This window comes from Clostridium sp. AM27-28 (assembly GCF_003480955.1).
Lineage (GTDB): Bacteria > Bacillota > Clostridia > Lachnospirales > Lachnospiraceae > Otoolea > Otoolea fessa.
Genome location: NZ_QUJT01000010.1, coordinates 1 through 115,343 on the forward strand (window position 1 = coordinate 1; position 115,343 = coordinate 115,343).

Genomic DNA, 115,343 nt, shown 5'->3' on the forward strand with positions numbered 1-115,343 from the left:
TTTTGTGTTGGATAAAAACACGAAGCTGCCGCACCTTAGTGCGACAGCCCCTTCTATTATTGCTTCAAATTAATTTCAAAAATTAGTTCTTAGCAATCCAAGTCGGTATAACAGAACCAGTTCCTTTTGTATAGGTATACAAGTTATCATCATACAGCTGGATGAACGGTACAGATACCTTTGTATCTTCCATGATATCGCTTGTATTTGAGTAGTCATTTACAAACTTGATATGGTTGATAAGAGTCTCTGCAGTTTCATCACCAACGCTAGCTACAGACTTGCTGTTCTTGTTGATTGTTACATAAACCTCAGCATCGATATCTTTGTTCTCTACATCGTACTTCTTGCTGTAAAAAAATGCCGAACATCCATATTTGAGTTTATAAAACGATTAGAAGATTCGTTAAGTGAAACAAAATCCTAACTTCCCCGTTTAAGAAATATTTCCTATTCTTTTCACAAAAGAAACACATCTATGCGTTACACTACAACCATCAAATTCAAGGAGGATATAACGCATGATGATAGATTCTAAGACAAAATGGAGTGTCTGGGGGATGCTCTTTGGTATGGCAGTTGTGCTTGGAGCAGGAGTTGCATTTCTAGCTTTTATCTTGACAAGGGATCCGCAGATTTTGGCTTTTCTGTATGATAAAATTACCGTTCCCCAGAGTCTGCATTTTATCACAAACTTCAAGTGGTTGTTCAATCTGATTGTTGTGTGCGTGACAGCAATTCCAGCAGCGGCTGTGTTGTATGTGAGTGAATGGGGATTTAGCCGCTGTGCTCAGGCAAAAGAAAAATAATTATTATAAAAAGTGTGATTAAATTTTCATTCAAAAAACTTGATCACACTTTTTATTATAGAAATTACTGGATCTATTATTTTATAAACTCAACAATTTTGCATTCATGTTTTCTGGTTTTCAAATCATAGTTAATTCCAACTAACAGCATATTTCCCGAATAACAAAAAGAACTGCCGCATAGAATGCGGCAGCCAGACTGTAGACAAAGCCCTGCTTTTGCAGGGTTTTGCTATTGTTGGAACCGCTTTTCTGATATAATAAATATCAGAAGGGCGGTGTTTTTTATGATGACGAAAAATGCAGATAAAAAAAGAGAACAAATGATGATGTTTTCCATGGATGATATGGTACCTCAAAACCATATGCTGCGATTAATTGATAGGGCAATCAATTGGAATTTTATTTATGATCTGGTTGAAGAAAAATACTGTCCGAATAACGGCCGTCCCAGTATGGATCCCGTCATGCTGATAAAGATACCATTCATTCAGTATCTCTATGGGATAAAAAGCATGCGTCAGACCATGAAAGAGATTGAGGTAAACGTTGCATACCGCTGGTTTCTCGGACTAGACATGTTAGATCCAGTACCTCATTTTTCTACATTTGGAAAGAATTATACCCGCCGTTTCAAAGATACAGACCTTTTTGAGCAGATCTTTTCAAAGATTTTGGAAGATTGTATGAAATATAAGCTTGTAAATACAGAACAGATCTTCGTGGATGCAACACATGTAAAAGCCTGTGCAAACAGTAAAAAAATGCGTAAGCGGGTTGCACACGAACAGGCTCTCTGGTATGAAGAGGAATTAAATAAAGAGATTGAAAAAGATCGTCTGGCACATGGAAAAAAGCCATTGAAGAAAAAAGATGATAACCAGCCACCTGCATCCGGTGGAACCGGAAATGATAAGGATTCTATATCTGAAGAACTTCCTGAAGATGTGAAAACACAAAAATGCAGCATCAGCGATCCGGAAAGTGGATGGTTTCGAAAGGGTGAACATAAACACGTTTTTGCATATGCTGTAGAAACTGCCTGTGATAAACATGGCTGGATCCTTGGATATACAGTACATCCTGGTAATGAGAATGACAGTCGTACTTTTAAGGCATTATACGATAAGATATCTAAACTGAATCCGCAGATGGTAGTTGCAGATGCAGGATATAAAACTCCGGCAATCGCCCATCAGCTGTTGGAAGATGGAATTCAACCACTTTTTCCGTATACCCGTCCCAAGACCAAAGAAGGCTTTTTCGGAAAACACGAATTCGCATATGATGAATACTATGATTGTTATATATGTCCGGGAGCACATATATTGACATACAGTACAACAAACAGAAGTGGATATAAAGAGTATAAAAGCTGCGGTAAACATTGTGCTGAATGCCAATATCTTTCAAAATGCACAGAAAGTAAGGATCATGTAAAAATGATCACACGTCATGTATGGGAAGAATATATGGAAGTGGCAGAAGACATTCGGCACACGATAGGAAACAGACAGATCTATCAGTTAAGAAAAGAAACCATAGAGAGGATATTCGGTACAGCGAAAGAACAGCATGGATTTCGATATACGCAATATGTAGGAAAGGCGCGGATGGAGATGAAAGCCGGGCTTACCTTTGCATGCATGAATCTGAAAAAACTGGCAAAGATTCTGGAAAAACGAGGCTGGAATACAGCCACTTTTTTATATTTTGAGCTAAGAACAAGAGTAAAATCAAAATTTAAAGAAAAATGGTACTGGGCATAACACCCAGCACCAAGTTTGTCTACAGTCTGACTGCCGCATAGAATGCGGCAGCCCCTCTTAGTATAAAGTTTTAATTAACGATAAAACTTAAAATTATTTATTGTTGTTTAATCCTAACCAACCTTCAACAGCCTTAGTATCAGCCAGATTTGTGTAGGTATAAATATCGTCATCATACAGCTGGATGAACGGTACAGATACGATCTGATCCTCTGTAACAACATCTTTACCAAACTGAGCTTCTGCATCAGCAATCAGATCCTCAGCTTTGATTGTCCTACCGCTAGCTAAAGTAACGGATACAACTTTCTTGCCGCTGATCTCTACTTTTACATCATCCTCAGCGATGCCCTTGTTCTCGATGTCATACTTCTTGGAGGTCTTCTGAACTTTACCCTTGGTATTGGTCAGATAGATATCTCTATCATAGTAGTACAGTCTGTAGTCATCATCTGCATCCAGTCTCTTACCGTTGAAGTACAGATAATCATCTTTCAGACCATTGTAGCCAAGACCATTCTTACCATTCTTGGTGTTGAAGTAGAATGTGTAATCATCATCGTCGTTCTCTACAGATGTTACGCGGCCAGTCTTCTGATAGCCGTTGGCATCGAAGTAGTAGAATCCGCCGTCAGCCTGGCAGTACTGTAAGCCATCCTGCATCTGACCTTTTTCGTTGAAGGAGAAGTATTTACCTTCAATTTTGATTCTCTGAACGTATACAGCTCCGTCATCATCGTAAGTAGCGAAGTCTTTGGAACCGCCATCAGCGTATTTAACTTCACCGTCATCGATGTAGTACCAGTCTGTATCACCATCAGCATCCAGATCCTCAGCGCCGTCGATCTGATACCAGCCGTTACCTCTGGAACCATCTTCAACTTCGTTGTAGTATCTCATTACGCTGGTTGTAGCTAATTCGCCCTTAGCAAGGTTACCATCAAGCTGTGCGTTGGAACCCTGTTCAACAGCCTTACCATCAATCCACTCGTACAGCATCTGACCGTGCTCGTTGAACATATAGTATTTGCCGTTGATTTTCTTCTTGCCTGTGTCATGATATGCTTTACCAGAAGACTGGAACCAGTACCAACCCTCATCATCACAGTTGTCATCTTCAGAACAATCAAGAACTACTTCCAGATCATCATCATCATCCAGATCGTTCTCATTGTTACCGGATTTCTCAAGCCACAGCCACTGAGACTCAGCTCTCCAACCTTCGTCCTCAGTACCTAAGTAGTATGCGTTGCCGTCTTCCTCGTGCCAGCCATACTGCATCTCACCATCTTCGTTGAAGTAGTAGGTCTTGCCATTGATCTTCTTATCTGTATCGGTAACTTTTTTACCTTTGTTGTTGAAGTAGTACCAATGCTCGCCGCCGTCTTCCGGATCATCTTCATCCTCATCAGCCATGGTCTTTTTCCACTCGTTGGTCAGCATATGACCATCTTCAGCTACATAGTAGTCATCATCTACCCATGTATCTGTCTCCATCTCACCATCTTCGTCAAGATGGAACCATTTACCGCCATCTTTCTTCCACTCATCGGTTACCATCTCATCATCGCTGTCATAGTAGTGCCAAACTCCAGCGTCATCTTTCTCCCAACCAGCTGCGAAAGAAGTCATGGAAGCACCCATAGCGAGTAAAGCTGCTGCAGAAAGTACTGCAACTAATTTAGTCTGCTTTCTCATAATTAATGCACTCTCCTTTTTACTTTTTGAAATATTTTTCTCGAAATCCTAACTGCATTACCAGGTCATTATACTTCGGATATGGAAAATTATCAATAGTTTTTTTACAGAATTTCCAACTTTTTATTTTGAAGTGGAATATTGTCTGTATTTCCTATGTTTCTCTTCCCTGTGAAGTACTGCCTTTCTCCGATACACCCACATTATAATACACGTTTTTCCAAAATACCATAACATTTATCTGTGCATTTTCTTACGGATTTTTTACGAAAATTCTTTATAGTTTCGTAATTGTATTTATATTTGTACAATCATGTTTTAACCGCCAAAATGCCTATATTTCCAGTATTTTTTACGTTTCTTATTTCCCACAGACCACCTTATCAAGCCTTTCGTCACTGTTCACGCATACGTGCCCAGTAACAGTCTTTATTCTTCCCCCCGCAGCATTGCTTTTTCCGTTTACTTTCTCTGTGTTTATGCTATAATGTTCATATATCACTTTTAATTTTATTTTTTGAACACACAACAGCTAGAACCTATTTTCACTCTTATCCATCTATAATGATGACGAAATACGTGAATATATAAGAGAAAAATAAAAGAATTTAATAATTCAGGAGGTTTTATATGGATCGCTATGGACTGATCTGCCGGAGTTTCTATGAGAATCCGGATGTGACCCAGCGGGAGCTTGCTTCGATTTTGAATCTTTCCCTGGGGACTGTGAATAAATTGCTTGGGGACTGCCTGGAAGAGGCATTTCTCATGACGGATATGGATACGGGGAAATATCTGCTGACCGAACAGGGGCTTAAGTATCTGGAACAATTTAAAGTGGATGGCGCCGTCATTACCGCCGCCGGGTTTGGCTCCCGGTTTGTGCCGCTGACGTTTGAGACGCCGAAGGGGCTTCTGGAAGTGTTTGGCGAGCGAATGATTGAGCGCCAGATCAAGCAGCTCCATGAAGCGGGGATCACGGATATCACAATTATCGTCGGTTATTTAAAGGAAAAGTTTGAATATCTGATCGACAAATATCAGGTCAAACTCCTCTATAACCCGGAGTACGCCACCAAAAATAATCTGGCTACGATCTACCATGCCCGCGAGCTGTTCCGCGGTCGCAATATGTATCTGCTTGTCTCGGACAACTGGATTCGAAACAATATGTACCATAAATATGAGTGCGGCGCATGGTACTCTTCTGTTTACATGGATGGTGAAACGTCGGAATGGTGTCTTTCTTCTAATAAAAAGGGGCGTATCACATCGGTGCAGGTCGGTGGGCATGATTCCTGGGTCATGTATGGACCTGCGTTCCTCTCGCGTGATTTTTCCAACCAGCTGATTCCGCTCATTGAGGAAGCCTATCATCAGCCTGGCACAGAACAATGGTACTGGGAACAGGTTGTCGTCGATCATATCAAAGAACTGGATTTTTCGATGAACTGCCAGCCGGCGGATCAGGTCTATGAGTTTGAAAACCTGGAAGAACTGCGCCTGTTTGATCCGAAATATCAGAATCATTCGGACAATGCCGCCATGCAGCTGGTCGCACACGTTTTCAATGTAAAAGAGGAAGCGATACACAACATCCGCTGTCTCAAATCTGGTATGACAAACCAGTCGTTCCTGTTTGAACTGGATGGAAAACATTATATCTGCCGCATTCCGGGTCCGGGAACAGAATTTCTGATTAACCGGAAAGAGGAGGAGGCTGTTTACAAGGCGGTCACACCGCTTGGCATTACCGAACATATTTTGTATTTTGACGGAAAAACCGGCTACAAGATCGCCCAGTATTATGAGGGCGCTCGGAATGCGGATGCAAAGAACCCGCAGGAGATGGCCGCCTGCATGGAGATGCTGCGGAAGCTGCATCATTCCGGCGTGACGGTTCCGCACACGTTCCGCATCCGGGAACGGATTGATTTTTATGAGAGGATCTGCCGCGGACATGAGGAAATGCTGTTCGAGGACTACCCGGCAGTCCGCGCCCGGATGAATGAACTGATGGATCGGCTGGATACACTGGAACGTCCTTGCTGCCTCTCCCACATTGACTCGGTTGCAGACAATTTCCTGTTTCTGCCGGACGGCTCCCTGCGTCTGATCGACTGGGAGTATGCAGGCATGTGCGATCCGCTCATTGATATTGCGATGTGCAGTATTTATTCATATTATTCACAGGAAGAGCTTGACCACCTTCTGGAAGAATATCTTCAGCATGCCCCATCGGACGAGGAACGTTTTGTCACGTATGCCTATGCGGCGCTCGGAGGTTTCCTGTGGGCGCTCTGGGCGGTCTTCAAGAGTATGGAAGGACGCGAATTTGGCGATTACACGATCGTGATGTACCGGTATGCTAAAAATTATTATCGAAAAATTGTTTCCGAGGGCTTGTTAAAATTGTAATATTTCCGTTAGGTATTTTACATTTTTCTATGTTATACTTATAAAGTAATTTGATATGATACCAGGGTCAAAAGGTCAGAAGTTCGACGCAAGCTTGCTTGCAGGAGAATTTTTGCCCTTGGGACCCGCCAAAAACATGAGTAAGTAGCCATTTTTCAAAGAAAAATGAGCGAATTACGAATGTTTTTGAAGATTGCGGGAGCATATAGTGCGGAGCAATCTGGTATCAGAGGGGTCAAAATGCCTTTTGACCCCAACATCTTTGATATTAATTTCTACTGTAATCATAAATAACGATAAATCACATTGCAAGGGGGATACGCGATGCGGAAAAGATATGCAAAACTGCTTGGGCTTGCCTGCCTGATCGGTGCCATGGGGCTGCTTCCTTCTTCCCAGAGCCGTGCGGCCGGATGGCTGAAGGACGGAAACTACTGGTACTACATGACCGACGACGGTCAGAAGCATACCGGATGGGTACATATCGGAGAGAAATATTATTATATGGATGATTCGACCGGCAAGATGGTGACTGGATGGCGTCAGGATTCATCCACTTCCGCCTGGTATTATTTCAACCAGAGCGGCGAGATGATGACTAAATGGCAGAAAATCAACAACTACTGGTACTATTTTAACCAGTACGGTGTGATGCAGAAGGGCTGGCTCCAGCTTGATACGGTCTGGTATTATCTGGGTGAGGATGGACGGATGTTTACCAACTGGCAGAAGATGGACAACGGCACCTGGTACTATTTCGGCACGGACGGGGCGATGCGGACTGGATGGCAGAAGGTAAACAGCACCTGGTATTATCTCGACGAAAATGGAAAAATGCTGACCGGTTGGCAGCTTATTAAAAATGAATACTACTATCTCCATGATGGCAAGATGCTGACTGGCTGGCTCAATGACAGCAACGGAAACACCTACTACATGGACAAGACAGACGGCAATATGAGCCGCGGCTGGAAGCAGATCGACGGCACCTGGTACTATTTCAATGAGTACGGACACCGTCAGAAAGGCTGGATTAAGGTATCCGGCACCTACTATTATCTGGATGAGAACGGTAAGATGGCTTCGAACACAACCCGGACGATTGATTCGGTGAAATACACCTTTGCCAAGAGCGGTGCGTGCCAGAATCCACCGTCCAGTCTCTCCGGCATGAGCGACAGCTATTTTGACCCAAGTGCTTCACAGGGAACAGGGACTTCGTCTGGCATTTCTTCTTCAAGCAGCACTTCGGGGCCAAGCGGAACGGCTTCGAACAATTCCAATTCAGGGACCTCCAGTTCAGGTAACACCAACAATTCGAATAGTTCCGATCCTTCGACCAGTTTTACTGCACCGGGAAGTTCCAACAGCTCCAGCTCGTCAAATGGTTCTTCGTCGGGCACAACCGTTCCGATTCCTGGAAGCGGCTACAGCAGCTCCACTTCCACGCCGGGCGGGACTTCCAGTTCGTCAGGCTCTTCGAATAACCAGACAAGCAGCAGTTCCACCAGCGATACCGGCAATGTACCAAGCCGCATCTACAGCAACGGCACGACTTACACCGCACCGACGACATCGAACTCCAGCTCGTCAGGCTCTTCGTCAAATTCGTCCGATAAACGGATTAACGGATTTACCTCCAATCAGGGCGATACGATTCAGGAGGGACAGACGCAGGGTCCTGGACGGAAATAAACCGTATTTGCAAAATATATAATTGAAATAAAAAAGATTTTGACCAACGATTCATAGCCTATATCGATGGTCAAAATCTTTTTAATTAAAATCATACCTTCTAAAAGCTGCCTACACCTCAAACACCAAATCCCCATAACTCGGGAACGGCCATAACTCTTTATCTACCAGCATTTCCAGCTCGTCTGCCGGTTTACGGAGAGCTACCATCGCCGGGCATACCTCATGCAGATAGGCGAATGCTTTTTCTTTGTTATCCTTGATCGCAGATGCCTTTGCCAGGATATCTTTGAGTGCCGCCAATGCCACTTTCATCTCTGAGAGTTTATCAGAGGTCTCTAAAAGCAGTTCTTTCTGGACACTGACATCGGCCTCCTCACAGGCAGTCCGGACGGCTGTCAGGGAGGAAGCAAGCTGAGTCGTATATTTGACAACCGCCGGGATGATCTGCTTGCCTGCCATGTCGATCATCGTCTTCGCCTCGATGTTAACAGTCTTGGAATATGCCTCATACTCGATCTCGGCACGGGATTCCAGCTCGGTCCGGGTGTACACGCCAAATTCTTCAAAGAGCTTGATCGCTTTCTCGGTCCGGATTGCCTCGACAGAATCGATACCCGCTTTCAGGTTCGGGAGTCCACGGCGCTCTGCCTCTTTAACCCATTCCTCAGAATAACCATTTCCGCTGAAAATGATACGGCGGTGCTCTGCAAACAGACGCTTGATGATATCATGGACTGCGCTGTCAAAATCATCGCTGTTTTCCAATTCGTCCGCAGCCTCTTTAAACGCTTCTGCCACGATCGTGTTGAGCACGACGTTCGGGGATGAAACAGAATCCGAAGAACCAACCATACGGAACTCGAATTTGTTACCGGTAAACGCAAACGGTGAAGTACGGTTGCGGTCGGTTGCATCCTTGACGAAATCCGGAAGTGTCGCTACTCCCGTCTGAAGTACCTCGCCTTTCTTAGAATGTGCGGCTTCGCCCGTGCTGCACAGCTGATCGATAACATCCTCCAGCTGCTCGCCCAGGAAAATAGAGATGATCGCTGGCGGCGCCTCTGCCGCACCCAGACGATGATCGTTGCCCGGAATCGCGGTGGACTCGCGCAGCAGATCCGCGTGTCTGTCAACTGCTTTCATGATGCACGCCAGAACCAGAAGAAACTGTACATTTTCGTGCGGCGTCTCGCCCGGATTCATCATGTTGATGCCGTCGTCGCTCGTCAGGGACCAGTTGTTGTGCTTACCGGAACCATTGATTCCGTCAAATGGTTTCTCATGCAGCAGACAGGTCAGGCCGTGATGTCCTGCGACACGCTTCATCGCCTCCATGACCATCTGGTTGTGATCGACTGCCAGATTGACCTGACAATAGGTTGGCGCTAATTCATGCTGTGCTGGTGCAACTTCGTTGTGCTGTGTCTTTGCACTGACCCCCAGACGCCACAATGTCTCATTTAACTCTTTCATGAACGCACCGACTCTCGGACGGATGCTTCCAAAATAGTGATCATCCATCTCCTGTCCTTTCGGCGGCATCGCGCCAAACAGGGTACGACCGGTGTAGATCAGGTCTTTTCTCTGTAAATATTTGTTCTTATCAACCAGAAAATACTCCTGCTCCGGTCCCACATACGGAATCACCCGGTGGGAAGTCGTATTTCCAAACAGGCGGAGAATCCGGAGTGCCTGCTCGTTGATTGCCTGCATGGAACGCAGCAGCGGTGTCTTCTTATCCAGTGCTTCGCCGCGGTACGAACAGAATGCAGTCGGTATGTAGAGTGTCACGCCCAGCGTATCTTCCCGCAGAAATGCCGGGGAAGTACAATCCCAGGTTGTATAGCCGCGTGCCTCAAAGGTGGAACGAAGTCCGCCCGACGGAAACGAGGATGCATCCGGCTCGCCCTTAATCAGCTCTTTACCGGAAAACTCCATGATAACGCGTCCGTTGGAATCCGGTACGGAGATAAACGCATCATGTTTTTCTGCCGTAATGCCGGTCAGCGGCTGGAACCAATGGGAATAATGCGTCGCACCGCGCTCGATCGCCCAGTCTTTCATCGCGTGTGCGACAACATCTGCGATGGACGGATCCAGCTCAGCTCCGTCTTCAATGGTTTTCTTCAGTTTTTTGTAAACACTTTTCGGAAGGCGTTCCTGCATCGCCTTGTCATTAAACACATTTTTTCCGAAAATTTCCGGTACATTGATAATCTCGCTCATTCAATCCCTCACATTAATATGAAAACAGACCGGACCGCCGGTATGTATATCCGCGTTGCGAAATGTACATCCCTGCAGTCCGGTCATGAACCTTACTTATTCATCAGGCTTTTCCGATAGAACCGAACAGTTCCATCTTTGTCTTAACCGTCTCTTTGATCGCCTCAAAACCAGGTGCAAGAAGTTTACGCGGGTCAAATCCTTTGCCCTGCTGATCCTTACCAGCCTCGATATACTGGCGGGTTGCCTCTGCAAATGCCAGCTGGCACTCAGTATTTACATTAATCTTCGCTACACCTAAAGAAATGGCTTTCTTGATCATATCTTCCGGAATACCGGTACCACCGTGAAGAACCAGCGGCATATCGCCTACTTTTTCTTTTACGGCTGCCAGCGTCTCAAAGCTTAAGCCTGGCCAGTTTGCCGGATATTTGCCGTGGATATTGCCGATACCTGCTGCCAGCATATCAACTCCGAGGTCTGCAATCGCCTTGCACTCGTTCGGATCTGCACATTCGCCCATACCGATCACGCCGTCTTCCTCGCCGCCGATGGAACCAACCTCAGCCTCCAGGGAAATACCTTTCTCCGCGCAGACTTTGACTAATTCTTTGGTTTTCTCTACGTTCTCGGCGATCGGATAATGGGAGCCGTCAAACATGATGGAAGAAAATCCCGCATCGATACATTTGTAGCAGCCCTCGTAGGTGCCGTGATCCAGATGCAGCGCAACCGGAACCGTGATGTTCAGCTCTTCGATCATCGCTTTTACCATCGCAGATACTGTCTTAAAGCCAGTCATATACTTGCCTGCGCCCTCAGATACACCTAAGATAACCGGTGAGTTCTGCTCCTGTGCCGTCAGTAAAATCGCTTTGGTCCATTCAAGATTGTTGATGTTGAACTGACCAACCGCATATTTGCCATCTCTTGCCTTCTGAAGCATTTCCTTCGCACTAACTAACATATACAAACCTCCTCGTTGTCTCTTTTTGATCTAACCAGAGTCTATTATATACCATAATTCAGTATTTGCCTAGCCTGTCAAAAAAATAACAGGCAATTATTTTAATATTTTGTAACTTTTACTGTAAAATCTCCGAAACGGTCTTCTCCATCTCCTCCGGCTTGCACTGGCGGTTGTGACGGATCTCTGCCTTGCGGATCTCCTCGATCGCCTGCGGGATCTTCACGCCGGATGCTTTCTCCATCTCGTCGATAAGCTCGAACTCGCCCTTGCCTTCTTCGCTGCCGAAGATTGCCTCCATGACGCTGCGGGAGAATTTATATGGGCTTGCCGTCGATGCGATAACTGTCTTCTTGGTATCGCCTGTCTCCTTCACATAGTTATGGTATACGCAGGATGCAACGCCGGTATGCGTATCGATCATATAACCGGTCTCATCATAGAGACGCTTGATCTCGGCTGCATTTGCCGCCTGATCAGCATAACCGCCGACAAAATCTGCCATACGCGCACGCATCTCGTCGGTAACCGAATATTTGCCATCTTTCGAAAGCTCTTCCATGCGTTTCTTGGTCTCCTCCGCATCGCAGCCGGTGGAGAGATAAATCAGACGTTCCAGGTTGCTGGAAATCAGAATATCCATCGACGGAGAAGAGGTCAGGATGAATGGACGGTTCTTGTCATATACGCCTGTCTTAAAGAAGTCGTACAGAACTTTATTGTCATTGGACGCGCAGATCAGCTTGTCGATCGGCACACCCATCTGTTTTGCAAAATAAGCAGCTAAGATATTGCCGAAGTTTCCGGTCGGAACGGTTACATTGATCTTCTCACCGTTCTCGATCTCGCCGTTTTCAAGCAGCTTTGCATACGCATATACATAGTACACAACCTGTGGTACGAGACGACCGATGTTGATGGAGTTTGCGGAAGAGAGCTGATAGCCTCTGCCTGCTAATTCTTTGGCAAATTCTTTGTCACCAAAGATTTTCTTGACACCGCTCTGTGCATCATCAAAGTTTCCGGAAATACCGACAACGCTTGTGTTCGCGCCCTTCTGGGTCAGCATCTGCAGCTCCTGCACACGGCTGACGCCGTCCTTCGGGTAAAATACGATAATTCTGGTTCCCTCAACGTCTGCAAAACCAGCCATCGCTGCCTTTCCGGTATCGCCGGAGGTTGCGGTCAGGATCACGATCGTATTCTCCGCATGGTTCTTCTTCGCCGATACGGTCATCAGATGCGGCAGGATCGAGAGCGCCATATCCTTGAAGGCAATCGTGCTTCCGTGGAACAGCTCCAGATAATATGCTCCGTCTGCTTTGACAAGCGGCGCAATCTCTTCCGTATCAAACTTACTGTCGTAAGCGCGCTCGATACAGGTTTTCAGCTCTTCCTCTGTGAAATCAGTCAGAAACTGCTTCATAACTGCATAAGCTACTTCCTGATATGTTTTATGGGATAATTCTTCCAGGCTGCAATCTAACACCGGGATATGATCCGGCATGAACAGGCCGCCGTCTGCTGCCAGTCCCTTTAAGATCGCCATCGAAGCCGTTACGTTGTTTTCACCGCCACGGGTACTGCTGTAATTGATTGCCATGATTTTCATCCTCTCTTTTTATCTTTCCCCATCGTCCCCATCTTTGCAAAGGATGCCGGAGTCAAACTTTCTGCCATGTAAGTGTTCTGTGTGGTTTTGCAGTTCTCCCGCAAAGTTACGGGACCCCCTGCTCACTTTAGTTAAAAATTCTATCATACTTTATGGCACAGCGCAAGAAAAATTCCCCCTTAATACGTGATCTTCCAGCGCCCAAACAATCCCTTCTTAAAATGGGAAAACCGCCGTGAAGCACTCTCATTTCCCATCTCGATCGCTTTCTGGTAGCACTGTGCCGCCCGCTCGAGATCTTCCGGGGATTCATTTTTCCGTTCGTAGATAAATCCAAGCTCATAGAGTGCATATCCGTCACATTCCGTCTGTGCCGCCCGCTCAAAAAGCTCCTTCGCCTTATTTTCATCGGCGGTGCAGCCTTCTCCCTTCATATAGAGATAGCCTAACTTGGATGCAGACTGCAGGCTTCCGGCTTCTTCGCACCGGTTCAGCCACTCAAATGCTTTTGCATAATCGCGGTCTACTCCCTCTTCGCCCTGGAAATACAGGCATCCAAGAATCTCCATGCACTCTGGATTTCCCTGCGAAGCGCCTTTTTCGTACCAGGAAACCGCCTGCTTCATATCAATCTCGCCGTTCAGACCATCCCGATAGATATTTCCAAGCGCCAGACTTGCCTGTCCGTCCGTCTCGATCCCAGCTGCCTCCCGCAGAAGTTTTTCTGCCCGGACGGTGTCCTGCTCGTCGGACGGGCGCAGATACAGGCGGGCTAACGGAAGCGCCGCCTCTTTGATGCCTGCCGCATATGCTTTTCCATACCAGTAAAACGCTTTTTCATCATCGCGCTCCACCAGTTCATCCTGATAGAACAGATTTCCAAGTTCTTCAAAGCTCTCCGCCTCGTTCCGCGCCGCGGCTCCTTCCAGCGCCTGGACGGCCGCCTGGATATCGCGCTCTGTGCCCTGTCCGTTTAAATACATCTGCCCCAGATACAGCATGGCGCGGGAAGACCCCTGCTTTGCCGCCGCATAGTCATATTGGAATGCAGCTTCCCAGTCTTCTTCCTGGCGGTAATGTTCCCCCATCTGGAAGAGTCCCCAGACCTCCCCGCTGGCGGCGCACTGATTCGCCCAGCGAAGTGCCTCTTTTTCATCTTTTTCCCGGTATGTACCATTCTGGCAGCATTTTCCCATCTTAACCATCGCCGGGATAATGCCGCCGTCCGCCGCCCGTTCGTACCAGAAGAGGCACTGCTCACGGGCGCTCTCAGTCTGCGGCATATAATCGGCCAGATCTTCCCACTCAACTGCCTCGCCCATCTGCCACGCGGCATAGACATCGCCCATCTCAGCGGCATCCCGCACCTGACGGTAACTTTCCTCGATGGAATAACGTGCCGACTGCTTCATCTGTTCGTCATACTGACCGGCGCGCAGCGCTCCTAACACTGCCCGGGCACTTCCCGCCGAAGCCCCCCGCAGGTAACATTCATACGCTTTTTTCTCATTGAACCCGACAGCCCCGTCCCCCCAGCTGTAACAGTGTCCTAAAAAGAACCATGCTTCTGCATCGCCCGCATATGCCGCCTCTTCCAGCCAGGTAACTCCCTGGGCGTACATCGCATCGTTACACTGTTTCCAGATCTGGTCTGCACCTTTCTCACATAAGCCTGTCATCAGGATTGTCATATATCATTCATCCGCCTTCCACACGAAATTGTATCAATTAAAACTTTCTGCCTCCGCCGCCGTGCATCCTTCCGCTGCTGCCCTGATGTATGGTCGTCCTTCCAGCCGAACCGCCCGAAGCGCCCGGACCCGGATTTTTCGGAATCCGTCTGGTCACTACCGACCGGTTTACAAACTGCTCCTCATTTTGGACAAAATGCAGCGCACTGTCCGCCCGGTATGCCATATGGAAACCCAGCGACTGGCGGTGTTCTTTCTGCATCTTATACTGGCGCATCACCGAAAAGCACAGGAGTGCCGCCACGATCGCTGCCGCGACCGCCGCAAACAGCGCCTCATACCATTCCAGGGAATGTTTTTTCTCCTCGCGCACCTGCGTATACTGTCCCGCCGGAACGCCCATCTCCAGATAATTTTCGATGCTGTCGATCGCCCCCAACGCGCCTTCCGCATAGTTTCCATCCGCCACGCTGTCATATGCCGCATCCAGCACCTTCTCTACCCGCGCATCCGTCAGCACTTTCATCGCATACCCGGTGGTAGAAACGTATATCTCCCGGTTGTCCATATCGATCGAAAGCAGAATACCACTCGCATCGTCCCCGACGCCCAGTCCGTGGCTGTCGTAAAAATCATCGGCATAGCTTTCCGCCGATTCTCCCTGTGCGTCCTCGACTGTCAGTACCGCCAGATCGGCATCCTGTGAGTCACGCACCTCATCGATCCGTGTCTCCAGCTCCTGCACTTCTTCCGCGCTGAACAGTCCCGCCTCGTCGAAGACGCGCGTGCCTTCCGCCGCCCATATAGGGCTGACCTGTGAAAATGAAATAAATGCTGCAACGGAGAAGCATATAAAATCTTTCAGCCGTCCATATTTCTTCTTTTTCTGTGTGACTCCCGCATTTTGATTCTCTATCATATCAGGTATCCTCCCAACAGCAAAAGTACAAACACAGGAATGAAAATCGTCAAAAACAGGCGCGCCAGTTTTTTCGAATCAACCGGCAGGACGCCGCAGACCTTTCCATTTTCCCCATTCATCGCAAAATAGTACATCTGACCGCTCTTCGGATCCGGATAGGTCATCATCCACACCGGAAGCATGGCATAGTTCCATTTTTCCCCCGTGATGGTCTCCCGATGGTTCCGGATATCCACATGATCGTAGCCGGAGACGCTATTTTGCAGGGATTCTCTCGTATACTGCTTGATCTCCTGCTCAATCTCCTGTGCAAATTCTTCCTTTTCCCGGTCGCGCCGCTCCGCCCTAAATCCCAGAAAATAGCCTGCCTGAAACGGGCGCAGCTTCTTCATATCAAACGGAAGCACGGTCTCGGCAAGGCTGCGGTCCGCCTGCTTTAACGCGTTGCGCGCCACATCCTTGATGGGAAGCTCCGCCTTTTTCTCCAGATGGTAACGGCTCGTCTCGATATACTCGATCTCCCCCGACACCGTCACGCGTTTCCGCAGCGCCTCCGCCTGCATCTCACCGGATACCTGGCAGCTATACATCCAATATGGATAATAAATTCCCTCCAGATACTCCATCTGACGCGGCGAGTAGAAATCATCCGGCACATACTTTTTCTTCTGAATCCAGTTTTTAAAGATTTCTTTTGCCTTTTTCTTGTCGATCTCAAACGGAATCAGACCGTCCGGGCGGTATTTACCGTCCAGACTTCCCGAAAGAACCACCGGATTGTGACAGTAACAGCAGTACGTGGATGCTGTCGTCTCCTGTGCCACAATCTCCGCGCCGCAGCTCGGGCAGGTATAGAGAACCATCTTAGACTCCGCCTGCTTCTGGCTCTCTATCTTTTCCGCTTCCGGCATTCCACCCGGCTTCGAAGCTTCCTCTGACTTTCTGGCTGCCTCTTCCATCTCTTTCAACGTCTCTTCCGTAAACGCTGAGAGGCAGTATTCACATTTAAATTTCTGCGTCTTCGGATCAAACACCAGTCCGCCGCCGCAGTTTGGACACTTATATGATTGTATCTCCATACGCCCTATGACCTCGGTTTTCCGCATTCGGAACAAAACTTACCTGTATTGACCGTTCCGCAGCTGCAGGTCCACGGACCGGCTGGTCTTGGCTTGCCGCACTCGGAGCAGAACTTTCCGTGGTTGACATTGCCGCACTCACAAGTCCAGGATTCTGCCGGAGCTGCCGCACTGCCCTGCGGCGCTGCGTTCTGTCCTGCCGGTTGTGCATAGCCGCCCTGTGGTGCTCCCGGCTGCTGTGCATAACCACCCTGCGGCGCTCCATTCGCCTGCCCCGGCGCATAGCCGCCCTGCGGTGCCGCATATCCCTGCCGCGCCGCCTGCTGCATCTGCATCTGCTGCAGGTTGGACGCCGATGCGGCGCCCATAAATCCGCCGCCGAAGTTCATGCCGGCGCCCATTCCCATGAAGCCTGCCATCGCACCGCTTCCGTTGGAACCGGCTGCCTCAAAGCCGCGTGCCATCGCGCCCTGCACATACCCCTCGCGCACCGACGGGTCGCCGAGCATCGCGCCCTGATTCCGCATATTGATGAGTTTCTGCGATTCTTCATCATAGGAAATGCTGGCGATACCGACTGACTGGATCTCCATGCCACGCAGACGGTTCCACTCCTCATCCAGCGTCTCCGCCATATAGCGTCCCAGTTCCCTGCCTTTGGAGGCTACAAAGGAAATCCGCACGCCATCCGCCGACATCTGGTTGATCGAGGTCTGCAGCGCTTCCAGAAACTCCGCTAAATACTGCTCATTGATGGAATCAATCTCCACCTGATCCTGATTTTTCGGAATAGCCTCCGCATAAAATTTCAGTGGATCCGTAATCTTGATGGAGTAAGTTCCATGTGCGCGCAGAAACAGCTCGGAATTATAGAATAAATCAAAATAGTTGATCGGCGTCCGTGTGCCGAACTTGATTCCCTTGATCTCCTGGAGATTAATATAGTAGACCTTCTGTGCATACGGCGTCTGTCCGCCATAACGCACACGGTTGAAGGATTCTTTCAGTGCATCGCCGAACTGTCCGTTAAACAGAGACGGCAGGGATGAATTCTGCACTGTATAATAACCCTCTTCCGCTGTATAATCAACGACCTTACCGCCGTCCACCAACATCATAAACTGATTCGGGTACACATGGATCACAGAACCATTGGACACCGTTTCCGGTGTTCTCTTCCGGTTCTCCCCGCGGCGTGTCTGCACACCCGCTGAAAATACGGTCTGTTCCCCCATATTTTCCGGTTCAATCACTTCCAGCCACTGATCTGCCAGCCCGCCGCCGACCGCGTGTGCCGCTGCTCTGATAATTCCCATACTCACTGCCTCCTTCTCCAAATTCATAGTTTCTCTGTTTTTCTGCTTTTTCTATCTATCGGTTATCATTCCCTTTATTTTTCCCATGCCGATTCCATTTTCCCGGCGTGATCGCCCATACTGCTGCCGCGATCAGCACCATCGCCAGCATACACTGCAAAATCAGGCTGCACGCCGTCCAGTGTGCTGTGATCGCATTGTCTGGAAATACGCCAAACAGTGGCTCGAACCATTTTCTCATGTCGCCGCTTCCCGCCTGTCCGTTAATTACATTATAAAACGAGACAGCCGGATTGAAAAGAAAGAGATAGCGTAAAATGCCGGAACTTGCCATTTCCGATGCATTGAGATTAGATGCATACGAATCTGCCGCCCGGAGCGCCATCCGGTATGCAAACAGATTGACCGCCATCGTTCCCGCCGTCAGCGCCACCACCGTCACATAGGAGCAGACGGTCGATACCGTCGAGCGGCGCAGCACCGATGAATAAAAGATCCCGATACTGCCCGTTAAAATTGCCACAACGCCGTGGCACAGGAACAGCATCCCGATGTCCTGCAGCGTAACGCCCCCGTAGACAAATACGAGCGCCTGTACCGGAAGCGCCGAGACCGCCAGCACCAGCATCGTCACCAGCGAGGACGCCAGTTTTCCAAGCACCATGTCACGCGGCTCCATCGTGGTCGTCAGCATCAGTTCCAGCGTCTGGCGTTCCCGCTCGCCGCTGATACTGCTGGCAGTCAGCGCCGGCATGATGAAAAGCAGCATGATAAATTCGATCGAGGAGACGAACGTGTAGAGATCCAGAAACTGCGAATACTGGATCTCCGCCGTCGTCCTGACCTGCTCCGCCACCGAATACATATTAAACAGCGCCACCGCCGCCAGAATACTGTTAAAAACAAACAGAATCGCCATCATGCGGATGCTGCGGCTCCCGACTGTCATTTCCCTCCTAAATACCGGATTCCATCTCATGTTTCAGCACCGCCCTCTCTTCTTCATGTCCTGTGATCTGCATAAACAGTGATTCCAGGCTTCCCTTCTCGCGCATAAAGCTGCTGACCATCACATCCGCATCGATAAGCTGCTGCAAAAGCAGCGCCTCATCCTGCCGATCCCCCAAAAAGCCCAGCTTGATCTCATCCCCCTGCACCGCAATCGTCTGCACGCAAGGATGGCTTTTCAGGATCGCAAGCGCCTTTTCTTTCTGGCTGAAAATCGAGATCAGAAGCGGATTGGACGAGTTGATCCGCGCAAAAATCTGATCCATGCTGCCCTGCAGGACCGTTCTTCCCTGCTCAATGATGCCGATCGAGGTACAAAGCTCTGACAATTCCGATAAAATATGGGAGCTGACGAGCAGCGTTTTTCCCTGATCGCGCAGTTCTTTCAGAATCGCCGTATACTCCACCCGGGTGCGCGGATCCAGCCCGGAAGCCGGTTCATCCAGGATCAGAAGATCCGGATCGTGGATGAGCGCCCGCGCCAGACAGAGGCGCTGCTTCATACCTCTCGAAAGCCCGTCCACAAAAAAGTCCTCTTTATCTTCCAGCCGCACCTGTTCCAGAAGCGTATGGCAGCGCGTCCGCGCCTGCAGCCCCGTAATTCCGTAGCAGGATGCAAAAAATTCCATATATTCCGATACTTTCAGGTTATCATATACTCCGAAGAAATCCGGCACATAGCCGATCCGCCGCCGGAGTTCTTTTCCGTCTGAGTAAACATCCAGTCCGCCGATCTCCACCTCGCCCTCATCGGGAACGAGAAGTCCCGCAAGAATCTTGAGCGTCGTCGTCTTGCCTGCCCCATTGGGACCCACGAATCCAAAGAGTTCCCCGTCCGCGACCTCCAGATTCAGCCCATCCAGCGCTTGAAAATTGCCATATCGTTTTCTGAGGTTTTTAATCGTCAGCATCACTCTCTCCTCCCTACGACATAGATTCTTGGAAGCTGGCTTTCCCAGCCATACTCTCCCGTCTGTTCCGGCACATATTTGACGGTCAATGTGTTCGACGGAGACAGGTACGGCGAAAGCTCCTTTGCCGAATACTCTGATTTCAGCTCGATCCGGTCATTGCGCCCGGTCTCATAGTTATAGAAATACATGCTTCCGGAGAAGGATGACATATACGGATAGAGCGGATTTTCCGAAAATCGCGGTGACAGAGTCTCAAACGTAAGCTTTTCAATGACAAGGTCACTTCCCAGCGAATATTCGACCGTCGCAGCCTCCGCTGTTTCCCCGCTATACATTGTGTTGTACGCCGCCTCATAATTTCCGGCGAGCACCGTTGGATCTTCCTCAAGCGCCGAACGGTAAAGTTTTCCGTCTTTTTCACGGTTCAGCGGAATTGACTCGGTCACCATGCAAAATCCTTCCCGAAGTGTCCTCGCATCCGCCAGGAAATCTTCCTCTCCCTGGCGCTTCCGGGTTGAAAATGCCACCAGGCACCCCTCGGACGGATTGCGCCCCGCGCCGGAATCCAGATAAAAGCTCAAAAGTCTCGTCTGCTCCTGCGCCTTTAAATAATCTGGATCCTCAATCTCCGCTTTCTCATACTGATCCGCCCCGGTCACCATCTGTGCTGCCGCATACGAATAGCTGACCGGATAATTGCAGGTCTCCTTTCCATTCAGAGAAATCGTCTGCCCAGGCTCTAATCTTCCCAGCAGCACTGCTTTCCCATTAATGAGCAGAGCCGCATTCTCCAGCGGTTCCTCAAAACAGTTTTTTACCGTTCCAGACACCACGCCGTCAAAATAGGAAATATTTCCCTGAACGCCCATCGCGTCCGTTTTCTCCAGCTCACGACGCAGGGTAAACAGATTCGGTGAAAATGCGACCGTATCCCGCATTTTAATTTCGACCCGTTCCGGCTGATAAACAAAGTTCGTATGATACTCTTCCTCACCGGTAAAGCGCACCGCCGAAACCGCATCGTAATAGTAACTGCGCGTCATCGGGCGCACCTCATAGCCCGGCTTTAAACTCACCGAATACGGCTTGTTATAAGGGCTTCGGATGTTCATATAAGTGGCTTCTTCCGCCTCTTCTCCCGAGGTATCCAGAATCGACGCATACGTCACAAACGGCTCCCGGAAGCGTGTCTTTACGCCCAGCGCATAAATAATGCCGGTAAACAAAAACGCCCCCAGTGTCACCGCCGGCAGATAATACCGGTAAATTCCCCGCTTTTTTAAGTAGAAATAGATGCCCGGACCAATCAAAAGCAGGTAGACCACCACGATCGCCGTGTACGCCGCAACCTTCGGAAGCCGCCCCGCATTACCGGTGTTGACCAGCCCCTGTACGCTGAAATACGAGCCCGAATAACCGTAGTAATCCTCCTGTGCCAGCTCGTCCACGGTATCACTTCCCAGCACCAGCGTATACAGCTTTTCAAATGAGGATGGATTGGTCAGGCACAAATCGCTGATCGCATCCATCGAAAAGGCAGCTGCCACGATCCGCCCCTGTTTGCAGTTCGTATGGGATAACAGCGGGAACACTTCCCCCGCCAGCAGAGTTCTGCCGTTCTTCAGGTTCACATCGACGCATTCTGCCTGAATCTCCCCCGTCTGCTCGCCCGGTGCCGTCTCCCCGCCCAGACTGACCGGAACGGTTACCGCATCCAGATACGGCGGCTCCAGCACCTTCTCTGCAAACCTGCCATAATTTCTCGCACAATCCACACCGCCGCCAAAGAGGATCGTACCGCCGTCTTCCACCCAGCGCCGCAGCGCCTCATACTGGACATCACTGAGCGAATCCAGGTCAAATCCAGACACAATTACCAGATCCAGCGGATCGTAACCCAGCCGGTCATCCGGTGCCTGCTCGGCATCCAGAAAAACCGCCCGCGTCCGAAGCGTCCCATATCGGATGCCCGCGCCGTCTAAATAAGAAAGTGCCTCCGGCGTATCCGTCAAAATTCCGATATAACTCTCCGCAACGTCCTCCTCAGAACCAAGTTTCAGACGTTTCCGGATGACCGTTTCCCCGTTTACATCCTGTACCGATACAAACATCTGATCCGCCCGCACACCCAGCGGGATATAATATTCTTGTTCAAACTTCTCCCCCGCTGCCAATGATAACGGATAGGAATACTGGTACGCCTCCAGACTGGACTGCGCGGTCAGAAACTCCAGCGTTCCCTCAAACGGCGCTGTATCATTATTCAGAAGGACCGTTACCCGAAGGTAACGGTCACTCTTTGCCGTATTGTCAAATCCATAGGAAACATCCATCGACAGCGGCGCATCTGCTTCCTTCTGTGAGGCATATGCGTACCCTGCAGGAAGGCAGAATAGTGCCATCCATCCGATCAATATCGCAAAAAAGAACTGTATTCCCCTCTTTTTCTGCATCCTTTCTCTCCCTATCTGTAACTGTTCACGCATACGTGCCCAGTAACGGAATTTGCCGTGGCTTCGCATTTAAATACGGCAAATTCCTGCTGCCACCATGTTTTCTTACGGCACTTTCGGTTCCAAAAGTGCCTACCTGTGAACAGTAACCAAAAATCCATTAAAATGTCTATCAGATTCTTTCCCACACTCGCCTTTACGGCGTCTGGAAATTTTCCCTGTTGATGTCAAAATTCGTCCGCAGGCGCACCGTAAACACCGTTCCATTCAGATCGCTCGTCACCTGAATCGTGCCGCCGTGCATATCGACGATATTTTTGGCGATCGCCAGACCTAACCCTGTGCCGCCCGTGTTGGTCGATCGCGACTGTTCCACGCGGTAGAATTTATTAAATAAAAGAGGCAGCTCGTCCGCCGGAATCACGTAACCGTAGTTCGTTACCGAGACAGTCACGACCTCTTCCTCCGCATGAATCTGCACCAGCACCCGTTTTCCGTCTGCACCGTATTTGATCGCGTTATTGATCAGGTTGTCAAAGAGGCGCGCCAGAAGATTTCCGTCTGCCGTGATAACCTTGCCCGGGACATTGCTCTGCAGCTCGTAGGAGAGGTTTTTGTCCTTGAAGCTCGGATAAAATTCCTCCAACAGCTGGCTGAGCAGTTTGACGATGTCCACCTTCGACACGTGCATTGCCACTTTTCCATAATTCATTTTGGTAAAACCAAACAAATCTTCGATCAGTTTTTCCAGACGTTTCGATTTTGCATAGGCAATATCAATATATTTTTTCTGCATTTCTGCAGGAATCTCCACCTTGCCGGACAGAAGTTCAAGATAGCCGATGATCGAGGTCAGCGGTGTCCGCAGATCGTGTGCCACATTGGTAATCAGCTCGTTCTTCGTGCGCTCCGCCTCGCGCTCCTTGTCCATCAGATTCCGGATATCCCCGACCATCTTATTTAAATTAACCGCCATCGCCGTAAACTCGTCATCGCCCCGCACCTCGATCGTCGTATTCAAATCGCCCTCGGAAATATTCTGAATCGCGGACGAGATCCGGCTGATATAGCGCATGGACCGCTCCTGGAGGGCAAAAAAAGTGACTGAGAAGATCGCGATGCCCGACAGAAGATAGACAAATGCCATCAGTGTCTCTGTCTCCGTCAGGCGCAGGAAAAAAGAATCCCGGTACCGCGTCTCCCGCAGATAGCTGCTGATCATCGAAACATTGGCAATCAGAAACACCTCCACCAGGCATGCCACCACGGTGCTGTAAACGATGTTCATGACCATCCGTGTCCGGAATCGGCGACTCATATCTTTTTTATTTTTCAATTTTGTATCCTACCCCCCAGACCGTTGTAATGATCTTGTTCTGTCGGGTGTCCTCCTTCATCTTGCCGCGAAGCCGTCTGATATGTACCATAACCGTGTTATTTGCCTCGTAGACTTTCTCATTCCACACTTTCTCAAAGATTTCATCTGTGCTGAAGACCCGCCCCGGATTGGATGCCAGCAGATACAGAATGTCAAATTCGATCGGCGTCAGCTTGATCTCCTCGCCGTACACCGTCACTTTATGATTATCTTTGTTGATCGTGAGTCCCTTGATCGAGATCTCATTTTTAACCTGGTTTCCTGCACCGCTCTGCGGATTTAACTGCGTGTAGCGGCGAAGCTGTGATTTGACGCGCGCCGTCAGCTCCAGCGGGTTAAATGGTTTCGTCACGTAATCATCCGCGCCGGTTCCCAGTCCCAGAATCTTATCCAGATCCGCTGAGCGCGCGCTCAGCATGATGATCGGGATATTGTTCGTCTCCCGGATCTTGCGGCACATCTCCAGACCATCCATCCCCGGCATCATGATATCGAGAAGCACCAGATGAATCGTCTCCTTCTCCAGAATCTCCAATCCCTCTAACGCATTGGATGCCTTATATACTTTATAACCATCACTGACCAGATAAATCTCCACCAGATCGGCAATTTCTTTCTCATCATCCACCACCAGAACGTGTATTTCAGACATAAAAAAACCTCCCTCATATGTAATGCAGGTTCCCGGTATCTCTATGCGAAATACCAGACGAATATACCTGTTTCCAGTTTACCATATGGGGAGGATTTATGCTTTAAAAATTTATTACATTTTTGGAGAATTTTGCTTATCTGCGAACTGCAATTTTTTTATTGTTCCAGCGGAATAAACACCCTCATCGCCGCCGGGTCCTGCTTTTTTCCAGCCTCCTTCGCCGCCTGTACTGCCTCCGCACAGAAGGTATCCTGCGCGCAGACCGGCTCTTTGCCGCGGCGGTTGCGTTTAGCGTAGGTTCCGTCCGGTCTCAGGTACTGCGCCTTGACATTGTCGGCAAGCTGTACCTCTAAGATGTGACAGATGCGTGCTTTCAGCTTCTCATCCTCAACCGGGAAGAGAATCTCCACACGACGGTCGAGGTTTCGCGGCATCCAGTCGGCACTTCCCATGAAAATCTGCGGTTCACCGTCGTTCTCGAAGTAGAAAATACGGCTGTGCTCAAGGAAATTTCCAACGATCGAGCAGACCGTTATATTCTCGCTTAATCCCGGAATCCCGGCGCGCAGACAGCAGATGCCGCGGACGATGAGCTGTATTTTTACCCCCGCATTGGACGCCTCGTAAAGACTCGCAATGATCTCACGGTCGCACAGGGAGTTCATCTTTGCCACGATCCGCGCTGGAATACCTTCGCGGGCGTTGCGCGTTTCCCGCTGGATCAGGCGCAGAAAACGTCCGCGCAGCCACAGCGGCGCCAGCGACAGCTTGTTCCAGCCAAGCGGCTCCGAATAACCCGACAGCATGTTAAAGACTGCAGTCGCATCCTCACCGATCAGCGGATCACATGTTAAAAGACCGCAGTCGGTGTAGAGTTTTGCCGTCGAATCGTTGTAATTTCCAGTTCCCAGATGGACGTAGCGGCGGATGCCTTCTTCCTCGCGGCGCACCACCAGCGTGATCTTACTGTGTGTTTTCAGTCCCAGCAGACCATAGATAACGTGGCAGCCGGCTTTTTCCAGCATCTTCGCCCAGAGAATATTGTTTTCCTCGTCAAAACGGGCTTTCAGCTCAACCAGAACCGACACCTGTTTTCCATTGTCCGCCGCTTCGGCGAGCGCCGCGATAATCGGGGAGTTGCCGCTGACACGGTAGAGTGTCTGCTTGATCGCCAGCACCTCCGGGTCGCGGGCAGCTTTCTTGATAAAATTGACGACCGGCTCAAAAGTCTCAAACGGGTGGGTCAGCAATATATCGCCTTTGCGGATATTGGCAAAAATATCATCCTCATTCATCAGCGCCGGAACCGGCTGCGGCGTATACGGCGGTGTCTTAAATTCATCAAAGCCCGGCAGACCGAACACCTTCATGAGGACGGTCAGATCAAGCGGTCCGTCAATCTCATAGATCGCGTGCCCGCCAACGTGCAGCTCCTTTTTGAGGATGTCTAAGAGGCGCTTGTCCGCCTTTTTCTCGATATCCAGGCGAATAACCTCGCCCCACTGGCGTTTCTTGAGCTTCTGCTCGATCTCCTTGAGCAGATCCTCCGCCTCATCCTCGTCGATGCTCAGATCGGCATTTCGCATGACACGGAACGGATGGCAGCTGATAATATCATAATTTAAGAACAATTTGTCGATGTTCCGCTCAATGACTTCTTCCAGATAAATGATAGATTTGCCCTCCTGGCACGGCAGCTCCACCACGCGTGGAAGCCCGCCCGGCACGCAGACCATCGCAAATTCCAGCTCGCCGTCTCCCTTTTTCTTGCGGACCAGCGCGGCAATATTTAACGATTTATTGTGAATAAGCGGGAACGGGCGGGAGGAATCAACCGCCATCGGCGTGAGGACCGGGTAGACCGATTCCTCAAAATACCGATCAACGTACACCGCTTCTTCCTTCGTAAGCTTCTCATGCTCGGTGACCACGCGCAGACCGTGCTGTTTTAAGAGCGGCAGGAGCATCCGATTGTAGGTCCGGTACTGATTCTCGACCAGCTCATGCGTTTTTCCATCGATCGCATCCAGCTGTTCCTGTGCCGTCATACCCGCAATATCCCGCTTCGTATAATTGGCGTGAACCATGTCCTTGAGGGATGCCACGCGGACCATGAAAAACTCATCCAGGTTCGACGCCGTGATGCTTAAAAATTTCAGGCGTTCAAACAGCGGGGTCGTCTTATCGCGCGCCTCACCCAGAATCCGGTAGTTAAATTCCAGCCAGCTCAGTTCACGGTTTACATAATTTTCAGGTTCTCCGTATTTCAACACTGCATCCGACATCCTTATACCCCTCTTTTCTGCCTGAGTACAGGCCGTATTCCAAAGACTTCCTCAAAGAAATCTGCCTTCTGGTCAAATGAATACTGCTCCAGCACGATACTCTCCGGACAGTCCGTCGTAATCACCAGACTGCCGTTCCGCACAGCGATGCGGCTGTCGCTCAGCTTCTGGCGGTGGCTGCGGTCCATCGAATTGGCCAGACGCAAAATTGCCGTCAGCTTCGCAATCAGAATCGTCAGCTCTCTCCGGGAGGTTCCAAGCCCCGCATACTGGGACAGATCCGACTCCAGGATGACCTCATCGTAGGCATATTCCTGAATGTTGTAGCGCACGATATTGGCTACAACCTCGCGCTCCAGATGGGAAATTCCGATGATCTCCGTATCCATGATGATCTGGTACGAGCTTTCCGAACCGCGCGTGATGCTGACAAACTTGCCGCAGTCATGCAGGGTCGCTGCGATCTTTAAAAGCAGGCGTTCCCGCGCTCCCAGACCATGGTATTTTTTCGTTGCATCAAAGATCATCTCCGCCGACCGCTCTACCTCGCGCACATGTGCGCCGTGGCAGCGGTAGCGCTTCGCCATCTGGCGCGCCGTCGAGAGAATATCTGCCTCAAAATCATGATGGAAGCGGACCAGACGGTTTTCCTGTGCGTACTCTGCCGCGATACCATCGCAGAGTGTCGTCCCCGGTGCCCAGATATAGGAAGCACCCGTCATGTCTAATATCTTCCGGTAGAGAATCGCACTTGGAATCAGCACTTCTGCGTAATCCTGCGGCAGCTCATAGCGCTCCTGAATCTCCTCCGAGGACATTCCGATCAGCTTCTCGCAGAACACGCCAAATTCCTTTGCCGTGAACCGCGCCCCGCCTTTTTCATGCATGCCTCGGCTGATCATATAGTTCATTGTCTCGCCGGTCGCAATCAGCGTCTCGATCTGATGCTCTTTTAAAAATATCTTCCGGAATGTGTATAATTCATTTTCTACCAGCTCGTCGATGATCGCCGGGATCTTTCGGTAATCGACACGCCAGTGTGCTGACATTTCGCTTAAACGCAGCACGCCGAGCAGAAGGTTCTGCGTCGATACCAGTACCTCCTCATCAAAGAGGGAGATCTGGGTGCTTCCGAATCCGACATCCATCAGCGCCGCGCCATTTTTCACGGTGCGCTGGAATTCTTCCTCCCTGGCTGCAACAGCTTTATAACTCTTAAAACGCAGCTCCGAGTTGTTCATCGTGCGGACCCGGAGTCCGGTACGCACCAGAATCCGGTCCAGTACCATCTGGCTGTTCCGCGCCTCCCGAAGCGCACTGCTCGCAAATGCCCGGTAATCCGATACCCGGTATGTTTTCATCACTTCCCGGAACTTATTCAGGACCTCGCACATTTCCTCCACGATCTCGTGGCTCAAACGTCCGTCATTGTACGTGTCTTTGCCAAGCGCCAGCGCATGGCGCACATGATCAATCTCGCGGATTCCGGCGGAAGCAGAAATCTCGAAAATTCCCAGCTCCAGTTCGAAGGAACCCACATCAATAGCGGCAAAGGTTTTAACGGTCATATTACTTGATCTCTCCTTTCAGCTTGCTGCGTAAGTTTGCAATAAACTGGGTGGCAGTACGTCCGGACAGCCCGCCGTGGCTTAACTCCCACTTGTTGGCTTCCAGAAGCAGATCTGCCTCCGGCATATGGATGTGGTATTTATCTGCCAGTACGCGGACGATGTTCTGGAACTCTTTCTTGTCCGGTGAGCCGTAGTAGATCGTGACGCCAAAACGCGCAACCAGGGACAGTTTTTCCTGCACCGTATCGTTGGAGTGCAGATCGTCGTCCAGCTCGCGCTTATCGCTGAATTTCTCGCGGATTAAGTGACGGCGGTTCGATGTCGCATAGATCAGGACATTCTGCGGCTTAATGCCGAGACCACCCTCTATGATTGCTTTCAGATATTTATATTCCAGCTCATATTCCTCAAAGGAAAGATCGTCCATATAAATGATAAATTTGTAGTTGCGGTCTTTGATCTGCTCCAGGACATCTGACAGTCCGCGAAACTGGTGCTTGTACACCTCGATCATGCGGAGTCCGCGGTCATAATACTGATTTAAGATCGCCTTGATACTGGATGATTTACCGGTACCGCTGTCACCGAAAAGCAGGCAGTTGTTTGCCGCGCGCCCCTCGATAAATGCCTCGGTATTCTCAATCAGCTTGGCTTTCTGCAGCTCATAGCCGACCAGATCGTTAAGCTTGATATGTTCCACGCGCGTGATCGGCTCGATATCGACCTGCTTTGCCTCCTCATCCATGATAATATGGAATGCTTTGTTAAGACCAAACTTGCCGACACCAAATTCTTTATAAAATTCGGTCACGATATCCTGAAATTCCTGATCACTCTCCGCATTCTCCAGGGAAACCGATAATTCAACGATCCGGTCGCGGATGCGGTGGTTGAACGCCTTGCTGTTTTCCAGCGCATTTTCGTAATGCTTCATCTCCGACCAGATGCCGTTCTCAGCCTCGTCCAGACGGGCAATATCCAGGGAAAAAAGCTCTCTGACCTGTGCAAAATCGTGACGGGCAAGCTCGCTTAAGCTGCCGCCGACCGGTCCGATGATCTCGCAGGATGTGCTGTAGGCATTTTCATTGTTTGCCATGCAGAACGCCAGGAAACAATGCCACAGGTTTCCGCGGAATCCATAGGTCACTGCCAGATCGATGAGCTGGCTCGCACATGCATACGCATCCGGACGTGCCCCGCCTTCCTCTGGTTTTAAGAGGCTGCACATATCGTCAAATAACTGCTGATACCGCAGGTTGCGATATAAAATCATCGTATTTTTTCTTCTTTCTTCCATCATTTTGCCTTTCCGGTTACCATCACATTCTTTTGCGGCACTTTCGGTTCCAAAAATGCCTCCCGCGGACAGTAACCCATTTCATCTTGTCCTAAGCTAAAGAGTCTAGTAATTTCCTAATATTTTTACATTTTTCGCTTCGCGCATGATTCCGTACAGTGCATTCTGCACACCGGCATCCTCCAGGTTTCCCTCGATGTCCACGAAGAAGCGGTACTGCCAACTCTCCTCCGGGATCGGACGGGACTCGATCATACGCATATTGACGTCATTGAAAATAAAATTGCCGAGCATACTGTACAGCGTACCGCTGCGGTGCGGCAGCTCGAAACAGAGGCTGATTTTCTCTGCACCCGCCTGATAGACGCGATCCTTCGCCAAAATCAGGAAACGGGTCGTATTGTCCGGACAGTTGTTGATCGGACCTGCCAGCTTTTTGAGCCTGTAAATCTCACCTGCCACCTCACCTGCGACTGCCGCCTGTGACGGATCCTTCTCATCGCGTACCTTCTGTGCCGCCACAGCATTATTTTCCATGCTGAGCTGCTGCCAGTCGTGCTGGTTTAAGAAGTCGCTGCTCTGCATCAACGCCTGCGGATGGGCAAAAACACGCTTCACATCGGAAAGTTCCGCGTCCGGTGTGCCAAGCAGGTAGTGATGTACCGGCAGAAATGTCTCCGCCACGATCACATTGTCGTATTTTAAAAGCAGATCATAGTTGTCCGTCACGGCACCGGCGGAAGAATTTTCAATCGGAAGCACCGCAAAATCGGCTTTTCCCTCCTGAATCTCCACCATCATATCCTCAAACCGGCGTACATGATGGATATCCGCGTCTTTTCCAAAGAACTGCAGCGCCGCCGCATGACCGTAAGCGCCCTCTAATCCCTGGAACACCACGCGTTTTCCGGCTGTTTCAAGCTTCTCCACCTTATGGAAGCCCAGATCCGGACCGCCGACGCGCCCTGCAATGGTCTGATACTGATACCGGCGGCTCAGCGTCATCATCTGCAAAAACAGTTCGGCAACCGCCTGCTTGTTGAACTCGCCCTCTGCCATCGCCTGAACTGACTCGATCTTCTGTTTCTCACGCTCGGCGTCGTAAACCGCCTTTCCGGTCGCGATCTTATACTCTGCCACCTCGCTGCAAAGGCGCATTCTCTCCTCAAATAACTTTTCTATCTGGGTGTCAATCTGGTCCAGACGCCCTCTTATCTCCAGCAAATCCATCTCTTAGTTGTTCTCCTTTTCCATCTCTGAAAGCATCCCTGCGATCTTTTCTCTCGTATATGCGCCGACAAACTTCCGGTTCTCCGGATCCAGCTCTTTCACGATGAACGGCTCGCCGAACTCAATCACGACATGGCTCGGACAAATAAGAGGAATATGCTTCTCAAAGACCTCCGCTGTTCCCTTGATCGCCACTGGAACAACCGGACAGCCAGATTTCTCTGCAATCTTCAAGCTTCCCTCTTTAAATGGAAGTAGATCTGAAAGCTGTTCATTTTTATTGCGGGTTCCCTCCGGAAAAATCCAGACAGAAACGCCGCGGCGCACCTTCTCGATCCCCGCCAGAATCGTTTTTAAACCTTCTTTTATATTATTCCGATCTAAAAACAGACAGTTGACATTGAGCATCCATTTTGACAAGAGCGGAATCTTCTCCATCTCTTTCTTTGCCACAAATCCCATCAGTCCCGGAACCGTCGTATAGCCAACCAGGATATCAAAATAGCTCCGGTGGTTTCCCACATAGAGCACCGGGCGATCCTGCGGAATATTTTCATATCCGCGCACCTCTACCGTCACACCTGCCATTTTGAGCAGTTTTTCAAAAATATTACGCACCATCTGGGTGCTTTCTTCCTCCACTGCGACCGGATCTACCTGTCCCTGTTTATCCATACGGTGCAATGTGCCGATGGAACCAACAAGGAAGCTGACGATCGTTCCTACTATCTTTATCGCGCGAAACATACTGATACCTCTCTTTTCTCTTGTATCTGTCCGAAACCGTCTGGTTTTTATCCTGCTATTTTCATTTCCAGACAGACTGCTTTACTGTCTCATTATATAGAAAGAAGCAGGGTTTTACAAGACTTTCCTTGTAAGACATCCTGCCTCTGTTACTGTTCACGCATACGTGCCCAGTATCGGAATTTGCCGTGGCTTCGCATTTAAATACGGCAAATTCCTGCTGCCACCACGTTTTCTTACGGCACTTTCGGTTCCAAAAGTGCCTACCTGTGAACAGTAACCTGCCTCTCTATTTTTTATGGATTCACAATCTCCGTCTTTCCGCTGATCAGCGCTTCCACCTCGATTCCACCTATCTCGCACAAGATTCCCTCATAGCTTTCCAGTGTATCGCTGTAATACACGCTGTAGATAGACACATCCTCAGAAATCTCTCCATCCAGATAGTTTTCCAGCGGATTTTCTCCCAGATCCCGGAAAGAACCACCCAGATCCATCATCAGCTCCCAGCTTTCCGGATGAATGTCCTGCTCATCCAAATCATGCAGATACATCCAGAGCGCCATGCATAGAATCCTCGCCTCGGCTTTCGCCCGCACTTCCTTCGCTTTCTGTACCTGTCCGGACATGATCGGGATCGAAACTGCAACGAGAATCGACACAATCCCGGTCACAATCAGCAGCTCTGCCAGCGTAAAGCCTGACCGGGCCCTAGCGGAACTGGTTCTTTTCTCTGTCATAGGTATATCCCACCGCCTGCAGCTTCTTCTCAAGCTCCGACCGTTCTGTATCAAACGCACTGCATAATTCATCTAAATCCGGGTAAAAATCTCTGAGCTGTGTGTTCACAAAACTCAGGCACATAATCGGATCGTTCGGTATTTTTCCTGCCATCTTTTTCCCTTTCTGTCCTTTTATTCATACTCAAACGTAACCGTCACATAGTAACCGCGGTCATTTTCCTCGATCGCCTTTACCACGCCGTGATCGGCGGGAATCCGGTCATTCAGCTTAAAAAGCCCCGACATCGCCACCGCCGGTTCAATCATATAATTGACATTAAACGGCGTCACCGACTCCGTCACCTCTACTGTCTGTCCGACTTCTACCAGTCCCGGACGTTCCATTTTAAATACAACATCTCTTGTCACGCCGTTTTCCCTCTTCTTTCTGGTCTGATCCCCGATTCTGGCTGCCGGCATATCCTCACGCCGTGCCTCTGATTTCAAATTTTTTTACACGAACCATAACCGCCAGCTTACCAGTTTTCTAGTATACGGCACTTTTTTCCTTTTATCAACTGCGCCCACATAACCTACCGTTCGTTTTTTTCACGCGCCATCCGCCGCAGCTGCCGAAATCCAAGCCATGCCAGTAAAAGCAGCAGCAGACTTACACTGATCGTCAGTCCGTAGTGAATCCACCGTCTCCAGAACGGAAGCGGGAGGTTTTCCACCGGCGCAGTCTCTGTTTCCACCAGAGTTCCCGGATCCGCTTCTATTTCTGTCATCTCTTCCACATCCGATTCCGCTTTTTCATACTCCATCCGCCTCCGGTAACGCTCATATGCCGGAAGTCTGACCGTTCCCCCGTACACTGCCCGGCAGTCCCATACGCGGCGTTTGGCCTGTACCGCCGCATTGCGGCACCAGATGCCAGCCTCATCCTGATAAGCATCTCCCTCCCAGCTTGCCGACTCAATCTGCACCTCATCCTCCGATAGCCCTGCACTTGCAAGCAGTTCTTTCCTGCACGCCTCCAACGGCGGCACTTTTTCATCATGCATCACGACAGTTCCACCCAGCCGGTATGTGTCCGCCCCGTATTCGTGAAATACGACCGAAATCTCAAATCCATCCTGCCAGTGTTCGTTCTCATAAGAGGTTCTTTTCAGATCCAACATAACCGATACGGTCTTCCGGCTCTCCCGATCCTCCACCTCCATCGGCGCTCTCGCCGGGATCTCCTGTTCCCGCGTCACGGATGGATAGACCATCTCCCCCGAAACCTCCCGCGTTCTGCCGCGCACCGGCACCGCCTCTATCTCTGTCCCCACAAGCCGGTAGGTAATTTCCCCCTCTTCCAGATATTCTTCCGGCGCTTCTGGTATCTCAGCCTCTTTCAAATAGGAAGAAGAATAACGGATCCGCCGTTCTCCCGCCTTATCTTCCTGTGCGTAAGCCTGTCCGCCGGTGCCCTGCAGGCACAGCAGCACAAATGTCAGCACTGCCAGCCTCCCGCCATATCTTCTGTCTTCTCTTTTCCCCATACATTCTCCCTTTCTGCCATTCCCCGGCAAATGTCTCCTGCCAGCCGAACCGCATTCTTTCGTAAGCACGTTCTAAATTTCCGTACTCCTCTCTCAACCTTCTCCATCCTTTCTAAAATTGTTATTGTTCACGCATACGTGCCCCGTAACGGAATTTGCCGTGGCTTCGCATTAAATGAACAGTAACCTGAAATTTTCTGTGCTGAGTTTAAATCAGCATAAAATACCGCATCACACACAAATATCATTCAAGATATAAGATGCCATGTTTTCTAAATGCCGATATGATACTTATATTCAGCACCACGAAATCATATGACTGCTTTTTTGTTTCATAGGACGCAGTTTCCCCTGAAACAAAAATTGCATTATGAAATTTCATAAATACCCGGATATTTCTGTGAATCACAGATGCCCTTTTTGCGGGCAGAATCATCGAATGCCGTCCGGAACCGGACTTTGAACTGCATCGTACCTTTATTATAGTCTGCCCTATCTCAAAATACAATTTATAAATCGCTCCCGCGGCATTTTCTACAAAAACCCCTTTTTATCCAGCATTTACTTATAAGTGTTATACAAAAAATCGAATACGAGTTTCTTTTTGGTACGGCAAAATGACTTGACTGGACAGCAGATTTTAGGTATACTTGCATATAGGTACATTTTACAAAATAAGAGCGGAGGAAATTAAACTATGAAGTGTCTTATCATTGACAAAGTATACGCTGGTATTGCTGAAGAACTCAGCAAATACATGGAAGTTAAAACTGCAGAGAATCTGCCGTCCACCAAGGATCAGTTATTAGCTGAAATCGGTGACGTAGACGTTCTGATCATGCGTGTAGATCCGAAGATCGATCAGGAGATCATCGACGCTGCTAAGAACCTGAAGGTTATCGGCGTTTGCTCCGTTGGTCTGAACCACATTGATATGGACTATGCAAAATCCAAAGGAATCCAGATCTTCAACGCACCGGGCTTAAACGCTAACGCAGTTGCAGAGCTGACCATTTCCAAGATGTTAGATATCTCCCGTGGTACTTTCACAGCTAACTACGATGTAAAAGTAAAACACGAGTGGAACAAATATAAATTCGAAGGTCGTGAGCTTCGCGGCAAGACTCTGGGTGTTATGGGCTTCGGTCGTATCGGTAAGAGAGTCGGCGAACTTGGTCGTGCATTTGGTATGACTATCGTTGCTTACGATCCATTCCTGAAACCGGAAGATTTCGAGAAAGAGCATGCAACTGGCATGTCCGTAGACGAGATGTTAAAGGTAGCTGATTTCGTATCTATCCACGTACCGCTGACACCAGAGACAAAGGATCTGTTCAACGCTAAGTCCATCGCTGAGATGAAGGATGACGCAGTTGTTCTGAACATGAGCCGTGGTGGTATCGTAAACGAGAAAGATATGTACGAGGCTCTGAAAGCTGGCAAGATCGGCGGCTACGCAGCAGACGTTATGGAGAACGAGCTGGCTGGCAGCGGTCTGACAGGTGATGATACATTCGCAAGCCCGCTGTTTGAGTGCGATAACTTCATCGTTTCCCCGCACATCGGTGCTCAGTCCGTAGATGCTTCCAGAGACATCGGACTTCACATCATTTCCAAGGTAAAAGAGGCTCTTTCCCTGTAATCAGGAAACCAGTCTTATACTCATATAGGAAATCCTGCGGAAATCGTTCTGCAGAAACTGCATAAAGACAGGAACCGGATGATACTCTCGCCGGTTCCTGTTTTTTTGTTTCATAGGAAACTACTGGAATACCACTGGCTCCTCCAGCAGTTCCGTCCGCAGCACAATATACGGATACGACGGCTCTTCCCCGGTCGGCTCGCTTCTCTCCGGTCCTTTTAACTCGGTCTTGACGATGATCGAATTGTCCGTCAAGTACAACTCCGGAACCGTAATGCTGTAGCCGCCGGTCTCCTGCTTGCCGTACCCGGCAGCTATGTAGAGGTCATTTCCGCTTGTGTAAGTCAGGCGGAAGGAATCGTTCTTCTTTTCTTCTATGATCTGCGCCAGCTCCTGCGGCGTCTCATCGGGACCTATGACGGCAAATTCCAGATCTCGCAATTTTTCTGCCTGTTTTTCACCGCCGCATGCAACCGCATAGACCCCCGCCAGAAAGATTCCCATCACAGCCATAAGGCTTAGAAGCCATTTTTTCCTGCTTTTCTTACTTTTCATCAAATAAAAAACCTCCCGCTCCCCTGCACGCAGCCACGCGGCAAAATGCTTTGATTTACTGCATTTTATGAAGCGGAAGGTTGTGATATTCAATCTTTTTTCCTTTTTCCCTGGCATACGCCAGCAGCCGGTCGTTCGCCGCCGCCCAGCCCCCATACTGCCTGCGGCACGCAATCACGCACTGGCACGCATCCAGACATTCTCTGGCTTCTTGTTCCTTTTCCTCTGATATTTCTTCAAATGCGGGGACTGCAATCAATCTGGACGCCAATGTACAAGCCGCCGGATAATCTAAGTCGGCTTCCGATACGATCCCTGCCGCAAACGTGGTTCCAGCTCTCTGAAGTTGCCAGAAGACAGCGCGCCCGCTTCCTCCTCCTGCCAGCACAAACACCTCTGGTGCCCCCTCCGGACGCGGAAGCTCCATACTGCCGCCTGTCTGACGGAAGCGCCCTTCCTCGATCTGGAAAAGCTCGGAAAGATGTTCCGGAGTCAGCATCTCTTCCGGGCGTCCAAACCGGCTTTCCTGCCCCGGGCTGACGCACAGCACCCAGTCAGAGACGCGCTCCGCCAGATCAAGTTCATGAATGGATAAAATGACTGCCACCTTCTTGCGGCGCGCCAGCTCCTGCAAGACCGACATAAATTCCAGCTTATAACGGATATCCAGATAGGAAGTCGGCTCATCGAGAAGCAGCAGTTCCGGCTCCTGGCAGAGCGCCCGCGCCAGCATCACCCGCTGCCGCTGACCGTCGCTGAGCGTCTGGAAGTCCCGCTCCCGAAGCTCTGATACCTGCACTGCCTCCATCGCCTCATCAACTGCCTTCCAGTCCTCCTCCGAGAGGACACCAAACCGTCCCGTGTACGGATAACGCCCGGCTGCCACAACATCCCGGCAGGTCATCCACTCTGCATGGACCTTTTCCGTAAACATGACCGCCATCCGCCGTGCGCGCTCCGTTCCCTTCATTCCCAGAAGGTCCGCGCCGTCCAGGTAAACCGCGCCTCCCAGAGGGGGAAGCTGCGCGGCGACACTCTTTAAAATGGTCGATTTTCCGGCTCCATTCGGTCCGACTAAAGTCAGGATCTCACCCTTCCTTATCCCGATCCGGACTGGATTTAAGATCTGTTTTCCACCGTATCCAACCTGTAAGTCCTCTGTATAAAAGTAGATCTTCTCCTCAGTTTCTGGATTCATGGTATTTTCTCCTCTGCTACTCTATGCTTCAGGTGCTCTTTCGATGTTTCCGCATCATCACAAAAATCACGACCGGCGCACCGAAGACAGCTGTTACCGTGCTGATGCTCAATTCCGTCGGGGCAAAGACCGTCCGCGCCAGCCAGTCGCTGAACAGGCAGAACACGCTTCCGCCCAGGAAACAGCCCGGAATCAGCACCAGCGGTCTTGTATCGGCAAACAGCCAGCGGATCAGATGCGGAACCGCGATTCCAACAAAGGAAACCGGACCGGCAAATGCCGCTACGCAGCCAGATAAGATGCTGGACAAAATCACCATAAAGAAACGCAGATGTGCGACATTGACTCCCATGCTTTTCGCATACGTCTCCCCCATCTGGTATGCGCCGATCGGCTTGGATAACAGAAACACCGCTGCCGCTGAGACAAAGGTCACGCCCGCCATGACTGCCACATTTTCCCATGTCATACCAGAAAAACTTCCGCGCGACCAGTTATGCAGGTTGACAATATCCGCATCGCTGGCGAAGGTCACAACAAAATCCGTGATTGCCGAGCAAATATAACCGATCATCACGCCCCCGACGATCAGCATCGCCATCTGTTCCATTTTCCGCGCGACCAGGAGCACAAACAGCATAGAGAGAAGCGCTCCGGCAAATGCCGCTGCCACCAGCATCCCCGAATTGATCGTAATATTCCATTCCAGAAATCCGACCATCACAAGTGCTACCAAAAGCTTTGAACCAGAAGAAATTCCCAGCACAAAGGGACCCGCGATCGGATTGTGGAAAAAGGTCTGTAACAGATACCCTGACAGTGCCAGCGCCCCGCCAAGAATCAGCGCCGCCAGCGCGCGCGGCAGACGGATCTCCCAGATGATCGTCCACGCCATTCCACGCAGCTTAGGCTCCCGCAGTTCCTGTAAAAATTCCATGATCGGAACCGATACACTGCCTGAACAGACACTCCAGATAAGCAACAGGAGCAGCAGCATAATCAGAAGCAGAAATGCGCCTGCGATCCGCACCTGTCTGCCTGCCTGCGCCAGGTTTCTTTGTTTTTTTTCCTGTTTTTGTCTGTTTGCTTCTGATACTGAACGCATCGTTTCTCCTATCTATCTTTATTACACTTTCCTTCCTCACGACTGCAATTTATACAGATATGTCCCATCTTCCTGGCTTCCGCTGAAAATCGCATGGATATCTTCCAGCATCGCTCCAACTGACATAGATTCCTGATAGAGATTCTTCGTCGTACACCAGACATTTCCCGCCTGTACCGCCTTGAAATCCTTGAGAACCGGCGCTTTTGCCAAAAGCTCCGAAATTGAGTGAATCTCCCCGTCGATTGTACTGTTATAAATCAGATAATCGGATTCTTTCGCGGCTGCATAAAATTCTTCCATCTGCATATTGACGGTCGAAGACCGCTTTCCATCATCCCCCAGATGCCCGAATATGTATCTGCCGCCCGCTAATTCTATCATTTTCGGTATATAATCAGAGGAACGGCGCACGTTCACGCTGCCCTGGTTCGTAATATAGAAAAATGCCGCCGACGGCTTTTCCGCCTGTGCCGTCTGTTCTGTTTTTACGCTCCCGCCTGCGTTCTCCGCATCCGAACCTTCTTCTGTAACACGCTGCAAAGCCGCTTCCTGCTTTGCAAATGCCGCTTCCGCCTCTTTTTCTTTTCCGGTCAGCACTCCATACAGGCGGATCCATTCCGTCCGCCCCAGCGGATGTGCTTCGTAGCTGGAATGATCCACAATCACCGGGATTCCGAAGCTTTCCAGCTTTTCTTTTACCTCCGGCGAATGGAGAATCATCGTATTTTCTATTGCCAGACCGCAGCCCTCCGAGACGATCCGCTCATAATCCGGTTCGCTGTACTTGCCTGCGTAGAGAATTGACCCATTCTCCATCGCCTCCTTTGCCTCCGGGATGTACCAGCCCGACGCATCGGTTCCCGAAAACCGGATATCCGGGAGCGCTCCCAGCATCCGGAACATATCCATGGTCGCGGTCGCTACCAGATAAATCTGTTTGACCGGGCGCTTAAGCACCTGGATCGAATCCGGAAGATCTTCCGGCACCTTTCCGCCCTCTGGAATCAGAAGAAAACGGCTTCCATCCGCAACCGAAACTGCTTCGTACTGCATCCCGTCCGCATCCTCATAGGTATCGACCGCAAACTGGGTCGCATAGGCAAGCTCCATCCGCGATTTCCAGGTCAGGGACGCACTGATCGCCTCACCCGGCTGTGGAAGTGATGCCTCCGCCACCTGTGCATCCACGTTTTCTGCCGGCTGGGACACTTTCGTACCTTTACCCGCCTCATTGGATGTCTCACTGGCGGATGTAGACGACGCTGCCGCCACCGCACTCTTTCCCGTATTTCCACAGCCACTCAAGAGCAGCAGCCCCATAAGCGACAGCCCTGCCAGCCTAAGTGCCATTTTCTTGTTACTGTTCACGCATACGTGCCCAGTAACGGAATTTGCCGTGGCTTCGCATTTAAATACGGCAAATTCCTGCTGCCACCACGTTTTCTTACGGCACTTTCGGTTCCAAAAGTGCCTACCCGTGTACAGTAACCTTTTCTTTCCCGTTATCCATCCTATTTTCTTCATTTTTCCCACTCTGCCTCTCTCACGTGCGCCACATACAGCTTCCGGATCGCCTCAACCTCTCCCAGTCCCCGGATGCAGCATTCCACCTGGTATCCGGCGCGTTCCAGGCGGCTCTTCCAGGAATCCTCCTCTTCACCTGCCATATCCTGATTCGCATGGTCGCCTGCAACCACCATGAGCGGCTGCAGCACTGCCCTCTGATAGTGTTTCTGCGCGCCCAATTTCTCGATCACCGCCTGTAAATCCGGCTGCGCCTCCACGGTTCCGATGTAATAATTTGCATAGCCGCCCGCGATCATCCTATCCTGCATCTTCTGATACACCTGATTGGAAGCAGCGTCCGTCCCATGCCCCATCAGGCAGAGTGCCGTTTTTCCATCGTCATATCCGCCCAATTCTCCTGTCATCGCCCGGATCACCGCATCCAGATCCGCTTCACTGGCAAGAAGCGGTGCTCCCAGCGCCAGCCGTTCAAAACGCCCCTGATTCGCTTCCACTTCCGCTTTTACATCCATGTATTCAAATCCATCCATCAGATGGGTCGGCTGCACAATCAGACTTTTAATCCCATCGGCTACCGCCCGGTCAAGTGCCTCCTTCAAATTGTCGATCGACCGTTGATCCCGCTTTTTCAATTTATCAATGATCCTCTGGCTGGTAAATGCCCGGCGCACCTCATATGCCGGAAATGCCTCCGCCACTGCACGCTCAACCGCTCCGATCGTCTTTTCTCGGCTGTCATTGTAGCTTGTCCCGAAGCTGACTACCAGGATTGCCTGTCTTGGTTCCATCTATCCATTCTTCCTCTTTGTTTTTTATCTTTCAATTCAGAATTTTCCCGTTCCTCCTACGCTGCCATATGCCTGAATCTAGCTGACATATAGCTTTATGAATCGAAGCTACTATAGCATATTTTGAAATAGTTTGCAATGAAGCAGAAAAAATGGCACTCCGCCCGTCCAGGCGGAATGCCCCTTTTTCTGCTTTCAGCTCCAATTTTACCAGCTTTTCTATTTCTCGTCCCGGCTGCACGCGCGCAGCTGGTGCTCATGCTCATATTTTTCTTTCGTCGCCATCCCGCCTCGGATATGGCGTTCCGCTTTGTTGATGTCCAGTACCACACGCGCCCGGGATGCAAGCGGCGGATTGATATGGGAAAGGCGCTCGGCCACATCTTTATGCACGGTAGATTTACTGATCCCAAATTTCCGGGCCGCCTGCCGCACTGTCGCATTGTAGTCTATGATGTAATTAGCGATCGCAACCGCCCGTTCCTCGATATATTCCTTCATGGGAGTTCCCCTGAGAACGTTTTTTACATCTTATTACATCTGTTTCCGGTTTATGCAAATTCCCTTTCCCAAACAAAAACACTGCCGATTAGTAGTTCTCCGCACGGCGGTGTTTCCGCAAGTCGTTTCTCTTCACGCCAGCTTCCCACTCTGCCTTCTCCTCATCGGTCTCGACAAGCAGTCCCGGAACTTCCATCGGATGCTCGTTTTCATCCAGCGCTACCATAACCACATAAGCGGTATTAACCAGTTTACGTGCGCCGCTTAAAGACTCTACGAATGTATCGACACGCACTTCCATGGAGGTTCTTCCAACGTAAGTCAGCTTACCCTCGATAATCAGGGTATTGTTCAGGTGGACTGCCTCTTTGAACTGCAGGTTATCAACCGATGCAGTTGTCGGATTGCAGTGCGCGTGGCGGCGCGCAACAACGGTCGCTACAACGTCGATCCATTCCATCAGCTGACCGCCAAACAAACGACCAGCACCATTTAAGTGACTATTTAATACAAGCTGTGTCTGGATAACAGCTGAATCCGCTACGCGGCGCATAATTCTTTCTTCCATAATTTATTTCTCCTTTCGAGAAGGATGCCTCTTCCAATCTCCCGCTTTCGAAGGACTTCCCTGTGATATGGTACCTAGTATACTGGCTTTCCCTCAAATTTGCAAGTATTCCGCTGCAAAAATTCTGAATCTTTTTAGTTATACATCCTATTGGCAGTAAACTATAAATGTAAAAAAACGACCGAAGAATCTGGGGGCAGCGTCTGTTGTCTTTCGCTGACTCCCATCATCTTCAGCCGTTCTCTTATTTATCCTCTTCCCGCGCCGTGATCATCCGATAGATGAAATCCACGGTTCCATCGATACCGTAGCTGGCACTGTTGATACAGAGATCATAGTTGTTGGAATGTCCCCAGTTTCGGTTTGTATAGTAATGATAGTACTGGCTGTGGACATGATCCAGATGCTTTAACATATGGCGTGCCTGCTTGACCGTCAGGGAACTGTCAATCTCCATCGCACGTTTGATACGCTGCTCAAACGGCGCCGTGATGTAGATACTGATATGCGGGATGTTGTTGTTTGCCATGATGGCATCTCCGCATCGTCCCAGAATAACAAAATCTTCCTTCTTCGCCATGTCAACCAGAAGGTCGCTCTCGTTGAAGAAGACCGCATCACGCTTCGGCAGTCCGTGGAAACGGCTGAACTCGCGCATGTGCTGGCGCAGGGTCAGATGGCGCTCCGGGATGAATGCCTCACTCGGGTTTACATTGGCATCCTGATCGTGCGCCTGCTCTTTCTTGATTCCCGGCTTGATTCCGTAGCTGACAGAATCCTGTATAGAATCCTTCTGAGCCTCGAGACGTTTCAGAACCGCTTCAAAGATCTCCGCGTCGTAGAAATTGATTTTCAGCTTATCTGCCAGCTTAAATCCGATATTTACACCGCCGCTTCCGTAGGTCCAGCTGATACATACGATCAGGTGGTCATTTTCGGAGAAACGGTTTTTCAGGTTAAATGTATTCAGCTTCGCCAGCTCTGCGTTGATAACGTCGCCGCTCGCGAAACTGGTCGGCAGACTCATGACTTCGGTCAGAATCCGGTTGTACTCGGTCATGACGAGCTTCCGCTCTTCCTTATTCTCGATGGTACGCGCCATGTTTCCGATCAGGGCAATCTCACTTCGAACCAGGTTACCCTGCGGGCGTGTCAGCATCAGATGAGTCAGCTCATCCACGCAGCGCTTCCGGTCACGGTTGAAAACACGTCCCAGAGAAGAACCTAACTGTGCATAAACCTCCGCATCCAGATCGTAAATACTCTCCGCCAGTTCACGGATTCGTTTTTCATCTCTTCCAGGCACCGTGCTGCCCGGCTTCTTCCCTGCCGAATCCTTTTCGGCTGCATTTTCCGCACCCGTTACTTCATTCGCATACTGGGCGCTGTCCTTTTCAAGCGCCTGCTGCGTCTGATTTTCCATATTATCTGTATTGGTATGTTCCTGATTGTTGCTCATCGTCACTCACCCCCTATAAAAAGAATAACAGCATATCAAGTGCAAAGACCGGAACCAGAATACCGAACGACCAGAGCAGATATCCGAAGAAGGACGGCATACGCACACCGTTTTCATCCGCAATCGACTTAACCATGAAGTTCGGTGCATTTCCGATGTAGGTGTTCGCACCCATAAATACCGCACCACAGGAGATCGCCATCAGCATCTTGATCGGAACCGTTCCTAACGTCGTCACCATGCCCTCCGTAAATCCAAGCGCACCTGCCGTTGTTAAAAATACCAGATAGGTCGGCGTGTTATCCAGGAAGCTGGACAGCAGACCGGTCGCCCAGAACATTTCAAACGGCTCGGAGATGCCCAGGTTCGCGCCATTTGCTTTCAGAATCATCAGGGCTGGCTGCATCGTGATGAAAATACCGATAAACAGAACCGCAACCTCCTGAATCGCGCCCCAGGTAAAGTGGTTCTCACGGCGGATCTCAACCTTCGTGGTCTTGAAGGACAGGAAGGCCGCCACCAGAATGATCACAATCTCAATGATGGCCGGATAGCTTAATTCTACCTCTCCAAACAGATGGATGCCAAGCACCTTTCCGGCTACATCCTGGAACTGCGGCATGGACGGTAAGGTACCGCTTAAAATAACGGCTGCCACGATCATAACCAGGAAAATCAGGTTGTGCGCACCGCGCAGCTTTACTTCGGTACCCGGTTTACTGATATCCGGTTTCAGACCGCTCGCGATATCCTGACGATATGCCCTCTTATCAATAAAATAGAAGATTGTCAGCAGCACCAGCATATTGAAGAATAAGATCGGCGCCAGATGTAAGCTCCAGAAGAACGGTACGCCGCGCATGAAGCCCATCAGCAGAGGCGGGTCACCGATCGGGGTCAGACATCCGCCGATGTTGGATACAAGGAAAATAAAGAAGATAATGATATGACGTTTCTTCTTTCTCCATGCATTCATCTTGACAACCGGACGAATCATCAGCATACTGGCACCGGTCGTACCGATCCAGCTTGAAAGCAGGGTTCCCAGTGCCAGTAATCCCACGTTGACACGCGGAGAACCTGCCAGGTCACCGGACATCGTGATATTACCGGCAACGCAGAAAAGTCCAAATAACAAAATAATAAAGGTCAAATAGTCATTGACCAGGCATTCCAGAACCGTTTCCAGTGCTGTTCCCGCACTGTAACGCATCGCAAACGGAATGATAAAAAGAATTGACCAAAGAGCAACCGCATGAGGCTGGTGCTCTTCCCACCATTCTGCCTTCACAAGCGGCAGAATCGCAATACAGAGAAGCAGTCCCGCAAATGGAATACACATCCAGAGCGGCACAGAGGATGCCGATGCACCGCCTTCCTGTTCTGCTGCCAGAGCCGTCATCGGATTTGCCATCAAAAATAATCCCAGGCTCGCGCAAAACGCACTCAATCTTTTCACCTTCGTAACCTCCCAACTTTTTTCTTTTTTGTTTTACATTTTCCATTTCAGCCACTCATTATAACAAGTTTATTTCCTAAATACAACCGTGTTTTTCACGTTGTAAGCGTGATTTTCCGCAAATTTTTCGTTAAAAGTACCTTATATTAATTCTTATTAATAAGTGTTGTAAGCCTGTGCTCATAACATAAACAAATACCTCTTTTGTATATAGAAATTATGTATAATACTGTAATTTCACAAATGATATATTTAATTCTACTATGAAACAAAAAACCGCCCGCCGATATCCCGACAGACGCTTCCTACATTCACATATAACTTTTTCTTGAACTATACTCTCTTTCCAGAGTTCATATTTCAATTCCATATCTTCCCCGCCATCTTCCATCTTTTTCCTGCAGCTGTTTTCGCGCTTCATTTTAAGCCAGCCGCCCGATCTCTCGCGGTATTCTTTCGTGGTTTCTCTTTCGATATGTGCCAGTTGGCAAATCTGCCGCTGTATAACCTGCTCTTTCGCAGCGTTCACACATATTCTCTCTTGAACCTGTTTTATTATAGCGCTTTTTTGTAAAATTTATTTCCGCTTTTTTGTCAAATCTTTGTAAAAAAATCAAGCAGCAAATTGGAGAAACTGTCTCATTTACTTTTTATCTTCTTTATGCTATAGTTAGCCTGTATTTTGCATTCAGATGTATTACGAATCCATTCGGAAATTCCGGTGTCATCCCGTGCTGGAATACTCAATGTCTTATCGTGTTTTATAAATATCAGAAGGATTTTCAGGAGTATTGTATTCATGCAGGCGAATATATTTAAGATCAAACGAAATGAATTGGCTGACGGTTCCGGGCTGCGGACTACGATTTATTTTAAAGGATGCCCCCTGCGCTGTGTCTGGTGTTCAACACCGCAGGCGCATGAGCGCCCGACCCGGATTCTCTGGGACAGCAAGCACTGTCTCTACTGCAATCTCTGTGTCAGCGAATGTCCCACCGGAAGTCTGGCATTTTCAGATAACCGTCTCACCTTTACCCCGGACACCTGTACATTCTGCCGTGCCTGTACGGATCACTGTCCGTCCCGAATGCTTCATTTCGTCGGTCAGATGATGAATATGGATGAAATCATGGAAAAAATTCTTGCCGACCGGGAGCTCTATGGAAATGGCGGCGTCATTCTCTCCGGCGGCGATCCGCTGATGCAGCCGGAAGCAGCCACCGCTGTCCTGAAAAAATGTAAAGAACACGGCATCCGCACCGCGATTGAGACGACCGCTTTCGCCAAACCGCTGGCTTTCTCCCGCTTCATCGCCAACGCGGACATGATTATCATCGATTTAAAACATTATTCTGAAAAGAAATATGTCCAGTTCACCGGTGTCTCAAATCATTCGATTCTGGAAAATCTGGACTTTGCCATCGCTATCGGCAAAAAAGTGGCGGTCCGCATTACCATTACCCCCGGCATCAACGACACGCTCATCGATGCCCGCAGGTATGCCCACCTTTTGTCTGAGCACCACATCAGACATGTAATTCTGCTCTCCTATTCAAATCTGGGAATCATTAAATATGAAAAATACACGCAATCTCCGGCGCTTGCCCGCGAGCAGACCTTCTCCGGTCAGGATATGGAGAATTATGCGAACATGCTGCGCGGACTGGGATTTGATGTGCAGATTGAACAGTAGGGAGGCGGCAGGATTTTTCCATTGCCGCCTCCCATACATTTTTCTATCGATTCGTTACTGTTCACGCATACGTGCCCAGTAACGGAATTTGCCGTGGCTTCGCATTTCAATACGGCAAATTCCTGCTGCCACCACGTTTTCTTACGGCACTTTCGGTTCCAAAAGTGCCTACCCGTGAACCGGTAACATCTATTTCCTTGTTTCTCTATTTTTTCCCAAATTTTTCATTGATTTTTTTTCCACCCAATGCTATAATGTGTTCAATATTTAATTTATTTACCAAAAAATGAACATGAACCATTTGCAAAAATCCTCATTTTTACAAATGATTTAAAAGGAGGTTTCCCATGCAAAATCCACAATCCCAAACAGCGCCAGAGCCAAAACGCCTGGACTGGACCACGATGGTCGTCCCATTTCTTCTTATTATAATACTCTGTCTCTGCTTTCTGGCTGCGCCAGATGCATCCAAGGCAGTGTTGGAAAATCTCCGGAGCTTTCTCGGGGAAAACTTCGGTGTCGGCTATCTTGCCATCGGACTCGGCATTTTTCTTCTGTCAATCTACATCGCCTTTTCCCGCTACGGAACCATCCGGCTCGGAAAACCGGATGAGAAGCCGCTCTATTCCAATTTTGCCTGGGGTTCGATGATGTTTACCTCTGGACTTGCGGCGGACATTCTCTTTTACTCCCTGTGTGAGTGGGTTCTCTACGCCAATGACCCGCATCTGGCAGAAATGGGCAGTATTCAGGACTGGGCGAGCACATACCCGCTCTTTCACTGGGGTCCGATCCCGTGGAGCTTCTATGTCGTGCTCGCCGCTGCCTTTGGCTTCATGCTTCATGTGCGCGGCTGCCATAAACAGAAATACTCCGAAGCCTGCCGCCCGATCCTCGGAAAACACACAGACGGGCTTGCCGGAACCCTGATTGATCTGATGGCGGTCTTCGCACTGCTGGCCGGCACAACCACGACTTTTACGCTGGCGACCCCTCTGATGAGCCAGATCGTCTCCGAACTCTTCGGATTCAGCGACACCCGCCTCATCACCATCGCGATTCTGGCAGTCACCTGCCTGGTATACACCGTTTCCGTCGTGAGCGGCATGAAGGGCATCCAGAAGCTCGCGGCGTCCTGCGTCTACCTCTTCTTCGCTCTTCTGGCATATGTGCTGCTGTTTGGCGGTGAAGCACGCTATATCATCGAAACCGGCTTTTCCTCCATCGGAAATCTGGTACAGAACTTTATCGGACTGTCCACCTACACCGACCCACAGCGCACCACCTCATTTCCGCAGACATGGACAATGTTCTACTGGGCATATTGGATGGTCTGGTGCGTCGCTGCCCCGTTCTTCATCGGAACCATCTCTCGTGGACGTACGATCCGGCAGACAATCCTCGGCGGCTACGTGTTCGGACTTGGCGGCACGTTTGTGAGCTTTATTATCCTCGGAAACTACAGCCTGGGACTCCAGGTGTTCGGAAAACTGGATGTCATGGGGCTTTATGCCGCCAGTGGCGACCTCTATTCCACAATCACTGCCATCATCCGCACGCTTCCGCTCGCCCCGATGGTCCTCGTTCTGCTCGCGGCGGCGATGATCGCCTTCTATGCCACCAGCTTTGACGCGATCGTACTGGTTGCCTCCGCCTACTCCTACAAGAACCTGACAAGCGAGGACGAACCGCACATGGCGATCAAAACCTTCTGGTCCCTGAGCCTGATTCTACTGCCTATGGTCCTCATTTTCAGTGATAATTCAATGGCAAACCTGCAGACCGTGTCCATCATTGCAGCATTTCCGATCGCGTTTATCATTCTCCTGATCGTGGCGGCGTTTTTTAAGGATGCGAAGAAATATCTTTCAAGCTACCATGGTATTTGAACGAATTGATTGAGTGTTGTTAAAAATATCCCGAATGTACGTTCCGATGCATTCGGGATATTTTTCTTTATTTATAAGCTCTCCCGCAGATACTCCCGCGTCACACTCCGCTCCGCTTCCAGCATCTCCTTCGGCGTCCCGGCAAAGAGCAGGTCGCCGCCTGCGAGGCCGCCGCCCGGTCCGAGCTCCACAATATAATCGGCGTCCTTCATCACATCCAGGCTGTGCTCGATGATAAACAGTGTATTGCCCTGATCGGTCATCCGGTTGAAAAGCTTCATCAGACGGCGGATATCGTCGAGATGCAGCCCGTCAGTCGGCTCATCCAGAATAAATATCCGTCCCCGCTCATCCAGCTTGCTCGCCAGCTTCACACGCTGCAGCTCGCCGCCGGAAAGCGTCGTCATCGACTGATTCAGATGCAGGTAACCGAGTCCGACCTGTACCAGCGTATCGAGTTTCTTCACAAAATCCGCATCTTCAAAGAACTGGATCGCCTGACGGACGGTCATATCCATGACTTCCGCAATATTCTTTCCCTTGTACTGATATTTCAGCACTTCCTCCGAATACCGCGTTCCGTGGCAGACCTCGCAGACCGTCTCGATCGAGTCCATATATGCCATATCCGATATAATCACACCTTTACCCTGACACGCCGGGCAGGCGCCCTTGGAATTGAAACTGAAATATGCCTGTGCGACATGGTTCGCTTTCGCAAAAAGCGCCCGGATCGCATCCGCGATATCCAGATACGTCGCAGGGGTCGAACGCAGATTGATACCGATATCCTTCTGACGGATCGAGATCACCTCGCCTGGATACTGGCTCGTAAAATATTCCATCAGGGAGCTTTTTCCCGAACCAGCCACACCGGCGATGACCGTCATCACGCCAAGCGGCAGTTTTACGCTCAGATCTTTTAAGTTATGAAGCTTCGCGTGCTCGACCTGATACCATCCGGTCGGCTTGCGGTACTCCATCTTCATCGGCGTTTTCGTCCGCAGCATCCGCCCGGTCACAGTGTCCGCTTTCAAAAGGTTCTCGTAGCTTCCCTGATACATAATCTGTCCACCGTTTATGCCCGCTTCCGGTCCCATATCCACAATGTGATCCGCCAGAGCGATGACTTCCCGGTGGTGTTCCACAATCATCACGGTATTTCCGTGCTCTTTCAGCTTGATCAGCGAATTTTTGAGATTCTGGATATCGCGCGAATGCAGTCCGACGCTCGGCTCATCCAGCACATACATCATATCGGTAAGCGGCGAATTGATGTAACGCGCGATCTTGATACGCTGCGCCTCGCCGCCGGAGAGAGTGTCGGTTCCACGGCTTAAAGAAAGATAGCTGAGTCCGATCTCAATCAGCGCATTCATCCGCTTCAGGATCTCGGTCTTGATATCGCGCGCCAGCGGATCGTCGATCTGGCGGATAAACTCTGCCGCCTCCGGGATCGGCATATCCGAAACCTCGCAGATATTTTTTCCGTTAATCAGGCAGCTGCGGATCTTCGCATTCAGTCTCGCCCCGTGGCACTCCGGACACGTAAAGGTGCTGACAATGCGATCCAGCTCCTTCTTGTGAAGCTGTCCTTCCTTAGATGTAATGATACTGCGGTACATACGCGGATAAATGCCCTCGTACTTCGCGGACTTCGGCCAGTTTGCCGGCGGGTTTTTCAGGCGGATCTGCGGCGAATAGAGAAATAAATCCATCTCCTCCTTCGAATAATCCTTGATCTTCTTGTCCAAATCAAACAGACCGCTGTACGCGTACCGCTTCCACCGCCATGCACCGGTCGTGAACGCCGGCCACTGGATAACGCCCTCATCGTTTAGGCATTTATCAAAATCCACCAGCTTGTGGATGTCCAGCTCCGTCACAACGCCCAAGCCCTCACAGCGCTCACACTTGCCGCTCGGATGGTTGAAGGAAAAGCTGTCTGAATAGCCGACAAACGGTTTGCCCACACGCGAGAAGAGCAGGCGCAGCAGCGCATAGATATCGGTGTATGTGCCGACCGTCGAGCGGGAGTTTGCCACCGGCTTTTTCTGGTCGATTACGATCGTGACCGGAAGATTCTCCATGCGCTCAACCTCCGGACGACCATATTTCGGCAGAAACTGCTGGACAAAACTTGGAAATGTCACATTCAGCTCCCGCCGCGACTCTGCCGCAATCGTATCAAGGCAGAGCGATGATTTGCCCGAACCGGACACACCGGTAAAAACCGTGATTTTCTTTTTCGGAATTTTCAACGACACATGTTTCAAGTTGTTTTCCGTTGCATTCACAATGCTTATGTACTCCTGATTTTCTCGTTCCATCTGGCATTTTTCCTTTCTTAAGCTGTATTTTCCCGTCCCAGGTTCCTTAATTTTAAAGGTACTCAATGCTATCCTGATCTGTACGCGGCTATCACGCACAAAAGCAGACAGAAAATACCCCTAAGAAGCATTTTCCGTCTGCTTTTTTATTTGACTTCCTGCTTTACACGCACTCCGCCGAACAGCAAAGGCATTGTCTTTCTTGTATACTCTCCAAGCGCATAGCCACCGTCTGAAATGCAGTAATCATAGATGATTGCCCTCTCGCAGAGTGCATACATATGTGCAATCTCGTAATATGGCATACTGCGGGTAATCTGACCCCGGCGCTGCCCCTCATCGACCAGCTGATTTACCATCTTATAGTAAAAACGGTTCTGGTTTAAAAGATGCTTATCCCCCTTTGTCACCACCTGTGAGGAATAGAGTGACGCCAGAAGCCCTACCGGGATATCCGACTCTATCAGATCATGTACACTGAAGCAGAGCGTCATAAGCTTGTCAAAGCTGTCCATCTCCGGATCCAGCGCCTGCATTACCTCTTCATACTTTGCATCAAAGATCTCTGGGAGAGATGCCAGAAGCTCATCCTTTCCACTATAATAATGATAGAAGCTTCCCTTTGATGTTCCAGACTGCAGGATAATCTCATCGATCGTCGTCTCCTCATATCCCTTCTCATGAAACAATTTCCATGCAACACGGGCAATTTTTGCTTTTGTGTTATTACCCTTCGCCATTTACCTTTTACCTCTTAACTTCTCAATAATCGTAATTTCAGGGAAACATTCCTGGTTATCTAATTTACCTTTTTGTTTACCTGAATCCAGCCGAAAGCAGAGTAGATAATCTTCCTCATCTGCTTTCGACAATTTAATTTATTTTATCATTCTTTTCCTGTGAAGTAAAGAGATTGTTCATAGTGTCTATTTTTAATATCGTTTTCACGTCCGGTGAACTTTGGTATGTGTATGGCAGCTGCACTGGGGATGCACCGGAACTTCTATCAGATCCGTGGACCACGTTTTGGCATCAATGAACAGCATTTTTCCAATCAGCGGCTCTCCCTTGCCCAAAAGAAGCTTCAATACTTCTGCCGCCTGCATACACCCGATCATGCCGGGAATCACGCCAAGCACACCATAAGCAGCCGAATTCGGGTTTCCGGATGGATCCTCTGCCTCCGGACAGAGACAACGCAGACATGGTCCGTTCGATGCGAACACGGTAACCTGTCCCGCAAATTCACAGATAGCTCCATATACATCCGGCTTTCCCAGCTTCATACATGTGTCACTCAGCAGATAGCGGGTTGGAAAATTATCTGAAGCATCCACAATCACATCAAACTTTGCAAGAATTTCTTCTGCATTTTCAGCTGTAATCCCCTCTGGGTATAATTCTACCTGCACCGAATGGTTCCGGCTCTGAAGCTGCTCCGCCGCCAGTTCTGCTTTTGCCTTTCCAATGTCCTGTTCCCTGTAAAGGATTTGCCGCTGCAGATTGCTGACATCCACCCGGTCAAAATCAGCAATCCCGATCGTACCGACTCCTGCTGCTGCCAGATAGAGGCTGACGGGAGATCCAAGTCCCCCCGCCCCTACTACCAGCACCCGGCTTTCCGCCAGCTTTTTCTGTCCTTCTTCTCCTACCTCCGGCAGGAGAATATTTCTTTTATAGCGTTCTTTGTCTATCTCCAAACCAGCGTCTCCTTTCTGAATCAACCGCCCCCCAGTAAATGATAAATCTTCAAATCATCTGCTTCTTCAAGTGTTACTTTATCATAGTCTTCTGGCCAGACCAGCTGTCCATTTACCTTCACGACCAGCTTGGGCCAGGTAAATTTCATGTGTTCCATCACACCCCTGATTGTCAGTCCTTCATGCCAGTCCGGATATGGACGGTTATTCAGTACCATTATATCCACTTCCCTTCTGCAACGTATTAATGAATAGTCTTACTGAAGCGGCTCAACTACTTCCAAAAGCTCCGGAAGATCCATGCCAAGCTCTTTCAGGTGTGCAATTGTCGGAACGCCGTTTAAATTCCAGCCGCGCTTCGGATATACCGCATCAATCAGCTTCTCATATTCCCCTTCTCTGTGCTTTCTGGTCGCAGCCATCTTTTCCTTTAAGGACATTTTTTCGACTTCTTCTTTTGTAAAACCAACCAGCTCTACCAGCTGACCATCGTAGCGCTCCTGACGGGACAGATATTCTTCTTCCGTAACCGGTCCCTGGGAGCGGTATGGAATCGCATCGTCCGCACGCAGTCCCTTGCCCAGACGGATGTTGAAAACACGCTGGAAATTGTAGACACGCTCGGACATTTTAATCATCTCATCCCTATCAATCTTGACCCCAGTAACACCATAATAAAGATCCAGATAGTTATCTACGTGCTCCGGTACCTTCGCCGGTTCATCGGTCAGGCTGTTGTCAGCCGGTACAATATCATTCCACGGCAGCTTGCAAAGTCCCAGAAGACCAAACCAGGTTCTAAACATCGGATAGTAATACAGCGCCTCCGCCTTATCCTCAAAGGTAGGGATCTGGTTATTTACCTGATCCATGAAAATCAGCCATGCCTCATCATGCTGCGGTCCCTTATTGGTCAGACCATAGCCGCCCTGCTGCGCCAAGGATTCTTTGGAAGCATACTCTGAATATTCAAGTCCCTTCTGTTCCATCGCAATATCATTCATGAAATCCATATCGCCCCAGCCCTGCGCTGCAAAATACTCTTTCTGCTTGTGGCTTCCCAGTGCCGCAATCTTGCCAAAGCCTTCGTTTCGCGCCATCTGGTGCAGCAGCTCCAGCTCCGCCTCTGCATTGCCCCATACAAGCTCCAGACCGCCGGTTCTCTCCTTATTCAGGATACCATTTTCATAGCATTCCATCAGGAAGGCAGTCATGGTGCCAAAGGAAATCGTATCAATGCCATATGTATCACAGTAGAAATTCACTTCCAGGATTACCTGCGGATCGGTTACGCCGCAGTTCGGACCAACACCGGCTGCTGTCTCATACTCCGGACCATCCACACATACTTTATGTCCCTTATACGGACCTGTCTTTAATTCAAACTGATCGGCTGTTTTAGCACACGCCATCGAACATCCATACCAGCATCCGTCCGCTCCGCCCTGGGTCAGCCATTTATTTCTCCATACCTCCGGTGCCATCTCATCGATCTTATCCGTTCCGCCATATTTATAATTGCGCGTCGGCAGAATATCATAATCGCTCATGATACGCAGGGAGTATGCTGTTCCGGATTTACGCATTGAATTCTGTTTGTCATCCTGTGTCGCCACCTCACGATGGAATTTCAGGCCATCCCGGTTCAGGATACTGATATCATATACATGGTTCAGATTTGCTTTTACGCCTTTAAAATGGCATACCAGCGCTTTAATGTGCTTGTCCGCAAAGACACGTCCGATACCACCACGTCCAGCCTGTTTTAAGCGGACTACATTTCTTTTCGGATCATAGAATGTAAAATTCAACATAGAGAGGTTGCAATGATCCGCCGCTGAACCAGAACATACGACCGCCACGTTTTTGCGATCATTGTCATCCTCCGCATACATGGTTGTCAGCTCTTCTCCCAGTACATGTGCATCTTTATGCTCTAACGGTGCTTTTTCAATTGAAACGGTTCCCTTATTGCCATCGATGACAATAATCACGTCTTCCTCCGCTTTTCCAGTCAGCTCGATCACATCAAATCCGGAGAATTTTAAGAATGGGCCAAAATATCCGCCGACGTTTGAATCAATCGGGATATCTGTCATCGGTGAAATGCTGCATACCAGGCATTTTCCGGTACCGCCGTACTGCGTAATTCCGGCAATCGGTCCTGCCGACATGGTAATGGCATTTTCCGGAGAGTTCCACTTTGTATCTGGATTCGTTGCATCCCACAGATAACGCAGGCAATAACCTTTGCCGCCGGTAAATTTTTCTTTGACCTCCTGAGGAATGTCGATCATATCGATGGTGTTATCTGTCACATTGATTCGAAGGCGCTTATCCGTATATCCATGATACAGCGGCTTTGGCTCGTATGTAACCTGATTGAGAACCGTGTGGGCCTCTTTCATTTTTTTGATTTCTTCCATATCTGCGTCCGCATAACGCGGAAGATCACACATTTTAATCATGCCTTTCTCCTCCTTTTACTCTTCTACCAGACGGATCGCTCCGGTCGGACATGCTTTTACGCACAATCCGCACGCCGTACATTTGGACGGCTCCAGATAATCATCACACTGTACCATAACATTCTCCGGACAGAATCCAACGCACATCAGACAGCCGGCACATTCTTTCTTATTCAGCCGGTAAACGCCTCTCGCATCCTCCGTAATCACACCCGTATTGCATACTTCTGAACATTTTCCACACTGTGTGCACACAGCAATATGATGGCTTCCATCCTCCTTGTCGGTAATGCGGATGCAGGATTTCATTGGATCCGAAACCTTGTAAAATGCCTTCGAACAGGCTTCTTCGCACTGGTGGCATCCAATGCAGAGTGATTCATCTTTCTCTAATCGTCTCATCACAGTTCCTCCTTTTTGTTCAATTTCATTATTTCATCCGAAACAGATACATATCCGTCCCGAATCACTTCCAAAAATATGGCTCCTGCCGAAAGGCGGCAGAAAACTCCTTTTTCATGGTAAATACACTCTGGAAAACACTTTTTTCCATACCCGGAGACACGGAATACCGCCCCTCCCGCCGCCAGAAGATCCCCCGTATTTAACTGGGTGGTATCTATTCCCTCCGTTATCAGGTTTGCCTTGTAGCGGCGGAAGCAGAGTCCCGGTTCTGTCTGCTTCTCCATCCAGTCCCGGGCTTCTCCCGCCAACAGCGAAGTCTGCCTTTCACCTCCCGCTGCATGCCGGTCACCCTCCATTCCGATCCCCCTTCGGAACCAGGCGCTCTCCACGGCTTCTCCCGGCTGTCCCCTCTGCCGGAACACATATAATTCACGCACAACTGCTCCCATCTAATCCCCTCTTTTATAAATATAAAATTTCTCCGGTTCTTGCCAGCCCATAACCACCGAGCTTCTCCACTCTCTCTGCAAACTCCCGGCTTTTCAAAACCGCCAGAAAATGCTGTACCGGTGGAAAATCCAAAAATCTGACTGGAATCGCAAAGTCATACTCTTCCCGTCCAATCTCAATAAAATCAAGTCCCATTGCCCTGGCTGCCGACTGGATTCCCATGCCCGCGTCTGCATCGCCGCCGGACACGGCAGCCGCCACTGCCATATGCGTTGCCGCCTCTCTGTCATATCCGTGAATCTCTTCCGGTGAAATACCGGCTTCCTTCAGCTTATAATCAAAAAGGACTCTTGTCCCCGCTCCTCTCTGTCGGTTGACATAATTCAAACCACGTAGATCTTCAATTTCATGGATTCCAAGCGGATTTCCTTTTTTTACGATAATTCCCTGAATTCGCTCAACGCCCTTGACAAGTGCCATTTTTTCACCCGCAAACAGTTTTTTCAGGATCGCAATATTATATTCTCCTGTCTCTTCATCCAGCAGGTGGGTCGGAGCCAGATGCGCCTCTCCCCGCTTTAATGCCATTAAACCGCCCATACTGCCTACATGCGTACTGGAAAGGTAATTCCCCGGGTACATACACGGCAGCAAATCTGCCATCACATCCAGAATCAGATCATGGCTTCCGATTGCCACTGCCGTACTTCCAATTTCCTCCAGGGAACGGTATAGCTCTACGTCAACGGTATCTCCCGCCTCGACCCCCTCGCTGTTCTGAGGAATCACACAGAACCCGTCTGCCCGCACCAGGCTCATCGCTGCTCCCGCCCCGCGCGCCAGTGGAGAAGCGACGAGCTTGTCGCCCACTTCTCCTACCTTCACCCGCACATACTCTTTATGTTTCAGGGATGATACAAGGCGTTTGGATATGACAGCCCGCACCGTCGTGCCGGCTGTTTCTGTACGTCCTGCCAGTTTCTGCAGCACAGGAATCACAAAATTTTCAAAGTTGATATAGGCGGATACCGGATATCCCGGAAGTCCAATCACCGGTTTTCCATTGACAATCGCCAATATTACCGGTTTTCCCGGCTTGATTGCCACCCCGTGTACCAGAACCTCCCCCAATTCCCGAAGTACATGAACCGTAAAATCTTCGGTTCCTGCACTGGAGCCGGCATTGACAATTACCATGTCATAGTTTTCAACTGCCTCTGCCACCTTTTCTTTCAATGTTTCATACTCATCCGCAATCGGCGGAAAACGATGGGGCACACCGCCATGTTCCGTTACCAGCGCCTCAAACACTCTCGAATTCGATTCGATGATGTCCCCATCCTTGGGTTCCTGTCCCGGCTCTATGATTTCGGTTCCCGTCGGAAAAATCGCTACCGACGGCTTTTTCAATACCTCAATCTCTGTAATTCCGCCAGACAGGAGAACACCTATATCAATCGGGCGTATCTCATGATAACCGGGCATCAGCATCTCACCCGCTACGATATCTTCTCCGATCGGGCGCACATGCTGCCATGATGCAGCTGCATCCGTAATCTGCACCGATCCATCTTCCTGCTCCAGCAGATCCTCCGCCATGATAACTGCATCGCATGGTGCGTGAATCGGATCGCCCGTATCCACCACTGTAAAATCTGTACCTGGATATAGGGTAAGTGGTTTCCGCTCCGATGCTCCTTTTGTTTTCTCTGCCTCAACCGCGATTCCATCCATCGCCGCCGCATTGTAAAGCGGAGAACAATATTTCGCATAGACTGCCTCTTTTGTAATCCGGTGCAGACTTTCCGTCACGGGAATCCATTCTGCCTTGGGTCTTAATAATTTCCCCAGTGCTTTCTGGTAAAGGGCTTTTGCCTCCTCCACCGGTGTATTATTCAGATATAAATTTCTCTTTCCCATCTCTGCCTCTATTCTGTTTCCACCAGGCTCTGCCGATCCTTTATCCTCCGCCGCCCTTCTGGAAGCAATTCATTTTAAAAGCGGTATACCTTCACCTGCTCACCCTTCTTCAGCCCCTCCTGATTCATATCAATCAGAACGTAGCCGTCTGCCTCTGCCATCGTCGAAATCAAACCTGATTTTCCAAATACCGGTTCTGCCTCCAGCCCCTGCGGAGCCATCTGAAGCTTTACCAGCAGGCAGGTTGTTTTTCCGGGTGCACCCGCCAGGTTCGTTGTCATAAAGGCTTCTAACGGAGGTTGATCCGGCTGACCGGTTACCTGCTTCCAGAGCCACACAAATAATAAGTGGAAAACGGCAAGCGCTGCTGCCGGATGCCCAGGAAGTCCTCCTAACAGCGTATGTTTCTCTTTATCATATCCCAGAATCGTCGGTTTTCCCGGTTTCAGTGCCAGCCCATGGGTAAATACTCCCTCCTTGGAGATGCGGTTTAATATCTCCATAGTCATATCTTTCTTTCCCTGGGAACTTCCTCCGGAGATCAGAATCAAATCACAGGCTTTGACCGCCTCCCTGATTTTCTCCTCTAAAAGCACTTCTTCATCCTTCACTGCCTCTGCCGAAACAAGCTCCAGACCTGTCTTCTTCACATAACAGGACAGCGCCCATGTATTAATATCCCGCACCTGCCCCGGTCCAGGAACCTGATCGATCCTGACCAGTTCGTCGCCCGTCGATAGAACTGCCACCTTCCACGGTTTAAAAACCGGAACCTGCACCACGCCAAGCGCTGCCAATGTTCCCGCCTGCGCCGGACCAATCCGGGTTCCCGTTTTAAGGACTATATCCCCGGTTTTTACATCTTCTCCCGGAAGCACGATGCATTTCCCATACGGAACATTTTCATACAGGGCAACCTCATCTGTTCCGAACCGTTCACTGTATTCTACCATCACCATGGCATCTGCCCCTTCCGGAACCATGCCGCCGGTCGGCACATAGGCACAGGTACCCGGTTCAATCTTTGATACCGCCGGATGTCCTATCTCTACTTCTTCCAGCACCTTCAGAAAAACCGGGATACTTTCCGTTGCGCCCGCCGTGTCCTTTGAACAGACTGCATACCCGTCTACACTGGAACGGCGGAATGCCGGAATCATTTCCCCAGAGACAATATCTTCTGCTAAAATACGGTCAGATGCATCTGCAAGCGCAACCTGCTCCGTTTCTGGCAGGCATTCTTTTGCCGCTTTAAGCAAACGTTCCCGCGCCTGCGCCAGCGTATCAACTTTCAATAACTTCATAGTTCCTCCCTTGCGGCATGATTCTTCTTTGCGAAGGTACGCATCCACGCGAAGTGCTTTGGATTCATAGACCGCCCTCTCCGAATGAAACAAAAAAAACGAATACAGAAAACCTTCCGCTCTCTGTATCCGTTCCTGATGATGCAGTCTGCCTCTTATGGCTTTCTGCTGATATGCACTTATCTACATCAGGCTTTGCTTGCGCTGGCGGAATTTACTGCCCTTTTCCAGAACTTCCGGGTCTTCATCCCGGTCATCCGAGAGCTATTCCTTTCCAATGCATCGTCTGATGCGGGGAGGCACCCGCGTTTCCCCGGATACCCATTGGCTTTTCTTCCATCCTGTCAATCGGTTCACAGCTTAGGCAGAAAAGCTCGAAATCAACTCTGTATAACTGCCGCTCTCGTGCGACAAATCTCTTTTTCATGATTTTCTACCAGAAATTATACCACATTTTCACAAACTGTGTCAATCATCCCAAGCAAAACTCTTCCCACTTTTTTCATGTTCAGCGCAATCATCTCGCTTTTATATTCATATTTCTGAATTTTTTTCATTTTCACGATATGAAACCTCCGTATCTGCCAGATATCGGCGGATGGACGGATGCGACGGGTGAAGAAGGATTTCTTCCGGTGTTCCGGACACCAGAACATTTCCCTGCTCCATAAAATGTACCTGGTCACAAATCTTGCGGACATGCACCAGCTGATGGCTGATTAGCAGCCATGTCATCTTATTTTTCGTCTGCTGCTCCCGCATCAGCTGTTCAAACAATTCTGTACTATCAGGATCCAGGTTGGAAAGCGTTTCATCAACAATCACAAACGCGGGGTCAAATACCAGCGCCCTGATAAATGATAATTTCTGCTGTTCTCCGCTGCTCAGGGAACGAGCATACTGATTTTTTTTCTGCAAAAGCCCACATCGTTCCAGCCAGGCATCCATCTTCGCCTCATCTGGGCGGATTCCCCGTATTTTCAGCGGATAGATCAGGTTCTGATACACCGTATCATGCAAAAGATACGGTCTCTGTGTTGTCATCGTGATATCCCGGGGTGTCAGTCCCTCGTAATCAATCCTCCCACCATCCGGAACCAATATCCCCTGTATCAGCTTGGAAAGAGTTGTTTTTCCGCAGCCATTGGTTCCTATCAGACCATGGACCTTCCCGCTCTCCAGATACAGTTCCTCGATTTGAAGCGTAAACTGACCTATCTTCTTTTGCAGCTTAGAGATTTTCATCCGGTGTCTCCTCCTGTCTGAAATGTTCTGCCAATGTCTGTACCGCAAATGCCAGAAGCATCAGGATCACTCCCAAAAATACCCCTTCATAATAATCGCCTGCACCTTTCAGGGTTGAAATCGCAGTTGTCATTGTCCGGGTGCTGTTTTTTATATTTCCACCTACCAGAAAGACCGCCCCGACCTCACTGATGGAACGCCCATATCCAGACACAACCGCAAAATAAATTTCATTTTTCATTTCACGCAGCAGAAGCCGCGCGGTCTGATGCCGGTCAGCTCCCATCGTCCTGGCAAACGCCCGGATCGAAGGCGCCGTGCGGACCGCATATGAATATACCATTCCACAGACGATCGGAGTGATGATCAGAACCTGGGCTGCCACCATTCCTTTGATCGTAAATACCCATCGAAGCGCCCCAAACGGACCTTTTTTTCTCAAAAGCATATATGTAAGCAGTCCGATGACGACCGGAGGTGCTCCCATCAAGGTCCGGTTCACGCGGACTACCAGCTTTTTTCCTGGAAATTTCGTCTGCTCCAGCACAAGTCCCAGAAAAATTCCAAGCATGGACGCAATCAAGGTTGACCAGAAAGACATCACCAGCGTTACCCGGATAGAATCTATCACTCCGACCGTACCAAAAAATTTTGAAAACAGGTTTCCCATATTTTTTCTCCCAGCATATCCACTGAAACACCTTATGTTCTGCAGGCGTTCTCATTTTCTCAATTCTTAATGACAGAAAACCGGAAAAAGTGCATCCTCCCTTCTCCGGTTTCCTGTTTATACATTATAAATTCTGCAAGGTTCAACTGCCTGCTTTATTCGTTTAAATACGCTAATCCCTGCACTGCCGCATATCATCCGGCAGTATTCTATTTCTGCTCTGCATTCGGGAAGAATAACGGCTCGCCGTACTCCTTTACGCCGTATTCACCGATCAGCGTCTGGATTTCCGGAGAACAGATCCACTTGATAAACGTATTCGCCGCCTCGTTGTTGACATCCGGATATTTCTCCGGATTTACTGCGATAACGCCGTACTGGTTTAAAAGTTCCTTGCTACCTTCACATACAATATCCATATCCGGGAAATCTGCCTTCTTGGCAAGCCAGGTACCACGGTCAGACAGGCAGTAGCCGCCTTTTTCATCTGCCATCGCCAGTGTATCAGCCATTCCAGCGCCTGCCGATACATAGTTTGGATTGCTCTCATAATCTGTAATTCCCAGCTTCTCCCAGATTCCGGTCTCCTTGTTATGGGTACCAGAGTTGTCTCCACGGGACACAAATGTCAGTTGCTCGTCCATGATCTGTTTAAATGCAGCGTTGATATCATCCGTCTTTGCAATCGGACCATCCTTCGGTCCTACGATCACGAAATCATTATACATAACCTGGAAGCGCTCTACACCGTAGCCGCTCTCCACGAATTCTTCTTCTTTTGCTTTGGAATGAACCAGTATCACATCGACTTCACCATCTTTTGCTTTCTGAATCGCATCACCGGTTCCCACTGCCGTCCACTGTAAGTCAATACCCGTATCCTCTAAAAAGATTGGCTTTAAGTAATCCAGAAGACCCGTATTATCGGTACTGGTCGTCGTTGCCATCAGAAGCGTCTCTCCGGATGCTTCCTTGGTCTCCTCTGCACTGCTTTCCTCAGCAGCCTCTGCGGTTGTCTCTGCGGCGCTTTCCGCCTCCGTCGTCTCTTTTGCACTTCCAGAGCAGGCTGTCATAGACAATGCTGTCATAGCCGCCATTGCTAATGCAATGATTCTGTTTGTCTTCTTCATAAAATTGTTCTTCTCCCTTCTTTTGTTTAAGAATACGCTGAAAAACATTTCATCGGAACGAGACTCTGGCAGAGGATGCGCCGCCTTTTACCAGCTGCCTTTCTTCCTAATAAGCAGCAGGTCCTACTTCTCTTTCCAATGCATTTCTTTCCAAATGCGGGAGGCATCCGAGTTTCCCCTGATACCCATTGGCTGTAAACCCTGACAATATACTGTGTTAGGTTTTTCAGCTCGAAATATAGTTTTCCTGGCTTCTGCTGTCCGGGTTCTTCTGATACTTCCCGAAACATCTTTATACTTTTTTACTATAACATGGCAAAATTCTTCTTGTCAACCGGGCAACTTTCACATAAGCGAAATTATTTCATTTTTTTCAAACTTCGTATTCATTTTGTTTTTGTTTTCTACTGCTCTTTTCTACTGTTATTCCAGATTTTTAGTCTTTTTTCACTTCTATCTTGATTTTCCCTTTTCATATTTGTGCGATACTCTTTTAACTGTGCTTAATTTTTTGTTTTTGTTTTATATATTATGAATATTCAAACCATTCTATCTTTTCTACAATTTTCACTTTCTTTTCATGCATAATATCCTCACTTTTGCCGATTGTAAGCCCCCTTTTTCTATGATATCTTATATGTTATATTAATTTTCTTTTATAGTCATTCCGCATTCCGCTTGTTTCAGCGTGATCGGATGATTATTTTTCAGATTCGTCTGTTAAAAATTAAATTAATACATTTTTTTCAATTTACTCTTGTATTCTTGAGTTGGTTGTAGTATTATAGACTCAGAACTAGAACACAGTCTAGTTTTTGCAAAGGAGGGGGAAAGGATGGCAGAAACTCCTTACATATTTAACATCCAGAAATTTTCAACGCACGACGGCGATGGTGTCCGCACCACGATTTTCTTCAAGGGATGTCCCTTACGCTGTATGTGGTGCCACAACCCGGAGAGTCAGCATTATTATAAGGAACTGATTTTTCATCATCACAAATGTACCGCCTGTGGTCGATGTGTTGCAAAATGTAAACAGGGAGCCAATTCCATCGTAGACGGCAAGATTGTATTTGACCGTTCCAAGTGTACCGCCTGCGGCGTCTGTACCGACTGGTGCATCACAGAGGCCCGGGAGTTAGCCGGTAAGGAATACACGGTAGATGCACTCGTCAAGGAAGCGATGAAGGACAAAATCTTCTATGAGCAGTCCGGCGGCGGTGTGACACTCTCCGGTGGCGAGGTTATGGCATCCCAGCATATGGACTATGTGGAAGAGGTCTGTCGCAAGCTCCACGAGAACGGTGTCAGCGTTTTCATCGACACCAGCGGCTACACAGACTATGAGAATCTGAAGCGGATTCTTCCTTATGTAGATGTTTTTCTCTACGACATCAAAGTGATGGATCCGGAAGACCACAAGAAATATATTGGCGTTGACAATTCACTGATTCTAGAGAACTTAAAGAAATTAAGTGATGACGGCGCAGGTCTTTATATCCGGCTTCCGATTATCCAACAGGTCAACGCAACCGATGAACACATTGAAAGTGTCATCCATTTCCTGAAAGAAAACAATATTCACGCACGTCAGGTAAACCTTTTACCTTATCATGACATCGGAAAGGGTAAATACGCCAGCCTCGACATGGAGTACCATGATGATGAGATGAGCGTACCGGTGTCCGAGCTTATGGAACACTTTAAGTCCATGTTCGAAGAACAGGGATTCAACAAAGTCAATATAGGAGGATGATTTAAATGGCAGAGAAAATTGATACTTCATTCGTAATCAACACACCAGAAGGTCTGTTAAAAGACAACGACCGCGGATGTACCGAAAGAATTAAAAGACTGAGAAGACTCAGCCATTCTACCCAGCCGCATCTGGATCTGGAAAGAGCTAAAATTGAAACCGATGTTTACAAAGAGTACGAAGGTTCCGTATCTGTACCGGTTTTAAGAGCTCTCGTTCTGAAAGAGTACTTCTCCAAGAAAACTCTTTACTTAGGCGATGATGAGCTGTTAGTTGGTGAGAAGGGTAAAGACCCGCAGTGTTCACCGACTTTCCCGGAGCTGTGCTGTCATACCATCGAAGATATGCACATTATGAATGATCGTAAACTGGTTAACTTCACCGTTACCGAAGACGATCTGAAGCTTCAGGAAGAAGAGATCATTCCGTACTGGAAGAACCGTGCAGTCAGAGAGCATCTCTTAAAAGCTATGACCCAGGAATGGAGAGACTGCTATGAGGTTGGTATGTTCACCGAGTTCATGGAGCAGCGTGGACCGGGTCATACAGCCGGCGGCAAGAACTTCTACATCAAGGGCTACGGCGACTACAAGAAAGAGATCGAGCAGGCTATCAAAGAGCTTGACTACTTCAATGATCCGGAAGCTTATGACAAAGAGCAGGAACTTCGCGCTATGGATATCTGCTGCGATGCTATCATTATCTTAGGTAAGAGATATCACGATCTGGCTCTTGAGAAAGCTGCTGAGGAGAAGGATCCGGTCAGAAAAGCAGAGCTCGAGCAGATCGCAGCTAACTGTGCCGTTGTTCCGGAGCACAAACCGGAGACCTACTGGCAGGCACTTCAGATGTACTGGTTTACACACCTTGGTGTTACAACCGAGTTAAACCCGTGGGATGCATTTACACCGGGTCGTCTGGATCAGCATCTGATTCCGTTCTATGAGAAAGATACCGCTGCAGGTACTCTGGATGATACAAGAGCTCTTGAGCTTCTTGAGTGCCTCTGGGTTAAACTGTTCAACTCTCCGGCTCCGGTTAAGGTTGGCGTAACCTTAAAAGAGTCCGGTACATACGTAGACTTCGCAAACATCAACTCCGGCGGTGTGAAGGAAGATGGTACTGATGCAGTTAACGCTGTTTCTTACTTAATCCTTGACTGTATGGAAGATATGAGACAGAACCAGCCGAACTCCAACGTACAGATTTCCAAAGTTACTCCGGATAAGTTCTTAAAGAGAGCTTGCGAGATCGCTCGTCAGGGCTGGGGCCAGCCGGCATTTTACAATACCGATGAGCTGATTCAGGAGCTGGTAAATCAGGGCAAATCTCTGGTAGATGCAAGAAACGCTGGATGCTCCGGATGTGTTGAGACAGGTGCCTGGGGAACCGAGGCTTACTGGCTGACCGGTTACTTAAACATCCCGAAGTGCTTACAGCTCGCTCTGTATGATGGCTACGATGTAATGTTCAAAAAACAGATCGGACCGCACACCGGCAAGGCAGAAGACTTCAAATCCTACGACGAACTGTGGAACGCATTCAAGACACAGCTTGAGTACATCATTGATGTTAAGATGCGCGGCAACCTGGTTATCGAGAGAATTTACGCAGAAATGATGCCGGCTCCGTTCCTTTCCATCTGTACCGATGACTGTATCAAGAAAGGTAAAGACTACAACGCAGGCGGTGCAAGATACAACACAAGCTATATCCAGGGTGTTGGTATCGGAACCATTTCCGATGCACTTTCCTCTATCAAGTTCAACGTATTTGACAATCAGAAGTTTACCATGAAAGAACTCATCGACGCTATGAATGACGACTTCAAGGGTCATGAGGATATCCTGAACCTGGTTAAGAATAAGACTCCGAAATACGGCAACGATGATGATTATGCAGATGACATCATGGTAAGCGTATTCAACGAGTACAAAGATTATATCACCGGCAGACCTACCACCAGAGGCGGTGTATATCATGTAGATATGCTTCCGACCACCTGCCACGTATACTTCGGTGATGTTATGATCGCAAGCCCGAACGGACGTCTGGCACATATCCCGCTGTCTGAGGGTATTTCCCCAGAAAAAGGCGCTGATATCAACGGACCGACCGCAGTTGTTAAATCCTGCTCCAAGATGAATCACTGTGAGACCGGCGGTACTCTGCTGAACCAGAAGTTTACTCCGGCTGCTATCGCAGGCGAGAAGGGTATTGACAACCTGGCTGCTCTGATTCGTTCCTACTTCGCTATGAACGGACATCATATGCAGTTCAACGTTATCGACCGCCAGACTCTGATTGAAGCTCAGAAGAACCCGGAGGAATACAAAGAGCTGATCGTCCGCGTAGCCGGATACAGTGACTACTTCCGTAACCTGGATAAACCGCTTCAGAACGAGATCATTGAGAGAACCGAGCAGAGCTTTGGAGGCTGTGGCTGCTGTTAATTGCTCGCAACCGTTTGACAACTCTAAAAGTCTTCATTGTAACCTATTAATGCCTTCTATGAAAATGATATAGCCCTAAAAGGGCGGAAAGCCCCGGCAGCGAAACTGCCGGGGCTTTCTTATTTCTTTCTTTTTCTATCTATCTTCCCATTCTTATCGCAATATCCGATTCCTTACTGTACTTCCTGTCCAGCTCTACTCTGCTAACATTTTTGACCTTCTCAGACAAATAACCGCCAGGGCAACTGCCAGTCCGCCTGACAGCACCTTGCTGATCATATAGGCTGTTACCCAGTTTCCCGGTATCAGGGAGGCTACGAAGGTCATCTGACCGCCTACCACATAGGCACCAGCCACAGAGAAAGCGGCATTTAATACTTTTCCGCGCTTATCCATCTTGGAAAACAATGGCAGCATCGCAAGGCTCTGTATAAAGGAAAGGAACAGTCCGACAACTGCCTCCTCATTGATACCCAGGATCGCCCCAATACGCTGGATCGGCTTTTGGAGACGTTTTAACGCCACCTGCGACAGCACCAGACCGCCGCACGCTGCGATGACCATGCGGAGTACCATAAAAAGCATTTCCTCAATCAAGGCATCCTCGACAACCGCATACTTCGGCATAAAAATTCCGAAGACCGCCACACCAAACAGGAGAAAACTAAAAATACGGATCGCATTTCCGAGGAAAATCATGATCTTCATCGTCAGCGCCGGAACCAGCACAAATGCCGCAATCAGCACCATGCACAGCACCAGCACCGGGATCATATTAAAAAAGAGCTGACGGACAGGCAGACCCAGCATCAGACCTCCGACCGCCAGACCAGACGGTATGGCAATCAGACCGAAGATGAATCCTCGCATCAGCTCTCCTATTTCATCTTTTCGAACAGCTGCCAGAAAGACCGGCAGCTGGTATCCGACCGTCATTCCCAGACTGCCTGCTACCATCGCACCGGTAAATGCCGCCAGCGCCGGTGTCGCCGCCAGCTTCTGTGCCATGCCAAGCGCCCCCATATCCGGCGCCAGAAGGCAGCTTGGAATGAGCGCCGGATCAAATGGCATATGCTTTGCCGCCTCCGCAATCGCTTCCGCGTGCGTCTGCACATATGTAACTCCGATCGCATAAAATCCAACCGTGGACATCGCCAGACCGCCCATCGTGGCAAGCCCCTTTTCAAAGTTCGGCATCAGCCCCAGCTTTCCTCCCAGTATCTCATCCAAAAGCCCGGCTGCCGCAAATACAAGCATGATCGCAATGAATATGTTCATAAGCCCTACCTCCCAGCTTTTCCCTATTTCTCTATTCCCCTGTTTTCACTTATTTTCCCTCTATCAGGCACATTTCTCTGTCAGTCACAATTCTTTTTTACCTCACCAGCAGCTGTATCAGCACGCCCCCGATCGTCAGCATCAGTGCTCCGCAGGAACGCGTCACAATCTGTGCAAATGGAAGCAGTTCCATCCGTTTTGAACTGCTGAGCACCGCCACATTTCCGGAACCGCCCATGTTCGTCGTACACATCCCCGCTGCGATCGATGATTCCAACGGATAAAATCCCATCTTGATGCCGATCAGTCCGGCGGTCAGTGTGATCGCCCCGACAATCAGCACGACACTGAGCAGATAAAACGGAGTGATCGTGTGTAAAATCGTCTTTAAATCAATCAGCGTCGCCCCGATTCCGGTCAGCGCCGCCGCTGTCCAGCTGTGGATCGCGAACTGTCCCCACTCTCTCGCCGCGTCCTCCAGCCGCTCTGAAAGGATTCCCGTTCCCTTCACAATCACAACTGCTACAATCATCCACGCATACGTCGGTACAATCGAAATAAAATGATGGCAGAGCGCCCCCAGTTCATAAAATGCCATTGAAATAAAAAGCCCCGTACATAAGAGTGCGAAGGTCGGTTTCATCGGAGGCTGTTTCTTCACTTCGTGACCGTCATTGACAAGGCAGCCATTTCCGGTCAGGGATGGCTTTCGCTCGCCGATATTATTGGCTAAACCGCCAAAAATGATCGCCACACAATTTCCCAGCACCGTCGCCGGTGCGATCCGCGTCAGGATCTGTCCGGCGTCCGTCCCCAGAACCGACGAATACATTGCCGACAGAGGCACTGCTCCCGCCGTCATGCCGCCGCTCGTCATCGGAATACCGATATACAGGATGCCTTCCAGAAAACTATCCCCCATCACCATACCGAGCAGACCTGAAAGTATCACGCCGACTGCCAGCGATATGACAGCTGTCGGAAGCAGTTTCACTGTTGCGCGGATCAGAAGCCCGCGGTCGATATTGAAAAGACTTCCTGTGATCAGCGCTGAGATATAGAAGACCAGAAATCCTTCTTTGTTGACAAAATTGTCCAGGATCTCATGCGTCTGCTCCGGAATCAGCCCCAGCGCCTGGATGACCGCCGCCCCCAGAATACAGATGACCGAGCCGCCCAGGTACGTTTTCACAACCGGTGTATGATTTCCTAAAAAATTGAGTCCCTCGCCCAGCACCATCAGCGCAATCATGCCGCCGACCAAGCCTGCCGGAAGACAGTCCATATACATACAGACCACCACCAGCGCCAAGATGCCTAGATACAGAGGGATGGAAAAACCAGCGATCGTATTAGCTTTGCCAGATATTTCTTTCCTCTCTTGCTGCATTTTTCATTTCACCTCTGAGTATTAATTTCTTCCACAACACTTCTTATATTTCTTCCCAGATCCGCAAGGACACGGATCATTCGGATAAATCTTCTCCACCTTTTTCGCGGTTACCGGTGCTGGCTGGGACATTTCCGGCACCATCGCCGGCATGCCGCCGATCATACCTCTCTCACTTAATTCCCACGGTTTATTTCCGCGGTTTTCTTTTGTTCTCGTATTGTTGAACGCATCCATGAGAAGTCTTAAAAATTCGCCCATCTGCTGCTCGCTCTGGAAGACAATCCCTTCTTCATGCATCTTATTCATCAGTTCTGCCGGTGATTTTCCTTCATAGCTGCTGGTCCACGTCTCAAAGCACCATCTAGCCGCTTTCTCATACGACACATCCAATTTTTTTATGAAATAGGACTCCAGCTCCTTATAAGCCAGTACCCCTGCCTCATACCCTTTCTGACAGATTTCATCCAACTGCTGTGCAGACGGAATATAGAATTTTTTATTCTGCTGCTGTTTCAACAAAGCAGTGAGTCCATCCCCCTCAAAAACTGGAAGATGTACATACAAGCCCCTCTCGGAATAAAGCGGATTCTCTTTCGGCAGGTCCTGCATTCCCAGTTTCTCCATCGGGAAAATGCAGGATTCTGTGATGTCCTCCGGCATTTCCTCCAGCATCCCGATCATTTTTTCGATCGTGCCTTTCACCTTCAATTTGTACAGTTCATACAAAATTTCCAGCGGCGCAATCTCATAATAATCGATAAAGAAGCTGATACACTTCATCAGCCAGCCTTTTTTGCTCTGAACCGCCCGGAATGCCTCATCGTCAATCCCGCTAAAACCCTGTGCAATCTCTTCAAAGACAGTAAAGCAGTCACTCACTTCCTCAAAACTTCCAAGTACGTATTTATATAACTGCATTCCATCCATAATCTCTTCTGCAGAAATTTTCTGTGGCTCGGTACAGGCTTTGCGGAAAAGCACCATCTGCTCTTTCGTCAGGCATGAAAGTCTGCCCCGGAGTGCCTCTTCCGTCGTTAAATATTCTACAATTCGGTCAATCAGGTCATCCTTTTTAAGCCGGGAACAGTTCTTTAACTCGTAGCTTCTTGCTTCGTTTAATAAGTCTTCTTTGGTCCATTCTTTTAAATATTCTCTTAATAACATACCATTTCCTTTTCTCATCTTACATCGTTTCATGCTTCTCTTCATATTTTTTTATTATACTTTTAAATGCACATGGATTGCAAGATATATCGTTACATATTTCTGCTTCGCGCGAGTGCGCATCATTGGCATTACACAAAAATACAGCCTGTCTCCAAGCTTCTCAGAAAACAGACTGTATCGATTAAGGATTATGGTAAATAAAGGATTATCGTAACTGTTCAGTAGGTCTGCGCATTTACTGCGCTGACCGTACGAAAACATGGGCCAGCAGGAAAAAATCCCATTGCCGCAGGCAATTTTTAATGGATTTTTGCGCGTGACTGTGAAGGTACTGAACAGTTACGGATTGTCTATATTTTACAGAAATACCGCCAGCTCTTCTAGCGGCTTGCGATCTGCATGCAGCCTGGACGGATGAGCTGTCTCTGCCGGATATCCAAGCGGCAGATAGGCCGTCGGCTGTAAGCCCTTCATCTCTGGGAACTGCTCCAGCAATTTTTCTGGATTAAACATACCAACATACGTTGTTCCCAGTCCCAGTTCTGCTGCCTGCAACATCATCTGGGAAACCGCCAATGTCACATCGATCTCTCCATGGTTTTTCCCGTCCTCTTCCCTTTTCCAGGAAATCTCTGGATCATAGGCTGCTACAATCACAACCGGCGAATGAAAATGACACGCCGTACATGCATCCGCTTTCGCCAGAGCCTCCTCACTCTGCATCACGAAAAAGCGCTGTGGCTGTAAGTTATGTGCCGTCGGGGCTTTGCGTCCTGCCTCCAGCACTTTCTGTAATTTTTCCGCCTCAACCGGGCGGCTGTCAAATTTACGAAGTGAATAACGTGCATCGCATAATTCTTCAAATTTCATAGTAATCAAAACTCTCCTTTGTATTGCAACTAATAACTACGAATCCGATCCGAATCCTCTTCTCCCGTTTTCTCGATCTTCCGGATCTCTACCACATAGCTGCTCTTATCGTTGACCTTCACTTCCACCTGGTCACCCACATGGTGTCCTTCGATCGCTTTTCCGAGCGGCGACTCGATGCTGATCCGGTTTTCCAGGGAATTGCCCCGGATGCTCGTTACCAGACGGTATACTTCTTCCTCGTCGTCATCCTCAAAATACAGGGTAACCGTATCATTCATTCCGACCTCATCCGGGCGGGATTCTTCCGATACGATCTTAGCGTGCTTCAGCATATTTTCCAGATAGCGAATACGGCTTTCATTCCGGTTCTTATCCTTCTTAGCAGCATAATATTCAAAGTTTTCGCTCAAGTCACCCTGTGCGCGCGCCTCCTTGACCGCCTCGATCGCCTCTTTGCGGACCACCAGCTTCCGATGGTCGATCTCTTCCTGAATCTTCTTTACATCACTTTCTGTCAGCTGCTCTCTCATGTCTTACTCTGCCAGTCCCTTTTTTTCTATCATTTCTACAACCTGTGCTACATATTTTCCGCAGATTTCATCCGTCGGTGCCTCGACCATCACGCGGATCAGCGGCTCCGTACCACTCGGACGAACTAAGATTCGACCGGTATCGCCCAACGCATCCGATACCTTCTGAACCTCCGCCTGCACGTCGCGGTCTGCCTGCGCCGCCTCTTTATCCTTGACTCTGACATTTTTCAGAACCTGCGGATAAATCTGCACCTCATCAGCCAGCTTTGCAAGTGTCTCTTTCTTCTCCAGAATCACTTCCATCAGCTTTAATGATGTTAAAATGCCATCTCCGGTCGTCGCGTGCTTGCTGAAAATGATATGGCCCGACTGCTCGCCTCCCAAGCAGTGACCGTTCTGGGACATATTTTCATAGACATACTTATCACCAACCGCCGTCTTCTCATAGGAAATGCCCTCGCGCTCAAATGCCTTGTAAAGACCGAAGTTTGACATAACCGTGGTGACAACCGTATTGTTGACCAGCGTGCCCTGTTCTTTCATGTATTTTCCGCATACATAGAGGATCTTGTCGCCATCCACCAGCTTGCCTTCACTGTCCACTGCCAGGCAGCGGTCCGCATCTCCATCATAAGCGAATCCAACGTCCAGATGATTTTCAACCACGTATTTCTGCAGTCCCTCGATGTGGGTGGAACCGCAATTTGTATTGATATTCAGACCGTCCGGCGTGTTGTTGATGACGTGCGTCTCCGCGCCCAGTGCATCGAATACGTTTTTCGCAATCGCGGAAGCGCTTCCGTTTGCACAGTCCAGACCTACCCGCATATTTTTGAAAGACCGTGTTGCAAGGGAAATCAGATAACCGATATAGCGGTTGCGTCCCGCCGCATAGTCAACGGTGCGTCCGATTGCATCGCGCTTGGCAAATGGAATCTCGCCCATCTCGCCATCCAGATACGACTCAATCTTCTCGATCGTCTCCTCCTCCAGTTTCTCGCCGCGTCCGTTGATGACCTTGATTCCGTTGTCATAGTATGGATTGTGGCTTGCGGAGATCATGATACCGCAGTCAAACTCCTCTGTGCGTACAACATACGATACACTCGGAGTGGTTGTCACGTGAAGCAGATAGACATCTGCGCCGGAAGCGGTCAGTCCCGATACCAGCGAATATTCAAACATATAGCTGCTGCGTCTCGTATCCTTGCCGATCACGACCCGGCAGCGATCTGCTTTCGTCTTCTGTCCATAGTACCAGCCCAGGAAACGACCTACTTTATAGGCGTCCTCCACGGTCAGCGTCACATTTGCCTCGCCGCGGAATCCGTCTGTTCCAAAATATTTACCCATTTTGAGAGTTCCTCCTACATCATCAAATACAGAGTCCAAAGGTCATGTACATTTATGGAAATACCCCACTAACATACATGACCTTCTACGATTTTGATTCCAACCTGAAGAAAATCCTGCAGCCAACGGCGCTTCACACTTTCTGCCGCTGCTGCTTTCTATGTCTGATTGCACATTTTTTACTGAATTTCTTTCAGATAGCGACCTACCGCATCCTGCCAGGACGGAAGGCGCTCAAATCCGTTGTCCGAAAGTTTTTCTTTGCTGATCCGGCTGTTCATCGGGCGTTTTGCCTGACCCGGATAAGCAGCTGTATACTCGGCAGTGCTGACCGGCGTCACCTTGACGTCCATGCCCGCCTGTTTAAAGATCTCAACTGCAAATTCATACCAGCTGCAAAGTCCCTCATTCGTCGCATGGTAACGACCATATTTGTCACTCTGAATCATATCAACCAGCAGACGCGCCAGATCGTATGTGTAAGTCGGGGAACCGATCTGATCATCCACAACACTGACTGCCCCGCGCTCTTTGCCAACGCGCAGCATCGTCTTGATGAAGTTCTTGCCGTTCACGCCAAATACCCACGCGATACGGACGATGAAAAACTTCTTTACCAGCTCCTCGACTGCCAGCTCGCCCTCATACTTCGACTGACCGTAGGCGTTGAGTGGTTCCCGGTGGTCATCCGGCTCCCACGGGCGGGTACCCTGACCGTTGAATACATAATCGGTGCTGATGTACATCATTTTGATGTCCAGACTTTTGCAGACCTCAGCGATATTTCTCGTTCCATCTGCATTGACTTTACGGCAGAGTTCCATGTTCTGTTCCGCTGCGTCTACTGCAGTATATGCAGCGCAGTGGATCACTGCATCCGGCTTTGCCTCGGTGATCACGCGGCGGCATGCCTCTGCATCGGTAATATCCATCTCATCGACATCCACACCGATGCCAGTAAGACCCTGTTTTTTCAGCTCATTCATCACGTCATAGCCAAGCTGGCCTTTAACGCCTGTCACTAATACTCTCATTATAATCTATCTCCATACATTTTTTCGAAGTACTGGCTGTACTCACCGCTTAAAATGTGTTTCCACCAGTCCTGATTGTTCAGATACCAGTCGATCGTCTGACGAATGCCGGTGTCAAAATTGTATTTCGGCTTCCAGCCAAGCTCCGTCTCGATCTTGGTCGGATCGATCGCATAACGGCGGTCATGACCCGGACGATCCTTGACGTAACGGATCAGGCTTTCCGGCTTGTCCAGCGCTTTCAGGATGGTTTTGACAACCTCCAGGTTGGTCCTCTCATTGTGTCCGCCGATGTTGTAAATCTCACCGACGCGCCCCTTGTGGAGAATCAGATCGATCGCCTCACAATGATCGGATACGTGCAACCAGTCGCGGACGTTCGCGCCGTCGCCGTATACCGGAAGTTCCTCGTCTGCCAGCGCACGGCTGATCATCAGCGGAATCAGCTTCTCTGGAAAATGATATGGACCGTAGTTGTTGGAGCAGCGGGATACGGTCACCGGAAGTCCGTAGGTTCTATGGTATGCCAGTACAAACAGATCCGCACTCGCCTTGGAAGAAGAGTATGGGCTGGAGGTATGAAGCGGGGTTGTCTCCGTGAAGAAGAGATCCGGGCGGTCTAACGGCAGATCGCCGTATACCTCATCGGTCGATACCTGATGATAACGTTTGATTCCATAGGTGCGGCACGCATCCAGCAGGGTGGTCGTTCCCATGACGTTGGTACGGACAAACGCCTCCGGGTCCGTGATGGAACGGTCTACGTGGCTCTCCGCTGCAAAGTTTACAACGACATCTGGTTTTTCCTCTTCAAACAGCTTGAATACAAAGTCGCGGTCTGCGATATCGCCGTGTACAAACTTGTAATTCGGCTTATCCTCTACCGGTTTCAGTGTCTCTAAGTTGCCCGCATAGGTCAGAAGATCCAGATTGATGATCTGATACTCCGGGTATTTATTTACCATATGGTGTACGAAGTTTCCGCCGATGAATCCGGCTCCGCCTGTCACGATAATCTTCATTGTTTTAACTCCTTTTAATTCTGATGTATTTTATCAACATATTTCCCATCCAGTACGTCTTTCAGATATTTGCCATACTGGTTTTTCTTGTATACCTCGTATGCCTCCAGCACTTCTTCCTTGCTGATCCAGCCATTTAAGTACGCAATCTCCTCCAGGCACGCGATCTTGCGATGCTGGTGGGTCTCTACTGTCTTAACGAAATTGGTTGCCTCAACTAAGGACTCATGTGTACCGGTATCGAGCCAGGTAAAGCCCTGTCCCAGAAGAATGACATCCAGATCGCCATTTTCCAGATAGATGCGGTTCAAATCGGTGATCTCAAGCTCGCCTCTGGCAGACGGTTTTAACTGTTTCGCATACTCTACTACCCGGTTGTCATAGAAATACAGACCCGTTACACAGTAATTGGACTTCGGTTTCTCCGGCTTCTCCTCGATGGAGATCGCCTTGCCCTGATCGTCAAATTCTACGATACCGAAGCGCTCCGGATCATCGACATAGTAGCCGAATACAGTCGCGCCCTCTTTCTTGGCAGAGGCAGCACGCAGGCGTTTCACAAGTCCCTGACCCTGGAAAATATTGTCCCCCAGAATCATCGCTACGGAATCATCCCCGATGAACTCCTCGCCGATGATAAATGCCTGTGCCAGTCCATCCGGACTTGGCTGCACGGCATAGCTTAAATGTAAACCAAACTGATGTCCATCGCCCAACAATTCCTTAAAACGCGGTGTGTCATCCGGTGTCGAAATAATCAGAATATCCCGGATTCCCGCATTCATCAGAACGGAGATCGGATAGTAAATCATCGGTTTGTCATAAATCGGAAGCAGCTGTTTGGAAGTTACGCGTGTCAGCGGGTAAAGGCGTGTGCCTGAACCGCCTGCTAAAACGATACCCTTCATATCTTGTTCTCCTCATATGTTTTATTTTCACGCCTCTTTTCTAAAAAAAGGCAGATCTCATCACTATAAGTAATATACCACATTTGCCTGCTGCTTGCAAATTTATTTGCTTTGCACTTCTTTCTTGCATTGTACAATCGTAACTGTTCACGGGTAGGCACTTTTGGAACCGAAAGTGCCGTAAGAAAACGTGGTGGCAGCAGGAATTTGCCGTATTTAAATGCGGAGCCACGGCAAATTCCGTTACTGGGCACGTATGCGTGAACAGTAACGTACAATCCATAAGCATCATTCATCCACTGCATACACAATCGTCCGCGCATCCGCAAATTCATAACTGCACGTCACAAAGGAATACAAGTGGGAAACCTCCTCGTCCGGAAGTTCGCGAAACCAGCATCCCTGCGTCATTTCTTCTATATAAGGGTGCATCTCCGACTGATCCGCAAATTCCGTCCTACGCCGTTCCCCCTGACTGCCCGCAGTGAGCGCTGCAATCAGACGGAGTGTCCGCCTTTTCCCATCTGGGAAATAGAGATACGCCGTCCGATGCTTCTGGAAGAACTCTTCGTCTTTCAGGCGGATCAGCTCGGAAAACCGGCTTCCGTCCTTCATATGATGCCCGTAAAAAATCGAATGAAAATCCGATGCATCCGGTGCACTCTCGCAGTCCAGAAAGACAGTCCCGGCTGGATCTGGTTTTCCATCCAGCCCGATGCTGCGGTACGATTCATTGTCGGTTGTCTGGACAATCGGTTCGTCGATGTGAGTACCGGGAATGCGAATCCAGGCGATGACGTCGGCATTCTGACATTTTAAGGCTGCGAAATCTGGCTGCCATATCGGCTCTGACGCATCTGAATCAGATTTTCCAGATAAATTCTGCTCTACATTTCCTTCAGATTGGGAATCTCTGTTTTCCGCCCTTCTAACCGCATCCCCCACACCATCCGCCAGAACCAGACATCCAATCACGATCAAAAAAGCACAGAAGATGCGGCGTGCCCAGCGGGCAGCGCCGTCTCCTGTGCGCTTCTTAGTACCCAAATTTTCCTTCCAGCGATTCATCTTCGCGGATCCAATCTTCTACATCGACTTTTCGGTACTCATTTTTCGTATCACGGATATAGACATGTTCAATTCCGGCATTGATTACCATGCGCTTGCACATCGAACAGCAGCTCGATTTTTCCACATACCCGCCGGTTCTCGCATCGACACCGGTCAGATACAGCGACGCGCCGATCATGCGCTCTCTGGAGGCACTGATCAGGGCATTGGCCTCGGCATGGACACTGCGGCACAACTCGTACCGCTCGCCGCGCGGCACATGAAGCTCCTCGCGGATGCAGCGACCGATATCGGAACAGTTTTTCCGTCCGCGCGGGGCACCCACATAGCCGGTCGAGATAACCTCATCGTTATTCACAATCACTGCCCCGTAGTGCTTTCGCAGACAGGTACTCCGCTGCGAAACCATTTCCGCCAGATCCAAATAATAATTGACTTTATCTCTTCTTTCCATATAGGATCCCCCTTCCGTTTTCTCTAATTCTTTAGATGCCCTCATTCATCTTCGCCAGCTTCGCCGCCTGATCGGCTGCAATTAAGCTGTCAATGATCTCATACAGATCGCCGTCCATGATCGAATCGATCTTATACAAGGTCAGTTTGATGCGGTGCTCGGTCACACGTCCCTGCGGGAAGTTATAGGTACGGATCTTCTCGGAACGGTCACCGGTACCAATCTGGCTGCGGCGTTCTGCCGCTTCCTCGTTCTGGCGTCTCTCCAGCTCCAGATCATATAGCTTGGAACGCAGAAGACGGAACGCCTTTTCCTTGTTCTGTAACTGCGATTTCTCAGTCTGGCTGTAGATCACGATACCGGTCGGAATATGGGTCAGACGTACCGCGGAGTCAGTCGTGTTGACACACTGTCCACCGTTTCCGGACGCACGCATAACGTCAATACGGATATCTTTATCATCGATGACAACGTCCACATCCTCTGCCTCCGGCATCACGGCAACCGTCGCGGTCGAGGTATGGATACGTCCGCCGGACTCGGTCTCCGGCACACGCTGTACGCGGTGGACACCGCTCTCGTACTTCATCTTGGAGTAAGCGCCCTGGCCGGTAATCATGAAAACGACCTCCTTGAAGCCGCCGATTCCATTTTCACTGACGCTGACAAGCTCAGTTTTCCAGCGGTTGCGCTCTGCAAAGCGCACATACATACGGTACAGTTCGGACGCAAATAATGCCGCCTCATCGCCGCCTGCACCTGCACGGATCTCGACGATAACGTTCTTTTCATCGTTCGGATCCTTCGGAAGAAGCAGAATTTTTAATTCCTGCTCCAGATCTTCGATGCGCTTTTTCGCAGCATTTAACTCTTCCTTCGCCATCTCGCGCATCTCCTCGTCGGATTCCTCATCCAGAAGCGCCAGACTGTCCTCTACGTCCTGTTTTGCCTTCTTATACTCTTTATATGCCTCCACAATCGGAGCCAGATCCGACTGCTCCTTCATCAGCTTGCGGAAACGATTTGTATCGCTTGCCACTTCCGGGCTGCCGAGCTCTTCCATCAGCTCTTCATAACGGATCAGCAAATCATCCAATCTGTCAAACATGATATCCTCCTCTATCGTCTAACGGTTCCACCGTGCCTTTACCACGCGGTTAAGCCCCGGCTCATCCTTTATCACTTCTATCTCCCGATACCCGGCGATGGTCAGTATCCGGCTGACCGCCTCCGCCTGGTCATATCCTATCTCAAAATATACGCAGCCGCCCTTGTTCAGATGTTTGCTGCACTCCAGCGCCAGAACCCGGTAAAAATACAGACCGTCCTCGCTGCCGTCCAGCGCCAGCCGCGGCTCATGGTCGCGTACCTCCGGTTCCAGACCATCGATCACCGCCGATGGGATATACGGCGGATTCGACACAATCACATCGTACATGACATCCGCCTCCACTGCCTGAAACAGATTGCTCTGCAAAAGTGTCAGGCTGTGTTCCTCGATCTCTGCCTGCAGGCGCGGTCCCTTTGCCAGCCACGTTTTCAGGCGGATGCACCACGGATCCTCCGATACCTGAAACGATTCTGACCGCGCAGTTCCCTTCTGAATCAAAAAGAGACGTCTCGCATTTTTTTTTGCCACGCGCAGCGCCGCCTCGGAAATATCCACCGCCGTCACGTTCTGGTAGCCGCCAAGCACGGCAAGGCTGATCGCGATACAGCCGGATCCGGTACACATATCCAAAAGTTTCAGATCCTTTTCCGGGTAATCCCGAAGAACCCGCTCAACTAACGTCTCCGTATCCTGGCGCGGAATCAGGACATTTTCATCGACAGAAAATGTCATTCCCATAAAATCCTGCATTCCCAGAATCTGCTGCAGTGGAATGCGCTCTGCCCGTTTCTGAAGCATTTCCTGATAGCGCCCATAGCCCTTTTCCAGGCGTTCCGCATGGATCGGACGGTTCTGATCCAGATAATAATGCACCCGGTCAATCCCGAACGCCGCTTCCATCAGATACCAGGCATCCGTTCCTGCGTCCGGCACACCCGCCTCACTTAAGCGCGCGCCGCCCTCATCCAACAGCTCTCTCCAGGTCAGGTCTGTTCTTCCGTTTTCCTCGCTCATCGACTCATCCCCTCTGTCGTACCGTGTTCTATTTATGACTCTTCCAGCTGCTTTTCCCAGCCTGGGAAATTCTCCGTCAGGTATTCTCTCCAGTCAAAAACTGCCTCGGTCGCCGCGATCGCCACCTCAATCATCGAGTCATCCGGCTCCTTCGTCGTCAGACCCTGCATCCACATACCCGGACGGCTCACCAGATCCATAAACTTCGAATTGCTCCGTCCGGCGCACTGCAATACCTCATATGATATACCTGCAATGACCGGAACCAGAATAATACGGCTCAGAATCCGCATCCAGATCGTATCGACCCGGATCACCATAAACATCAGAATACTGATCACCATGACAATCAATATGAAACTGGTACCACAGCGCTTGTGCTCCTTCGAGCTCTCGCGCACATATTTTACCGTCAGCGGATGTCCGTGTTCCACACAGTTGATGCACTTGTGCTCCGCCCCGTGGTACATAAATGTCCGCCGGATGTCCTCCATCCGCGAAACGAGTTTAATATAGATAATAAAAATCGCGATCCGGATCACACCTTCCAGCACTGCCATCAGATGATCCGATGTGATAACTCCCTTAAACAGGTTCGCAATCCCCAGCGGCAGGAGCATAAAAATACCAATTGCCAGGATAAACGAAATTACCAGCACTGCTGCCATGATCGCACTCTCCAGCTTCTCGCCGAACACACGGTCTAAAAGCTGTTCGAATTTTCCCGGCTCTGCATCCTCATCATCCTCAAAAAAGCTGGCGGAATACGACAGACTCCGCATGCCGATGATCATCGAATCTGCAAACCGGAACACGCCGCGCACAAACGGGAGCTGTAAAATCTTCGCTTTTTTCGTGATACTCTGGTATGTGTCTTTTTTTACTTCTATCTCTTTGTCAGGCCGGCGGACTGCCACTGCATAGTCCTCGCCTTTCATCATCATGATTCCTTCAATTACCGCCTGACCGCCAATTCCTGAATACTTCATGCTGTCCTTTCAAAATAAAAAAAGAAGAAAACAAAAAGGCTGAGTTTAATGTCGCCACTAAAACCCAACCTTTACATGGTTCAAACTTATTTGCCTGCGTTGATGCCGTACTTGCGGTTGAACTTATCGATACGTCCGCGGGCAGCGGCTGCTTTCTGCTGGCCTGTGTAGAATGAATGACACTTGGAGCAAACCTCTACGTGGATGTCTTTCTTGGTAGAACCAGTTACGAACTCGTTACCACAGTTGCAAACTACTTTTGCCTGATAATAGGCTGGATGGATTCCTTCTCTCATTTCTTTCACCTCTCTGAATTTTTCATTGCGATTTCCGACCGCTTTTTTAATTGCAAGCCGTCTTAAAACGGCTCTATATAAAGCTCCGCACATCCAGGCACGCTATTCCATCATTTAAGCGTTCCTTCCACTCGTAAGGACGACTCACGCAGATGTCAGAACTACCGTCTGTTAATACAGCCTTATAATTATATCATGGTGTGTACTTTTTAGCAAGCAATTTTATCTATTTTTCAATACTATTTTTCTTCTTACAGTCCTGTTTTCCTGCCTGGAAGAAAGTCCTCACAGATGCGCTATTGATGAAACATGATTTTTAGTAAAATGACCCCTTTTTCCGCGTGATCTCCACAAATTCCGCATTGTTCTTCGTCTTGGCAAACAGATCCAGGATTCGCTCGACGGTATCCTCCGGTTTCTGCGTGTTGGTCGCCTTGTGGACGATATCGACCGCTTCCGCCTCGGCGGACGAAAGAAGCAGATCATCTCTTCGCGTACCGGAACGCAGGATATCGATCGCCGGGAAGATGCGCTTCTCGGAAAGTTTGCGGTCAAGCACCAGCTCCATGTTGCCGGTTCCCTTAAATTCCTCGTAAATAACATCGTCCATACGGCTGCCCGTCTCAATCAGCGCGGTCGCCAGAATCGTCAGGCTGCCGCCCTCGCGTATATTTCTCGCCGCACCGAAGAAGCGCTTCGGCATATGCAGCGCTGCCGGATCCAAACCACCTGAAAGAGTTCGTCCACTCGGCGGAACCACCAGGTTGTAAGCCCTTGCCAGACGGGTGATACTGTCTAAAAGAATCATAACGTCCCTTCCGTGCTCGACAAGGCGCTTCGCCCGTTCTACTACCATCTCCGACACACGTTTATGACGCTCCGGCAGCTCGTCAAACGTCGAATAGATGACCTCGACATTTTCTCCCGTTACCGTCTCACGGATATCTGTCACCTCCTCCGGACGCTCATCGATCAGAAGGATGATCAGGTGCATTTCTGGATGATTCTTTGTGATGGTCGTCGCCACCTGCTTTAACAGGGTGGTCTTTCCGGCTTTTGGCGGGGATACGATCATGCCTCGCTGTCCTTTTCCGATCGGGGACAGCAGATCCATCACGCGCATCGCCATGGAAGTCTTAACCCCCGGATATTCCAGGTGCAGACGTTCATTTGGGAAAATTGGCGTCAGATTTTCAAAATTCGGACGTTTTTCCACCACGCTGGTCGGGTATCCATTGACCGAATTAATATATAATAATGCTGCAAATTTCTCCGTCGCCGACTTCACACGACGGCTTCCGCGCACGATATCACCAGTTTTCAGATTAAAACGGCGGATCTGGGACGGCGCCACATAGACGTCATTTTCACCCGGCAGGAAGTTTTCACAACGGATAAATCCAAATCCATCCGGCATAACCTCCAGGATTCCGTTCGCCTCGATGCCGCTGTCCAACTCCTGAAATTCATTTTTCAGATCCTCCATGCGTGCATTTTCCACCTCGGTACGGGTGCTTTCCATCTGCTGCACCGGCGCGGTACGTTCCGGCTGACTGTACTCGGAGGCTGCTTCTGCCATCTGCGGTGCCGGTGCGGTATGTTCCGGCTGGCTATACTCGGTTCTTGCGCTCATCGCTTCATTGTAATTGTTACGCGGCACATAGGAATTTCTCTGATACCCCTCTCGCTGCGTGTACTCGCGTCTGCGGTTATCCTGATAACGGGTGTTATTATTCTCACGGCGTGTATAGGAGCCGTATTCATTCCGGCGGTATCCGCCTTCGCTGCGGCGCTCATAGCTGGAATTCTGCCCTCCCGCAACCCGTTCTCCGTTGGCAGATCTCCGCGGCTGCGAATACGTCTGTGCCGATGTATTCTGCCCTGCATCCGTTCTGCGCGGCTGCACGTGCATTTCCATTCTCTCTGCCGGTTCCGCCGATCCAGCCGGATGCTCACTGACAGAAGCCTGGGGCGTTTCTTCTTTCTGTCCCCCTTCCGCCGGCTTCTCAAGTTCGCACAGCCTGTCTATGATCTCCGCCTTTTTCAGGGTGCTGATCCCCTTTAACCCCTGTGCCTTCGCCATTTCCCGAAGCTGCACCAGAGGGAGTGTCTTTAATTTTTCTCTCATATAATTCTCCTTACCCTGTTTAATTGTGTCATATTCTCTGGGATTCAAAAATCAGAAATAAGAAACGTGTGGATGTCTTCCAGGTACTTACACGAAACCGGACAGGCAGATACCTGCCCGGCATACCTTTTTAACATAGCCTTTTATGCTGTGACTGCTCTTTATCCGGCAGCCACCTTGGTTTTATTATAAACGGTTTTCATAAAAATTCAAGTAAACATTTTCTTCATACATATCAATTCAGGAACATAGTAACTGTTCACAGGTAGGAATTTTCTGAACTGAAAATTCCGTACGATACAGTTCCGGCAGCAGATTTTGCCGATTTGGAATGCGTAGCATCGGCAAAATCCATCTAAAAAGAAGCTTTTTCTCATTCAGAGCCCTTCAGAAAGTGCAGCCACTCCCCAATCTTCTTCTCATACCCATTTTCTGACGGGCGGTAAAATGTGCTGCCCTCCAGTCCATCCGGCAGGTACTGCTGCTTCACATAATGGTTCGGATAATCATGTGCATACTTGTACCCGTCACCATGCCCCAGCTTCTCCGCCCCGCTGTAATGGCAGTCGCGCAGATGGGACGGCACCGTAAAGTTGCCCTTTAACCTGACCGCCTCCTGTGCCTCATCGACCGCCACATACGCCGCGTTGCTCTTCGGCGCGCTCGCCACATAGGTAGCCGCCTGCGACAGGATAATCCGCGCCTCCGGCAGACCAATCCGCTCCACTGCCAGCGCCGCGCTGACCGCAACCTGAATCGCCTGCGGATCCGCATTGCCGACATCCTCCGATGCACAGATCATGATACGCCGCGCAATAAATTTGATATCCTCGCCTGCATCCAGCATCTTCGCCAGATAATAAACTGCCGCATCCGGATCGGTACCGCGCATACTCTTGATAAACGCTGAGATCGTATCGTAATGGTTGTCCCCCGTCTTGTCATACTTCACGGCGCGGCGCTGGATGCACTCCTGGGCTACATCGAGTGTGATGTGAATCAGCCCATCTTCACTCCGTTCCGTTGTGAGAATACCAAGCTCGATCGCATTGAGCGCCGCGCGCGCGTCTCCGCCTGCCATATCGGCCAGAAAATCGAGCGCCTCGTCCGTCGCCTCCGCGCGATAGCTTCCCATACCCTTTTCCTTGTCATGGAGCGCCCGCTCTAAAAGCTCGCGGATATCCGCATTTTCCAACGGTTTCAGCTCAAAAATACGGGATCGGGAAATCAGCGCCCCGTTGACCTCAAAATACGGATTCTCCGTCGTCGCACCAATGAGCAAAATCGTACCATCCTCAACAAACGGCAGAAGATAGTCCTGCTGCCCCTTATTAAAGCGGTGAATCTCGTCGATAAACAGGATCGTGCGCTTTCCGTACATCCCCAACGCATCCTTGGCATCCTGCACGACCTGTTCCATATCTTTTTTCCCCGCCACCGTCGCGTTGAGCTGCTCAAAACGCGCGCTCGTCGTGTTGGCAATCACGCGCGCCAGCGTCGTTTTGCCCGTTCCGGGCGGTCCGTAAAAAATCAGCGATCCGAGCTTATCCGCCTTGATCGCCCGGTACAAAAGCTTATCCTTTCCTATGATATGCTTCTGTCCCACCACCTCGTCAAGCGTGGACGGGCGCAGCCTGGATGCCAGCGGTGCCTCCTGCTCGATCGTATTTTTCCGCATATAATCAAATAAATCCATCGTATCCTCTCAATCAATCAGACATTCTTCTATTGTAACAAAAGTATATCCCTCCGCCGTCAATGTGTCAATCGTCTCAAGCGCAGCATCAACCGAAGTCTGATATGCATCATGCATCAGCACCACCGTGTGCACCGCCGCATTTTTGCAGATATGCTTCACAATCCGCGCCGTATTCCGGTTTTTCCAGTCCAGCGTATCGACGTCCCAGAACACCGGCGTCATCGACACCTTCTCCTGAAGCTCCGTACTCCATGAACCATACGGCGGACGTATGTATTCCGGACGTTTTCCCGTGACCGCCTCGATCCGATCGGCCGTCTCCCGAATCTCCTCCACGCTCTTTTCAATCGGCTGGCGTGCCAGATCCACATGCGCCATGCAGTGAACCCCGATGAGATGACCATCTTTAGCCATCTGGCGCACCAGTTCTTCATTACCCGGAATATTTTCCCCGACCAGAAAAAAAGAGGCTTTCACGCCCCTCTCGCGCAAGCCGTCCAGCAGCTTTTTCGTGTACACCCTGTGCGGCCCGTCGTCGAAGGTCAGCGCCAACTCCCCGCCGAAAAGAGATTCTGGGGAGAAAACCGTTTGGTCCGCCTGCTCCACTTTTGCCAAATCTTCCCACTGCATCCCCACTGCCAGCCTGCACACGATTCCCAAAAAACACAGATCCAGCAGCACTGCCGCGCACAGGCAGAGCAGTTTTTTCCTCATGGAACCCTTATTTTGAATGATCCGATTTACCATTTTAGATGTGTCAGCCCTGAACTGTGACAGGACATCCCCTTTATATTTGCGCTCCCGCTTCCATGTATTATATGAACGTAAAAAAGGATCCAGACCTCCGCATTTCTGTCAGGTCTGAATCCTCTTTTTCTATTTAATGTACTCTCAGAATCTTTCCGCCAGCCGCAAAAGCAAGTGCAGGAAAGACTCCGAGCGTACATTTTAACCTACTAGCGCCGAAATACCAAAGTAGGACAGCACCACGATACCAAGCACAATCCGATAATATCCGAAAAACTTGAAATCATGCTTGCGGACATATCCCATCAGGAACTTGATCGAGTACACGGACACGCCAAATGCGACCACCATACCAAGAACCAGATAAATAAACTCCGCGAAAGAAAATCCGCCGCCCTGAATGAAAAATTTCACAATCTTTAAAAAACTCGCACCGAACATAACCGGAATCCCAAGGAAGAATGAAAATTCTGCCGCCGCCGGACGTGAACAGCCGATCAGCATCGCGCCCAGAATCGTCGCGCCCGAACGGGAAGTACCCGGAATCATCGCCAGCACCTGGAAACAGCCGATCAGCGCCGCTGTCTGGAACGAAATCTGCGTCACGCGCTCAATCGGAAAATGACGGTGCACGTTTCGATTTTCCAGTACGATAAACAAAACGCCGTAGAGAATCAGCATCGCTGCTACGACATAGCCGTTCATCAGCTTATCCATGAAATGGTCAAGCGGAAGCCCAATCACCGCTGCCGGAATGCAGGCTATAATAATTTTTATCCACAAACGAATTGTACCGCGCTTCTGCGCCATCGATTTGTGCGGTGAAAACGGATTCAATTTATTGAAATACAGCACCATAACCGCCAGAATCGCACCCAGCTGGATGACAACCATAAACACTTCCCGGTACGCCTCGCTGACATCCAGATGGATGATCTCATCCACCAGAATCATATGCCCGGTACTGCTGATCGGAAGCCATTCCGTGAAACCTTCCACGATTCCCAGTACAATTACCTTTAAAATCTCAACAAAACTCATGTCTGCTCCTTCCTACACGTTTTCTATCTGCCAGTCGATCGGGGCAACACCATGTTCTTTTAAAAATTCATTGGTCTTGCTGAATGGGCGGCTGCCGAAAAATCCGCGGTACGCAGACAGCGGGCTCGGATGCGGTGCTTCGAGAATCAGATGCTTCGGATTATTAAGCATCGATTTCTTCGCTTGTGCCGGACGTCCCCACAGAATAAATACCATCGGACGGTCCTGCTCATTTAAGATCTTGATCGCAGCGTCCGTAAACTCCTCCCAGCCGATTCCACGGTGGGAATTAGCCTGATGCGCGCGGACGGTCAGAACTGTGTTCAGCAGCATGACTCCCTGCTTCGCCCATTTCGTCAGATAGCCATTGTTCGGGATGTAGCAGCCGAGATCATCGTGCAATTCCTGATAAATATTCACCAAGGACGGCGGGATTTCCACATCCGGCTTTACCGAAAAGCAAAGCCCATGCGCCTGTCCCGGACCATGGTAGGGATCCTGACCTAAAATAACCACCTTTACCTCGGAAAGAGGGGTAAAATCAAATGCATTGAAAATATCATTCGCATCCGGATATACAACATGCGTCTCATATTCCCGTTTCACAGTATCGTATAACTTTCTGTAATATGGCTTTTTAAACTCTCCGCTGAGCGGAGCCAGCCAGTCATTACTGATTGCTCCCATTGCCCTATCCTCTCGTCCATGTCATTTTCTGTCGTTTTCTGTCAAACGATGGTTCCATTTTAGCACAATCGAAGCGGTTTCTCAAGTTTTGCTTCCCAAATGTCCCCTCCGCAGATAAGTGGACGTTACTGTTCACGCATACGTGCCCAGTAACTAAGTGGACTCTCAATCGCAGGAAGCAAAATTGCGGATAAAGCCGACCGAATTCTGCGGAATCGATACGGTCCTCTCCTGAATATCTCCGACAATCTGGTAAAACTTCTGGTTTATCCGATACATATGCGATTTGCGGTTAAAAAAGACCGTCTTTTCAAAGGGCCAGCGGATGACGGTCGGCGTCTTGAAATCCACTCCCAGCTCGAGAATCAGAAGCGCATGGTTTAAGGTTCCAGCCAGCCATTCCCGGTAGAGATTCCAGCTTTTCAAATAACCTTCCTCGATATACGGATTCGCCAGAACTGTGTTTTCTGTCAGCGGCGCCCCACAGTGCGGGCAGATACCATCCGCCACCTCGCCGCGCTCCCAGATATCCTTCGTACAGCCTTTCGAACACTGAAGCCAGTTCACATTACCGCACGGCGCCGTGATTTTCGCTTCATCCAACGGGCTTTCAAAGATGCGCGCATCCTTTGCGGTTGTCACGATAAAATAATCCTTCCCCTCTGTCATCGATGCCAGCGCCCGGTATGCCTCCTGTACCTCCGCGCCTCCCGCCTTCTCCCATTCGCTTCCAAGCCCAATCAGCAGAAATTCGCACGCCTTAAGCCGTTCCCGAAGCGTTTTAAGTTCCTCATCTGCTGCCGTTTCATTTCTTATCTTCTCTGCCATCTTGATTTGATTCCCCCGTTTAAAAAAGAGTCTGCATCTTCGCGGAGCGTTTTTTATTTCATAGGACGCAATTTCCTATGAAATAAAAAGAGCCCGGCATGCGCTCACGCACACGCCAGACTCCCCATCTGTAATGCAATTAGCTCTATGCGAAATTACTTAAATTACTTTAAGGTAACTTTAGCGCCTTCAGCCTCTAATTTAGTCTTGATGTCCTCAGCCTCTTCCTTGGAAGCGCCAGCCTTAACTACCTTCGGAGCACCGTCAACTACTTCCTTAGCCTCTTTCAGACCAAGACCTGTAGCTTCACGAACTACCTTGATAACTTTAACTTTGTTCGGGCCAACCTCTGTCAGCTCTACGTCGAACTCAGTCTTCTCTTCTGCTGCCTCAGCTGCACCTGCTGCTGCTACAACAACGCCTGCTGCTGCGGATACACCGAACTCTTCCTCGCAAGCTTTTACTAAATCGTTTAACTCTAATACGGATAATTCTTTGATTGCCTCAATGAACTCAGCTGTTGTTAACTTTGCCATTTTAATATTCCTCCTGTGATTGAATTTTAAATCGGCCTTATGCGGCCTCTTGCTTTACTATGCGGCTCTCACGCACCTTACACCCTGCTTTGCAGGTAAGGGTCTTATGCCTCCTGCTGCTCTGCGATCTGTTTGATAACACGAGCGAAGTTTGTGATCGGAGACTGCATGCTTCCAAGAAGTTTTCCAAGAAGAACTTCTCTGGACGGGATGGTTGCGATAACCTGCATGCCCTTTGCATCGTAGTAAGTATCCTCTACAACGCCGCCCTTGATCTCAAGCTTGTCTGCTTTTTTAGCGAACTCAGCTAAAATTCTTGCCGGAGCTGTAGCATCCTCTTTGGATACAGCCAGAGCGGTCGGACCCTCCAGATTCGGCTCCAGAGCCTCGAACGCGGTACCCTTAGCAGCGAAACGAATCATGGTGTTCTTATATACTTTATAAGTAACACCAGCTTCTCTTAACTGCTTACGGAGCTGTGTGTCCTGCTCAACTGTCAGTCCACGGTAGTCAACTACTACTGCGCCCTTAGCGCCGTTGAATAATTCTGCGATTTCAGCAACAACCGGCTGCTTTAATTCAACTTTTGCCATGATTGGTTTACCTCCTGTTTTATTTCTATAACCGCCTGGTAAACGTTTTCTGTAAAATAAAATCCCTCCGTCACTCGCAGGACAGGGGGATAGAAATATACAACGATATCAGTTCCCTCGGCAGGCGTATTAACCTTATGCCTTTCGGCACCTGCTGTCTTCGGCAGTTAAACACGATAAGTACTATAACATAGAAGTCAAGGGTTGTCAATAGACCTATTAACTTTTTTTATTTTGTAAAAATGCAGCCGCGACCTCCATATCCTCCGGTGTTGTCACCTTGATATTCCGGTAAGAACCTTCGGTCAGGCGTACCTTGTGATCGGTCATCGTCTCGACCACCATCGCATCATCCGTCACTCCCTGCTGGTACTCTTCCCGACTCATCATCTTGTCATACGCCGCGCGGATCAGCGGGTAAGTAAATCCCTGCGGTGTCTGAATCATCCAGACATGCGCCCGTTCCGGCGTCACAGAGGCAAATCCGTCCGCATCCGCCAGCTTGACCGTATCCTTTGACGGCATGCCTGCCACTGCTGCGCTATAACTTCGTATATCTGATACGATACGTTCAATCATCGTCTCGTCCACAAACGGACGCGCCCCGTCATGAATCAGGACGCAGTCCCCCTCCCCATAGGAAAGCTGGCTGCCGAGCGCCTTTAAACCCTCGTAGACCGAATGGTAGCGCTCTTTTCCGCCCGCAACGATAGCGCGCACCTTGGAAAATCCATATTTTCCTACAATCTCGTCCCGGCAGTACGCGATCTCATCCGCCCCGGTCACCAGAATCACATCATCGACCCGGCTCTCCTCAAACGCGTGAAGTGCATACCAGATGACCGGCTTTTCCTCCAGAAGGAGAAACTGCTTCTGAATCTTGCTTTTCATCCGTTTTCCCTGTCCGGCTGCCAGAACGATAGCGGCGGTGCGGGTCGGATGCGGTGTAATTTTCTCTTTCCCAAATTGATCCAATGTATGTTCCATCTCGTTTCTCCTCCATGCCAGAACGATCTCTTAAAACACTCTTTTTCCACTTTTTGTCAAATCAATATTTTAAAAAAAACTAACCGCAAAACAATTCTTCCTGAAAAAATTTGTATTATCTCTCGCCCAGCTTCAAATTCGGCACCGCATTCAGATCCCAGCCTGCGCGCGCGCCCTTCTTATATTCATAGTACGCCGCCGCGCCGATCATCGCCGCATTGTCCGTACAGAAGATCGGTGACGGATGGAAGAACTGGATGCCCGCCTCTTTACAGGCCTTCTCCATGCCCGCCCTGAGAGCGGAGTTGGATGCCACACCGCCGGCGATCGCCACGCGCTTATAGCCGTGCTGTTTCGCCGCCTCGATCGTGCGCGATACCAATACTTCCACAACCGCATTCTGGAACGAAGCCGCCAGATCCGGCACATGGATCTCCTCGCCCATCATTTTCGCATGGTTAATATAATTTAAGACCGCCGATTTTAAGCCGCTGAAGCTGAAATCATATGGATTGTCGCCCACTTTTGCCCGTGGAAACTCAATCGCATGTGGATTCCCCTCTTTTGCTGCCTTATCGACCTTCGGGCCGCCCGGATAACCGAGCCCGACCGCGCGTGCCACCTTGTCAAACGCCTCGCCTGCTGCATCGTCTCGGGTGCGTCCCAGAATCTCAAATTCGCCATAATCTTTCACAATCACCAGATGTGTATGTCCGCCTGACACGATCAGGCACATGAACGGCGGTTCCAGATCCGGATTTTCGATGAAATTTGCCGATACGTGCCCCTCGATATGGTGTACGCCGACCAGCGGTTTCTTCGCCGCATACGCGAGTGCTTTGGCTTCCGCCACACCGACCAAAAGCGCGCCAACCAGCCCTGGACCGTAGGTAACTGCAATCGCCGTCATCTCCTCCAGACTCATATGTGCCTCTGTCAGCGCCTCTTCAATAACCTGGTTGATCTTCTCGATATGCTTTCTCGACGCAATCTCCGGCACAACGCCGCCAAACAGCGTGTGAAGATCGATCTGGGAAGATATGATATTGGAAAGAACGGTACGTCCGTTTTTCACGACTGAAGCTGCCGTCTCATCACAGGAACTCTCGATTGCAAGAATGTAAACATCTTCTGATGGGTGTCCGTTTTCTGTATCATGCACGGAAATCTCTGCCCCCGATACCGGAGCTTTCCCTGATCCCCGTTCCAATGCTCCTGAAACTGGCATTTCCATCCGTTCTTCCTTCTTTTCTTCTATATTCTCTCTCTTTTCTTCCGTCTGCATCGCCCTTACTCCTCATCAAATCCCAGCTCTGCCGTCCAGCCATCGCGGGCGGCTTTCGCTCTCGGGAATATCTCACGCACTTTATCCATATAATCATCCGGACGGATGAGCGACGGGCTGTAATGAGTCAGCCACATTTCCTTCGGCTGGGCCTCCTTCGCCAGGTGCGCCGCCTCCTGGAATGTCATATGCTTGTATTCTCTCGCCTTGGCTTCTTTCCCGTCCTCGCCGTACATGCCTTCACAGATAAACAGATCCGCATCCTTCGCGTACTCCGCAATTACCGGAAGCGGTCTCGTATCGGTACAGTATGCCACCTTGATTCCCTTCCGGTCACCTCCGAGCACCATATCCGGTGTCAGCGTTCTGCCTTCCTCCTCGATCGTCTCCCCCTTCTGCAGGCGGCTCCAGAACTTCTGCGGAATCTCCTGCGCCCGCGCGCGTTCCACATCGAACCGTCCCTTTCTCGGAATCGAAATCGAGTACCCATAACAGGTCACATTATGGTTGACCCGATACGCATCGATCACATACGGTCCAATCTGAAGCTGCTGTCTCGGCTCCGTCAGCTCGATAAACTCAAGCGGAAACGGCAATTCCGGCGCGATCGTCCGCAGTGCCGTCACCACGCGTTCCAGTCCCTTCGGTCCAATCATCGTGATCGGCTCCGTCCGCTCCGCATTTCCCATCGTCAACAAAAGTCCCGGCAGACCGCTGATATGATCCGCGTGATAATGTGTAAAACAAATCACATCCACCGGCTTCGGGCTCCAGCCCTTTTCTTTCAACGCAATCTGCGTGCCTTCCCCGCAGTCTATCAGCAAATTGCTGCCCGAGCAGCGGACCATCAAAGCCGTCAGCCACCGATACGGCAGCGGCATCATCCCGCCCGTTCCCAGCAAACATACATCTAACATGAAACATCCTCTTTTCTATTAAATAAATGATTCATAATAAATCTTTTTAATTAAAAGTCATGCAAAAAGCTGTCAAAACAGCTTTCCCCCTAACTCCCATATCATTTAATAATATCATAAAGAAATACTATGTTGCAAGCCAGAAATTCAGCAATCCAATTCACTGGAGAGACGCAGATGGCGCACCGCCTGTCCCGCGTTTCTCCGTCCCCCTCACGACTCTACAATAGTTCCGTCCTCTCCTCCTTATCTGCCTCAATCAGAAATTCCCGCGTCACTCCATCATAGCACTCCTCGCACAGATCAAAATGATGCACCTCCCCATCTTTCTCCGAAAAATAGTCCCATGCCACATCAAAATGCGCCGCTCCTTCGCGCAGAATGCCATCTTTCACCGCCAGCTTCTTTCCGCACCGGTTGCAGACAACCGACAGAAGAATGCCGCTCTCTCCATATTTTCTCATGCTCTCCTCGCCTTTCTCTTCTATATACGCAAAATGGAGAAGCCATGTCCTCCACAGCTTCTCCATCATTATACTGTTTTTTATACCGGTTTTTAAGCGGAAAGTGCTGGAAATACTTACAGTACCTTATATCCCTTCGATGTCAGGCAGATGCTGACCTCCCTCACATCGTCCGTGTGAAGCACCATAACCGGCTTGCCAGAATCACGATTGAAGGAGAGATACAGGTAATCTACATTGATATTGCTCTCTTCGAGGGAAATTAACAGACGGTTGAGTGCTCCGACCTCGTCATCCAGTTCGACGCCAAGCACCTCTGTCAGACGGCAGAGATAACCAGCTTCCGCCAGCACTTTCTCCGCGTGCTCTGGATTAGAAACAACCATACGGATAATGCCGTACTCCGCACTGTCATTCGTGATCGAACCCCAAATGTTAATATTCTCCTTCTGAAGAAGGGATGTAATATTCTGTAAACGTCCTTTCTTATTCTCTGCAAAAATAGATACCTGACTCAGCATATGAACCTCCTACCGTTCTTTTCTTTTGATTTAACACTGTAAAGTGTTACGCTTTTATCTGTTAAACAGTATACTCATTTCCATTTCATCTGTCAATGCTTTTTCCGCTTCTTTTCCAATAAATCAGCGCATCTTCCGTCGGCCCGCTGTAATAATTCTTCCGAACCGCCTCTTTCTGAAAGCCATACGCCTCATACAGCGCAATCGCCGGGGCATTGGATGCACGCACCTCCAAGGTAATATCCTCAACGTTTTCTTCCTCTGCTTCCTTTAACAGCCGTTCCATCAGAAGCCGCCCATAGCCGCGCCCCCGGCACGCGCCGTGAACCGCGATCCGCATCAACTCGCCTTCCCCGGCAATGACGCGGAAATTGCAGTAACCACGGACGGTTTCATCCTCTTTCAGCACCCAGTTTTTATCCCAGCTGCTCGTCAGCAGATCCTGTAAAAGCTTCTCCGACCATGCATCCGAAAAGCATTCCAGTTCCAGTGCCCGGACAGCAGGAAGATCCCCCGGCTGAAAATCCACTATCTGAACACGAAGCTTTTTTTGCGTTCCCGTTCCTGCCGCCATTATTTCTTCTCCACAACCACAATACCGGCTGCCAGCTTATCCATCTCGCCCTGGCGCTCTGCGACCTCGCGCTCGCGCTCCGCCTGCGATTTCCGCAGATAATCCGGCTTGTGCTCGGCTGCCGTCTCGGTCTTTCCCTCTGCCAGATACACTGCGCCAAGCGCTGCCACCGCCGAAGCTCGCTGACGGCTCGCCTGTGCCGGTGCAAACGAATACAGCACCTTCATCTCTTCCTCGATCACCGCCCGGTTGACCGGCACACCGTCCCCCAAGAAAATCACGCGCTCGCCGCGCTCATTTAACTCAGCAATCAACGCATGGATATCCGTAATGTACTGTTCTTTCACAATCTCGAACTTCTCTTCATACCGATAGAGTCCCGTGTACACCTGCTGCCGTCTCGCATCCAGCATCGGGCAGATGAGCGCCGAAGCTCCGTACAGACAATATCCCATCGCATCCATCGTCGGCACATGGATCAGCGGCTTCCCAAGCGCCAGTCCCAGTCCTTTCGCTGTCGCAGAGCCAATCCGAAGCCCCGTAAAAGAGCCCGGACCGCCGGATACTGCGATTGCATCGATGCTTTCCAACGGCACCTCCAGCATTTTCACAATCTCATCAATCATCGGAAGAAGTGTCTGCGAATGCGTTTTTTTCAGATTCACCGTATATTCCGCCGTGATCACATCATCCGTAACAATAGCAACCGATGCCACCAGGGATGCGCTTTCGATTCCCAAAATTCTCATTTTCTCTTTCCTCCTGTCGCCGGCTACTGCTCGTTTACTGAAATTTTCCGGTAATCAAAGCCCTTTTCCAGATCCTTTTCAATCGTGATCTGGATCGGATGTTCCGGCAGGATCTCGCGGATGCGCTCCGACCATTCGATCAGGCAGATGCCCTCGCCGTAAAAATAGTCCTCATAGCCAATCTCATCCATCTCGTCCACATCGCCAAGACGATATACATCAAAATGGTAGAGCGGCAGGCGCCCATCGTCGTACTCCTGCACGATCGTGAAAGTCGGGCTGTTGACCGGTTCCTGAATTCCAAGTCCCGCGGCAAACCCCTGGGTAAAGACCGTCTTTCCTACGCCCAGATCACCATTCAAACAATACACCTGCCCTGCCTGCGCTTCCATTCCAAGCTTTTTTCCAAACGCATACGTCTCTTCCGGGCTGTTTGTTTCTATCATCATGCTCGAATTCCTCTTCTCTTTTCCTGCGGCAGATTTCTTGTAAGCATACTGAGAAAAATCTGCTCCTCCGAACCTCTGAACACGCGCTTCGGCATCAGGTACGCCTTGTCTCGACCCAGGTAAAGCACATATATTCCCGCGATCTTTTTCACTTTTACCAGCTTATCCCAGCTGATCTCACCCTTGCCGTTCGCCTGGCGGGCACGGATGCCCTCGTCTCCAATGTGAAATACAATCTCAGCTCCCGTTTTCGCATCCCCGGCGGTGCGCTCTGCCTGTTTCCAGATTGCAAAAATCTGAAAGCCTGTCAAGGCAATCACTCCCAGAATCACCAGATTCGTCACCTGCGTTCCCAGACGTTCCTCGCTGGCTGCCGCTGCAATAATAACGAGCACCGTCAGTATGATGCATCCGATTCCACGCAGTCCCGCCCAGAAATTGTACATCGAATAAATAAAAATCTCTTTTGGCTGTATTTTTACACGTAAGTCCATTTTATCTTCTCCCTAATTTTCTATGCCTTATCCGCCGCCCCATTCCAGTCAGCGCTCCTGCATCCTATAACCAACGGCTGAATCTGCCGTGGTTTACTTCGTCTCCCGGATTTTCATCGTCAGCGAAATGCGCTTCTTCGCCACATCAACCGCCAGCACCTTGACCTCCACGATATCCCCGACGCTGACCGCCTCCAGCGGATGCTTGATATAGCGGTCTGTCATCTGGGACACGTGAACCAGACCATCCTGATGCACGCCGATATCCACAAACGCACCGAAATCAATGACATTCCGCACGGTTCCTTTTAAAATCATGCCCGGCTTCAAATCCTTCATTTCCAGCACATCCGTGCGGAGAATCGGCTTCGGCATCTCCTCACGCGGGTCGCGCGCCGGTTTTTCCAACTCGCTCACAATATCGAGTAAGGTCGGCTCGCCGATCGAAAGCTCTTTTGCCAGCTTTGCCGTATCCGCGATCTCCTTGCGGATATTGCGGATGCCACCCGCCGCGATCTCCTTCGGATCATGTCCAAGCTGCTTTAAAAGTGCCTCCGCTGCTTTATAGCTCTCCGGGTGCACACTCGTCGCATCGAGCGGATTCTTGCCGCCCTGGATCCGCATAAATCCGGCGCACTGTTCATACGCCTTCGGTCCCAGCTTCGCCACCTTCAAAAGCTCACGGCGCGTTGAAAATGCGCCATTCTCCTCCCGATATGCCACGATATTTTTCGCAATCGTCTTGTTAATGCCGGAAATATAGGCGAGCAGAGGCGCCGATGCCGTATTCAGATCCACGCCGACCTTATTTACGCACGTTTCCACCACGCCCTGCAGCGCTTCGCTTAAATTTTTCTGGTTCATATCATGCTGGTACTGACCGACTCCAATGGATTTCGGATCAATTTTTACCAGCTCCGCCAGCGGATCCTGCAGGCGTCTCGCGATCGATGCCGCACTTCTCTGTCCGACGTCAAACTGCGGAAATTCCTCCGTCGCCAGCTTGCTCGCCGAATAAACCGACGCGCCCGCCTCATTGACGATAACATACTGAACCTTCTCCGGAATTTCTTTTAAGAGTTCCACGATGATCTGCTCAGATTCTCGGCTTGCCGTACCATTCCCCACTGAGATCAGGGAAATGCCGTACTTGCGGATCAGCTTTTTCACGATCTCCTTCGACTCTTCCACGCGGTTCTGCGGCGCAGTCGGATAAATGACCGTCGTATCGAGCACTTTTCCCGTCTCATCCACAACTGCCAGCTTGCAGCCCGTCCGGAATGCCGGATCCCAGCCGAGCACCACACATCCTGCGATCGGCGGCTGCATCAGGAGCTGTTCCAGGTTCTTGCCAAATACCTGAATCGCGCCGTTCTCTGCCGTTTCTGTCAGCCCCGCGCGGATCTCGCGCTCGATGGCCGGTCCGATCAGGCGGCGGTAGCTGTCCAGAATCACTTCTTCCATCACGCGCGCCGCATCCCCATCCGAGCGGATAATCAGCTGTTTCTCCATATACCGGACAATCTGCTCCTCCGGCGCTATAAGCTTCACGCTCAGAATCTTCTCTTTCTCACCGCGGTTGATCGCCAGCACACGGTGTCCCGCCAGCTTTTTGACTGGTTCGGAGAAATGATAGTACATCTCGTACACCGACTGTATCTTCTCATCCTTTGCGGATGCCTCCAAAAGACCGTCCTGCATCGTCTTTTTACGTGCGTAGTTGCGGTATTTTGCCATCTCGCTGATCTGCTCAGCCAGAATATCACGCGCGCCGTCTATTGCCTCTGAAACATCTGCAACACCCTTTTCTTCCGACACATACTTCGCCGCCTCCGCCTCCAGGCTGCCGCCCGCTTCCTGCTTGTAAATCCAGACTGCTAACGGTTCCAGCCCTTTCTCACGGGCAATTCCGGCACGGGTGCGCCGTTTCGGGCGGTACGGAAGATAAAGATCTTCCACCGCAACCAGCGTCGCCGCATCGCGGATCTGTTTCTCCAGCGCCGGAGTCAGCTTCTCCTGGGCGCGGATCGCACCGATCACCTGCTCCTTTTTATCCTCCAGATTCCGAAGATAGCGCAGTCGCTCATCTAGCTGGCGCAGCACCTCATCATTCAGGGAACCGGTCGCCTCCTTGCGGTAGCGCGCGATGAACGGAATCGTGTTTCCCTCATCGATCAGCTTTACCGCCGCTTCGACCTGATTTCTCCCTATCTGAAGCTCTTCTTTCAATGCCTGTATAATATCCATGCAAAAACTCTCCTTCAATATCAATACGCTGTTTAATCATACCATTCCAGCGCATATTTCGCAAGTCAATGCCTAACTGGACAAGCGGCTTTATTCATGATACACTTTTATCGGATTCAATCCGCCAGATGGGCATAGATTTTGTTTTGCCCTATTCAGCGGCTGTCTCTAATTTTCAGAAAAGGATGTAGCTGTTTTCTTTTTTCACAGTTATGAAAGGATTAGATATACGATGAGTTATTACGATGAAACACCTTCTCCGAAGGAACATTCAAATACAAATGAAACCCGGCGCAATCGTTCGCGCCGCTATGCCACGATGTCAATGATGTGCGGCATCTTCGCATTTTTTTCCCTGTTTTTGAGTTTTTCCGCCGCGATTCTGCTCGGAATGTCGGCGAATGTACTGTTTGTCCTCTCCAAGGAGGAAGGACAGCCGCGGCGCGGCAGCGCAGTGGTCGGGCTGATACTGGGAGTTATGTCTACCATCTTTGGAGTAGTTGAGTTTTTCTGCCTGATCCAGGTATACCATATGATTACGGATCCGCAATATGCGCCGTTTTTTGATCAGGCAATGGAGTTGTATGAGAGTTTGATTGGTCCGTTACAATAAAATGATTGGCAAGGGGACCTTTTTCTGTGTATTTCTTGCGTTAAAAAGCACACCGCGTCATGAATGACTTTGGCGTGCTTTTTACTTTATATCCTATTTTGTATAGCGAATCGTCTGGCGGATATCTTCCTCGAATGCCGCTGCCAGTTTCCGGAAGCGTGCTTCGGTCATTTCTCCGGTTACGACCGCAAATTCGTCCATCTCCGGGAGTTCGATGGTTTCTGCCTCACCGAAGGCTGCACGCACATCGGCAAGTTTGTCGGCTGATTTGCCTGCCAGTCGGAGGAAGTAGCTGAAGGTTACTTCGCCCATCGGTGCAACTGGCTGTTTTTCGTCGGTCCAGCCGGTCGGGATGTTGTCTTCCATGTGTCCGGCGATCTCTACGATGTCGCTGACGACTGCGCTGGCGGTCGGGAGTTTTCCGGCGCCGCTGCCGTAGAACATGACGGTTCCAAGTGTATTGCCGCGAACCATGACTGCATTGTATACGTCATTGACTGCAAAGAGCGGATGATCCGGTCCGATCATCATCGGGCATACATAGACGCTGGCTTTATTGCCTTCCATGCGGCTGGTTCCAAACAGTTTAATCGAAGTTCCCAGCTTTGCCGCATATTTGAAATCGGTATCGGTAATCTTTGTGATGCCCTCGGTCGGCACATCTTCGTAATTTACTTCTTTTCCAGTTGCCAGTGAGGTAAGAATCGTGATCTTGCGGCAGGTATCGTAGCCTTCTACGTCTGCCTCCGGGTTGCGCTCTGCATATCCGAGTTCCTGCGCTTTCTTCAAGGCTTCCTCAAAGGTCTGACCTTCTCTTGCCATCTTGGTAAGGATGTAATTGGTTGTACCGTTTAAGATACCGCTGATTTCCTCGATCTTCTCGCCTGCAAGAGACTGGGTCAGCGGACGCAGAAGCGGGATGCCGCCGCCTACGCTGGCTTCAAAGAGGAAGTTTAAGTTCTTCTCGCGTGCAATCGCCAGAAGCTCGGTGCCGTGTGCCGCTACAAGTGCCTTGTTGGAGGTCACAACGTGCTTACCGGCTAACAGGCACGCTTTTGCAAACTTGTATGCCGGATTGACGCCGCCCATCGCCTCTACAACGATCTCTACGTCTTCGTCTTTTTCAATGATCTCAAAATCATGAACAATCTGCGCTTCGTGCGGATCACCCGGAAATTCACGCAGATCCAGAATATATTTTACTGCAATCTCTTTGCCGGTTTTTTCTGTGATTTTGTCTTTGTTGGTTTCTAATACTTCTACGACTCCGGAACCAATTGTTCCATAGCCCATCACTGCTACCTGAATCATAATCTTTACTCCCTGGCTATAATTTTTACGTTGTGTACTCCCGAATTTTCTTCCATCTCTTCGACCATATGCGATATATTTCCGGTATCCGAACGGACTTCCACGCTGAGTGTCAGCGTCGCCACATTGTTGACCGGAATACTCTGATGAATCGTCAGAATATTTGCCTTGTAAATCGCTACGATATGAAGAAGATCCGATAAAAGTCCCTGTTCATCATCCATCTGCAGCACCATGGTAATCGTCTTGCCCTTGGCGTTGTCATAAAATGGAAAAATATCGTCCTTATACTTGTAAAAGGAACTCCGGCTGATCCCCAGCTGGTCGGTCGCCTCCTGAATCGTCATCGCTTTTTCTGACGCAATGAGCTTCTTCGCTTCCGCCACCTTCAAAAGGACTTCCGGCACTGCTTTCTGCTTTAACAGATAATACTTTGTTTTTTCTTCCATTCCATCTCCGCTTGTGTACGCACCAGAAATACATTTGTGTTTACCAGAAAGATATTATCACATTTATTGACACTCTGCAATCTATTTCTTTCATTATAGTCGAATTGTATCTGTAAAAAAACAGCCTGAACTGACGGCACTTGACAGAGTGTTTTCTTCTCTGTCAAACTTTTGTGCCGCCAATCCAGGCTGATTTATCTTCTTTTACGCCTCTTCTGTCTTCTGGTTTTTCAGGCTGATCCACTTTAAATACGCACTGATAAACAGATCAATATCTCCATCCATCACCGCGTTCACATTGCCATTTTCGGCGTTCGTCCGGTGATCCTTGACGAGCGTGTACGGCTGCATAACGTAGGAACGGATCTGGTTTCCGAAGTTGATGTCCTTGACATCGCCGCGGATGTCGGACAACTTCTCGGCATTCTCCTGTTGTTTGAGCAGGTACAGCTTTGCCTTTAACATCTGCATCGCCTTGTCCTTGTTCTGGAACTGGGAACGCTCATTCTGGCACTGTACGACGATACCGGTCGGCAGATGCGTGATACGGATCGCGGAGGACGTCTTGTTGATATGCTGTCCACCGGCACCACTCGAGCGATAGGTATCGATCCGCAGATCGTCCGGATTAATCTCCACATCCAGATCTTCTTCAATATCCGGCATGACATCACAGGAAACGAATGAGGTCTGACGCTTGCCAGCCGCGTTGAACGGGGAAATACGGACCAGACGATGGACGCCTTTCTCCGATTTCAGGTAGCCGTAGGCATTTTCACCGTTGACCTGCAGTGTGATGGACTTAAGTCCCGCCTCGTCGCCGTCCAGGAAATCAAGCACCTCGGTCGTAAAGCCCTTTTTGTCCGCCCAACGCTGGTACATACGATACAGCATACTGCACCAGTCCATCGCTTCGGTACCGCCCGCGCCCGCGTTCAGCTTAAGGATCGCGTTGCAGCCGTCGTACTCGCCGGACAGGAGTGTCTTTGTGCGGAGTTCTTCCAGCTCTTTGACGAACTCATCTAACATCTCCTGAATCTCCGGAATCATCGCCGGGTCATTTTCCTCATAGCCCATCTCGATCATGACCTGGATATCCTCATACTGCTGTTCAAGGTGCTTGTAGCCATCCACGGTATCTTTGAGATTTTTCGCCTCACGGACCGTCTTGGTCGAGCGCTCCGGATCATCCCAGAAGCCCGGTTCTTCCATTGATTTGTCAAGCTCCGTGATGCGGCGCTCCTTATTTTCCAGATCCAGGGAATCCTTGACCTCTTTCAGCGTCTCATCGTAGGTTGATAATGTATACTTAAACTGATCTAATTCAACCATGCTCTCACCTTCTCCATTCTCATCTATCTGCTGCCATTTTCCTCAACGGTTCAGCATTCTTTCAGTTATATTTTGTTACGGATCACACACATATAGACCGTAACTCTTTTTTATATTTGGAAAAATTCCCGGAACCAGGTATTTCGCCATAGTTTCGGGAATTTTCTGCACAGACTGCTGCAAAATCACGGCAGCCTGCCTTCTTTCATCTATTAATTCTTCGCGTACAGCTTCCGTCCACAGCACTGTTTGTACTTCTTGCCGGAACCGCATGGGCACGGATCGTTCGGGTAAATCTTCTTTTCCTCACGCTTCTTCGGTGCCTGCACGGTGCTGTCGTCACGGTTGGTTCCCGTTACCTTGGCAGCCGGTTCACGCTCGACCTTCTGCTCTGCACGGATGTGGAACAGAATACGGACGGTATCCTCACGGATCGCTGCCGTCATGCTGTCGAACATCTCATAGCCGCTCATCTTATACTCAACCAGCGGGTCTCTCTGACCATATGCCTGCAGACCGATGCCTTCGCGCAGCTGATCCATATCGTCGATATGAGCCATCCACTTTGCATCAACCACTTTCAGAAGGATCACGCGCTCCATCTCGCGTACCTGTTCCGCGCTTGTAAACTCTGCCTCGCGTGTCTCATAAAGCTTCGTTGCCGCCTCTTTGAGCATATGTTTCAGCTCATTTTTCTTCATATGCTGCTGGTCTTCCGTCAGTTGAATCGGCTCTAACGGGATAACCGGAAGCAGCAGGGAATTTAACTCGGACAGATCCCACTCAGCCGGTTCCTGCTCATCAGAGATGGACATATCTACGGCGTTTTCTACGATATCCGTGATCATCTTCATGATAACGGAACGCATATTCTCGCCATCCAGTACACGGCGGCGCTCTGCGTAGATTGCCTCACGCTGCTCGTTCATAACCTCGTCGTATTTTAACAGGTTCTCGCGGATACCGTAGTTGTTGGTCTCGATTTTCATCTGTGCTTTCTCAATCGCCTTGGAAAGCATCTTGTGCTCGATCTGCTCATTCTCCGGTACGCCCATGGCGTTGAACATATTCATCAGACGCTCTGAACCGAAGAGACGCATCAGGTCATCCTCCAGGGACAGGTAGAAACGTGATTCACCCGGATCGCCCTGACGTCCGGCACGACCGCGCAGCTGGTTATCAATACGTCTGGACTCATGACGCTCTGTACCGATAATCTTTAAGCCGCCCAGTTCTCTGGAAATCTCATCCAGCTTGATATCCGTACCACGACCTGCCATATTAGTCGCGATCGTAACGGCACCGTGGATACCTGCATCTGCTACGATCTCAGCCTCCAGCTCATGGAACTTCGCATTTAATACCTTATGCGGAATGCCGCGTCTTGTCAGCATCTTGCTCAGAAGCTCGGAAGTCTCGATCGTAATGGTACCAACCAGAACCGGCTGTCCCTTTTCATGGGCTGCTGCCACTTCCTCGACAACCGCATGGAATTTCTCTTTTTTCGTCTTATAAACCGCATCCTCGTAATCAATACGCTGTACCGGGCGGTTCGTCGGGATGGAGATAACGTCCATCTGGTAAATGTTACGGAACTCCTTCTCCTCGGTCTGTGCCGTACCGGTCATACCAGCCTTCTTGTTGAACTTGTTGAAGAAGTTCTGGAAGGTAATGGTTGCCAGCGTGCGGCTCTCACGGCGCACATGTACGTGCTCCTTCGCCTCAATCGCCTGATGGAGACCATCGGAATAACGGCGTCCCGGCATGATACGTCCGGTAAACTCATCGACAATCAGAACCTCGTCATCTTTTACCACGTAGTCTTTATCGCGGAACATCAGGTAGTTGGCACGCAGTGCCAGAATGATGTTGTGCTGGATCTCCAGGTTCTCCGGATCCGCCAGGTTCTCGATGTGGAAGAAATCTTCAACCTTCTTCACACCAGCCTCGGTCAGGTTGACTACTTTATCTTTCTCATTGACTACGAAATCGCCTGTCTCCTCGATCTCCTCGCCCATGATGGCTGCCATCTTGGAAAATTCTGCTGATTCCTCGCCCTTTTCCAACTGACGTGCCAGAATATCGCACACCTCATAGAGCTTCGTGGACTTGCCGCTCTGTCCGGAAATGATAAGCGGGGTTCTCGCCTCATCGATCAGGACGGAATCGACCTCATCGATGATCGCATAGTCCAGATTCCGCATAACCATCTGCTCTTTATAGATCGCCATGTTGTCACGCAGGTAATCGAAACCAAGCTCATTGTTGGTAACATAGGTAATATCACAGTTGTAAGCTTCCCGGCGCTCGTCGGAATTCATTGAATTTAAAACCACGCCGACAGTCAGACCGAGGAATCTGTGAACCTCACCCATCCACTCTGCATCTCGTTTTGCCAGGTAGTCGTTGACGGTAACGATAAATACGCCCTTTCCAGCCAGCGCATTTAAGTACGCCGGTGCGGTAGAAACCAGGGTTTTACCTTCACCAGTACGCATCTCTGCGATACGTCCCTGATGCAGGACGATACCACCGATCAGCTGAACCGGGTAATGCTCCATATTTAATACCCGTCTCGCCGCCTCACGCACGGTTGCAAATGCCTCCGGCAGAAGGTCGTCCAGCGTCTCGCCGTTTGCAAGGCGCTCTTTGAACTTGCGCGTATTGTCGCGCAGTTCATCATCCGATAAGGCAACCATCTGCTCGCGCATACCTAAAATCTTATCCACAATCGGGCGGATCAGCTTCAGCTCGCGTTCGCTGTGGGTACCAAACACTTTCTCTATCAGATTCATGCTTTTCTCTCCTATTTCTTGCTTTCTCATTCTTTTTTCGTTTTTATAGCTCAATGTATGATATGTTTTAGATCGAAAAGATCGTATAGGTATAGTTATACAATCTTATTTATTCTAACACTAACAGGGATTTTATTCAATGATTTCATGATTTTTTTACATTTACGCTGCGCACGCGCCCGGCTGAGATAAGCCGAACCTGCCGTACCCGGAAAATCCCAGCCATAAAACAAGACCCTCCATACACGAACAAAGGAACCTGCTGTAAAACGCCGCCTCCCTGCCTATCCAGGTAAAACGTTTTTTCTTCTGCCAGCCCGCCAACTTTATGGTAAACCAGACAAGTTGCACAAAATATATGTTCGACTTTCTTGTTGTCCACATTATCCACATTTTGTCCCCAGTTTTGTGGATAAGTTTTGCACCCCCGTTTTTTCCCTTTTTTAGGGAAAATGGAGTTTTGCACCGACTTATCCACATTATCCACAATTTCCGTCTGTTCATGAAGCCCCCATTGTCCCCGGCGCATTTTGATTTCTTTTTTGTTCAGATCTCATAAATTTGCATATTTCTTCCAAAAATACAAGCAGATCTATTGACAAATGAAGAACCCTTGCATTGCCTCCAAACCCCCGTTTTTTCTAGCTTTTTCGACCTTTTTCTGTTGCAAAAACACACCCATTCTGCCCTATCCTGCAAGACTCTTTTTTCATATTTCATTGTCCGCCGCACAAACCGCGCGCAAATCCCTTATAAAACAACAGCAATTCGTGAAAAATCAAACGACACAGTATTTCGACCTGTTTTTCAATTAATTGTGTTGACAATTTTGTGAAAAAGGTTGAATTTAACATCCAAAAGTGGTATACTATAGCCATCCCAATAAAAAGGAGCGATGATTATGCGTTATAAGATTACTGGAAGAAATATCAATGTTACCCCGGGGTTAAAAGCAGCTGTAGAGGAGAAGATCGGAAAGTTAGAGCGATACTTCAATCAGGACACTGAAGTGAATATCACACTTACAGTTGAGAAAGATCGTCAGAAGATCGAGGTTACCATCCCTGTCAAAGGCACCATCATCCGTGCAGAGCAGGAAAGCAACGATATGTATGTATCGATTGATTTGGTAGAAGAAATCATCGAGCGTCAGCTCAAAAAATATAAGAATAAAATCGTAGACAAGAAACAGGCAGCCGTTGCATTCTCTGACCTCTTCATAAACGAAGAATATGATTCCAACGACGAAGTAGATATCGTCAAAGTAAAGAAATTCGCTATGAAGCCGATGGATCCGGAAGAGGCTTGTGTACAGATGGAACTCTTAGGACATAGTTTCTATGTATTCCTGAATTCCGAGACCGAGCAGGTCAATGTTGTTTACAAACGTAAAGGCAACACCTACGGATTGATCGAACCAGAATTTTAATTCATCGCTTCGTACTATAAGTAGACAAGTTTCCTGGCAAAAAGGGGAGCTGCCATGTGGCAGTTCCCCTTTTTGCGTTGTGTTAAGTTCCATTCATATTCTATTTCTTTTCGTAACTGTTCAGTTCCTTCACAGTCACGCGCAGTAAATGTGCAGACCTACTGAACAGTTACTTCTTTTCTTAGAACAGACCCGTGATCCGTCCATTCTCATCGACATCGATCTTCTCTGCCGCCGGCACCTTCGGAAGTCCTGGCATCGTCATGATGTCCCCGGTCAGCGCTACGATGAAGCCTGCGCCCGCGGATACTTTCAGGTTGCGGACAGTTACTGTAAAATTCTTCGGTGCGCCGAGCAGCTTCGCATTGTCCGAAAAGCTGTACTGCGTCTTCGCCATACAGATCGGATAGTTACCAAATCCAAGCTCAGTCAGGCGTTTTGCCTGCTTCTTTGCTGCATCCGTGAGTACAACGCCGTCGCCGTGGTAGATCTTCTTCACGATCGCATCCAGTTTCTCCTCGATGGTTGTATCGGTCTCGTAGCAGTAGTGGAACTCGCTCTCAGTCTCGCACAGGCGGATGACTTCTTTTGCCAGCTCCTCGCCGCCTTCTCCGCCTTTCGCCCATACCTCGGACAGAGCTACATTGACACCGACCTCATGGCACTTGTCCTCGATCAGCTTTAATTCTGCCTCGGTATCCATTGGGAAGCGGTTGATCGCTACGACACACGGAAGTCCATATACCTTGGTAATATTTTCTACATGCTGCATCAGGTTCGGAAGTCCCTTCTCCAGCGCTTCCAGATTCTCTGCGTTTAAGTCAGCCTTCGCCACGCCGCCGTGATGCTTCAGGGCACGTACCGTCGCTACTACAACGACCGCCGACGGTTTCAGCTCTGCCATCCGGCACTTGATATCCAGAAATTTCTCCGCACCCAGGTCAGCGCCGAAGCCAGCCTCTGTGATCGTGTAATCACCCAGCTTTAATGCCATCTTTGTCGCAATGACGGAGTTACATCCATGCGCGATGTTCGCGAACGGACCGCCGTGGATAAATGCCGGTGTATGCTCTAAGGTCTGTACCAGGTTTGGTTTCAGGGCATCCTTTAAAAGAGCCGTCATCGCGCCCGCTGCTTTCAGATCACCGGCAGTGACCGGTTCCTCGTCATAGGTATAACCTACGATAATCTTGGAAAGGCGTTCTTTCAGATCCGTAATATTGCGTGCCAGGCACAGAACTGCCATGATCTCGCTGGCAACCGTGATGTCATATCCGTCCTCACGGGTCACGCCATCCACGCGGCGTCCCAGACCATCTACGATGTTGCGGAGCTGACGGTCATTCATATCGACAACACGCTTCCAGGTAATGCGCTTCGGATCGATGCGGAGTGCATTGCCCTGATAGATATGATTGTCCAGCATCGCTGCCAGCAGGTTGTTTGCTGCGCCGATCGCGTGGAAATCACCGGTAAAATGGAGGTTGATATCCTCCATTGGAATGACCTGTGCATATCCGCCGCCAGCTGCACCACCTTTAACACCAAAGACCGGTCCCAATGACGGCTCACGAAGCGCTACGGTTACCTTTTTGCCAAGACGTTTCAATCCGTCTGCCAGACCGACCGTGGTCGTGGTCTTTCCTTCTCCGGCTGGAGTCGGGTTGATCGCGGTCACCAGAATCAATTTTCCATCCTTGCCCTCGGTCTCTTTCAGAAGATTGTAGTCAACCTTTGCCTTATAATTTCCATACTGCTCCAGATACTTCTCGTCTACGCCTGCCGCCTGTGCAATCTCACCGATTTTCAGTGGATTCGCTGCCTGTGCAATCTCAATATCTGTCATCATTACTCCTGTACCTCCCTGTTTTTGCGGTTTTGCCTGTTCCGGAAGTTTTCACACAGTGAATGTTATCTGCTTTATCTTCTGTAAAAAAGATCCCCCTGTGAATTTCCCGGAAAGGCTGTGAATGTTATCTATTATATACTGTGTCTGACAATTTGGAAAGACACAAAATTGATTTTTCACAAAAAATTGCATCCGATTCCAGTTTTTCTACTCTTTTCTCAAGTTCTGATACATAACTTTCGTCCTTGATCGATGCCAGATTGATCTTCACATTAAAGAGTGCGCCCACAACCGCTGTCCGGGCTAACATCGCCGCAATCAGACCGTCGGAAACGGCACCTTTATTGCCCCTCTTTACGACCGCTTCCGCCATCGGAAAAATCTTTGCCGCTGACTCCGCAATCGCAAGCGGCGCTTCGGTCGCCTCTTTTAACCCCTGCTGCAGGGCGGCAGTGCGGATTTTTTTCTCCTCCTCCGTCTCCTTCGGAAGCTTCAGCGCTCTCATATATCCATTGAACGATTCGCTGTCCTTTTTGATCCCCGCCAGCAGCTCCTCATGCAGCGCAGCGCCCTCAGCTGCCAGCGCCTGCATTTCCTCCTGCACCCCGGCATATTTTTCCTTTCCGATCGTCAGATTTGCCACCATTTCCATCAATGCCGCGCCCAGCGCCCCCACCATCGCCGACACGCTTCCGCCGCCCGGTACAGACGCCTTCGAAGCAGTTTCTTCTACGAACTGGTTTACGGAAAGTTCTCTTAATTCTGCCATGATTTTTCTCCTTTTTTATGAAAAAGAATGTGCCTTGGCACATTCTCGCGCCGAGCGCGGTCGCTTGCGACATGTTTCTGCTTCGCGCGAGTGCATACATTTTCCTATGAAAATGAAAAAATACCGCAAAATTGCTTGTCTCACCGATCAGAAATCTTCTGCCCCGCTGGCAACGTAATTTTGCGGTATTCCCACCGCGCCCTACGGATATGAAATCGTTCCGTAAGAACCGATATACTCCTTTATCTGCGTTTACTAATTTAAGAATGAAACTGCCTTACACGGTGTTCGGTAGTTGGACGGCGAAATCTTGATGCCGCTCTTTGCCGTACTTGCGTGGATAACCTGTCCATTGCCTATGTAAAGTGCTACGTGATTGATATAATTGCCGCTCGCATAAAAAAGCAGATCGCCCGGCTGTACTGCGCTGACCGCAACCTCCTTGCCCTTTGCCGCCTGATCTCTCGAGCTTCGTCCGGTTGAAATACCGAAATGTGCAAATACACTCATTGTAAATCCGGAACAGTCCGCACCGTTTGTCAGACTGGTTCCGCCGTATACATACGGATTTCCAAGGAACTGCTTTGCGTATGCCACAACCGCAGAACGGGTAGCATTTGTTACTTCATTTCCAGAAGAGGACGTACCGCCTGTGCCTGGTCCGCCGCCCGGTCCAACGCCGCTTGCAGTGGTCGCTTTCGTCGCTGCCACGGTAGTCGGCGCTTTCGTCTCAGCTGCCTTTGTCGTCTCCTTGGCTGCCGCTGTCGTCCCAGCTGCCTTGCTTTCGCTCGGATTCGCCTCTATTGTTCCGCTGTAGGAAGTCTCCGGTGCTTTGGTCGTCTCTTTGGCAGCTGCCGTGGTTTCCTTCGCCGCTGCCGTGGTTTCCGCTGCCCTCGACTCTTCCTCGGCTTTCTTCTTTACCTGTTCCAGGTTCTCGATCGCCGCATTCGCTTCCTGTTTCAGTTTTTCTTCTTCAGCTTTCTGCTGCTGTTCCTCAGCTACGGAAACTGCCTGCTTAAAGTCTACCTGTGTCGTAATATAATCTTTATACACATATCCGACCAGATCATTATCGACGGAAATCTTGGCAAAATCGCCCTCTTCTCCGATCACCTCATACTCTGCATCGGCAGAAAGAAGATCCAGCGTCTTGCCCTCTAAGCTCGGCGTCTCTCTCAGGCGAAGCGTAGAGGTATTTGTAACCTTCGCGTAGGTTGTGCCGACTTCCCTGGCAATCTTGGACGCCTCCTCGCCGGTCGCAAAATACTGTGCTTTAATATAACCGGTCACGGAACCCGACTGGATATGGTACCATTTGCCGCCCTCGCCGTCCACCGCGTCCAGAATTGTCGCCGCACAGTTATTGTAAATCTTTCCGACTACCTCGCTGCCTGTGCTCGCCTGTGCGCGCACATTGACATAATTGGTCACACGGGAAATCGCGATATTATCGTAGATCGACTTGGACATCGCGCGGACAACCGCCTCAGTCTCGCCAGTTGTCTCCTTTGGCTGGGCTTTCGTCTCTGCTGGCACCTGTGCCGGTTTGGCTGTCTGCGCACCGCCTGACACGCCCGTCTGACCGGCTCCCGCCACTGCCAGAACTTCTTTAGAAGCAAATGCTTCCGCCAGCTCTTTTTCCGGGTTCAAGCTGCTCGCATAGTAATTATTGATCGCCACTGACGCACCAGCGACCGGGGCATCCGTCTCCAGATTCATCGCCGCCTGGGCGCTCATCTGTCCCGTCCCTGCCATCACAAGGCACGCCCCTGATGCTATCAGAAATTTCAGCGTTTTTCTCATAAGGACCTCCTACTCTTCTGTCCGTTCTGTTCCGTCGTTTTATCTCAAACTGTAACTGTTCAGTACCTTCACAGTCACGCGCAAAAATCCATTAAAAATTGCCTACGGCAATGGGATTTTTGCCTGCTGACCCATGTTTTCGTACGGTCAGCGCAGTAAATGCGCAGACCTACTAAACAGTTACTCTGTTTTCTTCTATGTTAAAAATGAGTTATGCCTGAAGATATCGCTCTGCAGATGCCACGCAGTTTGCACCGTCCGATGCCGCTGTCAGAATCTGGCGCAGCGCCTTGGTCCGGACATCTCCGGCTGCAAATACGCCCGGAACGCTCGTCTGACCGCTCTCATCCGCCCGGATGTAACCCTGCTCATCAAGCTCTAACTGACCCGCATACAGCTCACTCTCCGGTGCGATTCCGACCGCAATAAAGACGCCATCCACGTCCAGCCGCTTCTCTTCTCCGGTTTGGGTCTGTCTCAGCCGCAATGCCTCCACCTGAGCGTTCCCTTCAATCGCAACCGTCTCGCTGTTCCAGACAAATTCAATATTTTCAAGCGCCTGTAAGCGCTCCTGCAGCCGTTTTGCCCCGCGAAGCTTGTCTCTGCGGTGGACGATATATACTTTTTCACACATCCGTGCAAGAAAAATTGCATCTTCCAGCGCCGCGTCGCCGCCGCCCACAACGGCAACCGTCCTTCCCCGGAAAAATGCCCCGTCGCAGGTCGCGCAGTATGAAACGCCTGCTCCGCGAAGTTCCTCTTCTCCCGGCACCTCCAACGTCCTGTGATGTGCTCCGGATGCCAGAATCACACAGCGTGCCTCATACGTCTCTTCCTCGCAGACTACTTTCTTCACATTTCCTGAAAGCTCGACCTGCACGACCTCATCCTGTACAACTCTTGCTCCCAGCTTGTTTGCATGCTCCCGGAACTGTCTGGAAAGCTCAAAGCCGGTCACACCCGGAAATCCCGGATAATTATCCACCTCCCAGGTATTCAGCACCTGTCCGCCGCTGATTCCATTCTTCTCTATCACAATCGTGTCCAGACACGCCCGCTGTGCATAAATCGCCGCACTCAAGCCAGCTGGTCCGGAACCAATGATTATTATATCATACATGGTATACAGTTCCTTTCTTCCGAATCTGTTCGGTAATTGATCCGCTCTATCGCTGTGTCAGATCCATTTGGTTTTAGTATAACACATTTTGGCACTTTCATACAATGCTGTAAAACACTCAGAAGAGCAAAAAATGGATGAAAATTTCTTACGATTTTATGACAGGCGGAAAAATGAAACTATTTCATGAATTTTAAATACATGCTATAATTCAATCAAATATGATGTTGGGGTCAAAAGCTTTTGACCCCTCTGATACCGAATTGCTCTGCACTGCGTGCTCCCGCAATTCTCAAAAACATTCGCATATAAGGAGTTTACTGCCATGAATCATAAAACTATCCTCGTAACCGGCGCTTCCCGCGGAATCGGGAAAGCGATTGCATTAACCTACGCTAAGAACGGCTGGGATGTCGTGATTACCTGCCTGAGGCGGGAAGAAGAATTAAAAAAGACCCAGCGCGAAATCGAAGCGCTGGGCGTTTCCTGCCTTGCCTGGATGGGCGATGCGGGCGATTTTGAGAGCTGTTCCCGCCTGTTTGACGCGATCCGGGAGCGCTTCGGTTCCCTGGATGTCCTCGTCAACAATGCAGGGATTTCCTACATCGGTCTGTTCCAGGATATGACGCCGGACGAGTGGAACCACATTCTCAATACCAACCTGACCTCCGTCTTCAACTGCTGCCGCCTCGCCGTTCCGATGATGGTGTCACGCAAATCGGGACGCATTCTCAATATTTCCTCCGTCTGGGGCGTCTGCGGCGCTTCCTGCGAAGTCGCCTATTCTGCCACCAAAGGCGGCATCAACGCCATGACGCGCGCCCTCGCGAAGGAACTTGCGCCGAACAGCATCCAGGTCAACGCGATCGCCTGCGGCGCTATTGACACCGAAATGAACCAGTTTCTCGATGAAGAAGAACGGAATGCCCTGCTGGAAGAAATTCCAGCAGGACGTATGGGGCGTGCCGAGGAAGTCGGAAAACTGGCATACCAGCTGGGGAGCGAGGACTCCTATTTAACGGGACAGATAATTCAACTGGACGGCGGCTGGATCTAAAACCTGAAATAAATAAACGGATTATACGTGCTGCTGACGAGATACATGGTACACAAAAACAGCAGCACAGCCATAATCACAATATCCACTGTCTTTGTCACTTCTTTCTCATACAAATGCTCCCGCAGCTTCGGGCATATACTCTGCGCGATGCCCGAAAGCAGCACGCCCAGCACCGCAAGAAAAATTACCTTCCGATTCACGAACAGCGATGCCGGATAGATGCCGTTCTCCCAGGTAAACATCTGATGCAGGATCACTTTCGCATCCGCCAGCGTATCGGCGCGGAAGAACACCCAGCCAACCACTACAACCAACGCCGTATAGATGTGATTCAGTCCCCGGAAGCAGTTCTTCTCCAATAGCTTCCCAAGTCCCATGCGTTCCACCACCAGAAACAGCCCATGGTACAATCCCCAGATGATAAAGGTTGCCCCAGCGCCATGCCAGAGCCCGGTCGCAAAAAAGACAATCAGCAGATTAACATACGTCCGCACCTGCCCTTTCCGGTTGCCGCCCAGCGGGATATAAAGATATTCCCTAAACCAGGTCGAGAGTGAAATATGCCAGCGTCTCCAGAACTCGCGGATCGAGGTAGAGATATACGGATAATTGAAGTTCTCCATAAAATCAAATCCAAACATTTTTCCCAATCCGATCGCCATATCCGAATATCCCGAAAAATCAAAATAAATCTGAAGTGTGTACAAAACCGCCAACATCCACGCATTGACCGTTCCCAGCTGTGCCAGCGGTTTCTCCATCATCCAGTCCACCGTCGCCGCAAAGGTATTAGCAAACAACATTTTTTTCGCCAGTCCGTAGGAAAAGCGCTTGATTCCATACGCCATCCCCTCCGCCGTACACTGCCGGTTCCCAATCTGTTCGCAGACATCGTGATACTTGACGATCGGTCCCGCGATGAGCTGCGGAAAGAAGGAAATATAGAGCGCCAGATGAAAGATATTTTTCTGCGCCTGAATCGTCCCCCGGTACACATCCACCACGTAGGAAAGCGCCTGAAACGTGTAGAAGGATATTCCGACCGGAAGAGCAATCTCGCGGAAAGAAAGTGTATGTGCGCCGCCCGCAAAGCGGCTTAACAGAGAATTTGCAATCTCGACTGCGAAGTTAAAATATTTGAAATAGCCCAGAAGAAGGAGGTTTAAAAACACGCAGGTTGTAACAGCAAGGCGCATTCTGTGTTTACTCTGCATCCTCCCAATCCACAATCCAAAGAAATAATTCAGCCCGATCGAAACAAGCATCAGAATCACATACTTCGGCTCGCCCCACGCATAAAAAAAGAGGCTGGCAGTCAGAAGGACGCTATTGCGGATATGCAGATTTTTCGTTATAAAATAAAGAAAAAATACCGCTGGCAAAAAATACCATAGGAACACAAGGGAACTAAATAACATAAATCATACCATCCTGTATTTGTTACTGTTCACGCATACGTGCCCAGTAACAGAATTTGCCGTGGTTTCGCATTTAAATACGGCAACTTCCTGCCGCCACCACGTTTTCTTACGGCACTTTCGGTTCCAAAAGTGCCTACCCGTGAACAGTAACCTGTATTTTCTTATATAGCAGATAAATCATATCTATATTCCAGATACTCTATTATACGGGCAATCCACCTTAATCTGTCAAGTGTTTTTGACCAGAATAAAGAATGTGCCTTGGCGCATCCTCGCGGAGCGTTTTTTGTTTCATAGGACGCAATTTCCTATGAAACAAAAAAACCCTGCCTCCCAGGTTCATCACCTCGGAAACAGGGTTCTCTTTACTCGCTGGCACGGGACTGCGGAGTACTGGGTGGAGTAAATCCGTCCAGCCGGCGCTGTCTCATATATTTATCAGAGAAAAATATACAAAACTCTACTGCTTATTTATTGTAAGAAGATATCTCTTCCTGCTTTTAATTAGTTGTTCTTAGCTGCTGCTTTAGCTTCTTTGATCTTCTCAGTCAGCATCGGAACGATCTTGTTTAAGTCACCTACTACGCCGTAGTCAGCAACATCGAAGATCGGAGCAGACTCATCTTTGTTGATAGCAACGATGATGTCAGACTCTTCCATACCTGCCAGATGCTGAATAGCACCGGAGATACCGATTGCAAAGTATACGTTCGGGCGAACAGTCTTACCTGTCTGACCTACCTGAAGATCCTTCGGCTTCCAGCCAGCATCTACAACTGCACGAGAGCAGCTTACGGTACCGCCGATAGCCTCTGCCAGATCATCCAGAATCTTGAAGTTCTCCGGGCTTCCTACGCCACGACCGCCGGATACAAGGATCTTAGCATCCATGATATCAACGGTGTTGGATACAGCCTTAACAACTTCCAGAATATCAACATATTTGTTGTTCTTTGTGAATCCCGGATTGAACTCAGTAACAACAGCTTTTTTGCCAGCTTCCTTCGGAGCCTTCTGCATAACACCCGGACGAACGGTTGCCATCTGCGGACGGAAATCCGGGCAAGCGATGGTAGCGATGGTGTTGCCGCCGAATGCCGGACGAGTCATAAGCAGCTGATTGTGCTTTGTCTCTCTACCCGGAACCGGATTCATCGGGAAATCACCGATATCAAGTTTTGTACAGTCTGCAGTCAGACCTGTATGGATTCTAGCGCAAACACGCGGACCAAGGTCACGACCGATTGCAGTAGCACCGATCAGGAAGATTTCCGGTTTGAACTCTTCAATAACAGATGCGATTGCATGTGTGTACGGCTCTGTACGGTACTCTTTTAACTCCGGATCGTCTACAACGATAACCTTGTCTGCACCGTACTCTGCTAACTGATCTGCAAGACCCTTAACGTCAGAACCAACTAAAACAGCGGTTACCTCTACTCCTAAATCTTTTGCTAATTCTTTACCTTTGCCAATCAGCTCAAAAGCGATATTGCTGATAACATTATCCACCTGCTGTGCAAAGACAAATACGCCCTTATATGCTTCTAAGTTGTTCATCTTATTCACCACTCTTTTCTATAAAATAATTAGATAATGTGTTTCTCTGCCAGTTTGCCAACGATATAATCTGCGGAAGCTGCCGGATCCAGTTCTACCTTCTCGCCAGCACCCTTTCTTACCTTATCGGAAGCTTTTGCGATCTGTGTCGGTGAACCCT

General features: G+C 49.7%; 100 protein-coding genes, 2 riboswitches and 1 other annotated feature (1 of these 103 running past the window's edge). Of the genes, 12 read left to right on the top strand and 88 right to left on the bottom strand.

Features of this window, described 5'->3' with window-relative positions:
- Nucleotides 1–521: 521 nt before the first annotated feature.
- Both DW720_RS11165 and DW720_RS11170 read left to right on the top strand, forming a co-directional pair.
- A complete protein-coding gene (locus DW720_RS11165) occupies nucleotides 522–809 on the top strand; it encodes a hypothetical protein (RefSeq protein ID WP_118638612.1) in 288 nt (95 codons plus the stop codon).
- Between the two features lie 287 nt (nucleotides 810–1,096).
- Nucleotides 1,097–2,578, top strand: coding sequence for an IS1182 family transposase (locus DW720_RS11170; protein WP_118749651.1), 1,482 nt, complete (start codon nucleotides 1,097–1,099; stop codon nucleotides 2,576–2,578).
- A 93-nt stretch (nucleotides 2,579–2,671) separates the two neighbouring features.
- Here the strand turns inward: DW720_RS11170 and DW720_RS11175 are convergent, their stop codons facing one another.
- The gene (locus DW720_RS11175; RefSeq protein ID WP_118749652.1) at nucleotides 2,672–4,276 is read right to left on the bottom strand and encodes a glucan-binding protein; all 1,605 of its coding nucleotides are present in this window, start codon (nucleotides 4,274–4,276) and stop codon (nucleotides 2,672–2,674) included.
- A gap of 630 nt (nucleotides 4,277–4,906) precedes the next feature.
- On the opposite strand from DW720_RS11175, the gene DW720_RS11180 reads away from it, so the two are divergent.
- Nucleotides 4,907–6,694, top strand: a complete 1,788-nt coding sequence (locus tag DW720_RS11180; protein ID WP_118749653.1) for a phosphotransferase — start codon at nucleotides 4,907–4,909, stop codon at nucleotides 6,692–6,694.
- A 324-nt stretch (nucleotides 6,695–7,018) separates the two neighbouring features.
- A complete protein-coding gene (locus DW720_RS11185) occupies nucleotides 7,019–8,389 on the top strand; it encodes an N-acetylmuramoyl-L-alanine amidase family protein (protein WP_118749654.1) in 1,371 nt (456 codons plus the stop codon).
- 111 nt (nucleotides 8,390–8,500) lie between these two features.
- On the opposite strand, the gene DW720_RS11190 is transcribed toward DW720_RS11185, so the two are convergent.
- From DW720_RS11190 to DW720_RS11290, 21 genes are all read right to left on the bottom strand, one after another.
- A complete protein-coding gene (locus tag DW720_RS11190) occupies nucleotides 8,501–10,618 on the bottom strand; it encodes a glutamine synthetase III (protein WP_117796044.1) in 2,118 nt (705 codons plus the stop codon).
- 103 nt (nucleotides 10,619–10,721) lie between these two features.
- On the bottom strand, nucleotides 10,722–11,585 hold the full coding sequence (fba, locus tag DW720_RS11195) for a class II fructose-1,6-bisphosphate aldolase (protein ID WP_022360285.1): 864 nt from the start codon (nucleotides 11,583–11,585) through the stop codon (nucleotides 10,722–10,724).
- A gap of 118 nt (nucleotides 11,586–11,703) precedes the next feature.
- A complete protein-coding gene (gene thrC, locus DW720_RS11200) occupies nucleotides 11,704–13,188 on the bottom strand; it encodes a threonine synthase (RefSeq protein ID WP_118472626.1) in 1,485 nt (494 codons plus the stop codon).
- A 188-nt stretch (nucleotides 13,189–13,376) separates the two neighbouring features.
- Nucleotides 13,377–14,888 carry an SEL1-like repeat protein gene (locus DW720_RS11205; protein WP_022360287.1) on the bottom strand — a complete coding sequence of 504 codons (1,512 nt, stop codon included), beginning with the start codon at nucleotides 14,886–14,888 and terminating at the stop codon, nucleotides 13,377–13,379.
- 37 nt (nucleotides 14,889–14,925) lie between these two features.
- On the bottom strand, nucleotides 14,926–15,807 hold the full coding sequence (locus DW720_RS11210) for a TPM domain-containing protein (RefSeq protein WP_118749655.1): 882 nt from the start codon (nucleotides 15,805–15,807) through the stop codon (nucleotides 14,926–14,928).
- The gene (locus DW720_RS11215; protein WP_118749693.1) at nucleotides 15,804–16,889 is read right to left on the bottom strand and encodes a TFIIB-type zinc ribbon-containing protein; all 1,086 of its coding nucleotides are present in this window, start codon (nucleotides 16,887–16,889) and stop codon (nucleotides 15,804–15,806) included. The genes DW720_RS11210 and DW720_RS11215 overlap by 4 nt, the downstream gene beginning before the upstream one ends.
- Before the next feature lie 5 nt (nucleotides 16,890–16,894).
- A complete protein-coding gene (locus DW720_RS11220) occupies nucleotides 16,895–18,205 on the bottom strand; it encodes an SPFH domain-containing protein (protein ID WP_118481937.1) in 1,311 nt (436 codons plus the stop codon).
- A 55-nt stretch (nucleotides 18,206–18,260) separates the two neighbouring features.
- Nucleotides 18,261–19,154 (bottom strand): ABC transporter permease subunit, encoded by an 894-nt coding sequence (locus DW720_RS11225; protein WP_243015226.1) that lies wholly within the window; start codon nucleotides 19,152–19,154, stop codon nucleotides 18,261–18,263.
- A gap of 7 nt (nucleotides 19,155–19,161) precedes the next feature.
- Nucleotides 19,162–20,124: an ABC transporter ATP-binding protein gene (locus tag DW720_RS11230; protein WP_107001433.1), complete on the bottom strand. Its 963-nt coding sequence runs from the start codon at nucleotides 20,122–20,124 to the stop codon at nucleotides 19,162–19,164.
- Entirely contained in the window at nucleotides 20,124–22,580 is a 2,457-nt protein-coding gene (locus tag DW720_RS11235; RefSeq protein ID WP_118749656.1) for a hypothetical protein, read from the bottom strand. Before DW720_RS11235 ends, DW720_RS11230 begins: the two co-directional genes overlap by 1 nt.
- Nucleotides 22,581–22,776: 196 nt before the next feature.
- Entirely contained in the window at nucleotides 22,777–23,916 is a 1,140-nt protein-coding gene (locus DW720_RS11240) for a HAMP domain-containing sensor histidine kinase (RefSeq protein WP_347475048.1), read from the bottom strand.
- A complete protein-coding gene (locus DW720_RS11245; protein ID WP_022360295.1) occupies nucleotides 23,906–24,610 on the bottom strand; it encodes a response regulator transcription factor in 705 nt (234 codons plus the stop codon). The genes DW720_RS11240 and DW720_RS11245 overlap by 11 nt, the downstream gene beginning before the upstream one ends.
- Before the next feature lie 158 nt (nucleotides 24,611–24,768).
- Nucleotides 24,769–26,898, bottom strand: coding sequence for an RNA degradosome polyphosphate kinase (locus tag DW720_RS11250; protein ID WP_117796048.1), 2,130 nt, complete (start codon nucleotides 26,896–26,898; stop codon nucleotides 24,769–24,771).
- A gap of 2 nt (nucleotides 26,899–26,900) precedes the next feature.
- Nucleotides 26,901–28,466 (bottom strand): HD domain-containing protein, encoded by a 1,566-nt coding sequence (locus DW720_RS11255; RefSeq protein ID WP_117796049.1) that lies wholly within the window; start codon nucleotides 28,464–28,466, stop codon nucleotides 26,901–26,903.
- Nucleotide 28,467: 1 nt separating this feature from the next.
- Nucleotides 28,468–29,766 (bottom strand): ATP-binding protein, encoded by a 1,299-nt coding sequence (locus tag DW720_RS11260; RefSeq protein ID WP_347560720.1) that lies wholly within the window; start codon nucleotides 29,764–29,766, stop codon nucleotides 28,468–28,470.
- A gap of 105 nt (nucleotides 29,767–29,871) precedes the next feature.
- Nucleotides 29,872–30,996 carry a bifunctional chorismate mutase/prephenate dehydratase gene (locus DW720_RS11265; protein ID WP_107001429.1) on the bottom strand — a complete coding sequence of 375 codons (1,125 nt, stop codon included), beginning with the start codon at nucleotides 30,994–30,996 and terminating at the stop codon, nucleotides 29,872–29,874.
- Between the two features lie 3 nt (nucleotides 30,997–30,999).
- A complete protein-coding gene (locus DW720_RS11270) occupies nucleotides 31,000–31,743 on the bottom strand; it encodes a lysophospholipid acyltransferase family protein (protein WP_118538551.1) in 744 nt (247 codons plus the stop codon).
- Between the two features lie 296 nt (nucleotides 31,744–32,039).
- Nucleotides 32,040–32,483 (bottom strand): type II secretion system protein, encoded by a 444-nt coding sequence (locus DW720_RS11275; protein WP_182427983.1) that lies wholly within the window; start codon nucleotides 32,481–32,483, stop codon nucleotides 32,040–32,042.
- Nucleotides 32,455–32,637, bottom strand: coding sequence for a DUF4250 domain-containing protein (locus DW720_RS11280; protein WP_022360303.1), 183 nt, complete (start codon nucleotides 32,635–32,637; stop codon nucleotides 32,455–32,457). Before DW720_RS11280 ends, DW720_RS11275 begins: the two co-directional genes overlap by 29 nt.
- A gap of 20 nt (nucleotides 32,638–32,657) precedes the next feature.
- On the bottom strand, nucleotides 32,658–32,945 hold the full coding sequence (locus tag DW720_RS11285) for a hypothetical protein (RefSeq protein ID WP_243098996.1): 288 nt from the start codon (nucleotides 32,943–32,945) through the stop codon (nucleotides 32,658–32,660).
- Between the two features lie 113 nt (nucleotides 32,946–33,058).
- A complete protein-coding gene (locus DW720_RS11290) occupies nucleotides 33,059–34,012 on the bottom strand; it encodes a hypothetical protein (protein WP_147355513.1) in 954 nt (317 codons plus the stop codon).
- A gap of 697 nt (nucleotides 34,013–34,709) precedes the next feature.
- Here DW720_RS11290 and DW720_RS11300 point away from each other — a divergent pair.
- Nucleotides 34,710–35,654: a D-2-hydroxyacid dehydrogenase gene (locus DW720_RS11300; RefSeq protein WP_118749659.1), complete on the top strand. Its 945-nt coding sequence runs from the start codon at nucleotides 34,710–34,712 to the stop codon at nucleotides 35,652–35,654.
- 120 nt (nucleotides 35,655–35,774) lie between these two features.
- Here DW720_RS11300 and DW720_RS11305 read toward each other — a convergent pair whose 3' ends face one another.
- The 9 genes from DW720_RS11305 to DW720_RS11345 all read right to left on the bottom strand — a co-directional run bounded on the left by DW720_RS11305 (nucleotide 35,775) and on the right by DW720_RS11345 (nucleotide 44,817).
- A complete protein-coding gene (locus DW720_RS11305) occupies nucleotides 35,775–36,209 on the bottom strand; it encodes a protease complex subunit PrcB family protein (RefSeq protein WP_022360307.1) in 435 nt (144 codons plus the stop codon).
- 55 nt (nucleotides 36,210–36,264) lie between these two features.
- Nucleotides 36,265–37,407 carry an ABC transporter ATP-binding protein gene (locus DW720_RS11310; RefSeq protein ID WP_118749660.1) on the bottom strand — a complete coding sequence of 381 codons (1,143 nt, stop codon included), beginning with the start codon at nucleotides 37,405–37,407 and terminating at the stop codon, nucleotides 36,265–36,267.
- 28 nt (nucleotides 37,408–37,435) lie between these two features.
- Nucleotides 37,436–38,404: an iron ABC transporter permease gene (locus DW720_RS11315; RefSeq protein WP_243099730.1), complete on the bottom strand. Its 969-nt coding sequence runs from the start codon at nucleotides 38,402–38,404 to the stop codon at nucleotides 37,436–37,438.
- A gap of 144 nt (nucleotides 38,405–38,548) precedes the next feature.
- Complete coding sequence (locus tag DW720_RS11320; protein ID WP_182436545.1) at nucleotides 38,549–39,883, bottom strand: ABC transporter substrate-binding protein; 1,335 nt, start codon at nucleotides 39,881–39,883, stop codon at nucleotides 38,549–38,551.
- 152 nt (nucleotides 39,884–40,035) lie between these two features.
- Nucleotides 40,036–40,830 carry a sirohydrochlorin cobaltochelatase gene (locus tag DW720_RS11325; RefSeq protein ID WP_118749663.1) on the bottom strand — a complete coding sequence of 265 codons (795 nt, stop codon included), beginning with the start codon at nucleotides 40,828–40,830 and terminating at the stop codon, nucleotides 40,036–40,038.
- A 219-nt stretch (nucleotides 40,831–41,049) separates the two neighbouring features.
- A complete protein-coding gene (spoIIID, locus tag DW720_RS11330; RefSeq protein WP_117796058.1) occupies nucleotides 41,050–41,331 on the bottom strand; it encodes a sporulation transcriptional regulator SpoIIID in 282 nt (93 codons plus the stop codon).
- Between the two features lie 88 nt (nucleotides 41,332–41,419).
- Entirely contained in the window at nucleotides 41,420–41,899 is a 480-nt protein-coding gene (locus DW720_RS11335) for an acyl-CoA thioesterase (protein WP_107001412.1), read from the bottom strand.
- A 244-nt stretch (nucleotides 41,900–42,143) separates the two neighbouring features.
- Nucleotides 42,144–43,358 carry a cytidylate kinase-like family protein gene (locus tag DW720_RS11340; protein ID WP_243099728.1) on the bottom strand — a complete coding sequence of 405 codons (1,215 nt, stop codon included), beginning with the start codon at nucleotides 43,356–43,358 and terminating at the stop codon, nucleotides 42,144–42,146.
- Between the two features lie 13 nt (nucleotides 43,359–43,371).
- Entirely contained in the window at nucleotides 43,372–44,817 is a 1,446-nt protein-coding gene (locus DW720_RS11345) for a sodium:proton antiporter (protein WP_243099729.1), read from the bottom strand.
- Between the two features lie 799 nt (nucleotides 44,818–45,616).
- Between DW720_RS11345 and DW720_RS11355 the strand changes: the two genes are divergently transcribed.
- Together DW720_RS11355 and DW720_RS11360 are read left to right on the top strand one after the other, a co-directional pair.
- On the top strand, nucleotides 45,617–46,510 hold the full coding sequence (locus tag DW720_RS11355) for a glycyl-radical enzyme activating protein (protein ID WP_118749665.1): 894 nt from the start codon (nucleotides 45,617–45,619) through the stop codon (nucleotides 46,508–46,510).
- A 347-nt stretch (nucleotides 46,511–46,857) separates the two neighbouring features.
- Nucleotides 46,858–48,399 carry a BCCT family transporter gene (locus tag DW720_RS11360; protein WP_118749666.1) on the top strand — a complete coding sequence of 514 codons (1,542 nt, stop codon included), beginning with the start codon at nucleotides 46,858–46,860 and terminating at the stop codon, nucleotides 48,397–48,399.
- 71 nt (nucleotides 48,400–48,470) lie between these two features.
- Here DW720_RS11360 and DW720_RS11365 read toward each other — a convergent pair whose 3' ends face one another.
- From DW720_RS11365 to DW720_RS11420, 12 genes are all read right to left on the bottom strand, one after another.
- Nucleotides 48,471–50,729, bottom strand: coding sequence for an excinuclease ABC subunit UvrA (locus DW720_RS11365; protein WP_118749667.1), 2,259 nt, complete (start codon nucleotides 50,727–50,729; stop codon nucleotides 48,471–48,473).
- A 146-nt stretch (nucleotides 50,730–50,875) separates the two neighbouring features.
- Nucleotides 50,876–51,469 carry a TetR/AcrR family transcriptional regulator gene (locus DW720_RS11370; RefSeq protein ID WP_107001407.1) on the bottom strand — a complete coding sequence of 198 codons (594 nt, stop codon included), beginning with the start codon at nucleotides 51,467–51,469 and terminating at the stop codon, nucleotides 50,876–50,878.
- A 204-nt stretch (nucleotides 51,470–51,673) separates the two neighbouring features.
- Nucleotides 51,674–52,429 carry a HesA/MoeB/ThiF family protein gene (locus DW720_RS11375; RefSeq protein ID WP_182436546.1) on the bottom strand — a complete coding sequence of 252 codons (756 nt, stop codon included), beginning with the start codon at nucleotides 52,427–52,429 and terminating at the stop codon, nucleotides 51,674–51,676.
- 20 nt (nucleotides 52,430–52,449) lie between these two features.
- On the bottom strand, nucleotides 52,450–52,647 hold the full coding sequence (gene thiS, locus DW720_RS11380; protein ID WP_022360324.1) for a sulfur carrier protein ThiS: 198 nt from the start codon (nucleotides 52,645–52,647) through the stop codon (nucleotides 52,450–52,452).
- A 39-nt stretch (nucleotides 52,648–52,686) separates the two neighbouring features.
- Nucleotides 52,687–54,897 carry an aldehyde ferredoxin oxidoreductase C-terminal domain-containing protein gene (locus DW720_RS11385; RefSeq protein ID WP_207661050.1) on the bottom strand — a complete coding sequence of 737 codons (2,211 nt, stop codon included), beginning with the start codon at nucleotides 54,895–54,897 and terminating at the stop codon, nucleotides 52,687–52,689.
- A 15-nt stretch (nucleotides 54,898–54,912) separates the two neighbouring features.
- Nucleotides 54,913–55,299: a 4Fe-4S binding protein gene (locus tag DW720_RS11390; protein ID WP_022360326.1), complete on the bottom strand. Its 387-nt coding sequence runs from the start codon at nucleotides 55,297–55,299 to the stop codon at nucleotides 54,913–54,915.
- On the bottom strand, nucleotides 55,299–55,751 hold the full coding sequence (locus tag DW720_RS11395; RefSeq protein ID WP_118468388.1) for a hypothetical protein: 453 nt from the start codon (nucleotides 55,749–55,751) through the stop codon (nucleotides 55,299–55,301). The genes DW720_RS11390 and DW720_RS11395 overlap by 1 nt, the downstream gene beginning before the upstream one ends.
- Nucleotides 55,752–55,764: 13 nt before the next feature.
- Nucleotides 55,765–57,672 carry a molybdopterin biosynthesis protein gene (locus DW720_RS11400; protein ID WP_118749669.1) on the bottom strand — a complete coding sequence of 636 codons (1,908 nt, stop codon included), beginning with the start codon at nucleotides 57,670–57,672 and terminating at the stop codon, nucleotides 55,765–55,767.
- Nucleotides 57,673–57,746: 74 nt separating this feature from the next.
- Nucleotides 57,747–58,976 (bottom strand): gephyrin-like molybdotransferase Glp, encoded by a 1,230-nt coding sequence (gene glp / locus DW720_RS11405; RefSeq protein ID WP_118749670.1) that lies wholly within the window; start codon nucleotides 58,974–58,976, stop codon nucleotides 57,747–57,749.
- 251 nt (nucleotides 58,977–59,227) lie between these two features.
- Nucleotides 59,228–59,368, bottom strand: a riboswitch (molybdenum cofactor riboswitch).
- A gap of 142 nt (nucleotides 59,369–59,510) precedes the next feature.
- Nucleotides 59,511–60,221 carry an ABC transporter ATP-binding protein gene (locus DW720_RS11410; protein WP_118629304.1) on the bottom strand — a complete coding sequence of 237 codons (711 nt, stop codon included), beginning with the start codon at nucleotides 60,219–60,221 and terminating at the stop codon, nucleotides 59,511–59,513.
- Nucleotides 60,208–60,891, bottom strand: a complete 684-nt coding sequence (locus DW720_RS11415; RefSeq protein WP_022360331.1) for an ABC transporter permease — start codon at nucleotides 60,889–60,891, stop codon at nucleotides 60,208–60,210. The genes DW720_RS11410 and DW720_RS11415 overlap by 14 nt, the downstream gene beginning before the upstream one ends.
- Before the next feature lie 209 nt (nucleotides 60,892–61,100).
- Nucleotides 61,101–62,021, bottom strand: coding sequence for a substrate-binding domain-containing protein (locus DW720_RS11420; RefSeq protein WP_022360332.1), 921 nt, complete (start codon nucleotides 62,019–62,021; stop codon nucleotides 61,101–61,103).
- Nucleotides 62,022–62,148: 127 nt separating this feature from the next.
- Nucleotides 62,149–62,270, bottom strand: a riboswitch (molybdenum cofactor riboswitch).
- 586 nt (nucleotides 62,271–62,856) lie between these two features.
- On the opposite strand from DW720_RS11420, the gene DW720_RS11425 reads away from it, so the two are divergent.
- Nucleotides 62,857–63,777 (top strand): trans-4-hydroxy-L-proline dehydratase activase, encoded by a 921-nt coding sequence (locus DW720_RS11425; protein ID WP_118749671.1) that lies wholly within the window; start codon nucleotides 62,857–62,859, stop codon nucleotides 63,775–63,777.
- A 5-nt stretch (nucleotides 63,778–63,782) separates the two neighbouring features.
- The gene (hypD, locus tag DW720_RS11430; protein ID WP_022360334.1) at nucleotides 63,783–66,230 is read left to right on the top strand and encodes a trans-4-hydroxy-L-proline dehydratase; all 2,448 of its coding nucleotides are present in this window, start codon (nucleotides 63,783–63,785) and stop codon (nucleotides 66,228–66,230) included.
- 195 nt (nucleotides 66,231–66,425) lie between these two features.
- Here hypD and DW720_RS11435 read toward each other — a convergent pair whose 3' ends face one another.
- From DW720_RS11435 to DW720_RS11600, 33 genes are all read right to left on the bottom strand, one after another.
- Nucleotides 66,426–67,508 carry an ethanolamine utilization protein EutH gene (locus DW720_RS11435; protein ID WP_118749672.1) on the bottom strand — a complete coding sequence of 361 codons (1,083 nt, stop codon included), beginning with the start codon at nucleotides 67,506–67,508 and terminating at the stop codon, nucleotides 66,426–66,428.
- Between the two features lie 97 nt (nucleotides 67,509–67,605).
- Nucleotides 67,606–68,898 carry a 2-hydroxycarboxylate transporter family protein gene (locus DW720_RS11440; RefSeq protein WP_118749673.1) on the bottom strand — a complete coding sequence of 431 codons (1,293 nt, stop codon included), beginning with the start codon at nucleotides 68,896–68,898 and terminating at the stop codon, nucleotides 67,606–67,608.
- A gap of 21 nt (nucleotides 68,899–68,919) precedes the next feature.
- On the bottom strand, nucleotides 68,920–70,065 hold the full coding sequence (locus tag DW720_RS11445) for an SEC-C metal-binding domain-containing protein (RefSeq protein ID WP_182436547.1): 1,146 nt from the start codon (nucleotides 70,063–70,065) through the stop codon (nucleotides 68,920–68,922).
- A gap of 360 nt (nucleotides 70,066–70,425) precedes the next feature.
- Nucleotides 70,426–70,938: a nitroreductase family protein gene (locus DW720_RS11450; protein WP_117796070.1), complete on the bottom strand. Its 513-nt coding sequence runs from the start codon at nucleotides 70,936–70,938 to the stop codon at nucleotides 70,426–70,428.
- 29 nt (nucleotides 70,939–70,967) lie between these two features.
- A complete protein-coding gene (greA, locus tag DW720_RS11455; protein WP_022360596.1) occupies nucleotides 70,968–71,471 on the bottom strand; it encodes a transcription elongation factor GreA in 504 nt (167 codons plus the stop codon).
- A 3-nt stretch (nucleotides 71,472–71,474) separates the two neighbouring features.
- Nucleotides 71,475–72,827, bottom strand: coding sequence for a phosphoglucosamine mutase (gene glmM / locus DW720_RS11460; RefSeq protein ID WP_107001396.1), 1,353 nt, complete (start codon nucleotides 72,825–72,827; stop codon nucleotides 71,475–71,477).
- A 179-nt stretch (nucleotides 72,828–73,006) separates the two neighbouring features.
- Nucleotides 73,007–73,861, bottom strand: coding sequence for a dTDP-4-dehydrorhamnose reductase (rfbD, locus tag DW720_RS11465; protein WP_118749674.1), 855 nt, complete (start codon nucleotides 73,859–73,861; stop codon nucleotides 73,007–73,009).
- The gene (gene rfbB / locus DW720_RS11470; RefSeq protein ID WP_118293369.1) at nucleotides 73,861–74,883 is read right to left on the bottom strand and encodes a dTDP-glucose 4,6-dehydratase; all 1,023 of its coding nucleotides are present in this window, start codon (nucleotides 74,881–74,883) and stop codon (nucleotides 73,861–73,863) included. The genes rfbD and rfbB overlap by 1 nt, the downstream gene beginning before the upstream one ends.
- Nucleotides 74,884–74,897: 14 nt before the next feature.
- On the bottom strand, nucleotides 74,898–75,791 hold the full coding sequence (gene rfbA, locus DW720_RS11475; protein ID WP_022360600.1) for a glucose-1-phosphate thymidylyltransferase RfbA: 894 nt from the start codon (nucleotides 75,789–75,791) through the stop codon (nucleotides 74,898–74,900).
- Nucleotides 75,792–76,079: 288 nt separating this feature from the next.
- A complete protein-coding gene (locus tag DW720_RS11485; RefSeq protein WP_182436548.1) occupies nucleotides 76,080–76,838 on the bottom strand; it encodes a class B sortase in 759 nt (252 codons plus the stop codon).
- Complete coding sequence (locus tag DW720_RS11490) at nucleotides 76,828–77,316, bottom strand: deaminase (RefSeq protein WP_022360603.1); 489 nt, start codon at nucleotides 77,314–77,316, stop codon at nucleotides 76,828–76,830. Before DW720_RS11490 ends, DW720_RS11485 begins: the two co-directional genes overlap by 11 nt.
- A gap of 31 nt (nucleotides 77,317–77,347) precedes the next feature.
- The gene (gene prfA, locus DW720_RS11495; RefSeq protein ID WP_107001390.1) at nucleotides 77,348–78,424 is read right to left on the bottom strand and encodes a peptide chain release factor 1; all 1,077 of its coding nucleotides are present in this window, start codon (nucleotides 78,422–78,424) and stop codon (nucleotides 77,348–77,350) included.
- Between the two features lie 18 nt (nucleotides 78,425–78,442).
- Nucleotides 78,443–79,441, bottom strand: a complete 999-nt coding sequence (locus tag DW720_RS11500) for a HemK/PrmC family methyltransferase (RefSeq protein ID WP_118472589.1) — start codon at nucleotides 79,439–79,441, stop codon at nucleotides 78,443–78,445.
- A gap of 32 nt (nucleotides 79,442–79,473) precedes the next feature.
- Nucleotides 79,474–80,430 (bottom strand): DUF1385 domain-containing protein, encoded by a 957-nt coding sequence (locus DW720_RS11505; RefSeq protein ID WP_118472588.1) that lies wholly within the window; start codon nucleotides 80,428–80,430, stop codon nucleotides 79,474–79,476.
- Nucleotides 80,431–80,516: 86 nt separating this feature from the next.
- Nucleotides 80,517–80,726 carry a 50S ribosomal protein L31 gene (gene rpmE, locus DW720_RS11510; protein ID WP_022360607.1) on the bottom strand — a complete coding sequence of 70 codons (210 nt, stop codon included), beginning with the start codon at nucleotides 80,724–80,726 and terminating at the stop codon, nucleotides 80,517–80,519.
- A gap of 316 nt (nucleotides 80,727–81,042) precedes the next feature.
- Nucleotides 81,043–82,854, bottom strand: coding sequence for a transcription termination factor Rho (rho, locus tag DW720_RS11515; protein WP_118538563.1), 1,812 nt, complete (start codon nucleotides 82,852–82,854; stop codon nucleotides 81,043–81,045).
- 373 nt (nucleotides 82,855–83,227) lie between these two features.
- Nucleotides 83,228–84,550 (bottom strand): replication-associated recombination protein A, encoded by a 1,323-nt coding sequence (locus tag DW720_RS11520; RefSeq protein WP_117796079.1) that lies wholly within the window; start codon nucleotides 84,548–84,550, stop codon nucleotides 83,228–83,230.
- A 9-nt stretch (nucleotides 84,551–84,559) separates the two neighbouring features.
- Nucleotides 84,560–85,267, bottom strand: a complete 708-nt coding sequence (locus tag DW720_RS11525) for a polysaccharide deacetylase family protein (RefSeq protein WP_182429739.1) — start codon at nucleotides 85,265–85,267, stop codon at nucleotides 84,560–84,562.
- A gap of 234 nt (nucleotides 85,268–85,501) precedes the next feature.
- Entirely contained in the window at nucleotides 85,502–86,341 is an 840-nt protein-coding gene (locus tag DW720_RS11530) for an undecaprenyl-diphosphate phosphatase (protein ID WP_022360611.1), read from the bottom strand.
- A gap of 12 nt (nucleotides 86,342–86,353) precedes the next feature.
- Entirely contained in the window at nucleotides 86,354–87,028 is a 675-nt protein-coding gene (locus DW720_RS11535) for a uracil-DNA glycosylase (protein ID WP_022360612.1), read from the bottom strand.
- 165 nt (nucleotides 87,029–87,193) lie between these two features.
- Nucleotides 87,194–87,856 (bottom strand): hypothetical protein, encoded by a 663-nt coding sequence (locus tag DW720_RS11540; protein WP_118749677.1) that lies wholly within the window; start codon nucleotides 87,854–87,856, stop codon nucleotides 87,194–87,196.
- A 164-nt stretch (nucleotides 87,857–88,020) separates the two neighbouring features.
- Nucleotides 88,021–88,392, bottom strand: coding sequence for a 50S ribosomal protein L7/L12 (gene rplL, locus DW720_RS11545; RefSeq protein WP_107001383.1), 372 nt, complete (start codon nucleotides 88,390–88,392; stop codon nucleotides 88,021–88,023).
- Nucleotides 88,393–88,496: 104 nt separating this feature from the next.
- Entirely contained in the window at nucleotides 88,497–88,985 is a 489-nt protein-coding gene (gene rplJ / locus DW720_RS11550) for a 50S ribosomal protein L10 (RefSeq protein ID WP_022360614.1), read from the bottom strand.
- 47 nt (nucleotides 88,986–89,032) lie between these two features.
- Nucleotides 89,033–89,167 (bottom strand) — a sequence feature (ribosomal protein L10 leader region).
- Between the two features lie 37 nt (nucleotides 89,168–89,204).
- The gene (ispD, locus tag DW720_RS11555) at nucleotides 89,205–89,972 is read right to left on the bottom strand and encodes a 2-C-methyl-D-erythritol 4-phosphate cytidylyltransferase (protein WP_118749678.1); all 768 of its coding nucleotides are present in this window, start codon (nucleotides 89,970–89,972) and stop codon (nucleotides 89,205–89,207) included.
- A 115-nt stretch (nucleotides 89,973–90,087) separates the two neighbouring features.
- Nucleotides 90,088–91,257: a tRNA (adenosine(37)-N6)-threonylcarbamoyltransferase complex transferase subunit TsaD gene (gene tsaD, locus DW720_RS11560; RefSeq protein WP_243023764.1), complete on the bottom strand. Its 1,170-nt coding sequence runs from the start codon at nucleotides 91,255–91,257 to the stop codon at nucleotides 90,088–90,090.
- A 5-nt stretch (nucleotides 91,258–91,262) separates the two neighbouring features.
- The gene (locus DW720_RS11565; protein ID WP_022360617.1) at nucleotides 91,263–92,174 is read right to left on the bottom strand and encodes a ribonuclease Z; all 912 of its coding nucleotides are present in this window, start codon (nucleotides 92,172–92,174) and stop codon (nucleotides 91,263–91,265) included.
- A gap of 221 nt (nucleotides 92,175–92,395) precedes the next feature.
- Nucleotides 92,396–92,638, bottom strand: coding sequence for a hypothetical protein (locus tag DW720_RS11570; protein ID WP_182427980.1), 243 nt, complete (start codon nucleotides 92,636–92,638; stop codon nucleotides 92,396–92,398).
- Nucleotides 92,639–92,754: 116 nt separating this feature from the next.
- On the bottom strand, nucleotides 92,755–93,159 hold the full coding sequence (locus DW720_RS11575; protein WP_022360619.1) for an ACT domain protein: 405 nt from the start codon (nucleotides 93,157–93,159) through the stop codon (nucleotides 92,755–92,757).
- An 85-nt stretch (nucleotides 93,160–93,244) separates the two neighbouring features.
- A complete protein-coding gene (gene rimI, locus DW720_RS11580) occupies nucleotides 93,245–93,733 on the bottom strand; it encodes a ribosomal protein S18-alanine N-acetyltransferase (RefSeq protein ID WP_118743058.1) in 489 nt (162 codons plus the stop codon).
- Nucleotides 93,733–94,482 carry a tRNA (adenosine(37)-N6)-threonylcarbamoyltransferase complex dimerization subunit type 1 TsaB gene (tsaB, locus tag DW720_RS11585; protein ID WP_118743057.1) on the bottom strand — a complete coding sequence of 250 codons (750 nt, stop codon included), beginning with the start codon at nucleotides 94,480–94,482 and terminating at the stop codon, nucleotides 93,733–93,735. The genes rimI and tsaB overlap by 1 nt, the downstream gene beginning before the upstream one ends.
- A 23-nt stretch (nucleotides 94,483–94,505) precedes the next feature.
- A complete protein-coding gene (tsaE, locus tag DW720_RS11590; protein WP_022360622.1) occupies nucleotides 94,506–94,931 on the bottom strand; it encodes a tRNA (adenosine(37)-N6)-threonylcarbamoyltransferase complex ATPase subunit type 1 TsaE in 426 nt (141 codons plus the stop codon).
- Nucleotides 94,928–95,425: a YcxB family protein gene (locus DW720_RS11595; protein ID WP_118293358.1), complete on the bottom strand. Its 498-nt coding sequence runs from the start codon at nucleotides 95,423–95,425 to the stop codon at nucleotides 94,928–94,930. The genes tsaE and DW720_RS11595 overlap by 4 nt, the downstream gene beginning before the upstream one ends.
- Before the next feature lie 93 nt (nucleotides 95,426–95,518).
- Nucleotides 95,519–97,672, bottom strand: coding sequence for a Tex family protein (locus DW720_RS11600; protein ID WP_118743056.1), 2,154 nt, complete (start codon nucleotides 97,670–97,672; stop codon nucleotides 95,519–95,521).
- Nucleotides 97,673–97,904: 232 nt separating this feature from the next.
- On the opposite strand from DW720_RS11600, the gene DW720_RS11605 reads away from it, so the two are divergent.
- Nucleotides 97,905–98,285: a hypothetical protein gene (locus DW720_RS11605; RefSeq protein WP_118743055.1), complete on the top strand. Its 381-nt coding sequence runs from the start codon at nucleotides 97,905–97,907 to the stop codon at nucleotides 98,283–98,285.
- A gap of 93 nt (nucleotides 98,286–98,378) precedes the next feature.
- On the opposite strand, the gene DW720_RS11610 is transcribed toward DW720_RS11605, so the two are convergent.
- The 5 genes from DW720_RS11610 to DW720_RS11630 form a co-directional block, all read right to left on the bottom strand.
- A complete protein-coding gene (locus DW720_RS11610) occupies nucleotides 98,379–99,596 on the bottom strand; it encodes a homoserine dehydrogenase (protein ID WP_118538575.1) in 1,218 nt (405 codons plus the stop codon).
- Nucleotides 99,597–99,601: 5 nt separating this feature from the next.
- Nucleotides 99,602–100,045, bottom strand: a complete 444-nt coding sequence (locus DW720_RS11615) for an ACT domain-containing protein (RefSeq protein ID WP_107001373.1) — start codon at nucleotides 100,043–100,045, stop codon at nucleotides 99,602–99,604.
- Nucleotides 100,046–100,249: 204 nt separating this feature from the next.
- Nucleotides 100,250–101,377 carry a peptide chain release factor 2 gene (gene prfB / locus DW720_RS11620; protein ID WP_117796089.1) on the bottom strand — a complete coding sequence of 376 codons (1,128 nt, stop codon included), beginning with the start codon at nucleotides 101,375–101,377 and terminating at the stop codon, nucleotides 100,250–100,252.
- 212 nt (nucleotides 101,378–101,589) lie between these two features.
- Nucleotides 101,590–104,172 carry a preprotein translocase subunit SecA gene (gene secA / locus DW720_RS11625; protein WP_022360628.1) on the bottom strand — a complete coding sequence of 861 codons (2,583 nt, stop codon included), beginning with the start codon at nucleotides 104,170–104,172 and terminating at the stop codon, nucleotides 101,590–101,592.
- A gap of 145 nt (nucleotides 104,173–104,317) precedes the next feature.
- Nucleotides 104,318–104,701 (bottom strand): hypothetical protein, encoded by a 384-nt coding sequence (locus tag DW720_RS11630; RefSeq protein ID WP_118743054.1) that lies wholly within the window; start codon nucleotides 104,699–104,701, stop codon nucleotides 104,318–104,320.
- Nucleotides 104,702–105,073: 372 nt separating this feature from the next.
- Between DW720_RS11630 and raiA the strand changes: the two genes are divergently transcribed.
- On the top strand, nucleotides 105,074–105,601 hold the full coding sequence (gene raiA / locus DW720_RS11635; protein WP_022360630.1) for a ribosome-associated translation inhibitor RaiA: 528 nt from the start codon (nucleotides 105,074–105,076) through the stop codon (nucleotides 105,599–105,601).
- 181 nt (nucleotides 105,602–105,782) lie between these two features.
- Here raiA and DW720_RS11640 read toward each other — a convergent pair whose 3' ends face one another.
- From DW720_RS11640 to trxB, 4 genes are all read right to left on the bottom strand, one after another.
- The gene (locus tag DW720_RS11640; protein WP_118652079.1) at nucleotides 105,783–107,450 is read right to left on the bottom strand and encodes a formate--tetrahydrofolate ligase; all 1,668 of its coding nucleotides are present in this window, start codon (nucleotides 107,448–107,450) and stop codon (nucleotides 105,783–105,785) included.
- Between the two features lie 124 nt (nucleotides 107,451–107,574).
- A complete protein-coding gene (locus tag DW720_RS11645) occupies nucleotides 107,575–108,219 on the bottom strand; it encodes a cyclodeaminase/cyclohydrolase family protein (RefSeq protein ID WP_118468430.1) in 645 nt (214 codons plus the stop codon).
- 255 nt (nucleotides 108,220–108,474) lie between these two features.
- Nucleotides 108,475–110,022 carry an SH3 domain-containing C40 family peptidase gene (locus tag DW720_RS11650; protein ID WP_118749679.1) on the bottom strand — a complete coding sequence of 516 codons (1,548 nt, stop codon included), beginning with the start codon at nucleotides 110,020–110,022 and terminating at the stop codon, nucleotides 108,475–108,477.
- Nucleotides 110,023–110,233: 211 nt separating this feature from the next.
- Nucleotides 110,234–111,151 carry a thioredoxin-disulfide reductase gene (gene trxB / locus DW720_RS11655; protein ID WP_118749680.1) on the bottom strand — a complete coding sequence of 306 codons (918 nt, stop codon included), beginning with the start codon at nucleotides 111,149–111,151 and terminating at the stop codon, nucleotides 110,234–110,236.
- 316 nt (nucleotides 111,152–111,467) lie between these two features.
- Between trxB and DW720_RS11660 the strand changes: the two genes are divergently transcribed.
- Nucleotides 111,468–112,199, top strand: coding sequence for an SDR family oxidoreductase (locus tag DW720_RS11660; RefSeq protein ID WP_118743051.1), 732 nt, complete (start codon nucleotides 111,468–111,470; stop codon nucleotides 112,197–112,199).
- Here DW720_RS11660 and DW720_RS11665 read toward each other — a convergent pair.
- From DW720_RS11665 to DW720_RS11675, 3 genes are all read right to left on the bottom strand, one after another.
- Nucleotides 112,196–113,620 carry an MBOAT family protein gene (locus DW720_RS11665; RefSeq protein WP_118743050.1) on the bottom strand — a complete coding sequence of 475 codons (1,425 nt, stop codon included), beginning with the start codon at nucleotides 113,618–113,620 and terminating at the stop codon, nucleotides 112,196–112,198. The genes DW720_RS11660 and DW720_RS11665 overlap by 4 nt on opposite strands.
- A 507-nt stretch (nucleotides 113,621–114,127) precedes the next feature.
- Nucleotides 114,128–115,183: an electron transfer flavoprotein subunit alpha/FixB family protein gene (locus DW720_RS11670; protein WP_117796101.1), complete on the bottom strand. Its 1,056-nt coding sequence runs from the start codon at nucleotides 115,181–115,183 to the stop codon at nucleotides 114,128–114,130.
- A gap of 29 nt (nucleotides 115,184–115,212) precedes the next feature.
- Nucleotides 115,213–115,343, bottom strand: partial view of an electron transfer flavoprotein subunit beta/FixA family protein gene (locus DW720_RS11675; protein WP_118629344.1) — the 3' end only. Its footprint extends 661 nt past the window's final position; only the last 131 of its 792 coding nucleotides appear in the window; its start codon lies beyond the right edge, outside the window — the gene reads right to left on this strand; its stop codon occupies nucleotides 115,213–115,215.

Coding starts and splice junctions, on each gene's coding strand:
- DW720_RS11355 (WP_118749665.1), top strand. CDS start 45,617: ATGCAGGCGAATATATTTAAGATCAAACGAAATGAATTGGCTGACGGT.
- DW720_RS11250 (WP_117796048.1), bottom strand. CDS start 26,898: ATGTCGGATGCAGTGTTGAAATACGGAGAACCTGAAAATTATGTAAAC.
- secA (WP_022360628.1), bottom strand. CDS start 104,172: ATGAATCTGATAGAGAAAGTGTTTGGTACCCACAGCGAACGCGAGCTG.
- DW720_RS11445 (WP_182436547.1), bottom strand. CDS start 70,065: ATGTTATTAAGAGAATATTTAAAAGAATGGACCAAAGAAGACTTATTA.
- DW720_RS11595 (WP_118293358.1), bottom strand. CDS start 95,425: ATGGACTTACGTGTAAAAATACAGCCAAAAGAGATTTTTATTTATTCG.
- rfbB (WP_118293369.1), bottom strand. CDS start 74,883: ATGAAGATTATCGTGACAGGCGGAGCCGGATTCATCGGCGGAAACTTC.
- rimI (WP_118743058.1), bottom strand. CDS start 93,733: ATGGCGGCAGGAACGGGAACGCAAAAAAAGCTTCGTGTTCAGATAGTG.
- glmM (WP_107001396.1), bottom strand. CDS start 72,827: ATGGGTAAATATTTTGGAACAGACGGATTCCGCGGCGAGGCAAATGTG.
- DW720_RS11260 (WP_347560720.1), bottom strand. CDS start 29,766: ATGGAAGAAAGAAGAAAAAATACGATGATTTTATATCGCAACCTGCGG.
- DW720_RS11615 (WP_107001373.1), bottom strand. CDS start 100,045: ATGGAAGAAAAAACAAAGTATTATCTGTTAAAGCAGAAAGCAGTGCCG.
- DW720_RS11440 (WP_118749673.1), bottom strand. CDS start 68,898: ATGCAGCAAGAGAGGAAAGAAATATCTGGCAAAGCTAATACGATCGCT.
- DW720_RS11565 (WP_022360617.1), bottom strand. CDS start 92,174: ATGTTAGATGTATGTTTGCTGGGAACGGGCGGGATGATGCCGCTGCCG.
- DW720_RS11190 (WP_117796044.1), bottom strand. CDS start 10,618: ATGAGCGAGATTATCAATGTACCGGAAATTTTCGGAAAAAATGTGTTT.
- DW720_RS11325 (WP_118749663.1), bottom strand. CDS start 40,830: ATGGAACCAAGACAGGCAATCCTGGTAGTCAGCTTCGGGACAAGCTAC.
- DW720_RS11310 (WP_118749660.1), bottom strand. CDS start 37,407: ATGAATCCAGAAACTGAGGAGAAGATCTACTTTTATACAGAGGACTTA.
- DW720_RS11520 (WP_117796079.1), bottom strand. CDS start 84,550: ATGGATTTATTTGATTATATGCGGAAAAATACGATCGAGCAGGAGGCA.
- DW720_RS11610 (WP_118538575.1), bottom strand. CDS start 99,596: ATGATTCAGGTAGCAGTGATGGGCTATGGAACAATTGGTTCCGGAGTC.
- DW720_RS11410 (WP_118629304.1), bottom strand. CDS start 60,221: ATGAAAATCTCTAAGCTGCAAAAGAAGATAGGTCAGTTTACGCTTCAA.
- DW720_RS11600 (WP_118743056.1), bottom strand. CDS start 97,672: ATGGATATTATACAGGCATTGAAAGAAGAGCTTCAGATAGGGAGAAAT.
- DW720_RS11340 (WP_243099728.1), bottom strand. CDS start 43,358: ATGAGCAACAATCAGGAACATACCAATACAGATAATATGGAAAATCAG.
- DW720_RS11630 (WP_118743054.1), bottom strand. CDS start 104,701: ATGCGCCGGGGACAATGGGGGCTTCATGAACAGACGGAAATTGTGGAT.
- DW720_RS11175 (WP_118749652.1), bottom strand. CDS start 4,276: ATGAGAAAGCAGACTAAATTAGTTGCAGTACTTTCTGCAGCAGCTTTA.
- spoIIID (WP_117796058.1), bottom strand. CDS start 41,331: ATGAAGGAATATATCGAGGAACGGGCGGTTGCGATCGCTAATTACATC.
- DW720_RS11575 (WP_022360619.1), bottom strand. CDS start 93,159: ATGCTGAGTCAGGTATCTATTTTTGCAGAGAATAAGAAAGGACGTTTA.
- fba (WP_022360285.1), bottom strand. CDS start 11,585: ATGTTAGTTAGTGCGAAGGAAATGCTTCAGAAGGCAAGAGATGGCAAA.
- DW720_RS11385 (WP_207661050.1), bottom strand. CDS start 54,897: ATGATTAAAATGTGTGATCTTCCGCGTTATGCGGACGCAGATATGGAA.
- DW720_RS11300 (WP_118749659.1), top strand. CDS start 34,710: ATGAAGTGTCTTATCATTGACAAAGTATACGCTGGTATTGCTGAAGAA.
- DW720_RS11540 (WP_118749677.1), bottom strand. CDS start 87,856: ATGGCAGAGAAGATAAGAAATGAAACGGCAGCAGATGAGGAACTTAAA.
- rfbA (WP_022360600.1), bottom strand. CDS start 75,791: ATGAAGGGTATCGTTTTAGCAGGCGGTTCAGGCACACGCCTTTACCCG.
- DW720_RS11425 (WP_118749671.1), top strand. CDS start 62,857: ATGGCAGAAACTCCTTACATATTTAACATCCAGAAATTTTCAACGCAC.
- DW720_RS11665 (WP_118743050.1), bottom strand. CDS start 113,620: ATGTTATTTAGTTCCCTTGTGTTCCTATGGTATTTTTTGCCAGCGGTA.
- DW720_RS11570 (WP_182427980.1), bottom strand. CDS start 92,638: ATGAGAAAATATGGAGAGAGCGGCATTCTTCTGTCGGTTGTCTGCAAC.
- DW720_RS11280 (WP_022360303.1), bottom strand. CDS start 32,637: ATGGCAGGAAAAATACCGAACGATCCGATTATGTGCCTGAGTTTTGTG.
- raiA (WP_022360630.1), top strand. CDS start 105,074: ATGCGTTATAAGATTACTGGAAGAAATATCAATGTTACCCCGGGGTTA.
- DW720_RS11505 (WP_118472588.1), bottom strand. CDS start 80,430: ATGAAGTATTCAGGAATTGGCGGTCAGGCGGTAATTGAAGGAATCATG.
- DW720_RS11500 (WP_118472589.1), bottom strand. CDS start 79,441: ATGAGCGAGGAAAACGGAAGAACAGACCTGACCTGGAGAGAGCTGTTG.
- DW720_RS11490 (WP_022360603.1), bottom strand. CDS start 77,316: ATGGAAAGAAGAGATAAAGTCAATTATTATTTGGATCTGGCGGAAATG.
- rfbD (WP_118749674.1), bottom strand. CDS start 73,861: ATGAGAGTATTAGTGACAGGCGTTAAAGGCCAGCTTGGCTATGACGTG.
- DW720_RS11650 (WP_118749679.1), bottom strand. CDS start 110,022: ATGAGAAAAACGCTGAAATTTCTGATAGCATCAGGGGCGTGCCTTGTG.
- DW720_RS11435 (WP_118749672.1), bottom strand. CDS start 67,508: ATGAACATATTCATTGCGATCATGCTTGTATTTGCGGCAGCCGGGCTT.
- ispD (WP_118749678.1), bottom strand. CDS start 89,972: ATGGAACATACATTGGATCAATTTGGGAAAGAGAAAATTACACCGCAT.
- rplL (WP_107001383.1), bottom strand. CDS start 88,392: ATGGCAAAGTTAACAACAGCTGAGTTCATTGAGGCAATCAAAGAATTA.
- DW720_RS11220 (WP_118481937.1), bottom strand. CDS start 18,205: ATGGGAATTATCAGAGCAGCGGCACACGCGGTCGGCGGCGGGCTGGCA.
- DW720_RS11365 (WP_118749667.1), bottom strand. CDS start 50,729: ATGGAACGAGAAAATCAGGAGTACATAAGCATTGTGAATGCAACGGAA.
- tsaD (WP_243023764.1), bottom strand. CDS start 91,257: ATGCAGACGGAAGAAAAGAGAGAGAATATAGAAGAAAAGAAGGAAGAA.
- DW720_RS11255 (WP_117796049.1), bottom strand. CDS start 28,466: ATGACCGTTAAAACCTTTGCCGCTATTGATGTGGGTTCCTTCGAACTG.
- DW720_RS11185 (WP_118749654.1), top strand. CDS start 7,019: ATGCGGAAAAGATATGCAAAACTGCTTGGGCTTGCCTGCCTGATCGGT.
- DW720_RS11270 (WP_118538551.1), bottom strand. CDS start 31,743: ATGTTTCGCGCGATAAAGATAGTAGGAACGATCGTCAGCTTCCTTGTT.
- DW720_RS11335 (WP_107001412.1), bottom strand. CDS start 41,899: ATGGAAGAAAGAATTATGCGCCGCGTAGCGGATTCAGCTGTTATCCAG.
- DW720_RS11215 (WP_118749693.1), bottom strand. CDS start 16,889: ATGGAGATACAATCATATAAGTGTCCAAACTGCGGCGGCGGACTGGTG.
- DW720_RS11530 (WP_022360611.1), bottom strand. CDS start 86,341: ATGAGTTTTGTTGAGATTTTAAAGGTAATTGTACTGGGAATCGTGGAA.
- DW720_RS11210 (WP_118749655.1), bottom strand. CDS start 15,807: ATGATAGAGAATCAAAATGCGGGAGTCACACAGAAAAAGAAGAAATAT.
- DW720_RS11245 (WP_022360295.1), bottom strand. CDS start 24,610: ATGTCTGAAATACACGTTCTGGTGGTGGATGATGAGAAAGAAATTGCC.
- DW720_RS11360 (WP_118749666.1), top strand. CDS start 46,858: ATGCAAAATCCACAATCCCAAACAGCGCCAGAGCCAAAACGCCTGGAC.
- DW720_RS11315 (WP_243099730.1), bottom strand. CDS start 38,404: ATGCTGCTGCTCCTGTTGCTTATCTGGAGTGTCTGTTCAGGCAGTGTA.
- DW720_RS11660 (WP_118743051.1), top strand. CDS start 111,468: ATGAATCATAAAACTATCCTCGTAACCGGCGCTTCCCGCGGAATCGGG.
- DW720_RS11265 (WP_107001429.1), bottom strand. CDS start 30,996: ATGGATTTGCTGGAGATAAGAGGGCGTCTGGACCAGATTGACACCCAG.
- thrC (WP_118472626.1), bottom strand. CDS start 13,188: ATGGCAATCAATTACAGCAGTACCCGTGGCGGTGAAAACAACGTAACG.
- DW720_RS11645 (WP_118468430.1), bottom strand. CDS start 108,219: ATGGCAGAATTAAGAGAACTTTCCGTAAACCAGTTCGTAGAAGAAACT.
- DW720_RS11450 (WP_117796070.1), bottom strand. CDS start 70,938: ATGAAATTTGAAGAATTATGCGATGCACGTTATTCACTTCGTAAATTT.
- DW720_RS11415 (WP_022360331.1), bottom strand. CDS start 60,891: ATGGGAAACCTGTTTTCAAAATTTTTTGGTACGGTCGGAGTGATAGAT.
- DW720_RS11225 (WP_243015226.1), bottom strand. CDS start 19,154: ATGACAGTCGGGAGCCGCAGCATCCGCATGATGGCGATTCTGTTTGTT.
- DW720_RS11640 (WP_118652079.1), bottom strand. CDS start 107,450: ATGATGACAGATATTGAGATTGCACAGGCAGCGAATCCACTGAAAATC.
- DW720_RS11290 (WP_147355513.1), bottom strand. CDS start 34,012: ATGGGGAAAAGAGAAGACAGAAGATATGGCGGGAGGCTGGCAGTGCTG.
- DW720_RS11165 (WP_118638612.1), top strand. CDS start 522: ATGATGATAGATTCTAAGACAAAATGGAGTGTCTGGGGGATGCTCTTT.
- tsaB (WP_118743057.1), bottom strand. CDS start 94,482: ATGAGAATTTTGGGAATCGAAAGCGCATCCCTGGTGGCATCGGTTGCT.
- DW720_RS11395 (WP_118468388.1), bottom strand. CDS start 55,751: ATGGGAGCAGTTGTGCGTGAATTATATGTGTTCCGGCAGAGGGGACAG.
- DW720_RS11670 (WP_117796101.1), bottom strand. CDS start 115,183: ATGAACAACTTAGAAGCATATAAGGGCGTATTTGTCTTTGCACAGCAG.
- tsaE (WP_022360622.1), bottom strand. CDS start 94,931: ATGATGATAGAAACAAACAGCCCGGAAGAGACGTATGCGTTTGGAAAA.
- DW720_RS11370 (WP_107001407.1), bottom strand. CDS start 51,469: ATGGCGAAGGGTAATAACACAAAAGCAAAAATTGCCCGTGTTGCATGG.
- DW720_RS11235 (WP_118749656.1), bottom strand. CDS start 22,580: ATGCAGAAAAAGAGGGGAATACAGTTCTTTTTTGCGATATTGATCGGA.
- DW720_RS11170 (WP_118749651.1), top strand. CDS start 1,097: ATGATGACGAAAAATGCAGATAAAAAAAGAGAACAAATGATGATGTTT.
- prfB (WP_117796089.1), bottom strand. CDS start 101,377: ATGGTTGAATTAGATCAGTTTAAGTATACATTATCAACCTACGATGAG.
- rpmE (WP_022360607.1), bottom strand. CDS start 80,726: ATGAGAGAAGGAATCCATCCAGCCTATTATCAGGCAAAAGTAGTTTGC.
- DW720_RS11420 (WP_022360332.1), bottom strand. CDS start 62,021: ATGAAGAAGACAAACAGAATCATTGCATTAGCAATGGCGGCTATGACA.
- DW720_RS11400 (WP_118749669.1), bottom strand. CDS start 57,672: ATGGGAAAGAGAAATTTATATCTGAATAATACACCGGTGGAGGAGGCA.
- DW720_RS11605 (WP_118743055.1), top strand. CDS start 97,905: ATGAGTTATTACGATGAAACACCTTCTCCGAAGGAACATTCAAATACA.
- prfA (WP_107001390.1), bottom strand. CDS start 78,424: ATGTTTGACAGATTGGATGATTTGCTGATCCGTTATGAAGAGCTGATG.
- greA (WP_022360596.1), bottom strand. CDS start 71,471: ATGAGAGAGCAGCTGACAGAAAGTGATGTAAAGAAGATTCAGGAAGAG.
- DW720_RS11230 (WP_107001433.1), bottom strand. CDS start 20,124: ATGCTGACGATTAAAAACCTCAGAAAACGATATGGCAATTTTCAAGCG.
- DW720_RS11285 (WP_243098996.1), bottom strand. CDS start 32,945: ATGCCGGCAGCCAGAATCGGGGATCAGACCAGAAAGAAGAGGGAAAAC.
- DW720_RS11275 (WP_182427983.1), bottom strand. CDS start 32,483: ATGACAGAGAAAAGAACCAGTTCCGCTAGGGCCCGGTCAGGCTTTACG.
- DW720_RS11535 (WP_022360612.1), bottom strand. CDS start 87,028: ATGGGAGCAATCAGTAATGACTGGCTGGCTCCGCTCAGCGGAGAGTTT.
- hypD (WP_022360334.1), top strand. CDS start 63,783: ATGGCAGAGAAAATTGATACTTCATTCGTAATCAACACACCAGAAGGT.
- rho (WP_118538563.1), bottom strand. CDS start 82,854: ATGAGAGAAAAATTAAAGACACTCCCTCTGGTGCAGCTTCGGGAAATG.
- DW720_RS11180 (WP_118749653.1), top strand. CDS start 4,907: ATGGATCGCTATGGACTGATCTGCCGGAGTTTCTATGAGAATCCGGAT.
- DW720_RS11525 (WP_182429739.1), bottom strand. CDS start 85,267: ATGAGGAAAAAACTGCTCTGCCTGTGCGCGGCAGTGCTGCTGGATCTG.
- thiS (WP_022360324.1), bottom strand. CDS start 52,647: ATGGTACTGAATAACCGTCCATATCCGGACTGGCATGAAGGACTGACA.
- DW720_RS11205 (WP_022360287.1), bottom strand. CDS start 14,888: ATGACAATCCTGATGACAGGCTTATGTGAGAAAGGTGCAGACCAGATC.
- rplJ (WP_022360614.1), bottom strand. CDS start 88,985: ATGGCAAAAGTTGAATTAAAGCAGCCGGTTGTTGCTGAAATCGCAGAA.
- glp (WP_118749670.1), bottom strand. CDS start 58,976: ATGAAGTTATTGAAAGTTGATACGCTGGCGCAGGCGCGGGAACGTTTG.
- DW720_RS11390 (WP_022360326.1), bottom strand. CDS start 55,299: ATGAGACGATTAGAGAAAGATGAATCACTCTGCATTGGATGCCACCAG.
- DW720_RS11305 (WP_022360307.1), bottom strand. CDS start 36,209: ATGAAAAGTAAGAAAAGCAGGAAAAAATGGCTTCTAAGCCTTATGGCT.